Origin of the sequence: Saccharopolyspora rhizosphaerae (assembly GCF_003931915.1) — a bacterium.
Lineage (GTDB): Bacteria > Actinomycetota > Actinomycetes > Mycobacteriales > Pseudonocardiaceae > Saccharopolyspora > Saccharopolyspora rhizosphaerae.
Window position 1 is genome coordinate 1 of record NZ_RSAA01000008.1, and the last position, 115,343, is coordinate 115,343.

Genomic DNA, 115,343 nt, shown 5'->3' on the forward strand with positions numbered 1-115,343 from the left:
AACAGTCCGCTGTTGAGTTCTCAAAGAACACACCCACACCATCACCACACCCCACTTCAGGGATGCCGGATCCGGGGAGTCATTTCCTCGTTCGCGCTTTTCGCTGTCGTCCAGAGTAGCAGGCCCGCTTCCTCGCGTTCACCGGGGGGTCACCCCACCCGGTCGCCGTCGAGAAGTCGGCTCACTCTTCTGCCCGGCAGCCACCAAGCACTGTTTTCAATGAAGTTCAGGTGGAAAACCGCGTCCGCATCCCCGAGCCGTTCGGCTCGTCGCACTTCCTCGGTTTCCCGTTCGGAGCGCCCACTCTACCACCCGGAGGCAGGAGCTTGGTTCGCAACCCCGCGTCAGGCCCGGCCCGGTTTGCCCGGCCCGTGTCGCGCTGACCCGTAAAAAGTTACACGGTCCGCTCCGACGGGGTCAAACCGGGGGGTGCTTTGGCCGCTCCGGGGCGCGAAATCGCAGGTCAGCGCCCCGGAGCACGGCTCAGCTCAGGATCTTGGCACCCGCGGTGCTGCGCTTGCCGCGGCGGACGACGAGCCAGCGCCCGTGCAGCAGGTCTTCCCGGCTCGGAACCCACTCCTCGTCGGCGATCTTGACGTTGTTGACGTACGCGCCACCCTCCTTGATGGTGCGGCGGGCCGCGCCCTTGCCGGTGACGAGACCGGTGTCGACGAGCAGGTCGACGATCGTCGGGCCGTCCGCGGAACGCAGCTCAGCCCTCGGCACGGCGGCCATCGCCGACTCCAGCGTCTGCTCGTCGAGGTCGGCGAGCTCACCCCGGCCGAACAGGGCCTGGCTGGCGGCGATCACCTTGCGGGTCTGGTCCTCGCCGTGCACGAGGGTGGTCAGCTCCTCGGCGAGCCGCTTCTGACCGGCGCGCAACTGCGGGCGTTCGGCCGTCGTCTTCTCCAGTTCCTCGATCTCCTCCCGGTCGAGGAAGGTGAACAGCCGCAGGTAGCGGGGCACGTCGGCGTCCGCGGAGTTCACGAAGTACTGGTACCAGGCGTAGGGCGAGGTCAGGGACGGGTCGAGCCAGACGTTCCCGCCACCCGTGGACTTGCCGAACTTGCGACCCTCGGAGTCGGTGACCAGCGGCAGCGTCAGCGCGTGCGCGGAGGCCCCCTCCTGCTTCCTGATCAGGTCGACGCCGGCGATGATGTTGCCCCACTGGTCCGACCCGCCCAGCTGCAGCAGCGCGCCGTGCTGGCGGTGGAGCTGCACGAAGTCGTTGGCCTGCAGGAGCATGTAGCTGAACTCCGTGTAGGAGATGCCGTCGGTCTCCAGCCGGCGCTTGACCGTCTCCCGGGCCAGCATCGTGTTCACCGAGAAGTGCTTGCCGACCTCGCGCAGGAACGCGGTGACCGACAGGTTGGCGGTCCAGTCGGCGTTGTTCACCATGATCGCGCCGGTCGGCGAGTCGTCGAAGTCGACGAACGCGGACAGCTGGTCGCGGATCTGCCCGGTCCACTCGGCGATGGTGGCCTCGTCGTGCAGGTTGCGCTCGCCGACGTCGCGGGGATCGCCGATCAGACCGGTCGCGCCGCCGGCCAGGACCACCGGCCGGTGACCGGCCTGCTGGAAGCGGCGCAGCGTCAGCATCGGGATCAGGTGACCCGCGTGCAGGCTCGGCGCGGTCGGGTCGAAGCCGGCGTAAAGAGTGAGCGGACCCGTGTCGAGGTCTCGTCGCAGCGCGTCGAGGTCGGTGGATTGCGCGATCAGTCCGCGCCAGGCCAGCTCGTCAAGGATGTGCTCACTCACGCCGTCCAGTTTCGCGCATCCCCACGAACAGGTTCACGCCCGGGCTCGAGTGCGGCGACGCCCGCCACGCCGGTAGGCGCTGACGGCCTCGGAACCGTCGACCCACGACCGCCACGGGAGGTCCATCGCGGCGGCGACACCGACGCGGGGACCGCTCCGGATGTCGTCCTCGGCGACCTCGCTGCCGTTGTAGAGGCGCACCGGAGAACCCGGGGCGGTCAGGTCGAGACCGTTGTGCTCGCGCGTGATGCCCAGCACCCCGGCGAGCCGGGCCGGACCGCTGGCCAGCTGGGAGTCCTTGCGGGCCGCAGGCTTGCGGCTGCGGGCGAGCTCACCCCCGGTGGTGATCTCCCCGGCGCGCAGCAGCACCGCGCCGGGCACCCCGTCGGTGAGGCAGACCACGTTGATGCAGAAGTGCATCCCGTAGACGAAGTAGACGTAGAGGTGCCCGGCCGGGCCGAACATCACGGAGTTGCGCTCGGTCCGGCCGCGGTAGCAGTGCGAGGCCGGGTCGTCGGTGCCCCGGTAGGCCTCGACCTCGACCAGGCGCACCCCGACGTCGCCCTCCGGGCTGCTGGACCGCAGTTCGCAGCCCAGCAACCGGCGCGCGACCCACAACGGGTCGCGTGCCAGCTCCTCGCGCGTCACCAGGTCCACGCTCAGCACCCTACCGGGCGCGATGCGCTCGCGATCAAACCGACAGCCACCCCCGGTGCTCGGCCACGGCCGCGACCACCCGCTCGCGCTGCTCGGCGACGCGGGCCGGCGCGGTGCCGCCGTGGGAGTCGCGGGACTCGATGGAGCCGGAGACCGTCAGCACCTCGCGGACCTGCGGGGTCAGCGCGGGGTTCGCCGCGGCCAGCTCCTCGTCGGTGAGCTCGTCCAGGCCGACGCCGCGCTCCTCGGCGGTGCGCACGCACTCCCCCGACGCCTCGTGCGCGACGCGGAACGGAACCCCCTGGCGCACCAGCCATTCGGCGATGTCGGTGGCGAGGGTGAAACCGGCTGGGGCGAGTTCGGCCATCCGCTCGGTGTGGAAGGTGAGGGTGCCGAGCATGCCGCTCATCGCGGGCAGCAGCAGTTCCAGGTGCTCGACGGAGTCGAAGACCGGCTCCTTGTCCTCCTGCAGGTCGCGGTTGTAGGCCAGCGGCAGGGCCTTGAGCGTGCTCAGCAGTCCGGAGAGGTTGCCGATCAGGCGACCCGACTTGCCGCGGGCGAGTTCGGCGACGTCGGGGTTCTTCTTCTGCGGCATGATCGAGCTGCCGGTGGCCCAGGCGTCGTCGAGCGTGATGTAGCCGAACTCGGCGGTGTTCCAGATGATGACCTCTTCGGCGATCCGGGAGAGGTTGACACCCACCATGGCCAGGCAGAACGCCGCCTCGGCGGCGAAGTCGCGGGCCGCGGTGCCGTCGATGGAGTTGTCGGTGGCGCCGCGGAAGCCCAGGTCGGCGGCGATGGCCTGCGGGTCCAGGCTCAGCGAGGAACCGGCGAGCGCACCGGAACCGTAGGGCGAGTAGGCGGTGCGCTCGTCCCAGTCGCGGAGGCGCGAGACGTCGCGCAGCAGGGCCTGGCAGTGCGCGAGGAGGTGGTGCGCGAGCAGCACGGGCTGCGCGTGCTGCAGGTGGGTGCGGCCCGGCAGCACCGCGTTCGGGTGCGCGGCGGCCTGCGCCACGAGCGAGTCCACGACGTCCAGGACGCCCGCGGCGATGCGCCGGGCGGCGTCGCGCAGCCACATCCGGAACAGGGTCGCGACCTGGTCGTTGCGGGAACGACCGGCGCGCAGCTTGCCGCCGAGGTCGGCGCCGACCCGTTCCAGCAGGCCGCGCTCCAGGGCGGTGTGCACGTCCTCGTCGTCGATGACCGGGGTGAAGGCCCCGGATTCGACGTCGGCGGCGAGGGTGTCGAGCCCGGCGAGCATGGCGTCGAGCTCGTCCTCGGTCAGCAGGCCGGCGCGGTGCAGGACGCGGGCGTGGGCGCGCGACCCGGCGATGTCGTAGGGCGCCAGCCGCCAGTCGAAGTGCGTCGACAGGCTCAGCGCCGCCATCGCCTCGGCCGGGCCGGAGGCGAAGCGACCGCCCCAGAGCTTGGTGGGCTCACTGCCTTGCTGCGTCACGTTCGGTTCCTCGGTGCTCTCTCGGTTGGTGTCTGGGAGGTCCTCCGCGAGACCACCCGTGGGTCCTCGTGCCGGCGGTCCGGAACCGCCGTCAGTCCTCATCCTCGGGTTCGATGCCGCCGGCTGCCATCGCGGTGAAGCGCTCGGCGAGCTCCTTGCCGGTCAGCGGCTCGCGGGCGACGATCATGACGGTGTCGTCGCCCGCTATCGAGCCCACGACCTCGGGCAGGGCGGCGCGGTCGATGGCGCTGGCCAGGAACTGGGCCGCTCCCGGCGGTGTGCGCAGCACCGTGAGGTTGCCGGAGCCGTCGGCCCCGGCGAGCAGTTCGCCCAGCAGCCTGCTCAGCCGCGACGTGCCGCCCTGGACACCGCGTACCGGGCTGCCGTCCTCCGGGATGACGTAGACCGCCGCCCCGCCGTCCGGGCCGCGCAGCTTCACGGCGCCGAGCTCGTCGAGGTCCCGGGACAGCGTGGCCTGCGTGACCTCGATGCCGGAGTCGGCGAGCAACTTGGCCAGCTCGGTCTGACTCCGGATGTCCATCGAGGACACGAGTTCGACGATGCGCGCCTGACGCGCCACCCGGGTCGTGCTCATGACTGCCGCACCAGCCAGGCCAGCAGTGCCTTCTGCGCGTGCAGCCGGTTCTCGGCCTCGTCGAACACCGCGCTGGCGGGTCCGTCGATGACCTCGTCGGTGATCTCCAGGCCGCGGTGCGCGGGCAGGCAGTGCAGCACGCTGGTGCCGGGTTTGCCGGTGGCGGCCAGCAGCTCGCTGTTGACCTGGTACGGGCGGAACGGGCTGACCCGGTCCTTGCCGTCGTTCTCCTGCCCCATCGACGTCCACGCGTCGGTGACCAGCACGTCCGCGCCTTCGACGGAGCCCTGCGGAGTCGTGTGCAGCTCGACGGAACCACCGGTCTCGGCCGCGCGCTTGCGGGCCGCTTCCAGCACCCACTCCACCGGGCGGAAGCCTTCGGGCGCGCCGATGCGGACGTGCATGCCTGCGGTGGCCCCGCCGACCAGCAGCGAGTGGGCCATGTTGTTGGCCCCGTCGCCGAGGTAGGTCAGGGTCAGCCCGGCGAGCTCACCGTAGCGCTCGCGGATGGTCTGCAGGTCGGCCAGCACCTGGCAGGGGTGGAACTCGTCGGTGAGCGCGTTGATCACCGGCCCGCGCGCCACCGAGGCCATGGCGTCGATGCGCGCCTGGGCGAAGGTCCGCCACACCACGGCGTCGACGTAGCGGGACAGCACGCGCGAGGTGTCCTCGATGGTCTCCTCGCGGCCGAGCTGCATCATCCGCCCGTCCACCACGATCGGCTGGCCACCGAGCTGGTGGATGCCGACCTCGAAGGACAGCCGGGTGCGGGTCGAGTTCTTCTCGAAGAGCACCGCGATGGACTTGCCCTGGAGCGCGTCGGACCCGAGCGGGTCGGCCTTGAGCTCGTCGGCGAGGTCGAGGACCTCCGCCTGCTCGGCGGGCGTGAGGTCGTCATCGCGGAGGAAGTGCCGGGACATCTCAGTTCTCCTTGGCAGCGGACAGGAGTTCGGGGAGGTCGGTGAGCAGTCGCTGCACCTGCTCACCGCGCACGACCAGCGGCGGGCACAGCCGGATGGCGTCCGGCTGGATGGGGTTGACCAGGTAGCCGCGTTCCTGGGCCGCGGCGGCGACCTTGGCCGAGACGGGCTCGGTGAGGCCGATGGCGAGGAGCAGGCCCGCACCCCGCACTTCACGCACCAGCGGGTGCCCGAGCGCCTGCACGCCCTGGGCCAGTTCCGCACCGACCTTCTCGACGTGGTCGAGGAGCCCTTCGGAGACGATCGTGTCGAGCACCGCCAGCGCCGCCGCGCACACGACCGGGTTGCCGCCGAAGGTCGTGCCGTGCTGACCGGGGTGCAGCAGGTCGGCGGCGGCCCCGATGCCGATGCAGGCTCCGATCGGCAGACCACCGCCGAGGCCCTTGGCGAGCGTGATCACGTCGGGCGTGATGCCCTCGCGCTGGAAGGCGAACCACGATCCGGTCCGGCCGATCCCGGTCTGCACCTCGTCGACGACCAGCAGCGCGCCGTTGCGGGTGGCGATCTCGCGCGCGGCGCGCAGGTAGCCCTCCGGCGGCACGACGACGCCGTTCTCGCCCTGGACCGGCTCCAGGAACACCGCGGCGGTGGTGTCGTCCACTTCGGACTCCAACGCGGCGACGTCCCCGTAGGGCACGTGCACCACGCCGGCGGGCATCGGCGCGAACGGCTCCTGCTTGGCGGGCTGACCGGTCAGCGCGAGCGCGCCCATGGTGCGCCCGTGGAAGCCGCCGTGGGTCGACACGATCTTGGACCTGCCGGTGAGGCGGGCGATCTTGAAGGCGGCCTCGTTGGCCTCGGCGCCGGAGTTGCAGAACAGCACGCGCCCCTGGCCGGTGGCGCCGGCGAGGTCCAGCAATCGCTCGGCCAGCGTGAGACCGCGCTCGTGCACGTAGAGGTTCGAGACGTGCCCGAGCGTCGAGACCTGCTCGGTCACCGCGCGCACGACCGCCGGGTGGGCGTGGCCGAGTGCGTTGACCGCGATGCCGCTGACGAAGTCCAGGTAGGTCTTGCCGTCGGCGTCGGTGAGCTCGGCACCGGAGCCGCTGACGAAGGTCAGCTTCGGGGTGCCGTAGTTGTCCATCATCGACGCCTGCCAGCGCTGCGTCCCGGTGGCGTTGGTGGTCATGCGTCCTCCGTATCTTGCGGGACTCCTGCGCCCGATCGGCCGTGCTGAGCGCCGCACGCGCGGGTGCGGCTCATGCGTCCTCCGTGTCGACGGGGAACACCATCGTTCCCACTCCGGCACTGGTGAAGACCTCGAGCAGCACGGAGTGCGCGAGCCGCCCGTCGATGACGTGCGCTCGCGGCACCCCACCGCGGACGGCGCGCAGGCACGCCTCCATCTTCGGCACCATCCCCGAGGCCAGGCCCGGCAGCAGTTCTGCGAGCTGGTCCACGTCGAGCCTGCTGATCAGGGACGACTTGTCCGGCCAGTTGGTGTAGAGACCTTCGACGTCGGTGAGCACCACGAGCTTCTCGGCGCCCAGCGCGACGGCCAGGGCACCGGCGGCGGTGTCGGCGTTGACGTTGTGCACCACACCGTCGGAGTCGGGCGCCACTGTGGACACCACGGGGATGCGGCCCGCGTTGATCAGGTCCAGCACGGCCTCCGGGTTCACGTCCACGACGTCACCCACCAGGCCCACGTCCACCGGTTCGCCGTCCACCGTGGCGGTGCGGCGAGCCGCGGTGAACAACCCCGCGTCTTCGCCGGACATGCCGACCGCGAAGGGACCGTGCTGGTTGATCAGGCCGACGAGCTCGCGTCCGACCTGCCCGACCAGCACCATCCGCACGACGTCCATGGTCTCCGGCGAGGTGACCCGCAGGCCGCCCCGGAACTCGCCCTCCATGCCGAGCCGGTCGAGCATCGAGGTGATCTGCGGTCCGCCGCCGTGCACCACGACCGGGCGCAGGCCCGCGAGCCGCAGGAACACCATGTCCTGCGCGAACGCGACCTTGAGCTCGTCGTCGACCATGGCGTTGCCGCCGTACTTGATGACGACCGTGGCGCCGTTGAAGCGCTGCAGCCACGGGAGTGCTTCGACGAGGACGCTGGCCTTCTCGGCCGCGGTGGCCAGCCGATCGCTGGTGTCACTGGTCATGAGGAGTACGCGCTGTTCTCTTCGACGTAGTCGTGGGAGAGGTCGGTGGTCAGGATCGTCGCGGCGTGCGAACCGAGGTGCAGGTCGATGACGATCTCGATGTGCCGCCCGGACAGGTCGGCCTCGCTGCGGTCGCGGGCGGTCGCGCCGTCGGCGTAGAGCGTGACCCCGTTGGTGGCGATCGCGACGCGGTCCACGTCGATCTCGGCGTCCGCGCGGCCCAGCGCCATCGCGATGCGGCCCCAGTTCGGGTCCGAGCCGAACATGGCGGTCCCGACCAGGTTGTCCTCGGCGACGATCCGGCCGATGGTCACCGCGTCGGCCTCGCTGGCGGCTCCGCGCACGATGACGTCGATGGTCTTGGTGGCGCCCTCGGCGTCGTCCTGCAGCTGGCGCACCAGGTCCTGGCAGACCTCGGTGAGCAGCGCCGTGAACTCCTCCGGGGAGGCCTCGACGCCCGAGGCGCCGGAGGCCATCACCAGCACGGTGTCGTTGGTGGAGGTGCCGCCGTCGACGTCGAGCCGGTCGAAGGTGACCCGGGTGGCCGCGCGCAGCGCCTGGTCGAGGTCGGCACCGCTGATCGCCACGTCGGTGGTGATGACGCTGAGCATGGTGGCCATGTTGGGCGCGAGCATGCCCGCGCCCTTGGCGAAGCCGCCGATCGACCAGCCGCCGCTGTGCGCGCGGTGGGCCTGCTTGGCCTTGCTGTCGGTGGTGAGCACGGCGGTGGCGGCGTCCAGCCCGGGCTGCTCACCGGTGTCGAGCGCCTTGGCGGCGGCGTCGACGCCGGGCAGCAGCGCGTCCATCGGCAGCCGCTCCCCGATCAGGCCGGTCGAGCAGACCGCGACCTCGATCGCCCCGACGCCGAGCACGTCGGCGACCTTCTCCGCGGTGGCGTGGGTGTCCTGGAAACCGCCGGGGCCGGTGCAGGCGTTGGCGCAGCCGGAGTTGAGCACGATCGCGCGCAGCGTGCGCTCCTGCAGCACCTGCTGGGACCAGAGCACCGGCGCGGCTTTGACCTTGTTGGTGGTGAACACGCCCGCCGCCGACTGCTGCGGACCGTCGTTGACCACGAGTGCGAGATCGCGCGCGCCCGCTGCCTTGATGCCTGCGGCGACCCCCGCCGCCCGGAAACCGGCGGGACCGGTCACGCTCATGTCTTCTCCTCGGTTTCGGTGGCGGGCTTCACGGCGCGATGCCGGCGGTGGGCAGTCCGGTGGTCTCGGGCAGGCCGAGGGCGAGGTTCATGCACTGCACGGCGCCGCCCGCGGTGCCCTTGGTGAGGTTGTCCTCGGCTCCGACCACGACCAGCCGGCCGGCGTCCGGGTCGACGGTGACCTGCAGGTGGACGGTGTTGGCGCCGAGCGTCGCCGAGGTCTGCGGCCACACCCCTTCGGGCAGGACGTGCACGAACGGCTCGTCGCCATAGGCGTCGAGGTAGACCTCGCCGGCGGCGGAGGCGTCGACGTCGCCGCGCAGAGGTGCCGAGCAGGTGGCGAGGATGCCGCGGGCCATCGGGGCCAGCACGGGTGTGAAGGAGACCGCGACCTGCTCCCCCGCTGCAGCGCTGAGGTTCTGGATCATCTCCGGCGTGTGCCGGTGGGCGCCGCCGACGCCGTAGACGCTGGCCGAGCCCATGACCTCGGCGGAGAGCAGGTGCGGCTTGAGCGCGCGTCCTGCGCCGGAGGTGCCGGTGACCGCGGTGATCACGACCTCGGGTTCGACGATGCCCGCGGCCAGCGCGGGCACGACGGCCAGCGACGACACGGTCGGGAAGCAGCCCGCGACGGCGATGCGCTTGCTGCTGCGCAGGCGCTCGCGCGCCCCGGGCAGTTCGGGCACGCCGTAGGGCCAGGTGCCGGGGTGGTCGCCGCCGTACCAGCGGGTCCACGCCTCGGGGTCGTTGAGCCGGTGGTCGGCGCCGCAGTCGACGACCACGACGTCGTCGCCGAGCTCGGCGGCGATCGCCGCGGAGTGGCCGTGCGGCAGCGCGAGGAAGACGACGTCGTGACCGCGGAGCTGCTCGGCGGTCGTCTCCCCGAGCTCGCGGTCGGCCAGCGGCAGCAGCTGGGGGTGGTGCTGGCCGAGCCGGCTGCCCGCGTTGCCCCCTGCCGTGAGCGCACCGATCTCGACTTCCGGGTGCGCGAGCAGCAGGCGGAGCAGTTCTCCGCCCGCGTAGCCGCTGGCACCCGCTACAGCAACCCTCACCGTCATGCGGATGATTATGCACTGCTGTGCAAAATCAATCAAACGAGTTCTCCGGGGGCCCGCCCAGTTTCCCACGCCACACCCCCAGGAGACCCTGTGATGTCGTGCTGAGGCTCACCACCGGGTCCCCGCGAGCAGAGGTGTCGGGCGCCGGTGGCAGCATCGGCGAGGTGAGCGAGGTCTCGGAGTTCTGCGAGGCGGCGTTGACGTCGCTCCGGGAGCAAGCCGTTCCGGAGGACGCCCCCGCCATGCAGCGGTACATGAAGTCGGCGATGCCGTTCCTCGGCGTGCGCAAGCCCGCGCGGGTGCGGATCGTCGACGAGCTGTGCTCGCGGTTCCGGTTCGCCACGCAGGAGGAGCTGGTCGAGTCCGCGCGGGCGCTCTGGCGCGGTGCCACCCACCGGGAGGAGCGCTACGTCGCGCTGTCGGTGACCGGTCACCGCGCGCAGCGGAAGCTCCAGGACCCCGGGATGCTCGAGCTCTACGAGGAGTTCGTGGTCACCGGAGCGTGGTGGGACTTCGTCGACGAAACCGCGAGCCGACGCATCGGGCCCCTGCTCCTGAGCCACCCGGACGTCGTGCGCCCGCTGCTGCTGCGCTGGGCCGGCGACGAGGACCGCTGGCGCCGCCGCACGTCGATCATCGCCCAGCTGCGCGCGAAGGACCGCACCGACGTCGCACTGCTGCGCCGCGCCGTCGTAACCAACCTCACCGACCAGGACTTCTTCCTGCGCAAGGCGATCGGCTGGGCGCTGCGCGAGCACGCCAAGACCGATCCGGACTGGGTCCGCGACTTCGTCGCGCAGCACGAGTTGTCCCCGCTGTCGCGACGCGAAGCGTTGCGCGCCCTCGGTGAGTAGCCCGCCACCACCGGACGCGATCGACCGCCGTCCACCACTCCGTCGGAGCACCCTGGTCGGCGATCTTCCGGACCCCGGCGTTGACGCAGCGCAACCCGGCCGTCATGCAGGTTTCACAGCGCTTGCACGGGGTCACAGCACGTGGACCCCCCTGTGGATTCGATCTGTCCCGGGAGGCATCATCGAGATCGATGACGATGATCCCGCCGCACCCGGACTTGGGAGCCCGCCACGGCGCGGCGCCGATCACGACGTCGTCCTGGGTCGGTCGGCAGGTTCTGCTGCGCCGCGTCGCCGCCGCCGACCGGCGCACCCTGGCCGGTTTCGACCAGGACCCCACCCGTGCGCCGTACGTGCAGACCGACGGGTACCGGCACTGGGCCGCGCACCGCGCCAACCACGTGGATTCGCCGGACGACTTCCAGCTGGCCATCGAAACCCGCCGGGACCAGGTCCTCGTCGGTTCGATGTGCATCAGCAAGGCCGACGAGCCAGGCGTTTTCAGCTACGGCGTGGGCATCGGCCCGATGCACCGCCGCTGCGGCTACGCCGACGACGCGATCATCACGCTGCTCGCCGTGATGTTCGGCCGCCGCCGGTTCGGCAAGTGCCAGGTCGGCATCTACCAGGAGAACGTCGCGTCCCTCGCGCTGCACCACAAGCTCGGCTTCCGGGAAGAAGGCCGCGCCAGCGAGCCGGACTCCCTCTCCGACGGCATGCTCCACCTGGTCATCATGGGTCTCACCGCGGAGGAGTTCACCGCCAAGCACCTCCCCCGCAACCACTGAACCGACGAGAACGGCCCCGCTCCAAAACTCGGAGCGGGGCCGTTCTTCGCGGTGTCAGCCGCGGAGGGTGGCTCCGAGGCGCTCGGCGGCGGACCGCACCGCCGCGTCGCGGGCCTCGGTGGCCTCCTCCTGCTTGAGGGTGCGGTCGGGGGCGCGGAAGCGCAGGGCCAAGGCCAGCGACTTCTTGCCCTCCTCCAGCTGCTCGCCGGCGTAGACGTCGAAGAGGCGGACGTCCTCCAGCAGCTCACCACCGCCCGCGCGGACCGCCTCGACCACGTCGGCGGCCGCGACCGACTCGTCGACGACCAGCGCCACGTCCACCAGCACCGGCGGGTACGCCGAGATCTGCGGGGCGGCACGGCGCTCGACCAGCGGCAGCGCGTCGAGGTTCAGCTCCATCGCGCTGGTGCGCTTGGGCAGGCCCAGCGCTTCGACGACCTTCGGGTGCAGCTCACCGGCGTGGCCCACGACCGTCTCGCCGACCCGGAGCTCGGCGCAGCGGCCCGGGTGCCACGGGGCGTGCTCGACGTTGCGAACCGCCAGCTCCACACCGGCGGTCGAGGCCACGACCCGAGCCGCCTGGATCGCGTCGGCCCACCCGGCGGCACGGCCCTTGCCCCACCAACCGGCCTGCTCGCGCTGGCCGGCCAGCACGGCCGCGACCCGCGTGGGCTGCGCGGGCAGCGCCGCCTCGAGCCCGGCGATCTCCTCGTCGGTCGGCCGTCCGTCGACACCGACCTCCGGCACCGGGGGCTGGTCCGCCGAGGGCTGGAAGACCTGCCCGAGGTGGAACAGCGCGACGTCGCGGTGGCCGCGGGAGACGTTGCGCTGCAAGGTGTCCAGCAGCCCCGTCAGCAGGGTCGTGGTCAGCTGCGACTTGTCGCTCTCGAGAGCGTTCAGCACGGTCATCGTGCGGCGGCGCTCGTCGTCCTCGGCGAGGCCGAAGGCGTCCCAGGTCTCCTCGCCGGTGAACGGGAACGGCAGCACCTCGACGAAACCGGCACCGGCCAGGGCGCGCGAGACCGCGCGCTTGCGGCGCTGAGCGGCAGTGAGGCCGCCGCCGGGCGGCGCGGCGGGCAGCACCGACGGGATCGTGTGGTAGCCCTCCAGCCGCAGCACCTCCTCGACCAGGTCGAAGGGCTGCGACAGGTCCGGCCGCCAGCTCGGCGGGGTCGCGGTGATCAGGCCCACGCCGTCGTCGGAGGTGCTCAGGTCGATCTTGCAGCCGATCTGGGTCAGCCGACGGGCGGTCACACCGCGCTCGTAGGAGACACCGGCGACCTTGTCCGGCAGCGCCAGCGGCATCGTCACCGGCGCCGGGGCCTTCGGCTCGCCGACGTCGGTGCGCCCGGGCGCGATCTTGCCGTCGCCGTAGCGGACCAGCAGGCCCGCGGCCAGCTCGGCGGCCACCGGCGCGATGGCCGGGTCCACCGTGCGCTCGAAGCGCTTGCCGGCCTCGCTGGGCAGCTTGTGGCGGCGGATGGTGCGGGCGATGTTCGCCGGGTCCCAGTTCGCCGCCTCGATCAGCACGTCGTGCGTGCCGTCACCGATCTCGGTGCTCTCACCACCCATGACGCCCGCCAGCGACACCACGCCGGAGTCGTCGGCGATGACGATGTCGTCGGGGTCGAGCTCGCGGACCTGCCCGTCGAGCGTGGTGAGCTTCTCGCCGCTCTCGGCGTGGCGGACCACCAGGTCGCCGGACACCTTCGTCGCGTCGAAGGCGTGCAGCGGCTGTCCCAGCTCCAGCATCACGTAGTTGGTGACGTCCACCGACAGGGAGATCGAGCGGATGCCGGCCAGCGCCAGGCGCCGGCGCATCCACCACGGGCTCGGCGCCGTCGGGTCCACGCCGGTGACGCGGCGCAGCACGAACCGCGAGCAGGCCTGCGCGTCGCGCAGCTCGACACCGCGGGAGGGCTTGTCGTCCTCCGGCACCGGGCGCGTGCCCGGGTCGCCGAACGGCACCTCGAAGGCGTTGGACAGCTCGCGGGCCAGCCCGCGCACCGAGAAGCAGTAGCCGCGGTCGGGCGTGATGGCCAGCTCGATGATCGAGTCGTCGAGCCCGACCAGCTCCACCGCGTCGTCACCGGGGTCGGCCGACCCGGGCGGCAGCACCAGGATGCCCTCGTGGTCCTCGCCGAGCCCGAGCTCCTTGGCGGAGCAGATCATGCCCTCGCTGAGCCTGCCGTAGGTCTTGCGCGAGCTGATCTCGAACTCACCGGGCAGCACCGTGCCGGGCAGTGCGACGACGACGAGGTCGCCCTCGGAGAAGTTGCGGGCACCGCAGATGATGTTCTGCAGCTTCTGCTCGCCGTCCTCGGAGGCGCCGATCTCGACCTTGCAGTACCGGATCGGCTTCTTGAACTCGGTGAGCTCTTCGATCTCGGCGACGCGGCCGGCCACGAGCGGGCCGCGCACCTGTGTCAGGTGCTCGACCTCCTCGACCTCCAACCCGATCCGGATGAACGCCTCTGCCAGCGTCTCCGCGGTCGTCTCCTCGGGCAGCTCGAGGTGCTCGGCCAGCCAGGAAACCGGAATCCGCACTTGGTCAGGCCCTTCTCTCGTTCAGGTGGATGATGTCGGGGACGGTCGTGATGGGTGTCATCGAGGCGGAGCCGCTGAGCCGACGCTCGCGACCTGCACCGCTGCGCGGAACAACCATCGGGAGACCTGTCAGATGCCGTACGGCTGGGTGAAGCGGATGTCGCCTTCGACCATGTCGCGCATGTCCGGGATGCCGTTGCGGAACATCAGGGTGCGCTCCAGGCCCATGCCGAAGGCGAAGCCGGTGTAGACCTCGGGGTCGACGCCGCAGGCGCGCAGCACGTTGGGGTTGACCATGCCGCAGCCGCCCCACTCGACCCAGCCGGCGCCGCCCTTCTTCTCCGGGAACCAGATGTCCATCTCGGCGGACGGCTCGGTGAACGGGAAGTAGGAGGGCCGCAGCCGGGTCGTGGAGTCCGGGCCGAACATCGAGCGGGCGAAGGCGTCCAGGGTGCCCTTCAGGTGCGCCATGGTCAGGCCCTTGTCGACCGCCAGCCCCTCGACCTGGTGGAACACCGGGGTGTGGGTGGCGTCGAGCTCGTCGGTGCGGAAGGTGCGGCCCGGGCACACCACGTACACCGGCAGGTCGCGGCTGAGCAGCGCGCGGACCTGCGACGGTGAGGTGTGCGTGCGGAGCACCAGCCCGGAGTCCTCCGGCGCCACGTAGAAGGTGTCCTGCATGGTGCGCGCCGGGTGGTCCTTGCCGAAGTTCAACGCGTCGAAGTTGAACCACTCGGCCTCCAGCTCGGGGCCTTCGGCGACCTCCCAGCCCATGGCCACGAAGGTGTCCTCGATCTGCTCGGCGAGCTGGGTGATCGGGTGCCGGGCGCCGGTGGGGACGCGGTCCCAGGGCAGCGTGACGTCGACCGACTCCTCACGCAGCACGCGCTCGTCGCGCTCGGCCTGCAGCACGGCGCGGCGCTCGTCGAAGGCGCCCTGGATGGCCTCGCGGGCCTGGTTGACGCGCTTGCCCGCATCGGCTCGGGCCTGGGGCGGCAGCGCGCCGATCTCGCGGCGCGCGGTCAGCAGCGGCGAGCGGTCACCGAGGTGGGCGGGCTTGACCGCGGCCAGCTCGTCCAGGTCGGCGGCGGCGGCGAACGCCTTCTCGGCCTCCTCGACCGCGGCGTCCAGCGTCTCCGGCGACAGCGCGGCGACCTCTTTCGGGTCGTACGAGTCGTTGGCTCCAGACATCGTTAGTGCGTGACTCCCGTTGATCCCGCAGGCGACACCGCCCAGGTCCCTGTCTTGCCAGGTGGCTGGGCCTGCGAACCTGCTGAGGTTGCATACGACTCATCGGTGCGAAGCCGCAAGCTGACATGGGCAATTCTATGCGACGGCGTCCACGGCGTTTCGCGGTGATCCGCTCCGCCCGAGCTCAGCGGTGCTGGGCACGGGCGGAGGCGTAGAGGCAGACGGCGGCCGCCGTGGCCAGGTTCAGGCTCTCGGCCTGCCCGTAGAGCGGCACCCGCAGGGTGGTGTCCAACTGCGCCGTGACCTCCTCGGACAGGCCGTGCGCCTCGCTGCCGAACACCCACGCGGTGGGTTCGGCGAGCTCGCCCGCCCGGTCGGCGGTGTCGAGGTCGCCCGTGGCGTGGCCGTCCGCGCCGACCAGGCGCAACCCGGCCTCCCGGCACGCCGCCAGCGCCGCGCTGACGTCGCGGTCCCGGGCCACCGGCAGGTGGAACAGGCTGCCCGTGGAGGCGCGCACCGCCTTGCCGTTGTAGGCGTCGACGGTGTCCCCGGCGAAGAGCACCGCTCCGGCCCCGGCGGCGTCGGCGACGCGCACCACGGTCCCGGCGTTGCCCGGGTCGGCGATGCCGACCAGCACCGCGACCAGCGAGGGCCGCCCGGCGAGAGCGCTCGCCGTTTCGGTGCGGGGCAGGTCGCACACCGCGACCACGCCCTGCGGTGTGACCGTCTCCGACAGCGACGCCGCGGCCTTGTCGGTCACCTGGTGCACCGGCACGCCTGCGAGCGAGGCCCGCTCGGCGAGCTCGGCGTGCCGCGGCTGCTCGGTGACGAACAGCTCGCGCACCCGCAGCCGGTCGTCGGCGTGCGCGGTCAGCGCCTCGCCCACGGCCTGCGCGCCCTCGGCGAGGAACGCGCCGGCCTTCTCCCGGCCTGCGCGGCGGGTGAGCTTACGAGCGACCGCGACCCGGGACGATCGCTCGGTGAGCGGGGTCCCGGGTCGCGGATCGGAAGTGCGTTCGGCGATCAGGCCGCACTCTCCGGCAGGTTCTTGCGCGCCACGTCGACCAGCGCCTCGAAGGCCTGCGGGTCGTTGACGGCGAGCTCCGCCAGGATCTTGCGGTCGACCTCGACGTCAGCGGCCTTCAGGCCCTGCACGAACTTGTTGTAGCTGAGGCCGTGCTGCCGGGTCGCGGCGTTGATGCGGGTGATCCACAGCTTCCGGAACTCACCCTTGCGGGCGCGGCGGTCCCGGTAGGAGTAGGTCATCGAGTGGAGCATCTGCTCCTTGGCCTTGCGGTACAGCCGGGAGCGCTGACCGCGGTAACCACGGGCCGACTCGAGAACTGTGCGGCGCTTCTTCTGGGCGTTGACCGCCCGCTTGACGCGTGCCACGGGGTCCGTCCTGTTATCTCATCGGGGGCGGCGGGATGACCGCCCTGTGCGGGTGGCTGGATGGCTTGCGATGCCGAACTGCTGCTCCCTCACGGGCGCAGCGGGGCAGTCGGCGTCAGCGACCCAGCAGCTTGTTGATGCGCTTGACGTCGGCCTTGGCGACGGCTTCGGTGCCCTCGAGGCGACGGGTGACACGGCTGGACTTCTTCTCCAGGATGTGCCGGCGACCGGCCTGCTCGCGCCGCAGCTTGCCCTTACCGGTCACCTTGAAGCGCTTCGAGGTGCCCTTGTGGGTCTTGTTCTTCGGCATCTTCCGTCCTCTTCCGTACGGGAGCCGGGCGGGGCGACGAACGTCCCGACCCGGCCTCACATCACGAGCCCTGGCGGTTGCTTTACGCGTTGGCCTTGGGCTTGGTCTTGTTGGTCTTGTGCGGCGCTAGAACCATGATCATGTTCCGACCGTCCTGCTTCGGGTTCGCCTCGATGAACCCGAGCTCGGAAACGTCATCGGCCAGTCGCTGCAACAGGCGGAAGCCCAACTCGGGCCGCGACTGCTCGCGCCCGCGGAACATGATCGTCACCTTGACCTTGTGACCCTGACCGAGGAAGCGGGACACGTGGCCCTTCTTCGTCTCGTAGTCGTGCGGGTCGATCTTCGGCCGGAGCTTCTGCTCCTTGATGACGGTCTGCTGCTGGTTGCGACGCGATTCGCGAGCCTTCTGCGCGCTCTCGTACTTGAACTTGCCGTAGTCCATGAGCTTGCAGACCGGCGGGCGCGCCTGCGGGGCGACCTCGACAAGGTCCAGATCCGCTTCCTGGGCCAGGCGCAGGGCGTCCTCGATGCGGACGATCCCGACCTGCTCACCGTTGGGTCCGACGAGTCGGACTTCCGGAACCCGGATGCGGTCGTTGATGCGCGTGTCGGAGCTGATGGGGCCTCCTCGGTTCGATGGCTTCGTTGACTGCACACCACGGCGTGTAGAGCTCACCCCGGAATGCGAAGGTCCCGCCGATCTTCGCTCGCGCGAACACCGCGGGACCCTGACTCCAAACCGATCGAACCGGTATCAGCGATACCGTTCGCACCACCGACGCCACAGGGGACGCCGACAGGACCGGAACCCGGCGGCCTCGGCGGCTGCTCGGGTGGGAGCGGGGCTCCACTTTGCCGCCCCCGCCGCAGCGGGGGCTGGTCGTGCGTGTCAGGGTAGCAGTCGTGACCGAACCGCAGCCAACCACTCCCCCGCACACCACGACCGGTGCCAGTGAGCAGGCACACGACGCGGATGTCGACCTCAACGTACGCGACCTCTCGGATGTTCCCAGCGTCGAGGTCATCAGCCGCGCTGCGGTGATGCTGATGTCCGCGGCCGCCGAGAAGCTCGGGCTCGCCGAGGAGGAGCCGGACAACGCCCCGGTCCGCGACCTCGACGAGGCCCGCCGCCTGATCACCGCTCTGGCCGGTCTGATCACGTCGTCGGTGGAGTACCTGGGACCGCACGCCGGTCCGCTGCGCGAGGGTCTGCAGTCCCTCCAGCGCGCCTTCCGCGAGTCCTCCACCCACCCGGACCCCCCGGGCCAAGGCCCCGGCGAGAAGTACACGGGCCCGGTCCACTGACCCCACCGCCGCGCGAGCGGGAGCGACGTCCGTCGACTCCCGCCCCGGCGGGCCTGACGCCTTTCCCACGGGGAGGGACGTCCGCGGTACCCCGCAGAAGCCGTGCTCGGCGAGCAGGCCCAGGCGGCCTTCCCTCCAGCTCAGGCGGAGCGGAATCTTCCGCCCGCAGGAGGCACCAGCGACTCCCACTCCACTCCCGCAGGGGCTCGTCCCACAGCAGCACCCCGGGGCGCACCAGCAGCAGCGCGGCCAGCGGTTCCCCGAGGCGCGGGCGGCGCGCAGGGCGGCGAGGGGGAACACGAACCGGCCTCCCGCGCGGGGCGCCAGCTGCCCCCGCGGCGTCGAGGACCCACCCCTGCGGACCCCTGCAAACGGTCACGTGATCACTGCCGCCGGCGGCCTGAGACCACCCCGGAGCCGCGCGGGCACGCGTCGTCCTCTCACCCCTCGCACCCGACACACCGGGCATCCCGACCGTCCGGCGCGTCTTCCCTGGCCGGGGAGATGGCGTTCGAACTTCGCGCGAGGTTCGACCCCGACGTTCCGGCTTCCGAACTTCCCGCGAAGTTCATGGCCGACGTTCCGGCTTCGAACTCCTCGCGGAATTTGATCTAAGCGGGAGGGCTGCGGGGCGGTCAGGACTGGCGTTGGCCCAGTTCTCGGGAGATGTGCTCGGCCGTGCGGCGGAGGTCCGGGAGCCAGGACAGGAGGTCCTCGAGGGAGAGGAGGACCTTGGGCACGGAGAGGGACATCGCGGCGACCGCCTCGCCGCGGTGGTTCTGCACGGGGGCGGCGATGCAGTGGGTGAACTCCTCGTGCTCGCTGCGGTCCACCGCGTACCCCTGGGCGCGGACGCGGTCGAGCTCGGTGAGGTAGCGGCCGGGCGAGTCGATCGTGTTCGGCGTGAGCTTGGGGTACGAGATCCGGTGGGCCAGGCGCTCGCGCTTCTGCTGCAACAGGTCTGCCACCAGCACCTTCCCCACCGCTGTGCAGTGCAGCGGAGCGCGGCGCCCGATGCGCGAGTACATCCGCACCGGGTGGATGCTGTCGACCTTGTCGATGTAGACGACTTGGTCCTCGTCGAGGGTCGCCAGGTGGACCGTGTGCCCGCTGCGCTCCCCCAGCCCGTTCAGGAACGGGCGGGCGACCTCGCGCACGTCGAGGTCGTCGAGCGCCTGGTGGGCCAGCGCGAACACCGCGCTGCCGAGGCGGTAGCGGTGCGCGTCCTCGCGGCGGACGAAGCGGCCGGACTCCAGCGTGCGCAGCAGCCGCATCGCGGTCGTCTTGTGCACGCCCAGGCGGTGCGCGAGCCCGTCGAGCGTCTGCGGGCCTTCGGCCAGCGCGGTGAGCGCGGCCAGTCCGCGTTCCAGGCTCTGACTCACCAGCGTCTCCATTCCCTCGTTGACTCGACGGAGCGCGCAATGCTACACACCGGTGTCGTTCGTTGCGCAACATCCATTGCACCATGTGCAATGCAGTCCACAGGAGGCAGGGCGTGCCCGAGGGCATCAACACCGGAACGGTCCGCGCGCTGCGCGACGAGACCATCGACTGGCGGTTCAAGGGCATGCCCGCGAACGCGTTCGGCACGACGGCGGGCGAGTTCCTCGCGCAGCGGCCGCAGCTGTTCGAAGCCGGGTTCGTCGGCCCGCTGCTGACCCTCGACACCGCGGCGGTGGAGCACAACCTGCGCACGATGGCGGCTTGGTGCGACGAGCACGGGCTGAAGCTCGCACCGCACGGCAAGACGACGATGGCGCCGCAGCTGTTCCAGCGGCAGCTGGAGCACGGCGCGTGGGGCATCACCGCCGCGACCACCAGCCAGCTGCGGGTGTACCGGGCCTTCGGCGTGCAGCGGATCCTGTTCGCCAACGAGCTGGTGGACCCGCAGGGCCTGGCTTGGCTGTCCCGTGAGCTCGACGCGGACCCCGACTTCTCCTTCTGCTGCTACGCCGATTCGCTGCGCGGTGTGGAGCTGATGGCCGCCGCGCTGACCGAGCACGGCGGGACGCGGCAGGTGGACGTGCTGGTGGAGTTCGGCGTCGCCGGTGGGAGGACCGGGGCGCGCACGGTGTCGCAGGCGCGCGCGGTCGCCGCAGCGGTGGCCGCCGAGCCGCGGCTCCGGCTGGTCGGCGTGTCGGGTTACGAGGGCGAGGTCGCGCACGACGTCGAGACCTCGTCGCTGTCGGCGATCGACGGCTACCTCGACGAGTTCCGGGCTCTGGTGGTGGAGTTCGGCGAAGCCGGCTACTTCGACCAGCTCGACGAGGTCATCGTCAGCGCGGGCGGCAGCGCCTACTTCGACCAGGTCGCCGAGGCGCTGACCCGGCCGTGGCCGGAAGGCCTGCCCGTGGTGCCGGTGCTGCGCAGCGGCGGGTACCTGCTGCACGACGACGGTTTCTACCGCGTCCGCTCGCCGTTCGGCCGGGAGCACCGGCTGGCGGGCGCGGAATCGCCGTTCCGGCCGGCGATGCGGATCTGGGCGCAGGTGATGTCGCAGCCCGAAGCGGACCTGGCGCTGCTGACGATGGGGCGCCGCGACGTGTCGTTCGACCAGGGATTGCCGGAGCCCCAGGTGGTTCGGGGCTCCGACGGCGAGATCCGGACGCTGGTCGCGGATTCCTGCCACGTGTCGGGGCTGGCCGACCAGCACGCGTTCCTCACGCTCACCGGAGCGGACGTGCGCGTCGGCGACTGGGTCGGCTTCGGGCTGTCCCACCCGTGCACGGTGCTGGACAAGTGGACCCTCATCCCGGTGGTCGAGGGCGATGAGGTCGTCGACCTCGTCCGCACCTACTTCTGAGGTGCGGGTGGGAGTTCCCGCCGGAACTCCCACCCGCGCGCGCTCAGTCCAGGACGGCGAGGGCGTCGATCTCGCAGAGGAGACCGGCCGGCAGTCCGACGTAGACGGTCGTGCGGGCCGGGAACGGCTCGCCGACGACTCGTGCGTAGACCTCGTTCATCTCGGCGAACTGCGAGGTGTCGGTGAGGTAGACGCGCAGCATCAGCACGTCTTCCAGCGATCCGCCCTCGGATTCGATGATCGCGATGACGTTGCGCAGGCACTGCTCGGTCTGCTCGGCGACACCGCCCTCGACGACCTTCCCGGTCGCCGGGTCGACCGCCGTCTGGCCGGAGACCTGCAGGATGTTGCCCTTGCGCACGCCCTGCGACAGCGGGATGTGCGCAGGCGGCTTCGGAGCGGCGTCGGTGCTGACCACGGTCCTGCTCATGTCGGTGTCCTCTCGAAGGTTTTTTGCGTTCGTAGAGCGGAAAATCAGCGGAAGCCGACCTCCATTGCGTTCATCGGGAATGGTACATACCATTCGGCCACCCGGTGCAGACCAAATGCCCGGCATGTGACCGGAGGAACAGATCCACAGTGGACTTAATCTTTCGCGGCGCGCAGGTCGTCGATGGTGACGGCGGGCCGGGTTACCGCGCCGACGTCGGTGTCTCCGAGGGCCGCATCGCCGAGATCGCCGACGCGGGAACGCTGAGCGGCCGCCGACGCATCGACGCCGACGGGCTCGTGCTGGCGCCGGGGTTCGTGGACATGCACGCGCACTCGGACCTGCGGCTGCTGACCGAACCGGACCACACCGCCAAGGTCTCGCAAGGCGTGACGCTGGAGGTCATCGGTCAGGACGGGCTCTCCTACGCCCCCGTCGACGACTCCACCTTGGGCACGCTGCGCACCCAGCTGGCGGGGTGGAACGACGATCCGGCGGGTTTCGACTGGAACTGGCGCAGCGTCTCCGAGTACCTCGACCGGCTCGACACCGGCATCGCCACCAACGCCGCCTACCTCGTTCCGCAGGGCACGCTGCGGCTGCTGTGCGCGGGTTACGAGGACCGGCCGGTGACCGAGGCCGAGCTCGACCGGATGCGGGAGGTCCTGGCCGATTCCCTCGCGCAAGGCGCGTTCGGGATGTCGTCCGGGCTGACCTACACGCCCGGGATGTACGCCGACACGGCGGAGCTGACCGCGCTGTGCGAGGTGGTGGCCGCGCACGGCGGCTTCTACAGCCCGCACCACCGCAGCTACGGAGCCGGGGCCTTGGCCGCCTACGAGGAGATGATCGAGGTCTGCCGCGCCTCCGGCTGCTCGCTGCACCTGGCGCACGCGACGATGAACTTCGGCGTGAACGCCGGGCGCGCCGGCGACCTGCTGTCGATGCTCGACGCTGCGCTCGACGACGGGTGCGACATCACCCTCGACAGCTACCCGTACCTCCCCGGCAGCACCTCGCTGCACGCGCTGCTGCCGAGCTGGGCGATGGCCGGCGGGGTCGCCGCGACCCTGGAGCGGCTGCGAGACCCTGCCCAACGCAGGCGGATTCGCGAGGTGCTGGAGGTCGAGGGCTCCGACGGCTGCCACGGCGTTCCCGTCGACTGGAGCACCATCGAGGTCAACGGCGTGCGCGAGGCCGACCACGCCCACCTCGTGGGCCGCAGCATCGCCGAATCCGCGCGAGCTGCAGGAGCGGAGCCCACCGAGTTCTACTTCGACGTGCTGATCGGTGAGCAGCTCGGTGCCTCCTGCCTGATGCACGTCGGCCACGAGGACAACGTGCGGGCCATCATGCGCCACCGCACCCACACGGCGGGCAGCGACGGACTGCTGGTCGGCGCGCGCCCGCACCCCCGCGCGTGGGGCACCTTCCCGCGCTACCTGGGGCACTACGTCCGGGAACTCGGCGTGCTGGGGCTCGAGGAGTGCGTGCGGAACATGACCTCCCGCCCCGCCGACAGGCTCGGGCTCACCGACCGCGGACGCGTCCGGGAAGGCCACGTGGCCGACCTGGTCCTGTTCGAGCCCGAGACCGTCCGCGACACCGCCACCTTCGACGAGCCCCGGCAGCAAGCCGTGGGCATCCCCCACGTCTCGGTGAACGGGGTGTCTGTCATCGAGGACGGGCGCCGCACAGACGCGCTGCCCGGCCGCGCCCTGCGCAGGAGCCGAAACCAGTAGCGGAACCCCGGCGGAGCCGCTGTTCCAGGTGCGGGCCTCGCCCGGCACCGCGGCACGCCCCTGAGCGGCGTCGCACCGAGCACGCCGCGACGCCGCGCGGTCGCGCCTCAGGACCGGCGCGCAGAGCAACTGCGCTCCCCGGTTCCTGCTACCCGCACCGCCACGCAAACCCATCCTGCAAGAGTTCAAAGGAGATCTCGTGTTCCTGGACTGGTTGCAGCACGAGACGTCCGGGCTGCTCACGTTGTGCGCAGCCGGGATCGCGGTGCTGCTGCTGATGATCATCCGCTTCCGCATCGAACCGTTCATCGCGTTGCTGGTGAGCGGTCTGCTCATCGCCCTGGCGGCCGGGCTGCCCGTCGAGGACATCGTCGGTACTGCGCAGAAGAGCAGCAATTCGCTGCTGGAGGGCGGGTTCGCAAGCATCCTCGGGCACATCACCGCCATCATCGGCCTCGGCACGATCCTCGGCTCGATGCTGGAAGTCTCCGGCGGTGCGCAGATGCTGACCCGCAAGCTGCTCACGGCCTTCGGGGAGAACCGCGCTCCGCTGGCGATGGGCCTGTCCGGGCTGATCTTCGGCATCCCGGTGTTCTTCGACATCGGCATCTTCGTGCTCGCACCGCTGGTGTACGTCGTTGCCCGGGAGGGCAAGCGGTCGATCCTGCTCTACTGCTTGCCGCTGGTCGCAGCGCTGTCCATGACGCACGCGTTCCTGCCCCCGCACCCCGGGCCGGTGGTCGCCGCGGGCCTGCTCGGCGTCGACCTCGGCTGGATCATCCTGATGGGGCTGGTCTGCGGCATCCCGGCCTTCGCCGTGGCCGGACTGCTGTACCCGGTGTGGATCGGCAAGCGGATCAACCTGCCCGTGCCCGCCGACGTGCTGTCCGCCGCGGACGAGCTCGCCGCCCAGCGCGCGGATCAGCGAGACCCCTCGCTGGCCGTGGTGGCGCTGATCATCGGACTGCCGATGGTGCTGATCCTCGGGGGTACCTTCGGCAGCATCACCCTGGCGGAAGGCAGCGCTGCCCTGTCGGTGCTGACGTTCTTCGGCAACCCGACGGTCGCGCTGACGATCGCCGTGCTGCTCTCGTTCTGGCTGCTGGGAACCCGGCGCGGGATGACCACGCGGGACCTGTCCGAGCTGACCAGCGCGGCGCTGCGCCCGCTGGGCATGCTGCTGCTCGTGGTGGGCGCCGGTGGGTTCTTCGGCAAGGTGCTCGCCGAGACCGGGGTCGGCGACGCGCTCGCCGGTTCGCTGCAGGACGTGGGGTTGCCGCTGATCGTGTCGGCGTACGTGATCAGCAGCGGTCTGCGGATCGCTCAGGGGTCGGCGACGGTCGCGATCGTGACGACCGGAGGGATCGTGGCCCCGCTCGTGGCGGCGGCGGGCCTGTCCCAGCCGCAGCTCGCGCTGGTGGCCGTGGCGATCGCTGCCGGGTCGATCACCGCTTCGCACGTCAACGACGGCGGCTTCTGGATCATCTCGCGGTACTTCGGGATCCCCGTGAAGGACATGCTCAAGAGCTGGACCGTGCTGGAGACGGTGATGTCGCTGGTGGCCTTCGGGGTGGCCGTGGGCGTCTCGCTGGTGGTGCCGTAGGCGCTGGCCCGGCTCTCCACACCGCGCAGGCCCGTCTGAACTTCGCGCGGACCCCGACGTGGGGAGGCGGCCAACAGCCGCGGGCGCTCCAGAGGTGCCGTGGTGAGCACGCCGGGGCGCCGCGCAGCGGCCTGCCGCAGGAGCAGCCCTCCACGGAGCGGCTGCGCTCTCCTCCTCGCAGGTTCCTGCCCAGGACTGGCCGCTGCGCGGTCCCCCCTTTGGACGGGGCGGGATTGCGCCGTTGTGGTCTAGTCCACTCGCTGCTCGCTGCGGCAGACTTCTGCTCCTCTGCCGTCGAGCTGGGAGAACGTCGTGGCTGGTTCGTTCCCGCGTCGGGGTTTCTTGAGCGCTCTGGGAGCGCTGGGGGTCGCGGGGTCCTCGGCCGGCTGCGCCACCGCTACCGGGCGGCCGGCCGCGGCCGGAGACCACCAGGTGCACCAGGGGCTGATGACCTTCATCGGCAGCTACACCAGTTCCCAGCCCGCCGGGCGGGGTGTGGACGTCGCGGTGCGCGACGCGAGCGGCGCGCTCACGCCGACCGCAACGCTGCCCGTCCCTGACGCCTCCTTCTTCGCCTGGTCGCCCGACCACCAGTTCCTGCACGTGACGAACGAGCAGCCGCAGGGGTCGATCACCGCGATCGACGTGAGCGGGCACGAGCCGCGCGTGATCGGCACCGTGCCCAGCGGAGGTGATTCGCCCACCCACCTGTCAGTGCACCCGAGCGGGGAGTTCCTGCTCACCGCGCACTACGGGGACGGCACCGTGGCCGCGCACCAGCGCAACCCGGACGGGAGCATCGGCGAGCGGACCGCGCTCGTCCAGCACCCCGGAGCCGAGCCGCACGCGCACCAGGTGGTCGTCGACCCCAGCGGGAGGTGGGTCGTGGCGGTCGACCTCGGCGCCGACTCGGTGTTCGTGCACGCCTTCGACGGTGGCCCACTCACCCAGCACCAGCGGCTCACGCTCCCCACGGGCACCGGCCCGCGGCACCTGGTCTTCGAGGGCACCACCGCCTACCTGCTGGCGGAGCTGAACTCGACGATCACGGTGCTGGCCTGGGACCCCGATGCCGGGAACCTCACCGCCGGGCAGGTCATCAGCAGCCGCGCACCTGAGGCGACCGGGGAGAACTTCCCCGCCGAGATCGCGGTCTCGCGGGACGGGAAGTTCGTCCACGCCTCCAACCGGGGTGACGACACCATCACCACCTTCGCCGTGGAGGACGGCGCGCTGGGGTTCCAGGCCGCCACCTCGAGCGGTGGGACCTGGCCCCGGCACTTCGCGCTGGACCCCGAGGAGACGTCGCTGTTCGTGGCCAACCAGCACTCGGGCACCGTCACGCGCTTGGCGCGCGACCCGGGACACCGGCGCGCTCACACCCACCCCCGACCGCTTCGACTGCCCCTCCGCCGCGGCGATCACCTTCCACGGTTGAACCGTCCACACCAGAGCGTTCACCGTTCCGCCCGTGCCAACCGGCAATTTTCACAGGACGCACCCCAGGCCGGAGAGCTGGTCCAGACCTTGATCCGGCCAGGTGCAGGTCCCTAGCATCCGCTTTCCCGGTACACCGAGCTCGACCGAACAGCACAACGGAGACCAGTCATGCGCGCAGCCAGAGCCGTCCTCGTCGCCGCCGTCGCTGCGTTGCTCGCGGCCTGCGGGCCACCGCAGGTCCAGCAGACGGGACCGGCGGTGGACGAGCGGACCGGCACCCTGCGGGTGTGGCTGTTCGACGAGGCCAACCGGGCGCCCAAGCAGGCCACTGTGGACGAAGCCGTGGCGCGCTTCGAACGCGACCACCCCGGTGTCGAGGTCGACGTGCAGTACATCGCGGTGGAGACGCGGTCCGAGCGCTTCACCGGCGCGTTCAACGACCCGGCCAGCGCACCGGACGTCGCCGAGGTCGGCAACACCGACCTCGCGGGGTACGTCGCAGCGGGTGGCCTCCGCGACCTGACCGAGGAACTGCCGCGGTGGCCCGAATCCGCCGACCTCGCCCCGTCCGCGCTGGACACCGCGCGGGTGGCAGGCGAGGTCTTCGGCGTGCCCTGGTACACCGGGGTCCGCGCGCTGTACTACCGCACCGACGTCTTCGACGAACTCGGGCTGCAGCCGCCGCGCACCACCGGCGAGCTGCTGGCCACCGCGCGGCGCATCCGCGAGCAGCGTCCCGACCTCTACGGCATCGCCACCGGCGGCAAGTACCACTACGCGCTGATGCCCTTCATCTGGGCCGCGGGCGGGGACCTGGCACGCCAGGAGGGGCAGCGCTGGGTGTCCACACTCGACAGCCCCGAGGCCCAGCGTGGCATCGAGGCCTACGCCGACCTGATCGCCGGCGGCGCCTGCCCGCCCGAGCAGTGCGCCGACATGACCGGAAGCCAGAGCGTGCAGGCCTTCGCCTCCGGCAAGGCCGCGATGACCATCGGCGGGGACTTCAACCGCAAGGCCGTCGAGGCGGGCGTGGCGGGCAAGTACGCGGTGGTGCCGCTGCCCGGAGAGCAGCCCGGGTCGACCGCACCGGCCTTCGCGGGCGGGAACCTGCTGTCGGTGCTCAACTCCTCGCAGCGCTCGACGCTGGCGCGGGAGTTCGTCCAGCTGCTGGCGGGCAAGGAGTACCAGCGCAAGATGTACGACGCGATGGGAAACCTGCCCACGTTCCTCGACGTCCAGGGCGAGGTGGCCGAGAGCGACCCGGCCGCCGCGCCGTTCGTGAGGACCTTGCGCGGCGGAACGCACTTCGTGCCCGCCACCGCGGCGTGGTCGGAGATCGACGCGCAGGGCGTCCTGCCGACCATGGTGCAGCAGGTGATCGGCGGAACGCCGGTCGACGAGGCCGCCCGGCGAGCGGCTGAGCAGATGAACGCCGCCTTCGAAGGCCGATGATGGCGCTGCTCCACCTCGCGCCGGCGGCGCTGCTGCTCGTCGCCATGATGTGCTACCCGCTCTACCAGCTGGTGCAGATCTCGCTGTACGAGTACGGGCAAGCCCAGGCCTCCGGTGGGGCGCCGCTGGAGTTCCTGGGCGCGGGCAACTACCGGGCGCTGTTCGGCGACGCGGAGTTCTGGACGGTCCTGCTGCAGACCTGCGCCTTCGCTGCGGTCTGCGTGCTCGGCAGCCTCGCGGTGGGCATCGGACTTGCCGTGCTCGCGACGAAGATCGCGCCGCTGCCCCGGATCCTGCTGTTCCTGGCCGCCATCGGAGCTTGGGCCACGCCGGCCGTGGCCGGGTCGACGGTGTGGCTGTTCCTGTTCGACCAGGACTTCGGACTGGTCAACGAGGTGCTGACCGGGATCGGGATCAGCGGTGCCGAAGAGTTCTCCTGGACCTACGACAAGTACCTCGCCTTCGGCCTGGTGGCCGCCGAGGTGATCTGGTGCTCGTTCCCGTTCGTGCTGGTGACCACCTACGCGGGACTCACCGGGATCCCGGGCGAGGTGGTGGAGGCCGCCGCGCTGGACGGCGCTTCGGCCTGGCGGACCGCGCGCAGCGTCCTGCTGCCGATGTTGCGGCCGGTGCTCGTCATCGCCACCATCCAGTCGATCATCTGGGACTTCAAGGTGTTCACGCAGATCTACGTGATGACCAACGGCGGCGGGATCGCCGGGCAGAACATGGTGCTCAACGTCTACGCGTACCAGGAGGCCTTCGCCGCGTCGAACTACGGGACGGGCTCGGCGATCGGCGTGGTGATGACCGCCCTGCTGCTGGTGATCACGCTGCTCTACCTGCGCGCGCAGCGCGGGAACGAGGTCCTGGCATGAGGAGGTCCCGCGCGCTGGCCAACACCGCCGCGGTCGTGATCGCGGCGCTGGTGGCGTTCCCGCTGTACTGGATGGTGCTGTCAGCGTTCAAACCGGAAGCCGAGCTGCAGTCCACCGACCCGCGGCCCTGGACCACCGCACCCACCCTCGACGGGTTCCGCCGGGTGCTCACCGTCGACGGGCTCGGCGGCTACTTCCTCAACAGCCTCCTCGTGGCGGGCGCGGTGGTGCTGCTCTCACTGCTGTTGTCGTTCCTGGCGGCGGTGGCGCTCACCCGGTTCCGGATCAGGGGTCGCGCGGTGCTGCTGGTGATGTTGCTGGTCGCGCAGATGGTCCCGGTGGAGGCGCTGACGATCCCGCTGTTCTTCCTGATGCGCCACGTGGGTTCGGCCGTGCCGGTGTTCGGCCTCAACCACCTCGGCTCGCTCGTGCTGGTGCACCTGGCCTTCAGCCTGCCGCTGTCGATCTGGATGCTGCGCGGTTTCGTCGCCGCCGTGCCGGTGGAGCTGGAGGAGGCGGCCACACTGGACGGTGCCGGCCGCGCCCGGTTCGTCTGGCAGGTGCTGTTCCCCCTGGTGGCACCGGGGCTCGTCGCCACCAGCGTGCTGTCGTTCATCCACGCCTGGAACGACTTCCTGTTCGCGAAGACCTTCATCATCTCCGCCACCGAGAACCAAACGCTGCCGATGGCGATCCTGGTCTTCTTCAGCCCTGAGGGAGACGACTGGGGTGCGATCATGGCAGGCTCGACCTTGATGACCATCCCGGTGTTGATCTTCTTCGTGCTCGTCCAGCGGAACCTGGTGTCGGAACTGTCCGGCGCGGTGAAGGGATGAGCTTCCACTCGCTGCTGCCGCGCCCGCGGCGCGTCGAGCACGCTCCCGGCCAGCTGACGCTGGACATCCGCACCAGCGTCGGCGGGGAACCGAGCGTCGCCCGCTGGTTCCGCAGGCACGTCGGTGCCGCGACGGGACTCCCGCTGCCGCTGGCGGCCAAGCCGACCATCGAGTTCCGGATCGACCACGGCGTGAACGGGCACCGCGTGGAGATCGGTCCCGAGCACGTGCTGGTGACCGCGCAGCACACCGCCGCAGCGCACCACGCGGCGCAGACGCTGCGCCAGCTGCTGCCGCCGGACGCCTTCCGCCGCGCTCCCGTCCGCGACGAGCCGCTGTCGCTGCCGTGCGGGGTGGTCGAGGACCACCCGCGGTTCGGATGGCGCGGCTGCCACCTCGACGTGGCTCGGCACTTCTTGCCCAAGCGGGACGTGCTGCGGTTCGTCGAGCTGCTGGCGATGCACAAGCTCAACGTGCTGCACCTGCACCTCACCGACGACCAGGGCTGGCGCGTCGAGGTCCCGCAGTACCCGGAGCTGACCCGCATCGGCTCCTGGCGTGCGCGCTCCGAGGTCGGCCGGGCCGAGGTGCCGGAGCACGACCAGCAACCGCACGGCGGCTACTACACGACCGAGGACCTGCAGGAGATCGTGGCCTACGCCGCCGAGCACCACGTCACCGTCGTGCCGGAGATCGACGTGCCGGGCCACAGCCAAGCCGCCATCGCCGCTTACCCCGAGCTGGGCACGGGTGATCCCGTGCCGGTGTGGGACTCCTGGGGCGTCAGCGACCGGATCCTCGCTCCTCGGCGGGCGACGGTGGACTTCTTCCACGACGTGCTCGACCACGTGATGGCGATCTTCCCCTCCCCGGTGATCTGCCTCGGCGGCGACGAAGTTCCCGGCGCCACACCGGCGCATGGCGCGCTGCTGCGACGGCTGGTCGAGCACGTGCACGCCCGAGGCCGGCGCACCTCGGCGTGGGACGACGCGGTGCAGCTGACCACGCTGCCGCAGGGGACCATCGTGCTGGCGTGGCAGGACCCGCAGGCGATCGCCCGCGCGGCCGAAGCGGGCAACGACGTGCTGCTGTGCCCGGAGACGCACTTCTACCTCGACCACCGCCAGTCCGACCACCCCGACGAACCGGTCCCGGTCGGCCACCTCAACACGCTGGAGAACGTCTACGACTACGCACCGCCGACCGAACGGGTGCTGGGCCTGCAAGCACACTTGTGGACCGAGCACCTCGACTCCGCCGCCCGCGTCGACTACGCGGCGTTCCCCCGCCTGTGCGCGTTCGCCGAGGTGGCGTGGAGCGCCGAACGCGACCCCGCGGAGTTCCAGCACCGGTTGGTGCACCACCACCTGCCCCGCCTGGACGCCTACGGCGTCGAGTACCGCCCGCTGGACGGCCCCTACCCGTGGCAGCTGCGCCCAGGTGTCGCGGGCAGGCCCCGCTGATCCGTTCCGGCGACACCCGCTCCGCCACCCTGTGATCCCGGTACCGTCGTCCCGGTGGTGTGAAGGGTCGAGAAGCTGTGCCGGAACCCCGGCGAAGCAGGGGCGTCCTCGCCAGCGGTAGCTGTCGGACGTGCAACAGCGCTGGTCGCGGCATCGCAAGCTCGAACGGCTCAACCAGCCCGTCGCTCGCCACTGCTAGGCGACGCCACCACCGCGGTGGCACTGGTGCGCAGCGGCCTGGTGGCGCGCCAGGCCTGCGCTCTCGGGCACGACGACACCGCCAAGGCACTGATCAGAGCGCCGAGAGCCACCTCGGCCTCATCGGTGCGCTCGGGCCCTCACCTCTCGCGCGAATGTCGACCGAGACCTTGAAACGTCGAGATCTCGCGCGCATTTCGACCGGGAACCTTCACCGTCACATGTCGCGCGAGGTGGGAGGGGGACCCGCAGGGTCGAACTTCGCGGAACGCCATCGCCGCCGGGAGGACACCAGAACTCTCCGCCCGCTCGTGGCGCGCACCGGAGGACGGCGTCCCGGCGTGCTCGCCGTGGACGTCACCCGTGCGAGGGAGGGCGGCGGTGTCGGCTGAGCCCGGAGCTTCGAACCTCGCGCGAAGTTCGAGGGGGCTTCGGGCGTCGAACTTCGCGCGAGTTCGAGGGCTCCCGCGCGCGGCGGGGCTCGGAACAGCGGCTCAGCCGCGCGGAGCGACTCCTCGAGAAGGACTCAGGCGTCGGCCTTGGTGGTTTCGCGGGGCGGCCAGCACTGGATGCCGGTGAGCTCCGGGAGGCGGTCTCGGGTGAAGACCGGGTCGAGCCCCTGGCGGCGCTGGTCGTCGTAGTCGCGCAACAGCTTGAGCGCGACGGCGCCCAGCGGTGCGATCGCGGCGAGGTTGACCAGCGCCATCACACCCATCGTGGTGTCGGCGAGGTTCCAGACCAGGTCCGAGGAACCGACGGAACCCAGGAACACCACGACGAGCACGCCCCACTTGTAGCCGGTCAGCACCGCCGGGTTCCCGGTCAGGAAGCCGACGTTGGACTCGCCGTAGTAGTAGTTGCCCAGCACCGAGGTGAACGCCACCAGCAGGATGACCAGCGTCATCAGGTGCAGCGACCACTCGCCGAGGTTGGCCTGCATCGCCTCCTGGGTCATCGAGGCGCCGCGGTCGCTGTCACCGTAAGTGGGGTTCGACAGCAGCACGATGAACGCGGTCGTCGAGCACACCAGCAACGTGTCGACGTAGACGCCGAGCGTCTGCACCAAGCCCTGCTTGACCGGGTGGCTGACCGAGGCGGTCGCGCCCGCGTTCGGCGCCGAGCCCAGGCCCGCCTCGTTGGAGAACATGCCGCGGCGGACGCCCTGCACGATCGCCGCGCCGATGCCACCACCCGCGATCGCCTCGAAACCGAAGGCGTGCGCGAAGATCTGGCTGATCACGCCGGGCAGCGCGTCGACGTTGAGCACCACGACGACCAGGCCGAGCAGCATGTAGAGGCCGGCCATGAACGGGACGAGCAGTTCCGCGACCTGCGCGATGCGGCGCACACCGCCGAAGATGATCAGCGCGGTCAGCCCGACCAGCGCCAGCCCGAGGACCGGCTGCACCCAGCCGTTCGAGCTCATCCCGGTGGCCTCGGCCGAGGTGACGATCGCGTCGACGATCGTGTTGGCCTGGACCGCGCTGAACACCAAGCCGAACGTCACCGTGATCACCACGGCGAACAGCACGCCCATCCAGCGCGCCCGCAGGCCGTGCAGCATGTAGTAGGCCGGGCCGCCGCGGTACCCCGCCGTGTCCCGCACCTTGTACAGCTGCGCCAAGGTCGACTCCACGAAGCTGGCCGCTCCCACGACCAGGCCCATCGTCCACATCCAGAACACCGCCCCGGGTCCGCCGAGGGCGATGGCGGTGGCCACACCGGCGATGTTGCCGGTGCCGATGCGGGCGGCGGCGGAGATCGCGAACGCCTGGAAGGACGAGATGGCCTTGCCGCCGTCCTCGGCGGTCTCGGCCTTGCCGCCCATCGCGCGGACCATCTCCGGGATCATCCGGACCTGCACGGCCCTCGACCGGACCGTGAAGTAGAGGCTCAGCGCCGCGAGCACCGGAATGATGAGGTACAGCCAGAACGTGTCGTTCAACGCGACGATCGCGTCGTTGAGCGCTTCCACGGGTACTTCCCCTCCGCTTGTGGCGCGGGACATGTCGCGTCAGCAGGCGTCGGGATGCGGCGCCCGGCGACCTTCACCGCTGCGTTTCCCAGTGCGGGCCGTCAGGTGGTGACGACCCGCACATCGGCGGAAAGGCTACAAACGATCAGGTGCGGAACTCCAGGCGGGTGTCCGGAAACCGCCTCAGCCCAGGACTTCGGCGAGGAAGCGACCGGTGTGGCTGTCCTCGACCTCGGCGAGGTCCTCGGGCATGCCCTCGGCCACCAGCAGGCCACCGCCGTTGCCGCCCTCGGGTCCCATGTCGACGATCCAGTCGGCGGTCTTGATGACGTCGAGGTTGTGCTCGATGACGATCACCGTGTTGCCCTTGTCGACCAGGCCGTTGATCACGCCGAGCAGCTTGCGGATGTCCTCGAAGTGCAGGCCCGTGGTCGGCTCGTCGAGGATGTAGACGGTGCTGCCGGTGGAGCGCTTCTGCAGCTCGCTGGCCAGCTTGACGCGCTGCGCCTCGCCACCCGACAGCGTCGGGGCCGGCTGGCCCAGCCGCACGTACCCCAGGCCGACGTCCACCAGCGTCTTGAGGTGCCGGTGGATGGCGTTGATCGGGGCGAAGAACTCCGCGGCCTCCTCGATCGGCATGTCGAGGACCTCGGAGATCGTCTTGCCCTTGTAGTGCACCTCGAGGGTTTCCCGGTTGTACCGGGCGCCCTTGCACACCTCGCAGGGGACGTAGACGTCGGGCAGGAAGTTCATCTCGATCTTCAGAGTGCCGTCGCCCGCGCACGCCTCGCACCGGCCGCCCTTGATGTTGAACGAGAACCGGCCCGGCTGGTAGCCGCGCACCTTGGCCTCGGTGGTCGCGGCGAAGAGCTTGCGGATGTGGTCGAACACGCCGGTGTAGGTCGCCGGGTTGGACCGCGGCGTGCGGCCGATCGGCGACTGGTCGACCTGCACCAGCTTGTCGACGTGCTCCAGGCCCTTGACCCGCGTGTGGCGGCCGGGCACCTGCCGCGCGCCGTTGAGCTTGTTGGCCAGCACCGAGGCCAGGATGTCGTTGACCAGCGTCGACTTGCCCGACCCGGAGACGCCGGTGACGACGGTGAGCAGGCCCAGCGGGAACGACACGTCGATCTTGCGCAGGTTGTGCTCGCGCGCGCCGACGACGGTCAGCTGCCGCTTGCGGTCCGGCACCCGGCGCTCGGTCGGCACCGGGATCGACTTCCGCCGCGCCAGGTAAGCACCGGTCAGCGACTTGTCGTTGTCGAGCAGCTCCTTGTACGGACCGCTGTGCACGACCTCACCGCCGTGCTCGCCCGCGCCGGGGCCGATGTCGACGACCCAGTCGGCGGTGCGCACGGTGTCCTCGTCGTGCTCGACGACGATCAGCGTGTTGCCCAGGTCGCGCAGCCGGCTCAGCGTCTCCAGCAGCCGGTGGTTGTCGCGCTGGTGCAGCCCGATCGAGGGCTCGTCGAGGACGTAGAGCACACCGACCAGCCCCGACCCGATCTGCGTGGCCAGCCGGATGCGCTGCGCCTCACCACCGGAGAGGGTGCCCGCACCGCGGTCCAGCGACAGGTAGTCCAGGCCCACGTCGAGCAGGAAGCCCAGCCGCGCCTGGATCTCCTTGAGCACCGCACCGGCGATCATCTGCTCGCGCGGCCCCAGGACCAGGCCGTTGAGGAAGTCGGCGCACTCCTGCACGCTCAGCGCGCTGACCTCGGCGATCGAGAGCTCGTCCTGCTCGTCGGCCATGGTCACGGCCAGGATCTCGGGTTTGAGCCGGGTGCCGTCGCAGGCCGGGCACGGCACGTCGCGCATGTAGCCCTCGTACTTCTCGCGCGCGTAGTCCGACTCGGTCTGCTCCAGGCGCCGCTCCAGGAACGGGATGACGCCCTCGTAGCTGGCGTAGTAGGAGCGGGTGCGGCCGTAGCGGTTGCGGTAGCGCACGTGCACCTGGTCGTCGGTGCCGTGCAGCACGGCCTTCTTGACCTTGGTGGGCAGCTGCCGCCACGGGGTGTCCATCCGGAACCCGATGGCCTCCGACAGCGACTTGAGCAGCCGGGTGAAGTACTCGGCGGTGTGGCCACCCGCCCACGGCGCGATGGCGCCCTCGCCGAGCGAGAGGTCCTCGTCGGGCACGACCAGCTCCGGGTCGACCTCCTTGCGGATGCCCAGGCCGGCGCACTCCGGGCAGGCGCCGTAGGGCGAGTTGAAGGAGAAGGAGCGGGGTTCGAGCTCGTCGACGCCCAGGGCGTGCCCGTTCGGGCAGGCGAGGTTCTCGGAGAACTTCCGCTCGCGGCCCGGGTCGGACTCGTCGAGGTCGACGAACTCGATCAGCACCAGGCCGTCGGCCAGCCGCAGCGCCGTCTCCACGGAGTCGGTGAGCCGCTGCTTGGCGCTGGACTTGACGGTGAGCCGGTCGATGACGACCGCGATGTCGTGCTTCTCCTGCTTCTTGAGCTTCGGCGGCTGGTCGAGCGGGTGCACGGCACCGTCGACGCGGACACGCGCGTAGCCGGAGGAGCGCAGCTGCTCGAAGAGGTCGACGTACTCGCCCTTGCGACCGCGCACCACCGGTGCCAGGACCTGGAACTTCGCCCGCTCGGGCATCTCCAGCACCTGGTCGACGATCTGCTGCGGGGTCTGCTTGCTGATCGCCTCGCCGCAGGTCGGGCAGTGCGGTTTGCCCGCTCGGGCGTAGAGCAGCCGCAGGTAGTCGTACACCTCGGTAATGGTGCCCACCGTGGACCGCGGGTTGCGGCTGGTCGACTTCTGGTCGATCGACACCGCTGGCGACAGGCCCTCGATGAAGTCCACGTCGGGCTTGTCCATCTGGCCGAGGAACTGCCGGGCGTAAGCGGAGAGCGACTCCACGTAGCGGCGCTGCCCCTCCGCGAAGATGGTGTCGAAGGCCAGGCTCGACTTGCCCGAGCCGGAGAGCCCCGTGAACACGATGAGGCTGTCCCGGGGCAGGTCGATGTCGATCCCGCGCAGGTTGTGCTCACGGGCGCCGCGAACGACGAGGCGGTCAGCCACGGTGATCCCTTCGGAGGAAGTTCTGGTGTTGCGCGAACGCGCGCCGGCTCCGAGCGGCCGCTGGCTCGAGGCAGCAGGGCTCGATGCAGCAGGGCCGTCGACACGGCGCCGGGTCGCGACGTTGCGACATCCATGCTATTCGGGGCCACCGACAGTCTCGGATCGACGGCGTCACGAGCCGGGCACGCGGCTCAGCTTCACCCCAACGTGTGAGATGTGGCGCGATCGAGCGCTGGCTGCCCCCTCACGACGATACGCATGTCCCCCGGATTGGGCACTGTCCCCAGCGTGGCCAGCGCGTTTACGCTCGGAACTTCACATTCAGCGAACTTCTCCTCTCCCACGCGAGGTAGAACCATGGCTGACATCGTTCTCGGCACGGGCCGGTGGTCCGAAGCCGCCCTGACCGACGAGGTCGCCGACCACCTGGCTCGGATCGACCACGTGACCGAAGCCCTGGTGCACTCCGTGACCAGCCTCGACGAGCTCTCCGTGCGGCAACCCAGCCTGCTGCCCGGCTGGAGCCGCGCCCACGTGATCACCCACCTCGCGCGCAACGCCGACGCCTGCTCCAACCTGCTGCTGTGGGCGAGGACCGGCATCGAGCACCCGATGTACGCCAGCCGGGACGACCGCGACCAGGCCATCCACAAGGGCGCCTCCCGCAGCCACCGGCTGCTGCTGGAGGACCTGGTCGCCTCCAGCGACCGGTTCTCCGTGGCGGCGAGGGCGATGCCCACCGAGGACTGGACCGCCGAGGTCTCGCTCTCCGGCGGCGACGACATCCCCGCCCTGCACGTGCTGCGGCTGCGGCTGCTGGAGGCGTGGGTGCACCTGGTGGACCTCGACCACGACGTGGACTTCCCGGACATCCCGTCGGGCGATGCCGAGCTCCTGCTGGAGGACGTCACCCAGCAGCTCGGCGGCCGCCACGACGTCCCCGCGGTGTCGGTGGAGGTCGACTTCGGCACCCACCACCGCACCTGGGACCTCCGCGGGACGACCTCCGAGCCCGCCAAGGTCACCGGCGAACCGGGCCCGGTCCTGGGCTGGCTGCTCGGCCGCACCGGGCCGGAGGAGCTCAGCGGCGACGCACCGGAGCTCCCACCCTGGATGTAGATCGGGACTCCTCGTAGGCTCACCGCCGTGGAGCTTCAAGCTGAGTACACCGGACACGTGGAGCCCGGCGGCGCGGCGGCGCGCCGGGAACTGGACGCGCTGACCATCACCAAGATCTCGGTCGGCCCGATGGACAACAACGCCTACCTGCTGGTGTGCAAGAGCACCGGGGACGCGTTGCTGGTGGACGCGGCCAACGACCCCGAACGGCTGAGCGACCTGCTCGGCCACGACGAGCGGCGGCCCCGGCTGCGCACCATCGTCACCACCCACCAGCACGCCGACCACTGGCAGGCCCTGGGCGCCGTGGCCGGTGCGACCGGCTGCTTCACGGTGGCGCACCCGGCCGACGCCGAGCAGCTGCCGGTGCCGCCGGACCGCCTGGTCGAGCACGGCGACACCATCGCGGTCGGCGACTCCGAGCTGTCGGTGATCCACCTGCGCGGGCACACCCCGGGCTCGATCGCCCTGGTCTACCGGGACCCGGCGGGCCACCCGCACCTGTTCACCGGCGACTCGCTGTTCCCGGGCGGTGTGGGGCGCACGACCTCCCCGGAGGACTTCCGGTCGCTGATCGACGACGTGGAGAACCGGGTCTTCACCGAGCTGCCGGACGACACCTGGTTCTACCCGGGCCACGGTGACGACTCGACGCTCGGTGCCGAGCGCCCCCAGCTCCCGGAATGGCGCGAACGCGGCTGGTGACCTGAGCGGCTCAAGGCCTGGGCGGCTCCGTGGACTCCGTGCACCGCTCCTGACGTTGCACCGTGCCGGTGCACGGCCCCACCGCGTTCGCACGACGACGCCGCTCAAGCCCCACGACCCAGCCGGCGGAGCCCCTTTCGAATGTCGCGCGCGGACCTGGAGCAGTGGCTCGGCCCGCGCTCTGCGGGCCTCCAGGCTCAAGTGACTCCGGTGGGCGGGGCCCCGCGGGAGCGCGGGGCGGTGGTCGTCCGTTCGGGCGGGGGCTGACGGCCGCTGGACTTCCGCGGGCTGAGGCTCGTGGTGACGTGGCTGCGGTCGTCCGTGCTGCCGCCTACGCTGGCGGTCCTGGGAGACGAGCACCGGAGGTCGTCGTGGGCGAGACCGTGACGCTGGACGTCGGGGGCACTGAGGTGTCCGTGTCGCACCCGGACAAGGTGTTCTTCAAGACGCGCGGTGAGACCAAGCTCGACCTCGTCAACTACTACCGCGCGGTGGCCGAACCGCTGCTGAACACCTTGGGCGGCCGCCCGCTGCTGATGGAACGCTACCCCGACGGTGCGGGCGGCAAGTCGTGGTTCCAGAAGCGGGTCCCCGCGTCGGCACCGGAGTGGCTGCAGACGACCGTGGTCGAGACGCCCAACGGGACCACCAGCGACGCCCTCGTCGCGGCCGACCTCGCGCACATCGTCTGGGCGGTCAACATGGGTTGCCTGGGCTTCCACGTGTGGCCGTACCAGGCCGGGCACCCGGACCGGATCGAGGAGCTGCGCATCGACCTCGACCCCTCCCCCGGCGTCGGCTACGCCGAGATCTGCGAAGCCGCCGTGCTCACCCGCGACTTCCTCACCGAGGACGGCATCGACGTGCGGCTGAAGACCTCCGGCTCGCGCGGCCTGCACCTCTACGTCTCGCTGCTCCCGCAGTGGGACAGCTACCGGGTCCGGGCCGCCGCCGTGGCCCTGGCCCGCGAGCTCGAACGCCGGCACCCCGACCTGATCACCGCGAAGTGGTGGAAGGAAGAGCGCGGCCGCCGCGTGTTCGTCGACTTCAACCAGAACGCTCCGCACAAGACGGTTTTCGGTGCCTGGTGCGTGAGACCGAAGGTCGGCGGCCAAGTCTCGACGCCGATCGCCTGGGACGACCTGGACGAGGTCGAACCGGAGGAACTGACCATCGCCACGGTCCCCGGCAGGCTCGCCGAGAGCGGCGACCCGTGGGCCGACGCCCGTCCGCAGTCGATCGAGCCGCTGCTCGACCGCTACGACCGCGACATGGCCGCCGGCTTGCAGGACGCCCCGTGGCCACCCGTCTACCCGAAGCAGCCGAACGAGCCACCCCGAGTCGCCCCCAGCAGAGCCAAGCGCGGCTGAAGGTGTTGCGGGAGAGCGCCGCGCTCGGCGCTGACGGTAGCTCGCCGCTCCTCGAGCCCGCCACGGCATCACGGCGCACTCGCCACGAAGCCATTCGAGATGTGCAGTGACGCGAGCAGAGCCACCTGTCGATCAGGCCCTAGACCGAGAGGCGCGGGGCCCCCTGGACCGCTTCGGCGACGCGTCTGGCTTCGGCGTTGCAGTCGTCGCACGTCGTCCACAGCCAGGCTTCCCGGGTGGCGTCGGCCACGACCTCCTGGCTGCACAACGTGTTGACGACCATCCCGCTCGGGTAGGCGTTGCCCCACGGCCGCTTGTCCAAGCTCGCGTGGCGCCGCCCGTTCGCAGGCACCCAGTGAAACGGATACATCGTTCCCCCTCTGCCGTCTCCGCACCGTTGAGCACGCAGCGCGGAACGAGGACCGCACCGAAGCCCCTCCCGGCCCCGCTGCGGTCCCGATCACACCGGGACCAATGCTCGTGGTCTCGAGACCACTGCGGCAATTCCCTGATCGGATGACGCCGTTCAGCGGGCAGGCCGAACGCGCCTGCGTTGGTCCGCTCGCAGTCCGACCCACCGTGCGGTGCGGCGTCGCGCCTGAAATAAGCTGCGGTGCATGAGCGAGACCACGCCGGCGCCGCGGGCATACGTTCTCGGTGCGGAAATCCGGGACGCGCGGTCGCGTTCCGGTCTCGGGCTGCGGCAGTTGGCAGGGCGCCTCGACGTGTCGCACTCCGTCGTCGTCCGCTGGGAACGCGGCGAACGGGTGCCCTCGACGGAATCGGTGTCCGCCGTGTGCGCGGTGCTGGGCCTGTCCAGCCCGGCGCGCGATCGGCTGCTGCGGCTCACCCGTGAGGCGCAGGCGGAACCGCCCAACTCGGTGTCGGTCGGCTCAGTCGGTGAGGCCGATCAGCTCACCGCGCTGCTGGAGTTCGAGCGGATCGCCACGGCGATCACCGACGTCTCCCCCATCCTCGTCCCTGGTCTGCTGCAGACCACCGACTACGCCCGGGCGATCATGGGCACCGGGATCCCGGAGCACGAGGTCTCCACGCGCGTGGCGGTCCGGCTCGGCCGGCGCGAGGTGATCACCCGGCGCGACGAGCCGGTGCGGTACACGGCGTTCCTGCTGGAATCCGTTCTGCACCAGCCGATCGGCGGTCGCGCCGTGCTCATCGACCAGCTGCGGCACGTCCGGGACATGAGCGACCGCGAGAACATCGACATCCGGATCATCCCGCTGTCGGCGGGGTGGACTTCCGCGCACGCCGGGCCCTTCGTGCTCCTCGAGTTCGCCAAGGCGTCCCCCGTCGTGCACCTCGAACACCACCGGTCCAGCGCGTTCCTGCGCGATCCCGGCGACGTGACGGCCTTCGTCAAAGCCGGGAAGGACCTGGGGCAATTCGCGATGAGCAGCGACGACTCGGTCCGCCTCGTCGACGAGCTCATCCACCGAGAGGAGACAACACCGTGACGTTGCTGCAGTCGCCGGTCGGTTGGCGCAAGTCCAGCCGGAGCAGTCAGGAGACCAACTGCGTCGAGGTCGGGCGCGTCTTCGGTGGCGCCGCCGTGCGCGACACCAAGGACCGCGCCGGGGGCTTGTTGACGGCCAACGCGGCGCAGTGGCGCTACTTCGTCAGAGCGATCAAAACAGGTCGTTTCGACAGATGATCCTGGCGCTGCGAGCACGGACCGGGAGCGGGACGTTCCCGGTCCGTGCTCGGCGGATCACGCGATCCTGCTGACCACCAGGCGGGTCGCGTCGGCCAGCAACGCGTTGTTCGCGGTGTCGTCCTCCCGGGGACGGCTGGTGAGCAGCGAGAGCACGATCGGCGTACCGGTCTCGGTCCAGGTGACGGCGATGTCGTTGGCCACCCCGTAGGCGCTGCCGCCGCCGGTCTTGTCGGCCGTGCGCCAGCCGCGCGGCACTCCGGCGCGGATCCGGGCGTCGCCGGTGGTGTTGCCGAGCATCCACGCGGTCAGCCGATCGCGCTCGGCCGCGCCGAGCGCGTCGCCGAGCAGGAGCCGCTGCAGCCCGTCGGCCAGCGCCCTGGGGCTGGACGTGTCCCGCTCGTCGCCGGGGATGGCGGTGTTGAGCTCGACCTCCCAGCGGTCCAGGCGGGTCGCCGGATCGCCGATGCTGCGGGCGAACTCCGTGATGGCCTGCGGGCCACCGAGTTCGCGCAGCAGCAGGTTGGCCGCGGTGTTGTCGGAGTGCTGCAGGGCCGCCGCGCAGAGCTCGCCGACGGTCATGCCGGTGCCCACCCGCCCCTCGGTGATCGGCGAGTACTCGACGAGCTGGCCGGCGTCGTAGCGGATGACGCGCTCGAAGTAGCCGCCGGCCAGGCCGTGGGCGCGGAGCAGCGCGGCCGAGGCGTAGACCTTGAACGTCGAGCACAGCGCCACGCGCTCGTCGGCGCGGTGGCTGAGCGTGCGGCCGGTGGCGGTGTTGCGCGCGAACAGCCCCAGGCGCGCGTCGTAGCGCCGTTCGAGCTCGACCAGCTCCGGGTCCGGTCCCAGCGCCGGGGCGGGCGCGGCCGCCTGGGTCCGGGGTGCGCAGGCGGCCACCGGCGCGGCCAGCAGCGCCGCCAGGACGGCCCGCCGCCCCACGCGGGATGCGTTGTGCTGCAACTGAATTCCTCTCGTCGATGCGGTGCCCCCAATCAAGCACCCGCCAGCCGAGAGCGCCAATAAGAACCCGCGGACGTCGCGATAGCGCTTCGCTATCCCCGCACGTGGGGGCCACCTGGAGCGCCGGAGAAGTGCCGGAGAACAAGTTTGCGAACACGGTTCCAGCCCGCTGGAACCAGCGTGCGCGCTGTGGCTACAGGCGGCCGGAGCGGAGGTCGGTGACCGCGATCCGCGCGCACTCGGCGATGGCCGCGTCCACCCGGGGGAGAGACGGGTCGGCTCGAGCGGCGAGCGTGAACACCGCGACGGCGACCGGCGATTCGCCGTCGAACTCCACGACGGAGACCTCGTTGCGGACCGCGCCGATCGTGCCGGTCTTGCCGGAGACGCGCACCCCCTGGAACGGGAACCCGGCGCGGACCCGGTGCATCCACGCCTGCTGTCCGAGCAACCTGCGGACGAAGGCGCACTGCTGCGGCGAGGCGACCTCATCCGCCCAGATCAGCTCCAGCAGCCGGGTCATCTCCCTGGGTGTGGTGGCGCTGGCGTAGGACGGGTCGTAGGCGCGCACCGTGCGGGCCTCGTCGTTGTCGGCGAGCAGCGCGAAGGCCTCCGCGGCGCTGGTCGTGCCCATCTCGCGGGCGAGCGCGGCGTGCGCGTCGGCGGTGCCCCCGACCACCCGGGTCCGATCCAGCCCCAGGTCGGCGAGGGTGTCGGCCACGGCTTCCAGACCGATCGCGCCCAGGAGGACGTCGGCGGCGGCGTTGTCGGACACGGAGACCATCGATGCCCCGAGATCGCGCCAGGACATCCGCACCGGGTCCTGGAAGATCGAGACGCCGGTCGGGCCGGGTGTGCAGGAGGTCGGGTCGAGGCGGATCGTCTCGCGCGGGTCGAGCACGCCCGCGTCGAACGCGCGCGCCAGGGCGACCAGCAGCGGCAACTTGTAGACCGAGGCGGTCACCACCAGTTCGTCGGCGCCGATGCCGAGCTCGTGCTCCCCGGCGCCGAGCCGGACCGCGTGCACCCACCCCTGCGCGCCGGCGTCCGCGAGCACCGCCCGGATGCGCCGCTCGACGCTCACCGCTGCTCCCGCAGCGCGGTCTCGAGCGCTGCGCAGACCTCCGGTTGCGGGGAGGGATCGGGCCAGACGACCCGGACCCGCAGCGCCAGCGCGTCTTCGGCGTCGACGACCGCGACCCCCGGTGCGCGGACCTCGGGGTCGGTGCTGAGCGCGAAGGCGCGGCCGGCGGCGACGGCGCTGAGCGCGTCGCGGTCGCCGGGTGCGGGGAGGAACTCGGGGTCGAGACCGCGTTCCCGCAACGTGTCCACCAGCAGGTCGAAGGCGGCGGTGCCGTGGGCGCGAGGTGCGGCGGCGCAGGCCAGGCCGCGCAGCGCGCGGACCGAAGGCTTCCTCGCCGCGGGGTGGTCGGCGGGCACCAGGAGCTTGCGCGGGACCTTGATCACCGGCGAGGTGCCGAGGTCGCCGAGCAGCGCCGGGTGGTGCACCACCGCGCAGTCCAGCCGCCCGCCGGACACGGCGTCGACGAGGTCGACGGTCGCGGCCGTGCTGACGATGACCGTGCGAGCTCCGGGGTCCGGCTGTCGGAGTGCGGCGACCAGGCCCGCGACCTGTCGGTCTCCCAGCGCGGGGAGGACACCGATGCGCACGGCCCCGCGGTTCTCCCGCTGCCTGCGGGCGGCTTCGGCGAACTCGTCGGCTCCGGCCAGCAACGTCCGGGCCCGGGGCAGCAGGTCGGCACCGGCGGTGGTCAACCGGACGCCGCGGGAACCCCGGGTCAGCAAGGTGACGCCGAGCCGGTTCTCCAGCCGCTGCACGCCTTGCGACAGGGGTGGCTGGGTCATGCCCAGCCGGTCGGCAGCGTGCCCGAAGTGCCCTTCCTCGGCGACCGCGACGAAGAACCGGAGATGGCGCAACAGGTCCACACCACCGATCCAAGCACAGGGCCCGGAGCGCGGTGCGCGCTCCGGGCCTCGTGCAGGTGCTCGGTCAGGGTGCGTGGTAGAGGGCGCTGCCCTTCACGTACTCCTCCCACGGGACCGTCCAGTCCCAGATGTCGCCGTCGGCCGGTGTCAGCGGTTTCTCCGAGCCGACGATCTCCACCGGGTCGCCGATCTGCGTGAACTCCAGGAACCACCGGCCGTCCGCGGCCGAGAGGTTGATGCAGCCGTGGGTCACGTTGCTGTTGCCCTGAGCTCCGGTGCTCGCCGTGTTGGTGTGCACGTACTCGCCGTTGTTGGAGATGCGGACGGCGTTGGGCAGCACCTCGTCGTAGGCGCCGGCGCTGCCGCGGGCCGGGCCGCCCCAGCTCCAGGAGGTCATCCGCACCGAGTCGTGGCGTTCGGTGGCGACGTGGATGCCGTACTGCGTCGGGTACGCGGGCCGGCCGTAGGAGGCGTCCATCTTCCGGATCTCCTGGCCGTCCTGGTAGACGGTGAAGGTGTGCTCGTTGACGTCGCCGACCGAGCGCTGGTCGCGGCCGATGGTGAAGCTCGACTCGAAGTTCTTGTCGCCCATCACCCCGTCCCCGGTGTCGACGCCGTAGAGGTTGGCGCGCACCTTCACCTGGGTGCCGGCCTTCCAGTACTCCTTGGGACGCCAGTTGACCTGGTCGTCGGAGTACCAGTTGAACGAGCCCTCGGTGGGCACGGACGTCTCGATCTGGAGGCGGCGTTCGACGGCCGCCCGGTCCTTGACCGGCTTGTCGAAGTAGATCGAGACGGGCATCGCGATGCCGACCGTGTCGCCGTCGCTGGGGCGGGTGCGCTCGACGTTGATGATGTCGGTCGGGGCCGCGGTGGTGAACGTCGAGTTCAGCGGCATCGACGGGCGGCCTTCCTGGTCGTGCGCCACGGCTTGCACGTGGTAGGTGGTGCCGAAGGCCAACGGCTCGTCAACGGTCCAGGTGCGTCCGCTGCGGTCGATCTCGCCGGGCACCGGGGCGCCGTTGGCGGTGACGTGGACCGAGGTCAGCACGCCGCGGTGCGCGGTGAGCACCAGCGGATCACTGGGCGCCAGCTGCGCCGTCCTGTCCGGGATCGAGGTCGTCACCGACGCCTCGGACGGGTCCGGTCCGCCGCACGCGGTCAACACGCACGCGACCAGGCTCGCGATCACCACTTGGCACGCAACAACCCCCCGCATACCGGCCTCCCCTAAAGCCCTGCGCCGTCTCGTTGGTAGTCAGTAACTGTCGGTGCGGTGAGCGGGGTTCTCAACACGATCAAGCGGTGTGAAGTGGAGGATCCACGAACGCTGCGGGTGCCGTGCTGACCATCGCGGTTCTCCAGCGGGGCGGAGACCGTCACATCGGGTGGATTGGCATGAGCGGCAGCCGGATACCAATTACGACCCGTTGACCGCAAGCGCGACACACCTTGATCAGGTCATCAGATCGGTGGACATCATGTCCGGTCGCCGAAACCGGTGGCACTCGGTCGGGGCACGCTGAGCCGAACCACCAGCGCACAGAGGTGCACCGCCCGCGGACCGGTCCCTCGGGCGGTGCCGTGCCGTGCTGCCGTGATCAGCGCTTGTCGTCGTCCTCGTCGACGATCTCGGCGTCGACGACCTCCTCTTCCTGTGAGCCGGACGTGGAGCTCGACCCGTCCGAAGCGCTCGCGCCCGGGGTCGCCTGGCCCGCACCCTGCTGGCCGTAGATCGCCTGGCCGACGGTCTGCGACTGGGCCGCGAGGTTCTCGGTCGCCGTGCGGATTCGGTCGACGTCGTCGCCCTTGAGGGCCTCGTTGACCTCGCTGATGGCTTCGTTCACCTGGTTCCGGGCGTCCTCGGGGATCTTGTCCGCGTTGTCGGTGAGGACCTTCTCGGTCTGGTAGACCATCGTCTCCGCCTGGTTGCGGGTCTCGGCCTCCTCGCGCCGCCTGCGGTCCTCATCCGCGTGGGCCTCGGCGTCGGAGACCATCCGCTCGATGTCCTCCTTCGGCAGCGCCGAGCCGCCGCTGATCTTGATGGACTGCTCCTTGCCGGTGCCGAGGTCCTTGGCGGAGACGTGCACGATGCCGTTGGCGTCGATGTCGAAGGTGACCTCGATCTGCGGGACGCCGCGCGGCGCCGGCGGCAGGCCGGTCAGCTCGAACGAGCCGAGCTTCTTGTTGTGCGCGGCCATCTCGCGCTCACCCTGGAAGACCTGGATCTGCACCGACGGCTGGTTGTCGTCGGCGGTGGTGAAGGTCTCCGAGCGCTTGGTCGGGATCGTGGTGTTGCGCTCGATCAGCTTCGTCATGATGCCGCCCTTGGTCTCGATGCCCAGGGACAACGGCGTGACGTCGAGCAGCAGGACGTCCTTGACCTCACCGCGCAGCACACCGGCCTGCAGCGAGGCACCCACGGCGACGACCTCGTCGGGGTTCACACCCTTGTTCGGCTCCTTGCCGTCGGTGAGCTCGCGGACCAGGTCGGTCACCGCCGGCATCCGCGTCGCACCGCCCACCAGCACCACGTGGTCGATGTCGCCGACCTTGACACCGGCGTCCTTGATCGCGTTGCTGAACGGCTTGCGGCAGCGCTCCAGCAGGTCCGAGGTGATCCGCTCGAACTCGGCCCGCGACAGCGTCTCGTCGAGGAACAGCGGGTTCCGGTCCGAGTCCACCGTGATGTAGGGCAGGTTGATGGTGGTTTGCGACGAGGACGACAGCTCGATCTTGGCCTTCTCCGCGGCTTCCTTGATCCGCTGCATCGCCATCGGGTCGCGGGTGAGGTCCACGCCCGCGGAAGACCGGAACTTCTCCACCAGCCACTCGACGATGCGCTCGTCCCAGTCGTCACCGCCCAGGTGCGTGTCACCGGAGGTCGCCTTCACCTCCACCAGGCCTTCGCCCACCTCCAGCAGCGAGACGTCGAAGGTGCCGCCACCGAGGTCGAAGACCAGGATGGTCTGCTCCTTCTCGCCCTTCTCCAGGCCGTAGGCCAGGGCCGCCGCGGTCGGCTCGTTGATGATGCGCAGCACGTTGAGCCCGGCGATCTGCCCGGCTTCCTTGGTGGTCTGCCGCTGCGCGTCGTCGAAGTAGGCGGGCACGGTGATGACCGCGTCGGTGACCTCTTCACCGAGGTAGGACTCGGCGTCGCGCTTGAGCTTCATCAGCACACGCGCGGAGATCTCCTGCGGCGTGTAGTCCTTGCCGTCGATGCCGACCTTCCAGTCGGTGCCCATGTGCCGCTTGACCGACCGGATGGTGCGGTCCACGTTGGTGACCGCCTGGTTCTTCGCGGGCTGACCGGTCAACAGCTCGCCGTTCTTCGCGAAGGCCACCACCGACGGAGTCGTGCGCGCACCCTCCGAGTTGGCGATGACGGTGGGCTCGCCGCCTTCCAAGACGGCGACCACGGAGTTGGTCGTGCCCAGATCGATCCCGACAGCGCGCCCCATGTGTGCACACCTCCCGGCCGCTACCTGCGGATTCTTGAGGCGGAACACCTCAAGTATGCGAACCGGGCGGTGGCGCGTCCACCTCGCTCAGGGCGCGGGCGGGGAGACGGGTGCCGGGACCGGGTAGCGCACGGCGTTCTGCGAACCGCGGACCCCCGTCTGGCTGCCCTTGGGCTCGGTGCAGCCGATGTCGTAGTTCGTGGGGCCTTCGGAGGTGTCGGCGCCCGGCTTGCGGGGCGTGCCCTCGTACCCGGCCGTGCAGGCCGGCGGGTTGAACACGTTGAGCACCAGTCCGAGGTGGCCGGTGCCGTCCGGCGACAACGTGTGGGTGAACGCGCTGACCATCGGCAGCGCGACCAGCGTCTGCTCCAGCGCCGGTGCCCGCACGCTGGTCAGCTGCATCGTCGTGAGCAGGTTGGCGGCCACGAGGCCGAAGTCGGTGCGCATCGAACGCGTGAGCTCCTGCAGCTCGGTGGCCGCGCCCGGCGCCGCGGCGATGGCCTTGCGCAGGTCCGGGTCGGACTGCTTGAGCTGCCCGGAGATCTGCCGCAGGCCGGTGCTGAACTCGGTGAGGTTCTGCGCCTGCTCCTGCTGGGTCTTGAGGACGAGATCGCTGTTGTCCAGCAGCTGCGTGGTCTCCGGCAGGTTCTGCTGCGCTTCGGTGGTGAACGAGCTGGTGGCGTCGAGCATCTTCTGCAGGTGAGGTCCGGTCCCGTCGAACGCGGTGCCGACCTCGTCGACCACCGTCCGCAGCTGGTCGGTCGGCACGCCGGCAACCAGCCTGTCCACGTTGACCAGCAGGGACTCCGGTGCGGGCGGGATCACGGTCCGCTCGACCGGGATCACCGACCCCGTTTCGAGGTAGGGCCCGCCGCGGCGCTGCGGCTGCAAGTCGACGTACTGCTCACCCACCGCCGAGCGGTTGGCGACCACGGCGCGCGCGTCGGCCGGGATCTCGGGTGCGTCGTCGTTGATGTGCAGCTCGGCGGCGATGCCGTCGTGGGTCAGCCGGAGCTCGCTGACCCGGCCGACCGCGACGCCGCGGTAGCTGACCTCCGAGTTGACGAACAACCCGCCGGACTCGGGCAGCCGCACGGTCACCGGGTAGCCGTTGCCACCGAAGTAGCGGTCCAGACCGGCGTACTGACCACCGACGAACCCCACGCCGACCACGGCGATCACGAGGAACAGCGCCAGCTGCACCTTCACCTTGCGCGCGACCATCAGGAACCCCCTCCGGAAGATCCCGGCAGCAGACCGCCATCGGGCTGTGGTCCGGGGATCGGCAACGGCGGCAACGGCGGCGAGCCCGGCGGGAGCGGCAGGTTCATGCCCGACTGACCGGAGTCGGAGATCCCGGGCAGCGGGATCGGCGGGCCCGACGAACGCGCGAAGTTCTCGTACAGCTCCGAGAGGTCCAGCGAGACGTTGACGCTGGTGTTCACGAAGTCGCCCTTGAGCGGGATCATCGCCTGCTCCGGGAACGGGTAGGTCGACAGGAACGCCAGCGTCTGCGGGAGGATCTCGCCGGCCTTGGCGATCTCCTGCAGGGTGGGGGCGACCGCGTGCAGGTCGGCCACCAGGTCCTCACGGCTGGCGTTGACGGTCTTCGTCGCAGTGCCTGACAGCTCGTCCAGCGACTGCAACATGCCGACCAGCTGGCCCCGCTGCGCCTCCAGCTCGCGCAGCCCCGGGGCGAGCCCGTCCAGCGCGGTGTCGATGTGGCCGGTCTGGGCGCGCAGGTTGCCCGAGAGCCGGTTGAGCCCGTCGAGCGCCTTGGTGATCTCACCGCGCTGGCCGTCGAGGCGGGCGACCACCTCCTCGATGTTGCCCAGCAGCGAGCGGATCTCCTCCTCGTTGCCGGTGAAGGCCTTGTTCAGCTCCTGCACGATGGTCTGCAGCTGTTCGATGCCACCGCCGTTGAGCAGCAGCGACACCGCGCCGAGAACCTCCTCGATCTGCGGGTTGCGGTTGGTCCGCTCCACCGGGATGACCGCGCCGTCCTGCAGCCTGCCTCCGGCGTTCTCCGGCGGCGGGGCCAGTTCGACGAACTTCTCCCCCAGCAGGCTCGACTGCCGCAGGTTGGCCAGGGCGTTGGCCGGCAACCGCACGTCGCTGTTGACCCGCATCGTCACGACCGCGGTGGTGTTGTCCGCAGCCAGCTGGATGCGGTCGATGCGCCCGACCGCCACGTCGTTGACCTTCACGCTGGCCTGCGGGACCAGGTCGAGCACGTCGCGGAAGTGCACGGTCACCAGGTACGGATCCTCGCCGAGTTCGGCGCCGCCCGGTAGCGGGGTGTTGTACAGACCGGTGAAACCCGCGGTGCCGCAGCCGGAGAGCAGCAGCACCGACAGGGAACCCGCCAAGAAGGCGCAGCGCTTGGTGGTCATGGTGTCCCCGCCCCTCGTCTCATCGCGTCGACCAGCGGCAGCGGCACCGGGTTCGGCCCCTCCTCGAGGTTCTTGGTGACGTCCCCGCCACCGCCCTGCACCTTGCCGAGGATCTCGGCGACCGACGGCAGCGGGACGGTGCCCTGGATGATCGGGTTGAGCTTCTGGCAGGTGTCGCGCACGTGCTGCGGAACGGGTTCCGGGATCGGCGTGACGCTGGTGATCAGCCTGCACACCATCAAGATCGGTGGTTCGGCCAGTTCCTGCGGGTTCCAGCGGGAGGCCATCCCGCCCGACGCCGAGTCGTAGGCGTTGATGAAGTTCGAGGTCGCCAGCGGCAGCAGGTCGAGCACCTCGGCGAGGGCGTTGCGCTGGTCGACCAGCGCCTGCGTGACACCCGTGAGGTTCTGCACGTTCGACGACAGGTGGTCGCGGTTGTCGTGCACGAACCGCTGGACGTCCTCGAGGGCGAGGGCCAGCGAGTGCAGCGAGGCGCCCAGCTGCTCCCGTTCCGAGGCGAGGTAGCCCGTGGTGTCGGCCATCCGGCCGTACAGCTCGCGGATCTGCGCATCGCTCTGGGCGAGCGTGCCGGTGAACTGGTTGAGGTTCTGCACGGTCGCGAACATGTCGCCTTGGTTCTCCGACAGGGTCGCCGACAGCTCCCCGAGCCGCTTGATCGTGGTGTTGAGGTCCTGGCCGTTGCCCTCCAGGGCCGCGCCCGAGGACGTGAGGACCTCGTTGAGCGCACCGTCGCGGTTGGCGCCCTCCGGGCCCAGTGCCGTGGACAGCGCGTTGACGCTCTTGTAGAGCTCGTCGAGCTCGGCCGGGGTGGCGGTGCGCTTGCGGTCCAGCACCGCGCCCGAGGCCATCACCTCCCCGGAGGTGTAGGCGGGCGTGAGTTGCACGTACCGGTCGCTGACCAGGCTCGGCGCGACGACCACCGCGTTGGCGTTGGCGGGGACGCGCACGCCGTCGTCGACCTGCATCCGGACGCGCACCACCTCGCCCTCGGGACGCACCTCCTCGATCTGCCCGACCTTGACGCCCAGCACGCGCACGCTGGAGCCGGCGTAGAGCCCGACGGCCTTGTCGAAGTAGGCGGTGATCGTGGTGCCGGCGGACGCCAGCGTCCACCACACCACCCCGGCGGTGACCAGGACCAGCACGCACAGTGCGGCGATCGCCTTGCCCAGCTTGCTCATCGCGCACCTCCGCCGGGAACCGGGATCTCGCACTCGGGGCTGTTGGTCTCGACCGGGCCGGCGTGGATCGGCGGCGGCAGCAGGCCGCAGAAGTAGCCCTCGAACCACCGGCCGTTGCCGATGGTGTTGTTGAACCCGCGCACGTACGGCTGGAGCGCGCCCACGGCCTTGCCGAGGTTGTCCTGGTTGCGCTTGAGCATCGCCGTGAGCTGGTCGAGCTGCTGCAAGGCGGGACCGATCTGCTCCTGGTTGTCGGCGACCATGCCGCGCAGCTCCACCGAGAGGTTCTGGGTCCCCGCCAGCAGTCCGCTGATCGCCTGCTTGCGAGCCTGCACCTCCGACAGCAGCGTGTTGCCGTCGCGGACCAGCCGCGTCACCTGCTGGTCGCGGTCGGCGACGATGCCGGAGACGTCACTGGCGTTGTGCAGGAGGTCGGCGAGCTGCTGGTCGCGGGAGGCGATGGTCTGCGAGAGCTGGGAGAGCCCGTTGACCGCCTGGTCCATGTGCTGCGGCGTTCCGCGCAGCGTGTCCGCCATGACGCGGAAGCTCTCGGCGAGCTGGTCGCTGTCGAGCTGGGCGGTGGTGTTGGTCAGCTCGGTGATCGCGTCGGGGATGTCGAACGGAGAGCTCGTGTTGCGCAACGGGATCGCCTCGGACAGCTCCTCATCACCCGCCGGCTGCAGACCGACGAACTTCTCGCCGAGCAGCGTCTTGATCTGGATGTCGGCGCGAGTCCGGTCGCCGACCTCCTGACCCTCCACTGTGAACGAGACGAGCACGCGGTTCCCGTCCAGCTCCACGTCGTCGACCTGACCGACCTTGACCCCGGCGATCTGCACCTCGTTGCCCGGCTCCAGCCCCGCGGACTCGCTGAAGTAGGCGGAGTACGAGCGGCCGGAGCCGACCAGGGGCAGGTCCTTGGCGTAGAAGGCCAGCAGGATGCCCACCACCATCAGCGAGATCGTCGTGACACCGATGGCGACGGGATTGCGTTCCCGCAGTGGTTTCATCGGCAGCGCTCCGGCAGTTGGGTCGTGGGGATGGGGATGATCGGCACGTTGATCTTGAGCTGGTCGATGCGGATGTTCCCGGTGACCTGGCAGGAGTAGTAGTTGAACCAGCCGCCGTAGCTGACGGTGCGGGTCAGCCGGTCCAGCCGGCCGGGCATCGTGCGCAGGGTGTGGTCCAGCAGCGGGAGGTCCCTGTTCAGGTGCCCGGTGACGTCGCGCAGCGCGCGGATGTCCTGCTGCAGCGGCGGTCTCGCCTGCTCGACCAGGCTGCCGGTGGCACCGGTGAGCTCGTCCAGCGCGCTGATCGCCTCTCCCACCGGCTTGCGCTGCTCGGACAGCCCGGTGGTCAAGCGCTGCAGCGCGTCGATGAGCTGCTCGAGCTGCGGGCCGCGCTGGTTGACCGTGCCCAGCACGGCGTTGAGGTTGTCGATGACCTGTCCGATGACCTCGTCCTTCTTCGCCAGCGTGCCGGTGAGCGAAGCCGTGTGCTGCAGCAGGCTTTCGACGGTGCCGGCCTCGCCCTGCAGCACCTGCACGAGCTCGTGCGAGAGCTTGTTGACGTCCTCCGGGTTGAGCGCCTGGAACAGCGGCTTGAACCCGTTGAACAGCGCCGTGAGGTTCAGCGCCGGGTGTGTGCGCTCGAGCGGGATCTCCGATCCCGGCTGCAGCACGTCCTCCGGGTCGCGCAGCGGCGCGTCCAGCGAGAGGTAGCGCTGCCCGGCGATGTTGCGGAACTTCACGGTGGCGTCGGCGTCCCGCGGCAGCTTGCGGCCGGACTCGACGTCGAACCGCACCAGGGCGTGCTTGCCGTCGACGACCTCGAGCTCGGTGACCCGGCCGACTTTGACCCCGGCGATGCGCACGTCGTCGCCCTCGCCGAGCCCGGAGGCGTCGGCGAAGCGCGCGACGTACTCCTCGGCGTCACCGGAGGAGTTGGCGGCGATGGTGGACACCAGGACGCCGGTCAGGGTCAACGTCACCACGACGAAGGTGATCAGCTTGATCAGCGGCGAAGTGATCGATCTCAACGCAGGGTCACCTCCGCGCCCCGGAACAGCGGGCCGACCAGCAGGCTGGACCAGTCCGGCACGGCCTTCGGGTCGGTCTCCAGCTGCGGGGCCATCAGGGCCGCGAGAAGGTCGCGCTCGGGCCGGGAGTTGGCCACCGACGCGCTCGCGGACTGCGTCGTCGTCGACGCCGGTGCGGACGGTGTGTTCTTCCACGGGAACATGAACTGGTCCCGGGTCATCGGCGGCTCGGGCTTGACCGAACCGTCTTCCAGCGGGCCGTCAGGCGGGTACTGCGGGAAGGTGTCGGGAGGCTCGACGAACGGGTAGCAGCGGGGACCGCGCTGCTCCAGGTTCTGGTGGTCGTCCCGGCCGGGCAGGTACTTGCCGCGGCTGCCGGTGAACTCCAGCGTCATCCGCGCCATGGTCGGGGTGTCGGTGCCCTTGCCGAAGGTCTTGTCCCCGTTCTCGATCCCGGCGTGGAACTGCCGGAGCACGCAGGAGTACTCCGGCGAGTACTTCGCCAGCAGCTCCAGCGTCTCCCGCGACGTTCCCGCGAGGCGGATGAAGTTGTTGCTGTTGGCCGCCAGGAACTGGTCCACCTCGGTGCTGGCGCTGGTCGTGGTGCTGATCATCGTCCGGAGCTGGTCGCGCTGCTCGACGATGGTCCGGCTGGTGGTGGTCAGGTCGTTGACCGCCTGCAGGAGGTCGGGAGCCGCGTCGGCGTAGTTCTCGGCCACGTCGTCGATGCGCCCGATCACCGACTCCAGCTTCGGCAGCGACGGGTTGAAGTCCTGGAGGTACGTGTCCAGCTGGACCAGCGTCTGCCCGAGCTGGTCACCCCGGCCCTCCAGCGCCTGCGAGACGGCGTTGAGGGTGGTCGCGACCTGCTGCGGCTGCACCGCCTGCAGCACCGGCATGAGGTCGTCGAGGACCTTCTCGACCTCCATGGCCGAGGCGCTGCGGTCCTGCGGGATCACGTCCCCTGCCTGCAAGGTCGTCGCCGCGGCTCGCTCGGGGATGTCCAGCGACACGTAGCGCTCGCCGAAGAGGGTCTTCGGCAGCAGGCGGGCGGAGGCGTTGGCCGGGATCATCTCCGCCTTGTCCGGGTGCAGCGCGAGCCGCAGGTCCGCGCGCCCGGTGCCGGCGTCGATGGCGCGGACCTCCCCGACCACCACGCCGCGCACCTTGACGTCCGCGCCCGGCATCATCTGGTTGCCCGCGGTGTCGGCGCGCACGGTCACCGCGACGAAGCGGGTGAAGGCCTTGTTGTACATCCCGATCGTGCCCGCCAGGAACAGCCCGGCGACGACCAGGAACGCGATCCCCATCGCCTGGTAGCGGCGTCTGCTGCGCTCTTCGATCATCCGGCTATCCGAACCGTCGTGGTCGATCCCCAGATCGCCAGGCTGCAGAAGAAGTCGAGCACGGTGACCAGCACGATCGAGGTGCGCACCGCGCGGCCGACGGCGACGCCGACCCCTGCCGGACCGCCGCTGGCGGTGTAGCCGTAGTAGCAGTGGGTCAGGATCACCGCGATGCTGAAGACCATCACCTTGCCGAAGGACCACAGCACGTCCTCCGGGGGCAAGAACAGGTGGAAGTAGTGGTCGTAGGTCCCCGGCGACTGGCCGTAGACCCACACCGTGATCTGCCGGGAGGCCAGGTAGGAACCCAGCAGCCCCACCACGTACAGCGGGATGACGGCGGCGACCCCGGCCAGCACTCGGCTGGTCACCAGGTACGGAACGCTGCGCACCCCCATCACTTCCAGCGCGTCGATCTCGTCGGAGATGCGCATCGCGCCCAGCTGCGCGGTGAAACCGCAGCCGACGGTGGCCGACAGCGCGAGACCGGCTGCCAGCGGCGCGACTTCGCGGGTGTCGAAGTAGGCGGCGATGAAGCCGGTCAGCGCCGCGGTGCCGAGCTGGTTCAGCGAGGAGTAGCCCTGCAGGCCGACGACGGCGCCGGTGGCCATGGTCATGCCGATCATGACGCCGAGCGTGCCGCCGATGATGGCCAACGCTCCGCTGCCGAAGACGACCTCGGTGAGCAGCCGCAGCGTTTCCTTGGGGTACTTGGCCAGCGTGACCGGCACCAGCGCGAGCGCGCGGCCGTAGAACGACAGCTGCCAGCCGAGGTTGGCCAGCACGTCACCGGGCCTGGCGGCGACCTTGGCGATGCGGCGCTGCATCGGGGTGGGTGTCGGCGGGGACGCCGTGTCCAACACTGCCATCTCACAGCCCCTTCGGCGGCACGAGTTGCAGGTAGATGCCGGTCACCAGGAGGTTGATCATGAACAGCAGGAGGAAGGTGATGACCACCGCCTGGTTGACCGCGTCGCCGACGCCCTTCGGCCCGCCGGAGGGGTTCAGACCGCGGTAGGCGGCCACCACGCCGGCGACGAAGCCGTAGATGGCGGCCTTGATCTCGCTGACCCAGATGTCGGGCAGCGAGGCCAGCGCGTTGAAGCTCGCGAGGTAAGCACCGGGCGTGCCGCCCTGCAGGATCACGTTGAAGAAGTAGCCGCCGAGCACGCCGACCACGCTGACCAGGCCGTTGAGCAGCAGCGAGACCAGCACCGCGCCGAGCACCCTGGGCACGATCAGCCGGTGGATGGGCGAGATGCCCAGCACCTCCATCGCGTCGATCTCCTCGCGGATGGTGCGTGCCCCGATGTCGGCGCACACCGCCGAACCGCCGGCACCGGCCACCAGCAACGCGGTGATCAGCGGACTCGCCTGCTGCAGGATCGCGAGCGCGCTGGCCGCGCCGGTGAACGACTGCGCCCCGATCTGCTGGGTCAGCGACCCCAGCTGCATGGCGATCACCGCGCCGAACGGGATGGCCACCATCGCGGTCGGCAGGATCGTGACGCTGGCGAAGAACCAGGCCTGCTGGACCCACTCGCGCACCGCGAAGGGCTTGCGCGGCGCGTACCGCACGACTTCCCAGGCCAGCGTGGCGATCTTGCCCACGTGGCCGAGGGCCGTCGAGACTCCGGCGACCGGCGCGCTCATGACCGCCGCTCCTCGATACCCATGCTTCCTCCCGGCCTCGTTGACGGAAAAAGTGCCTGCCGCCTGTGAGCCCGGCGGGATGGCCGCTGCTCTACGGAATCGCGAGGACGTCGTTGGCGGCGAAGGACTTCTCCGGGTCGCGGTCGGCGAAGTAGGACCCCAGGCCCTGCTCCAGGTCCTCCTGCGTCCAGAGGTCGCCCGGTGCGGCGAACTTCTGCTCGACCGTCGGCGGCGCCAGCAACGCGACGACACCGCTGTGCACGACGAAGACCTGTCCGCTGATGTTCTCCGCGGACGGCCCGGCGAGGTAGGTCACCAGCGGAGCCACGTGCTCGACCGACATCGGGTCGACGCCCTCGCCGGGTGCCTCGCCGAAGGTCTGCGCGGTCATCGCGGTGCGCGCCCGCGGGCAGATCGCGTTGGCCCGCACGCCCATCCGCGACATCGCGCGGGCGGTGGAGACGGTCAGAGCCGCGATGCCGCCCTTGGCCGCGGCGTAGTTGGGCTGTCCCGCCGATCCCAGCAGGAAGGCCTCCGAGGCGGTGTTGATGATGCTGCCGCTGGTGGCGCCGGTGTCCTTGTACTCCTGGCGCCAGTGCGCGGTGGCGTTGCGGGAGAGCAGGAAGTGGCCGCGCAGGTGCACCCGCAGCACGTCGTCCCACTCCTGGTCGCTCATCTTGAACAGCATCCGGTCGCGCAGCAGACCGGCGTTGTTGACCACGACGTGCAGCCCGCCGAGGCGTTCGGTGGCAGCGGCCATCATCTGCGCGGAGACGTCGGAGTCCGAGACGTCGCCGACGACCGCGACCGCCTTGGTGCCGATCTCCTCGATCTCGGCCACCACGTCGTGCGCCGCCTCGGTGACGTCGTTGACCACCACGTTCGCCCCGGCGCGCGCCAGCGAGAGCGCCTCGGCGCGCCCCAGTCCGGCACCGGCTCCGGTGACGATCGCTACCTTTCCGTCCACACTCGACACGTGCGCCTCACCTCGGGTCGAAAGTGACGACCTGGCGGACCACGGCGTCATCGCCGCGGCGCAGTGCCGCCAGTCCGTCGTTGATGTCGGCCAGCGGCAACCGCCGGCTGATCATGCCTTCCAGGTCCAGCAGTCCCGCCCGCCACAGCTCGACCATCCGGCCGGTGTCCCGGCGTGGGTCGGCCGAACCGTAGAAGGAGGGGACGATGGTGCGTTCGTTGATGAACAGCTCTTGGGCGGAGAACTCGACCTTCTGGTCCTCGCCGCCCGCGCCGACGATCACCGCGGTGCCGCCGCGGCGGGCCGCGTCGTAGGCGGCTCGGATGGTCGTGGCCAGTCCGACGACCTCGAAGGCGTAGTCGAAACCGCGTCCGCCGGTGACGTCCTGGCGGACTTCGGCCAGGCCTTCGGGCGTGGTGGCGTGGGTGGCGCCGAACCGCAGCGCCGCTTCGTGCTTGGCGGTCACGGGGTCGACCGCGACGATGCGCGAGGCACCGGCGATGCGCGCGCCCTGGATGACCGAGATGCCCACCCCGCCGCAGCCGATGACGACCACGGTGGCGCCGGGTTCAACCTTCGCGGTGTTGAGCACCGCACCGACGCCCGTGAGCACCCCGCACCCGATCAGCGCGGCGAGCTCGTGCGGCACGTCCTCGTCCACCACCACCGCGGCGTCGGCGGGGACCACCAGCTCTTCGGCGAAGGTGCCGCACCCGGCGAAGCCGAAGGCGGACTCGCCGCCGACCTCGAAGCGGGGCGAGACGAAGGCGTTGGCGGTGTGCACCTCGCACAGGTGCGGCTGGCCGCCCAGGCACACGCGGCAGCGGTTGCACGGCGGCACGAAGGAGATCACGACCCGGTCACCGACCTGCAGGTGGTCGACCTTCTCCCCCACCGCGACGACGTCGCCGGCGCCCTCGTGGCCCAGGATCCCGGGAGCCAGCGCGGGCAGTCCGCCGTCCATGGCGGACAGGTCGCTGTGGCAGATGCCGGAGGCCCGAACCCGCACGCGCACCTCGTCGGGGCCCACCTCGGCGGTGGACACGTCCGAACGCACGTCGAGTTCAGGGTCACCGATCTGCTTCAGCACCGCTGCCTTCACCGGCTCGCTCCTCACCAGGGCACCCCCGCAGCACCGCGGGGAGCGTGTAAGCCACCACACACTAGAATGTGTTCTCGCTCGGGATCAAGAGGCTTGTCAAGAAGCCTTCCCACTGCTGCACACCCGCCCGCCTGCGCGCACACGAGTAGGTAAAACGCGTTCTAGCAAAGGGGACCTTCCGGTCATCGTCGGACCGGACCGCCGCCCATCCGGCAGCCCTGATCGCTCAACGAGCCGGAGCCGCTCCCGGTGACTGCTCCGTTCGGACGCGAAGTCGCGGTCACTCTAGAACACGTTGCACATCGTTGATGACGCGATGACCGCTCGGTCTCGACCTGATCGCGAACGCCGGTCTATGATTTTAGAAACGTGTTCCACCCAAGCGCGGCCCACCCCGGGAGGATGCATGCGCATCGCCTACACGTCCGAGCACGAGAAGCTCCGGGAGGAGCTGCGCGCCTACTTCGCCGACCTCATGACGCCCGAACTCCGCGAGGAGCTCTCGCACGGCGACTACGGCGACGGCGGCGCTTACCAACAGCTCGTGCGGCAGATGGGGGCCGACGGCTGGCTCGCGCTGGGCTGGCCCGAGGAGTACGGCGGCCAGAACCGCAGCATGCTCGAGCAGCTGATCTTCACCGACGAGGCCGCCATCGCGGGCGCTCCGGTGCCGTTCCTGACGCTCAACAGCATCGCACCCACGATCATGCGCTTCGGCACGGCCGAGCAGAAGTCCTCCTTCCTGCCCAAGATCGCCGCGGGCGAGATCCACTTCGCCATCGGCTACTCCGAACCGGAAGCGGGCACCGACCTGGCTTCGTTGCGCACCACCGCGGTCCGCGACGGCGACGAGTACGTGATCAACGGCCAGAAGATGTGGACCAGCCTGATCCAGTACGCCGACTACGTCTGGCTGGCCTGCCGCACCGACCCCGAGGCGAAGAAGCACCGCGGGCTGAGCGTGATCATCGTGCCCACCTCGGCGGAGGGCTTCTCCTGGACCCCGGTCCACACCGTGTCCGGCCCGACGACCAGCGCGACCTACTACTCCGACGTGCGGGTGCCGACCTCGTCGCTGGTGGGCACTGAGAACGAGGGGTGGCCGCTGGTGACCAACCAGCTCAACCACGAGCGGGTCGCGCTGACCTCCGCCGCGCCGCTGCAGCTGGCGCTGACGGAGGTGCGCGACTGGGCGGCGCGAACCCGGTTGTCCGACGGGCGGCGGGTCATCGACCAGGAGTGGGTGCAACAGCACCTCGCGCGGGTGCACGCGGGCGCGGAGTTCCTGAAGCTGATGAACTGGAAGATCGCCACCACCGCCGAGAAGCACCCCACGCCCGCCGCGGCGTCGGCCACGAAGGTCTTCGGCACCGAGTTCGCCACCGAGGCCTACCGGCTGCTCATGGAGGTGCTCGGCACCGCCGCCTACGTGCGCTCGGGTTCGAAGGGCGCCGCGCTGGCCGGGCGGATCGAACGGATGCACCGCTCCGCGCTGATCCTCACCTTCGGCGGCGGTACCAACGAGGTGCAGCGCGACATCATCGCCGCCGTCGGCCTCGGACTTCCCGCTGCGAAGCGCTGACCCGGGGCGGTCCCCGCGGAACTGATCCCGGCGGCGGCACTTCCACGGCAGCTGCCCCCCACCCACCTCCCAGGAGGCGACATGGACTTCACCCCCACCGAGGCCCAGGAGGACCTGGCCGGGCTGGTCGGGCGCATCCTCGGTGACAAGGTCACCAACGAGCGGCTGCGCGAGGTCGAGGCGCAGCAGGACCGCTTCGACCGGGCCCTGTGGGCCGAGCTGGCCAAGGCCGACGTGCTCGCCGCCGCGCTGCCCGACGGCGGCTTCGGGCTGCTGGAGCAGTGCAGCGTGCTGATCGAGATCGGCCGCGCCGTGGCTCCGGTGCCCTACCTGCCCTCGATCACGATGGGTGCGACGACGCTGGCCGAGTTCGGCACCGATGAGCACCGGCGGCGCTGGGTCGAACCCGCCGCGCGAGGGGAGGTCGTGCTCACCGCCGCGCTCAGCGAGGAAGGAGGCACCGACCCCGGCGCTCCCGTCACCCGCGCCGAGCGCGACGGCGAGGACTGGGTGCTCACCGGCACCAAGGTGAACGTGCCCGCGGGCCCGATCGCCGACCTCGTCCTCGTTCCCGCGACCACCGACGACGGGCCGCGGCTCTTCCTCGTCGCGCCCGGCGACCCGGGTGCCGAAGTGCTGCGCCAGGAGGTCGTCGACGGCGACGACGAGGGCTGGTTGTCGCTGTCCGGCGTGCGCATCAGCGGGGACGACGTGCTCGGTGCCGAGGCGCTGCACCAGTTGGTCGTGCGGGCGACGATCGGCGTGTGCGCGGTGCAGGTCGGCGTGCTCTCCGGCGCGCTGGAGCGCACCAGCGCCTACGCCGGGGAGCGCGTGCAGTTCGGCCGGCCGATCGGCACCTTCCAGGCGGTCGCGCAGCGGCTGGCCGACGGGTTCATCGACGTCGAGGCGGCGAAGCTGACGCTCTGGCAGGCCGCGTGGCGCGCCTCCGAAGGACTGCCGTGCGCGGAAGAGGCCGCCACCGCGAAGTTCTGGGCCTCCGAGGCCGGGCACCGCGTGGCGCACACCGCCGTCCACGTGCACGGTGGGGTGGGCATCGACCTCGACCACGAGCTGCACCGCTACTTCGTGGCGGCCAAGCGCGGCGAGTTCGCCCTGGGAGGCGCCACGACCCAGCTGCGCCGGATCGGCGCGGCCCTGGCGGCGCGATGAGCTCCCCGCTGGACCGGCCGGAGGTCATGCCCACGGTCACCGAACTGCTGCTGGCCAGGGCTGATGACGGAGGTCCCGGCCTGCGCACCGCGGACCGCGAGTGGACCTGGGCCGAGCACGTGCGGCGCAGCGCGGAGCACGCCGCACTGCTGCGCGAACTGCTTGCCGGCGATGCGCCCCCGCACATCGGCGTGCTGCTGGACAACGTCCCGGAGTTCTCGTTCCTGCTCGGTGGTGCAGCGCTGTCGGGTGCGGTGGTGGTGGGCCTCAACCCGACCCGGCGTGGCACCGCGCTGGAGCGCGACATCCGGTTGGCCGACTGCCGGGTCGTGCTCGCCGACGCCGCCTACGCACCCCTGCTCGACGGGCTGGACCTGAGCGGGGTGCACGTGTTCTCGCTGGAGTCCTGGCGCGCGGAGGTCGCCCGCCACGCGGGCGCGGAACTGGACCCGGTGCCCGCGACCGGCGAGGACCTGCTCGCGCTGGTGTTCACCTCCGGCACCGGCGGCGATCCGAAGGCGGTGCGCTGCACGCACGCCAAGATCGCCTTCCCGGGCCGGATGCTGGCCGAGCGCTTCGGACTCGGCGGCGAGGACGTCACCTACATCTCGATGCCGCTGTTCCACTCCAACGCCTTGATGGCGGGCTGGTCGGTCGGCCTGGCGGCGGGCGCGACGCTGGCGCTGCGACCGAAGTTCTCGGCCTCGGGTTTCCTCCCGGACGTGCGCCGGTTCGGCGCGACCTACGCCAACTACGTCGGCACCCCGCTGTCCTACGTCCTGGCCACCCCGCCGAAGGCCGACGACGCCGACAACCCGCTGCGCGTGGTCTACGGCAACGAGGGCAACCAGCGCGACATCACGCGCTTCGCCGAGCGCTTCGGCTGCCACGTCGTCGACGGCTTCGGTTCCTCGGAAGGCGGCATCGCGGTCACCCGCACCCCGGACACCCCACAGGGCGCGCTCGGACGGGTCACCGACGGTGTCGCCGTCCTCGACCCGGACACCGGGAAACCCTGCCCACCGGCCGATTTCGACTCCGCGGGTCGGCTGCTCAACGGTGACGAGGCGATCGGCGAGCTGGTGAACACGACCGGCCCCGGCTGGTTCGCCGGGTACTACGGAGCACCGGAGGCCGACGCGCAGCGGATGCGCGAGGGCATGTACTGGAGCGGCGACCTCGGCTACCTCGACGCGGACGGGTTCTGCTACTTCGCGGGCCGCTCGGGAGACTGGCTGCGGGTCGACGGCGAGAACCTCGGCACGGCACCGATCGAGCGCGTTCTGCTGCGCCACCCGCACATCCGCGAAGCCGCGGTCTACGCGGTGCCTGCCGAGGTGGGCGATGCGGTGATGGCGGCGATCACCACCACCGACGACTTCGACCCGGCGGGCTTGGCCGGGTTCCTCGGCGCACAGGGCGATCTGGGCCCGAAGCAGTGGCCCCGCCACGTCCGGCTGGTGGCCGAACTGCCCCGGACGTCGACCCACAAGGTGCTCAAGCGGGAGTTGGCGGCCGAAGGGGTCCGCGCCTCGGACCCGGTCTGGTCGCGCTGCGGCGACACCTACGAGCCGCGTACCCTATAACATGTTCTACTTTGTGCACCGAATGGATGAGGCTATCAGATAGCACATCCGAACCGATTTCCTATAACCTGTTTCAACACGACTCGTGACTGATGGAGGGACGCGATGAGCGGGACGGAGCGTGAGCACGGGGTGCGCACGATCGATGCCGGTGCCCCGCCACAACGGTTCGCCCGGGGGTGGCACTGCCTGGGCCCCGTCGAGGAGTTCCGAGACGGCAAGCCGCACGCCGTGCACGCCTTCGGAACCAAGCTGGTGGTCTTCGCCGACAGCCAGGGCGCGCTGCACGTGCTCGACGGCTACTGCAGGCACATGGGCGGCGACCTCACCCAGGGCGAGATCAAGGGCGACTCGGTCGCGTGCCCGTTCCACGACTGGCGCTGGGGCGGCACCGGCCGCTGCACCTCCATCCCCTACGCCAAGCGGGTTCCCAGCCGCGCGCGGACCCGCTCCTGGCTGACCCTGGAGGAGAACAAGCAGCTGTTCGTCTACCACGACCCGCAGGGCAACCCGCCTCCGCCGGAGGTCACGATCCCGCGGATCGACGAGGTCTTCACCAACGAGTGGTCGAACTGGACCTGGGACCGGGTGCAGATCGACAACTCGAACTGCCGCGAGATCATCGACAACGTCGTGGACATGGCGCACTTCTTCTACGTGCACTTCGCGTTCCCGACCTACTTCAAGAACATCTTCGAAGGCCACGTCGCCACCCAGTACCTGCACTCGCGCGGTCGCCCGGACGTGGGCGCCTCGCAGGGCAACTACGCCGGTGACGACACCACGCTGCGCTCCGAGGCCAGCTACTACGGGCCCTCGTACATGATCAACCGGCTGTGGACCGAGTTCAAGGGCACGCCGATCGACGCCTACCTCATCAACTGCCACTACCCGGTCTCCCCGACGAGCTTCGTGCTGCAGTGGGGCGTGTCGGTGAAGAAGCTGCCCGGTCTCGACGACGAGCAGGCGGACATGGTCGCCGGGAAGTTCGCCAAGTCCTTCGGGGTCGGCTTCCTGCAGGACGTGGAGATCTGGAAGAACAAGACGCGGATCGACAACCCGCTGCTGGTCGAGGAGGACGGCCCGGTCTACCAGCTCCGGCGCTGGTACGACCAGTTCTACGTGGACGTCGAGGACGTCACCGAGGACATGGCCGCCCGCTTCGAGTTCGAGGTGGACACCACCCGCGCCGTGCAGGCCTGGGAGGCCGAGGTCGCCGAGAACCTCGCCCGCCGCGAAGCCGAAGAGGTCGGCAAGCCATGACGGCCGCCCGCACCGACGTCCCGCCCAGCACCACCGCCGACCAGCGGCTGTACCTGGAGGGAGGCCTGCGCCCGCTGCCCTGCACCACGTGCGGGGTGCGGGTGCTGGTCAAGAAGCTCAGCCCGGAGCAGACCAGCATCCAGTGGACCACCTCCACCGAGCAGTGCCCGGAGATCTCCGCGCGCATCGCCGAGGGCGAGCACCCAGCGCTGGTCGACACCTGCCCGCGGTTGCGCGCCACCATCGAGCACGCCATCAGCGAAGGGCTCCTCGAAGTCCCGGATCCCGGTGAATGACGTGCCACCGACACCAGCGTCCCGGGGTGCGGCGGAGCCGCTGTTCCCGGTGTGGGACTCAGCTCGCACCGCAGGTCCGGTGCGGCTTCGCGGCGAGCGCGCCGTGGCGCGTGCACCAGGAGGGGCGCGCGGAACCACGGAGCGAGTCCCGAACGAGGAGCGAGTCCCGAACGAGGAGCGAGGAGCTCTACGTCGATGACTTCTGCGGCCAACCGGAACGGCCAGGGCGGCAACGCGCTCAACGCGATGGCCGAGGACGAGCTCACCGCCGGGGCTCAGCGCGACCGCCGCAAGCGGATCATCGACGCGACGATGGCCCTGGCCGACAAGGGCGGGTTCGACGCGGTGCAGATGCGCGCCGTGGCCGAGCGCGCCGACGTCGCCCTGGGCACGCTGTACCGCTACTTCCCCTCCAAGGTCCACCTGCTGGTGGCCAGCCTGGTGCGCGAGCTCGAACGCATCCAGGAGCGCCTGGACCGGGCCCCGGTCCGCGGTGAATCACCTTACGAGCGGCTGCTGTTCGTGCTCGGCCGGCTCACCCGCGCCTTCCAGCGCAACCCCAACCTCTCCGAGGCGGTGACCCGCGCGCTGATGTCGGCCGACGCCTCGGCGGCGACCGAGGTCGACGCGGCGAACCGGATGATGGAGGGCATGTTCATCGCGGTGATGAGCGAGGGTGAGCCCAGCGACGAGCAGGTGGCGGTCGCCCGCGTGATCGGCGACGTGTGGCTGTCGAACCTCGTGGCCTGGGTGACCCGCCGGGCCTCCGCCACCGACGTCTCCCGCCGCCTGGAACTCACGGTCAGACTCCTCCTCCGCTGAAACCCAGCGGGTGGACGCGTACGACGCGCGCGCGTCGGCGGCGGTGGAACCGAAGTGGTTCCTGCAGGCTCCGCGACCCCTCAGCGGCCGCGAGCAGCGTGGTCAGACGCTCCTCCACGCCACCACGGCGAGGAAGATCAGCCCTCCACGACAACGACATGTCGTGCCTCGCGGCGGAACTCCTCAGTGGAGCTCCGCTGCTCACGGCGAACCGAGGAGGTTCGGGTCTCGCGGTGGTCACTCCCGACCCGGGCAACCCGGCGATCAGGGCTGGAAAACGGGAGTGGACCCGGTGCTCCCACGACCCGGAAGCACACGGCACCGGTTCTTCTGCGGCGTGGGACGAGCGGTGAGCGGTTCGCCACGCCCCACCTCGGCGGTCGGTCCCGGCGCGGGTGTCGCGCGGCGTCGTGGCCGTGCACACCACGACGCCGTTCGTGACAGGCGGCAGGAGCGGTGCGCGGAGGTGGTGCGGCTCGGGTTCCCAGCCCCGCACCGTCCAGGGAGACGACCGACAAGCGTTAGGCTCGAACCATGACCGAACCCGTCCGCCAGTTCGTCGAGGGCAGGCGCGCCGACACCGTTCGCCGGTTGCTGGACGCCACCGTCGAGGAGCTGGTGGAGCGCGGCTTCGGCTCGATGACCGTGCGGTCGGTGGCCGAACGTGCCGCGGTCTCCCGGGCGACCGCCTACTCCTACTTCTCCTCCAAGGAACACCTGGTCACGGCCGTGTTCTGGAAGCGCGTCCAGGCGTTGCCGCCCAGCGGTGACGCCCGCACCGGCAAGCCGGGCGAGGACGTGGCCCGGGCGGTGGACACGATCGCGCAGATGCTGGCCGCCGAGTCCGCGCTGGTCCAGGCGTGCACGACGGCGCTGCTGGCCGACCAGCAGGAGGTCAAGCGGCTCCGCGACGAGATCGGTCGTGAGGTCTACCGCAGGCTCGCCGACGCCGTCGGTGACGCCGACCCGTCGGCGCTGGACGCCGTCATGACCGCGTTCGTCGGATCGCTGGTGCTGGCGGGCAGCGGCTACCTGCCGATGGAGCAGCTGGCCTCGCACCTGGCGGGCATCACCGACCGGGTGTTGCCGCCGGCTGGGAGTTGATGCTGCGCAGCACGCTGTCGCGTGCTGCGGGCGGGAGGTCGTCGAGCATCCCGAGCACCCGGTCCTGCCTGCGCCGCACCGCTCGGCGTTCCGGCAGTCCCTCGCTGACCGGCAGCTGCGGCGGCACGCCGGTGACCTGCTGCTCGGCGGCGATCCGGCCGCTGGCCAGCCACTGCTTCTCGCGGTCGATGCTGGCCTGGTCCTTCTCCTCGCTCATCCCGATCGGCCCGGTCCGGTGCCCACCGAGGAACTGCGACACCACGGGTTCTTCGCTGGTCAGCAGCACTTCGCGGGGCCCGAAGAGGACGAGTTCGCGGCGGAAGAGCATGCCGAGGTTGTCCGGAACGGTGCGCGCGACGTTGATGTTGTGGGTGACGATGAGGATCGTGGCGTCCAGCTGCGCGTTGATGTCGATGAGCAGCTGCGAGAGGTAGGCGGTGCGCACGGGGTCCAGCCCGGAGTCCGGCTCGTCGCAGAGGATGATCTCCGGGTCGAGGACGAGCGCGCGGGCCAGTCCGGCGCGCTTGCGCATGCCACCCGAGATCTCGCCGGGAAGCTTGTCCTCCGCGCCGCTCAGGCCGACCATCTCCATGCGTTCCAGCACGATCCGGCGGATCTCGGCCTCAGTCTTGCGGGTGTGCTCGCGCAGCGGGAAGGCGACGTTGTCGAACAGGTCCATCGATCCGAACAGCGCGCCGTCCTGGAACAGCACCCCGAAGAGCTTGCGGATCTCGTAGAGGTCGTGCTCGCTGCACGAGCAGATGTCCACCCCGTTGACCAGGCACCGCCCGGTCTCGGGCTTGAGCAGACCGATCATCGACTTGAGGAACACGGACTTGCCGGTCCCCGACGGGCCGAGCAAGGCCGAGACCTCTCCCGGTGGCAGCGTGAAGTCCACGTCCCGCCAGATCGTCTGCGGCCCGAAGGACTTGCTCAACCCCTCGATCACCACTTCAGCACCCATGCTGCCGCACTCCTCACGTCGACGTCGCTGTCGCCGGGCCGAGCACGTCCCGCGCGGGATGCCCTGCCCTCCTGGCTCCGATGCCGGGCTGCGCCTCGGCACGGTCGATCCTGGTCGGGGCTCTGCTCTGCAGACGGTGGAGTCGGACGGGGTGGTCAGCGGCGGTAGTAGGCGTGGGTGGCCGTGGCACCGCCGTCGGCGACGAACTCGGCGCCCGTGCAGTAACGGCTCTCGTCGCCGGCGAGGAAGACGACCAGCCCGACGATGTCCTCGGGTTGGCCGACGCGGCCCAGCGGGACCATCTCGCCGACCGGGGTGAGGTCGGTGTCCTCACCGGTGAACTGCCGCGTCATGCCGGTGTCGAACATGCCCGGGTGCACGGAGTTCACGCGGATGTTCCGCGGACCGAGCTCGGTGGCTGCGGCCTTGGTCATGCCCCGGATCGCGAACTTGCTCGCGGTGTAGGCGATGAGCTGCGGCATGCCGCCGAGGCCTTCGACCGAGGAGAAGTTGACGATCGACCCCCCGCCGGCCGCCGTCAGCGCCGGGGTCGCCGCGCGCATGCCCAGGAAGGTGCCGAACTGGTTGACCCGCACGATGCGCTCGTAGTCGGCCAGCGAGGTCTCCTCCAGCGCGGAGAACATCAGCACGCCGGCGTTGTTGACCAGGACGTCGAGCCGTCCGAAGCGTTCGGTGGCCCGGTCGACGGCGGCGCTCCAATCGTGCTCGTCGGAGACGTCGAGGTGGACGTAGCTGGCGGAGTCGCCGAGCTCGTCGGCGAGTTCCTTGCCCGGCGCGTCGAGGAGGTCCCCGATGACCACCGAGGCACCTTCGGCGACGAAGCCGCGCGCGATGGCCGCGCCCTGTCCTCGCGCCCCTCCGGTGACCAGCGCGACCTTTCCCGCGAGTCGTCCCATTCGCCACCCTCCCTGCCGAGCCGAACCCGTCCACGCACGAGACTAGAACACGTTCTCGACAAAAGGGAACCCACCGCGCAGCACAGGCCGAAAACCGGATGAACGTGTTCTCGATTCAGCCGCGAGCAGGGTTGCCGGCCCGCACTGCGCCGTACTAGTGTCTGGACACATGTCCAGTGGTGTCGTGTTCAGCCCGTACGACTACGCCGTGCACGCCGACCCGTACCCGGTCTACGCGCGGTTGCGCGACGAGGCACCGGTCTACCGCAACGACGAGCTCGACTTCTGGGCGCTGTCCCGGCACCAGGACGTCGCCGCGCTGTTCCGGGACAACACCCGGCTGTCCAACGCCAACGGCGTCTCGCTGGACCCCGCGGCCTGGGGCCCCTACGCGCACAAGACGATGTCGTTCCTCGCGATGGACGACCCCCGGCACAACCGGCTGCGTTCGCTGGTCTCCCGCGGCTTCACGCCGCGCCGGGTCCGCGACCTGCAACCCCGCATCCTCGAACTCGCCCGCCACCACCTGCGTCCCGCGCTGGAGAGCGGCGAGTTCGACTTCGTGGCCGACTTCGCGGGCAAGTTCCCGATGGACGTCATCTCCGAGCTGATGGGCGTGCCGGAAGCCGACCGCGCGCGGTTGCGCGAGCTCGCAGACACCGTGATGCACCGCGAGGAAGGCGTCACCGACGTGCCGCAGGCGGCGATGGAGGCCTCGCTGCACCTGGTCGGCTACTACGCCGACATGCTCGCCGAACGGCGCCGCGAGCGCACCGACGACCTCACCTCCGCGCTGCTGGAGGCCGAGGTCGACGGCGACCGGCTCAACGACGAGGAGATCATCGCGTTCCTGTTCCTGATGGTCGTCGCGGGCAACGAGACGACCACGAAACTGCTGGCCAACGCCGTGTACTGGGCGCACCGCAACCCGCACGAGCAGGCCAAGCCGTTCGCCGACCCGGCCCGGGTCACCGACTGGATCGAGGAGACGCTGCGCTACGACACCTCCAGCCAGATGGTCGCCCGCACCGCCACCGAGGACCTCTTGCTGCACGGCACCACGGTCCCGGCCGGTTCCCGCGTGCTGCTGCTGATCGGGGCGGCCAACCGCGATCCGCGCGCCTTCGACGACGCCGACCGCTACGACCTCGACCGCAGCACCGACACCCAGATCGTCAGCTTCGGCGGCGGCACGCACTTCTGCCTCGGCGCGCACTTGGCGCGGCTGGAAGCGCGCATCGCGCTGACCGAGTTCGTCGAGCTGGTCAAGGCCTACGACGTCGACACCGACCGCGCGCAGCGGGTGCACTCCAGCAACGTGCGCGGTTTCGCGACCCTGCCCGTTCGCGTGGAAAGCAGGTAGCCATGCCCAGGTTCGAGCCCCACCCGCAACGCAGGCCGACCGCGGTCGCCGGCGCGTCGGCCGGGATCGGCGCCGCCACCGCGCAGGCGCTCGCCGCCTCCGGGCACCCGGTGGCACTCGGTGCGCGCCGCGTCGACAAGTGCCGGGAGCTGGCCGAGAAGATCCGCGCCGACGGAGGTCACGCCCTCGCCGTGCCGCTGGACGTCACCGACGAGGGCTCCGTGGACGCCTTCGCCTCCACCGTCGCCGAGGAGTTCGGTGAGGTCGAGATCCTGGTCTACGGCGCGGGAGATCTCGACGCCGACCTGGTCCACGAGATGGACGGCGAGCGCTTCCACGCTCAGCTGGACGTGCACCTCGGCGGTGCGCACCGGCTGGTCTCGCGCATCGTGCCCGGCATGGTCGAACGACGGCGCGGCGACGTGGTGTTCATCGGCTCCGACGTGGTGCCCCAACCCCGACCGCGGATGGGCGCCTACGTGCCCGCCAAGGCCGGCTTGGAGGCGATGGCGCGCACGATGCGGATGGAGCTGGAGGGCACCGGGGTGCGCGCCAGCGTCGTGCGGCCCGGGCCGACCGCGACCTCGATGGGCGTGAAGTGGGACGAGAAGACCACGGAAGCGGTGCTCAACGACTGGGTGAGGTGGGGACTGGCACGGCACCCGTACTTCCTGCGCGCCTCCGACATCGCCGACGCCGTGCACCACGTGGTGTCGGCACCGCGCGGCGTGCACCTGACCTTGATCGAGGTCGAGCCCGAAGCCCCGTTGGAGGAACGATGACCTTGCTCGCTCCGAAGCGAGTTTCCGGTGGCCACGACGAGCACGGCCACCTCGACGAGTTGCGCACCGACCCGATCGGGCTGATGCGCCGGGTCCGCGAGGAGTGCGGCGACGTGGGCACCTTCGACCTGGCCGGGCGCCGGGTGGTGCTGCTGTCGGGCTCCGAGGCCAACGAGTTCTTCTTCCGCGCCTCCGACGAGGACCTGGACCAGGCGGCCGCTTATCCGTTCATGACCCCGATCTTCGGGCAGGGCGTGGTCTTCGACGCCCCGCCGGAGCGGCGCAAGGAGATGCTGCACAACCAGGCGCTGCGCGGCGAGCAGATGCGCGGCCACGCCCAGACCATCGACGCCGAGATCGCGCGCATGGTGGCCGACTGGGGTGACGAGGGCGAGATCGACCTGCTGGACTTCTTCGCCGAGCTGACCATCTACACCTCCTCGGCGTGCCTGATCGGCAAGCGGTTCCGCGATCAGCTCGACCACCGCTTCGCCGAGCTCTACCACGACCTCGAGCGCGGGACGGACGCGTTGGCCTACGTCGACCCGCACGCCCCGATCGAGAGCTTCCGGCGGCGGGACGAGGCGCGGGCCGGGCTGGTGCGGCTGGTGCAGGAGATCATGGATGGCCGGGCCGCCGTCCCGAAGCCACCGCGCGACGAACGGGACATGCTCGACGTGCTGATGTCGGTCCGCGACGAGGCCGGTGAGCTGCGGTTCAGCGCCGACGAGATCACCGGCATGTTCATCTCCATGATGTTCGCCGGGCACCACACCAGCTCCGGGACGGCCGCGTGGACGCTGATCGAGCTGCTGCGCAACCCGGACGTGCTGGGCGGGGTGGTCACCGAGCTCGACGAGCTCTACGCCGACGGCTCCGAGGTGAGTTTCCGCTCGCTGCGGGCCATCCCGCTGCTGGAGGGGGCGATCAAGGAAGCGCTGCGGTTGCACCCGCCGCTGATCCTGCTGCTGCGGGTCGCGCAAGACGACTTCGACGTGCGGGGGCACCGCATCGAGCGGGGTGATTTCGTCGCGGCGACGCCGGCGATCTCCAACCGGATCCCGGAGGACTTCCCCGCCCCCGACGCCTTCCAACCGGAGCGCTACGCCGAACCGCGGCAGGAGGACCTGGTCAACCGCTGGACGTGGATTCCCTTCGGCGCCGGCCGGCACCGCTGCGTCGGAGCGGCGTTCGCGATGATGCAGCTCAAGGCGATCTTCTCGGTGTTGCTGCGGGACTTCAGCTTCGAGCTCGCTCAGCCCCCGGAGTCCTACCGCAACGACCACTCGAAGATGGTCGTCCAGCTCGCACAGCCGTGCCGGGTGACCTACCGCCGCCGGAAGGAGTCCTGATGCGCGTCGTCTGCGACCTCGACCTGTGCCAGGGGCACGCGATGTGCGAAGTGGAGGCGCCGGACGTGTTCTCGGTGCCCAAGCGGGGCAAGGTCGAAGTGCTGGTCAGCGAACCGCCCGCGGACCTGCGGGGTGAAGTCGAACGCGCTGTGCGGGAGTGCCCCACGCAGGCGTTGAGCATCGAGGAGGCTTGACATGCCCGCATACCCTCGGGAAGAACTGGAGCGCATGGTCCAGCTCTGGCTGGACGAGAACGAGCGGTGCGAACGGCTCGGAGACTGGAAACCGTTGGCGCAGCTCTACACCGAGGACGCCACCTACGGGTGGAACACCGGGCCCAACGAGGACTTCATGACGGTGGGCCGCGACGAGATCCGCGACATCGCGCTGGGCGTGGAGATGGAGGGGCTGCAGGGGTGGAGCTACCCGTACCAGCGGGTGCTCATCGACGACGAGCTGGGTGAGGTCATCGGGTTGTGGAAGCAGATCGCCGACGCGAAGCGATCGGACGGCACGCCGTACCAGGTCGCAGGCATCGGCGGCAGCTGGTTCCGCTACGGCGGGAACATGCGGTGGTCGTGGCAGCGGGACTTCTTCGACTTCGGCAACGCCGCGCACCTGTTCCTGGAGATGATCAAGGCGGACGTGCTCTCACCCGGCATGAAGAAGCGCATGGAGGTCGCCACGTCCGGCGTGCCGCAGCCCGGTCACTACCGCCGGGGCACGGCACCGGTCGAACTGTGGTGACCCGCGACGAACGGGAGTACCGATGAGGATCGTGGTCGACTTCGACCTGTGCGAGGCCAACGGCATGTGCGAGGCCGTGGCACCCGACGTCTTCGAGATCGACGAGGACGACAACCTGCACATCATCGCCGAACCCACTCCGGAGCTGCGAGACTCCATCGAGCAGGCGGTGCAGTCCTGCCCGAAGGCCGCCCTGTCGCTGGAGGACTGAGCGGATGCCGAAACAACGCCCTCCGCAGTTGGATTCGCCGAAGGTCCGCACGGTCATCAAGGCGGCCTCGCGCGCCAACACCAGGCTCTACCGGCTCACCGGTGGACTGGTGGGCAGCACGTGGCGGATCGGCAGCGCGTTCCCCCGTGGCGTCCCGATGTGCCTGCTGACCACCACCGGCAAGCGCAGCGGTCAGCCCAGGACGGCTCCGCTGCTGCACATGCGCGACGGTGACCGGGTTGTCCTGGTCGCTTCCCAGGGCGGTCTGCCGCGCCACCCGGACTGGTACCACAACGTGCGGACGAACCCGGAGGTCACGGTCCAGGTCAAGCGCGAGGTCCGCCGGATGAAGGCCCGCACGGCCACGCCGGAGGAGCGCGCCGAGCTCTGGCCCCGCCTGGTCGCGATGTACGCGGACTTCGACGACTACCAGTCCTGGACCGACCGCGAGATCCCGGTCGTCATCTGCGAACCCACTCCGACCTGACCCACGAGCCGTGTTCCGCCACGGCACGACCAGGCGGAACACGGCTCCGGGCGGAGCGGGCCACCAGAAGCCGCTCACCGCAGCGGAGGCCCCGTCCCAGGCCCCCGCGCCAAGCAGCAGCGCTCGAATCTCGCGCGAAGTTCGCCGGCCGAAGTTCCCCGTCGAACTTCGCGAGAACTTCGGACGTAGATCTCGAGCGGCACCGCCCCAGGTTCCGAGCGGCCGCCTCAACGGCCGAGCGCCGACCTCCGCCAAGCCCTGGTCGGGATCTGCACCGCCCCCGACGACTGCCAGCCGTGGACCACCCGCACGGACCCGCAGTTCCTCGGCAGCCCACCCCCGACGACCCGAGGCGTGAGCCATTCCCGCCGACAGCGAAGCACGTGCCTCACCACGGGCGAACCATCACGCCGGACCCGGTGCACCAGGCCCGCACCCAGGCAGGTGCGTCCACCACTCTTGCGAACATCGAGGGCGGGAAGTTCCCCGTCGAACTTCGCGAGAACTTCGACGGTGGTACCGAGCCCGCACGCCTCAGGCTCTGAGCGGCCCGCAACAGCCACGCGCCGCGCTCTGCCCGCCCTGGTCGACATGTGCGCCGCCCCTACTACTACCGGCCCTGGACCGACCGCGAGGACCCCGTGGTCATCCGCGGAGCCCGCCCTCCTGCGGGCCCGAGCCGTGAGCCGCTGTGCGCCGTGAGCGGAACACAGCGCCGTGCCTCACCAGGGCAGGCCATCACGCCGGACCCGCTGCACCGGCCCCCGCGGCCGCGCAGCTGTGTTCGACGTTCTCGCGGAGTTCGAGGGCCGAGGTTGGCCGTCGAACTTCGCGGAATCTCGAACGTCGGGCCCAGCCCACCACCGCAGGATCTGCGCGGCTCGCGCCGGCAGCCGCTGTTCCCGGTGTGGGACTCCGCTCGCACCGTTGCACGACCCAGGCGGCTCGCGCCGGCAGCCGCTGTTCCTGGTGTGGGACTCCGCCGGGACCGCCGCAGGTCCGAGCAGCTTCGTGGCGAGTACGCCGCGAAGCCGTGTACCGGACATCCACCAGGAGTGGCGCACGGAGTTGCCGAGCCGCAGTGGTCTCCCTTTTCCAGGTGTTTCTGCTACCCCGCACGGCCGCGGAGCGGTGATATCAACCCACACCGAGTTTGCCTGCGAGGCGGTGGAAGTACTCCTGGACCCACTCCTCCCCCTTCTCGGGGAACCCGAAGAGCGCTTCGGTGACGCCGAGGTCCTCCCAGCGGGCGAGGGTGTCCGGGTCCGGCTTGCCCGCGAGGGCGACGACCTGCGGATCGCCCTCCCTGCCTGCCTCCTTCCAGATCCGCTTGAGCAGGGCGACCTTGTCGTCGATCTCGCCTTCGGTGGGAGTGGTGATCCAACCGTCGGCGGAGCGCGCGATCCAGGTGAAGGTCTTCTCCGTGCCGCCGGCCCCGACGAGGACCGGGGGCCGTGGCTGCTGGACCGGCTTCGGCCAGGCCCAGCTCGGGCCGAAGTCGACGTGGTCGCCGTGGTACTCGGCCTCTTCCTGCGACCACAACTGCTGCATGGCCTCCAGGTACTCCCGCAGCACCGTGCGCCGCTTGGCCTTGGGCACGCCGTGGTGGGTGAGCTCGTCGATGTTCCACCCGTACCCCGCCCCGAGGGTCACGCGGCCGCCCGAGAGGTGGTCGAGGGTGGCGATGGTCTTGGCCAGGGTGATCGGGTCGTGCTCGACCGGCAGCGCCACCGCCGTCGCGAGCCGGATCCGCGAGGTCACCGCGGCCACCATCGACAGCGCCACCCACGGGTCCAGGGTCCGCAGGTAGCGGTCGTCGGGGAGCTCCTCGGTCCCGGTGCCGGGGTGCGCAGCTTCGCGCTTGACCGGGATGTGGGTGTGCTCGGGCACCCAGAAGGAGTGAAAACCGGCCCCCTCGGCGGCCTTCGCGGCGACCGCGGGTGGGAGTCCGCGGTCGCTGGTGAACTGCACGATGCCGTACTTCATGATCGGTCCTCCTCGCCGAGGATCTTCTCGATGCGCATGGTGAACTTCGTGCCCAGCGGCCAGCCGACGTAGTGGGTCAGGAACAGCCCGATCTCGCGCAGCTGCTCGGCGTCGAGCTCCTCGTTGCCCAGAGCCGCCCGCACCTGGATGTCGGCCACGTCGTCGAGGCCTTGTGCCGCCAGAGCGCCCAGCAGCAACAACCGCCGGTCGCGCAGGCTCAAGCCGGGCCGGGACCAGATGTCGGCGAAGAGGTGGTCGACGGTGACGGCGAAGAAGTCCCCGGGCCCGTCGGAGACCTCCCAGCCGTAGACCTCGCCCATCTTGGCCAGTCCGCGTTCGCGCCGCTCGTCCGTCATCGTTCCTCCCGGGCCACGCCGAGACCGTCGGCCAGGTCGTGCAACGCCCGCTCCCCCAGCGGCAGCTCGACGCCGAGCCGCTCGCCGAGCCGCAGCGCGAGCGAGAGGTCCTTCTCGCCCAGGTCCCGGACGTTGCTGAAGATCGGGTACAAACCGTCCGAAGTGGACAACTGGGCGGTGTCCCCGCGCAGCATGATCGCGCCGGGTCCGCCGGTGATCGCGTCGGTGTGCCGCACGACCTGACCGAGCTCCCTCAGGTCGAGCCCGGCTGCTTCGGCGAGCCGCTGGGCCTCGGCCGCAGCGGTGAACGCGACGAAGTGCAGCAGGTTGCGCGCCAGCTTGCAGCGGGTGCCGGCACCGACGCCCCCGGCGTGCAGGACGAGCCCGGCCCAGGGCTCGAACACCTCCCGGCAGCGGTCGAAGGCCTCCTCGGTGCCACCGACCATGACGGCCAGGTCGCCCTGCTCGGCCCCGACCGCTCCCCCGCTGACCGGGGCGTCGACCACCGCGACCCCGCGCAGTGCGGCCAGTTCGGCCAGCCGGGGAGCGGTGCTCTCGTCGATCGTGGAGTGGATCGCCAGGACCGTCCCCTCCGCGGCTCCGGCGAGCAGCCCGTCCGGGCCGCAGACCACCTCCTCGACCTGGGCGTCGTCGCGGACCATCACCGACACGACCTGGGCCTGCCGCGCCACCTCGGCGGGGGTCGTCGCCGAGGTGGCACCACGCTCGACGAACTCGTCGACCGCCCCGGGCCGCACGTCGTGCACGACGAGGCCGCCCGGCCGGCCCAGGAGCTTGCGCGCCATGGGGGCACCGATCTGCCCGAGGCCGAGGAAGCCGACCGCGCTCACGAGCGGATCACCTGCCCGCCATCGACGTTGAAGATCTGCCCGGTGACCCACGCGGCCTCGTCCGACAGCAGGAACAGGCACATGCCCACCAAGTCTTCGGGCTGGCCCATGCGCTTCAACGCCATGCCCTTGACGATCGCCTCGACCATGGAGGGCGGCGTCGTCTCGCGGGTGGCCTCGGTGTCGATCGGACCAGGCGCGATGGCGTTGATGCGCACACCCATGCCGCCGATCTCGTGCGCGAGCTGCTGGGTGAGGCCGTTGACCGCGACCTTGGCCAGCCCGTAGAAGCCGGAGTACACCCAGGCTGCGGTGGAGGACTGGTTCACGACGGAACCGCCACCGCGCGCCTGCATGTGCGGCAAGCAAGCGCGGGTGCACAGCAGCGCCCCGTCCATGTTCACGCTCAGGAACTTCTTGTAGTAGTCCCAGTCCACAGTGCACAACAGGTCGAGCTTCATGCCGCCGTAGATGGCGGCGTTGTTGACCAAGTGGTCGATCCCGCCGAAGCGCTCGACCGCGAACTCCGCCATGGCCGAGGTCGACTCCGGTGAGGAGACGTCGACCTCGACGAACGCGGCGCTGCCGCCCTCGGCGTTGATCCCCTCGGCGACCTCCTCGCCCGCGGTGGTGTTGAGGTCGGCGACCACGACGTGCGCGCCTTCGTCGGCCAGGGCACGCGCGTAGGACTCGCCGATTCCTTGCGCGGCGCCGGTGACGATGGCGACTCGACCTTCGAAACGCCCCACTAGGCCTCCTCACGTTGTTGACCGATCGCTTTGCTGGGCGGAGCGGGCGGCAGAGACCCCGAACGGGGGAGCGCAGCGGCTCCGTGACTCCGTGCGCCACTCCTGATGTGTGTCCGGTACACGGCGTCGCGGCGTACTCGCCACGACGCCGCTCAGAACCTGCGGCGGTGTCGGATGAGTCCCACACCTGAAGGAGCGGCTGCGCCGCTGGCCGCCCTCGAACGCTTCGGCCGTGCAGGTTGGAACACACCCGTGCCAGCGGTTTTGCCGCACTCGTCCTTGAGATTGCTGTCCGCGCCGTCGTTGCGGGCTGCTTGGTGGGTGGTTCCTCCTAACCTGGCTCGGCGATCAGTTTGGTTTCGAGGTACTCCTCGAAACCGGCGATGCCCATCTCGCGGCCGTTGCCGGACTGCTTGTAGCCGCCGAAGGGGGCGTCGGCTCCGTACCAGACGCCGCCGTTGACGCTGATCGTGCCGGTGCGGATGCGCGAAGCCACGGCTCGCGCGCGGTCGAGGTCCTGCCCGTGCACCGCGCCCGAGAGCCCGTAGGGCGAGTCGTTGGCGATGCGCACCGCGTCGTCGTCGCCGTCGTGCGGGATGATCACCAGCACCGGGCCGAAGACCTCCTCCCGCGCCACCCGCGCGTCGTTGTCCAGTCCGGCGATGAGCGTGGGTTCGACGAAGAACCCGCGGTCCCGCTCGGCCCGGCCGCCGCCGGTGACGAACTCGCCGCCCTCCTCGCGGGCCAACGACAGGTAGCCCTCCACCCGGCCCCGCTGACGTGCGGAGATCAGCGGTCCGCACACGGTTCCGGGATCGTTCGGGTCGCCGACGCCGATGCCGCGCATCGCCTCGGCCGTGGCCTCCACGGCGTCGTCGTAGCGCGAGCGGGGCACCAGCAGGCGGGTCGTCAGCGCGCAACCCTGCCCGGCGTGGGTGCAGACGGTGAAGGCCGCCAGACCGCAGGCCGCGCCCAGGTCGGCGTCGTCGAGCACGACGAACGCCGACTTCCCGCCCAGTTCCAGGAACGTCCGCTTGATGCCAGGTGCTGCGGCCGCCATCACGGCCCGTCCGGTGTCGGTCGACCCGGTGAACGACACCAGGTCGACGCGGTCGTCGGCCGACAGCTGAGCGCCGACGGAGTGGTCGTCGGAGGTGACGATGTTGACCACGCCCGGCGGGATGTCGGTCTCCTCGAGCAGCACCTCCCCCACCGCCGCGGCGCACCACGGGGTGTCCGGCGCGGGTTTGAGCACCACGGTGTTGCCCGCGGCCAGGGCCGGGCCGAGCTTGGCGAGGTTGATCTGGTGCGGGAAGTTCCACGGCGTGATCGCCCCGACCACGCCGACGGGTTCGCGCCTCGTCCAGCGCCTGCTGCGCACCCCCATCGGCTCGGCGACGCCGAGGTCGCGGGTCCACTCGTAGTCGGCGGCCAGGTCGGCGAAGTAGGCGAGGTCGGCGATCGGTGCGTCCAGCTGCGCGCCGTGGGTGAGGAACCGCGGTGCTCCGACCTCGGCGATGGTCAGCTCCCGCAACTCCTCGGCGCGGGCCTGCAGCGCCTCGCTCAGCTGCTTCAGGCAGTGCACGCGCAGCTCCACGTCGCGGGACCAGTCGGTCTCGTCGAAGGCCCGCCGTGCCGCGCCGATCGCACGGTCCACGTCCGCGGCGGTGGCGTTGGCCGCGGTGCCCAGGACCTCTTCGGTGGCGGGATCGGCGATGTCGAACCGTCCCCCCGAACCGGGGACGGGTGCGCCGTCGACCAGCAGGTTCGACGACTTGTCGGTCCAGACGCTCATCGGCAACACATCCGGTTTCTAGACACGTGTCAAGACTACGGTCCACATCTGGGCGCCCACAAGGTCCGCTCGCAATAGAACCGGTTGCCCCTGCCGCGGCGACGTCCCGTTGACACAGCATAATCAAGCCGTAGAACATGTTCTAGATATTCGGCGCACGAGGGGACCACCGGATGACCGACACGACATCAGGCTCGACACCGCTGCCGGCGGCCGGACCGGTCCCGGTCATCCCGGAGATCCCAGGCGGGACGACGTTGCTGGCCGGACGGGTCCGCGAACTCGTCGAAGCCGGCGTGCTCACCGACGTCGGGGACGAAGACCTGCGACAGGCCGCCGAGCACGTCGCCGCCGCCACGGAGCTGCTGCGCGGTCGCACCCGGGAAGACCCGATGCTGCTGTCCTACCTGGACGGCAACCAGGTGAGCGTGCACAACCCGGTGGAAGGCCCCGGCAACCCGCTCGCGCCGCCGATGGTGGGGCTGGAGGTCGACGGCTCCGGGACGACGACCTCGACCGCGCTGCTCAGCGCCGCCTACGAGGGTCCGCCCGGGCGCGTGCACGGCGGTTGGGTGGCCTCGCTGCTCGACCACGCGGTGGGCCGGGCGGTGGCCGTGGCCGGGCACCCGGCGATGACGGTGTCGCTGACCGTGGACTACCGGCGCGGCACCCCGCACGGGGTGCCGCTGACCATCAACGCGCGCTTCACCGGCGAGGAGGGCCGCAAGGTCTTCGCCACCGGTGAGGTCGTCGCCGACGGCGAGGTCACGGCCGAGGCCCGCGCGATCCTGGTGACCTACTGACCAGCGAGGAGAGTTGCGATGCCTGAGTTCCACCGGCTGCGGGTGGCCGAAGTCGTCGAGGAGACGGCCGACGCCCGCTCAGTGGTCTTCGACGTCGACACCACCCGGCTGCCCTACCGGCCGGGCCAGTTCCTGACGCTGCGGATCCCCAGCGACCGCTGCGGATCGGTCGCCCGGGCCTACTCGCTGTCGAGCTCGCCGGTCACCGACGGACGGCTCGCGGTCACGGTCAAGCGCACCGCCGACGGGTACGCCTCGAACTGGATCTGCGACAACGTCACCGCCGGGACCGAGATCGACGTGCTGGAACCGGCCGGGGTGTTCACCCCGAAGTCACTGGAGGAGGACCTGCTGCTGTTCGCGGCGGGCAGCGGCATCACGCCGATCATGTCGATCCTGAAGACGGCGCTGGCCACCGGCTCCGGGAAGGTCGTGCTGGTGTACGCCAACCGGGACGAGAAGTCGGTCATCTTCGCGCGCGAGCTCACCGAGCTGACCGCCGCGCACCCCGGGCGACTGGTGGTGCTGCACTGGCTGGAATCGGTGCAAGGCCTCCCCACTCCGGAGGCACTCCAGTCCCTGGCCGGTGCGTTCCCGGACCGGGAGGCGTTCCTCTGCGGACCGAAGCCGTTCATGGACGCGACGCGACGAGCGCTGCGCGAAGCCGGGTTCGCGAAGTCCGCGATCCACCTGGAGCGCTTCGCGTCGCTGGCGGGCAACCCGTTCGACACCGCCACCCCCGCCGACGCCTCGACCGAGCAGAACGGGCCCGAGGACACCGAGTCCGACGCACCGGAGGATGCGGTGGTCGAGGTGACGATCGACGGGGAATCGCACACCTTCACCTGGCCCGCCGACAAGCGGTTGCTGGACCTGTTGAAGGAGAACGGGATCCAGGCTCCGTCCTCGTGCTCGGAGGGCATCTGCGCGGCGTGCGAGTGCCGGGTGACCGAGGGCGAGGTGACGATGGTCAACAACCAGGTCCTGGAGCAGGAGGACCTCGACGACGGGTACCGCCTGGCCTGCCAGTCCCTGCCGAAGACCCCGAAGGTCAAGGTCGACTACGACTGACCGGATTTGTGCAACATGTTCCTGCACGCCGCCAACCGCTGTGACGTTGCATTCACGGTAGAACCGTAGCGCTGAGCGGACTAGAACTATAACCTGTTCCAGTACCGCGAGGCCCACCTGGAGGTGCCCATGGCAGAAGCGACCTTCGATGTCGTCGTGGTCGGCTCCGGCGCCGCCGGCATGACCGCCGCGATCGCCGCGGCGGACCGGGGGCTGTCGGCGGTGGTCGTGGAGAAGGACCGCTACTTCGGCGGTTCCACCGCACGCTCCGGCGGTGCCGTCTGGGCCCCGTACAACGAGGTGTTGCGGCGCGCGAAGTCCGGCGACAGCCCGGACAAGGCCGCGGCGTACCTGCAGAACCTGATCGGCGACGAGATCGCCGAAGACCGCCGAGCAACGCTGCTGTCCTACGGACCCGAGATGGTCTCGCTGGTGCTGCGCCGCACCCCGATGAAGCTGAAGTGGATCCCCGGCTACTCCGACTACTACCCGGAAACACCCGGTGGACTTCCGAGGGGTCGTTCGCTGGAACCGAAGCCGTTCAACGGCAAGCTGCTCGGGGACGAACTGGCCAACCTGCAACCGCCGTACCTGCCCGCGCCGGCCGGGATCACGGTGACCGCGGCCGAGTACAAGTGGATGAACCTCATCGCCCGCCACCCGCGCGGCGTGTTCACCTCCGCCAAGGTCGGGTTGCGCCGGGTGATCTCGCTGGCGACCAAGCGCCCGCTGCTGGCACTGGGCCAAGCGCTGGCCGCGGGTCTGCGGGCGGGGCTGCTGCGCGCCGACGTGCCGGTGTGGCTCAACACCCCGCTGACCGAGCTGCACGTCGAGGACGGCGCGGTCACCGGTGTCCTCGTGCAGCGCGGCGACGAGGAGGTGCTCGTCCGCGCGCGGCACGGCGTCATCATGGCGGCCGGCGGTTTCGAGAAGAACGAGCGGATGCGCAAGCAGTTCCAGCGCGAACCGATCGGCACCGACTGGACCGTGGGCGCCGAGTCCAACACCGGCGACGGCATCGAAGCCGGTCAGCGCGCGGGCGCCGACGTGGACCTGATGGACGACGCGTGGTGGGGGCCCTCGATCCCGCTGCCCCGCGGCCCGTACTTCTGCCTGTCGGAGCGCAACCTCCCCGGTTCGATCATCGTCAACGCCGCCGGTGAGCGGTACGTCAACGAGGCGACCCCGTACGTCGACGCGGTGCACGCGATGTACCGCGGGCACGAGACCGGCGTCTCGCACATCCCGTCGTGGCTGGTCGCCGATCAGCGGTACCGCAACAACTACACCTTCGCGGGCCTGCCGCCGCGGCAGCGCTTCCCCGGCCGCTGGTACAAGGCCGGGATCGTGCACAGCGCGAGCACGCTCGAAGAACTCGCCGCCAAGATCGAGGTCCCGGCCGACCAGCTGCGCGCGACCGTGCAGCGCTTCAACGGTTTCGCGGAGAACGGTGTCGACGAGGACTTCCACCGCGGCGACAGCGCCTACGACCGCTACTACGGCGATCCCCGGTTGCCGAACCCGAGCCTGGCACCGCTCGAGGTCGCGCCCTTCCACGCGGTGCAGATCGTGCCCGGGGACCTGGGCACGAAGGGCGGGCTGCGCACCGACGCCCGGGCCCGGGTGCTGCGCGAGGACGGCACGACCATCCCCGGCCTGTACGCGGCGGGGAACGCGAGCGCGGCGGTGATGGGGTCGACCTACGCCGGCGCGGGCGCGACGATCGGACCGGCGATGACCTTCGGGTACGTGGCCGTCCTGGACATCGCGGACCGGGCGGAGGACCGGGCTGCCTCGAACTGACCTACGGATGTCGATCACGGGCGGTCCCGCGGCCGCCCCGAGTGTGGAGGCGGGATGACCTCGACGGAGACCGAGCAGCCGCATTGCCTCGTGGAACAGCGGGGTGGCGTGCTGGTGGTGACGATGAACCGCCCGGAGGCCAAGAACGCGCTGTCCGGCGAGATGATCAAGATCATGGTCGAGGCCTGGGACCGGGTCGACAACGACCCGGACATCCGGGCCTGCGTGCTCACCGGGGCGGGCGGGGCGTTCTGCGCCGGCGCGGACCTGAAGAGCATGAGCAACAACCACCCCGGCGACCAGCACTCGCAGGGGTCGTTCAACCCCGCCAAGATCGAGGGCCTGCTCAAGGGCCGTCGGCTGACCAAACCGCTGATCGCCGCCGTGGAGGGACCCGCCATCGCGGGCGGCACCGAGATCCTGCAGGCCACCGACATCCGCGTCGCCGGGGAGAGCGCCCGCTTCGGCGTCTCCGAACCGCGCTGGGGCCTGTTCCCGCTGGGCGGCTCGGCGGTGCGGCTGACGCGCCAGATCCCCTACACCGTGGCCGCCGACCTGCTGCTGACCGGACGTCACATCAAGGCACCCGAAGCCAAGGAGCTCGGGCTCGTCGGCCACGTCGTGCCGGACGGGACCGCGCTGGACAAGGCGCTGGAGCTCGGCGAGATGATCGCCGCCAACGGGCCGCTGGCCGTGCAGGCGATCCTGCGCACCATCCGGGAGACCGAGGCGATCCCGGAGGAAGAGGCGTTCGCCATCGAAGCCCAGCACGGCATCGGGGTCTTCATGAGCGACGACGCCAAGGAAGGCCCGCGGGCCTTCGCGGAGAAGCGCAAGCCGAACTTCCAGGGCAAGTGATCGCCTGATCGGTCCAGCAGCACCGGGACCGGCCACCCGTCGTTGCAGAGTCGGACGTCCCCGCACTGTCGCGAGGTGCACGCATGTCGAATCGGTACGCAACACTGCCCCGGTCCCGGTTGGCCGCGCTGTTGCCGGAACTGCTGCTGGCGGGCCAGCTCATCGACCGGTCCGCGATGGCGTGGTGCATCTCGTCGTTCGGGCGCGAGGAGATGACCCGGATCGCCATCGAGGAGTGGATGGCGGCCAGCCCGATCTACACCCGCCGGATGCAGCGCGCGCTGGGCTACACCGGCGACGACGTGGTGACGATCTTCAAGGGCCTGCAGCTCGACATCGGCGCTCCGCCGCAGTTCATGGACTTCCGCTACACCGTGCACGACCGGTGGCGCGGCGAGTTCCACCTGGACCACTGCGGTGCGCTGATGGACGTCGAGCCGATGGGCGAGCGCTACGTGCGGGCGATGTGCCACGACATCGAGGACCCGACCTTCGACGCCACCGCGGTGGCCACCAACCCGAAGGCGCAGGTGCGGCCGGTGCACCGCCCGCCGCGGACGCCGGCCGACCGGCACCCGCACTGCGCGTGGACGGTGGTCATCGACGACGCCCACCCCCCGGTCTCACCAAGCGAGGACTGCGTGGCGCTGCAGGAGTCGCGCGCGGCCAGCCTGCCTCTCGCCGAGATCGACCCGTCCGAGGGCGGGCGTGGCGACTACTCCGGGCCGCTGCTCAGCGACCTGGACTTCGCGGACTTCAGCCGGTCGGCCCTGGTGCGGATGGCCGACGAGGTCTGCCTGCAGATGCACCTGCTCAACCTCGGTTTCGTGCGAGCGGTCTCGCGGCGGACCGCTGATCCGCGGGAGATCTGCACCAAGCAGCTGGTCGGCATCGCCGGCGTGGCGGCCGAACGCATCCACCGCGCGCTCGAGCTGCCCGGCGGGGTGGAAGGCGCGCTGCGGGTGCTGGAGCTGCACCCGCTGCTGAACCCGGCGAACTACGTCCTCGCGTCCCGGGAGCGTGATGCGCTCACCGTGCGGCCCGGCCCGGCGCACGAGGACGGGGCCTGGATCTCGTTGTGCGGTCCCGGTTCGACCGCTCCGCTGCAAGCCGCGGTCCGTGCGGTCGACCCGCGGCTCGACGTCGTCGTCGACGGCACCTCGGACGCCTGGACCGCGCGTGTGGTGGCCGGTGCCGAGCCCGCCGAGGAGTTCGACGAGGTCGCCGTGACGCGGATCAGCACCGGGTCGACCTTCACCTTCCAGCCGAGGAAGTCCCTCCCCATCACGCCCGTCCGCTGAGGAGCTCACACATGCCGCGAACGAGCTTCACCCTCTCCACCGTCTTCCGGACCGTCGCCCGGGCGGTTCCCGACCAGGAGGTCCTGGTCTGGGGCGATCGGCGGTTCAGCTACGCCGAGCTCGACCAGCGCATCGACGGCGTCGCGCACCACCTCACCGCGCAGGGCCTGGGCTGCCACACCCCGCGCGACCGCCTCGCCGGGCACGAGTCCGGTCAGCACCACGTGGGCCTGTACCTGCACAACTGCAACGAGTACTTGGAAGCGCTGGTCGGCGCGCTGCGCGCTCGCGCGGTGCCGTTCAACGTCAACTACCGGTACGTGGCCGAGGAGCTGCTGCACCTGTTCCTGGACGCCGGCACCGAAGCGCTGGTGTTCCACTCCGCCTTCGCCCCGCAGGTCGCCCAGATCCGCGACCGGTTGCCGAGGCTGCGGGTGCTCATCCAGGTGGCCGACGACAGCGGCAACGCGCTGCTGCCCGGCGCGGTGCCCTACGGGTCCATCGTGGACACATCGGTTCCCGCCGTGGTCCCCGAACCCAGCGGTGACGACGTGTACATGCTCTACACCGGCGGCACGACCGGCATGCCGAAGGGCGTGCTGTGGCGGCAGCACGACGCCTACGTCAGCGCCATGGGCGGCACGCCGTTCGGCAGCTCTGAGCCTTACCGCTCCTACGACCAGATCGCCGAGGCCGCGGCGGCCGGTGGCGGCGGCATGCGGCTGATCATGACCGCGCCGTTCATGCACGGCGCCGCGCAGTGGTCGACCTTCCACATGATCACCCAGGGCGGGGCGATCGTGCTGCCCCGGGACGCCACCCGCCTGGACTGGCCGGACGTCCTGCGGACCGTCGAGCGGGAGCGGGTGGTGAGCATCCCGGTCGTCGGTGATGCGATGGCCAGGCCGTTGGCGGCGGAGCTGGAGCGCGGTGACTACGACCTCTCCGGTGTCTTCGCGGTGCAGAACGGTGGCGCTCCGCTGAGCCCGGCGGTGCGCGCCCGGCTGCAGGAACAGCTGCCGCACGTGCTGTTCGTCGACACCGTGGGGTCCTCGGAGACGGGCATCCAGATGAGCCAGGTCGCCGACGGCGACGCCGCTGAGCCCGGCGTGTTCACCCCGGACGCCGACACCACGGTCCTCGACGACGACCTCACCCGTGAGCTCTCACCCGGCGACGGGCAGGGCTGGCTGGCCCGGCACGGCCTGGTGCCGCTGGGCTACCTCGGTGACGCCGACAAGACCGCCCGCACCTTCCCGGTCGTCGACGGGAAGCGGTACAGCGTCCCCGGCGACCGCGCGATCCGCCTGGAGGACGGGCGCATCCAGCTGCTCGGCCGGCAGAGCATCACCATCAACTCCGGCGGCGAGAAGATCTTCGCCGAGGAGGTCGAGCGCGCCGTCGCCGCACACCCCGCGATCGCCGACGTCATCGTCACCGGCCGACCTTCCGAACGCTGGGGCAGCGAAGTGGTCGCCATCGTGGAACTCCTGGAACAGCACGAGGTCTCGGACGAGGAGCTGCTCGTCGAGGCCGCGCGCCACGTGGCCCGCTACAAGCTCCCCAAGGCCATCATCCGGGTCCCCCAGGTCCAGCGCTCCCCCAGCGGCAAAGCCGACTACCGCTGGGCCCGCGACCAAGCCACCACCCCCACCCCCACAACCTGACCCACGGAAACCCCACTCAGCCCCTTCCACCGAGCTTCCCCACCACTGACCACTGGCCTCTCGTCACTGGCCGCCAACCTCTTCCCACTGGACCTCCCCACCTCCTAGCCCGGCATCCGGACCAGCACCGAAACCCCCGGCACCCCTGCTGGCCCTCACCCAACTCGGCAGCCACCTCCGAACTCCCGCGAAGTTCGATCCCCAAGAAAACCTTCGAACTTCCCGCGAAGTTCGACGTTCTCCGCCGCGGGTCGCAGGAATCGGAGTGCGGGCTCGAGGTCTTGGGGACTCGAGGTCTTGAGTTCTCGAGAGGCGTGGCTCGGGGGAGGGGCTCAGGGCCTCGGGTGGTCCGGCTCGGGTGAGGTGCGCGGGGCCGCGGGTTGGTGCGAATCGGGTGAGGTGCGCGGGGCCGCGGGTTGGTGCGAATCGGGTGAGGTGCGCGGGGCCGCGGGTTGGTCGCCCACTCGGGAGTCCCGGGTGGTGCGGCTCGGGGGTGGGGCTTCGTGAGGTGTTGCTCGGGTGGGGCCTTCGATGGGTGTGGTCAGGGCTGTCGGCCTTGTTCCAGTGGCTTGCGGTCCGTGGTGTGGGCGCGCGTGTCGGAGCCCTCTCCCGGGTGTGGGAGAGGGCTCCTGGGGGGGACTCAGCGGAGCTTGTCGAGGCGGGTGAAGGTGTCGTCGACCTCTCGGAGGAGGTCGTTGAAGACCTCGGCGACCGGACGGACCTCGTTCATGCGGCCGACGATCTGGCCGACCGGCATCGACACCGCCTGCGGGTCGTGGGCGCGCATCATCCGCTGGTGGGCCTCGCTGACGAGGATGTTCTGCAGCGGCATCGGAAGCGGTTGCGGCGCGTCGGGCTCGGCCCAGGCCTCGGTCCACTTGGTCTTGAGCAACCGGGCCGGCTTGCCGGTGTAGATGCGGGAGCGGACGGTGTCACTGGAATCGGCTGCCAGCAGCGCTTCTTGGGTCACCGAGTCGCCCATCGTCATGGCGTACTCCGCCGTGGTCAGCCAGTACGAGCCCATCCACGCGCCCGAGGCGCCCAGCGCGAGCGCAGCGGCGATCTGCCGGCCGCTGCCGATGCCGCCGGCCGCGAGGACCGGGGCGCGGGAACCGATCGCGTCCACGATCTCCGGAACCAGCACCATCGTCGCGATCTCACCGGTGTGCCCACCGGCTTCGTGGCCCTGGGCCACGACGATGTCCACGCCGTTGTCGACGTGCCGCACAGCGTGCTCGGCCTTGCCCGCCAGCGCCGCGACCAGCACGTCGTGCGAGTGGGCCTGCTCGATGATGTCCACCGGCGGCGAACCCAGCGCGTTGGCGATCAGCGAGATGCGGTGCCGCAGCGCCACGTCGACGTGCGAGCGGGCGACCGAGTGCAGCCACCCCAGCACGCCGCCCCGCTCCTGCTCGTCCTCGGGCAGCTCCGGGACGCCGAGGTCGTCGAGCGTGCGATTGACGAACTCCCGGTGCTCGGCGGGGATCAGCGAGTCCAGGTCGACCTGGGAGCCCTCGGTCGGGATCTTGGCCGGCATCACGACGTCGACGCCGTAGGGCTTGCCGTCGGTGTTGGCGTCCATCCAGTCCAGCACGCGGTCGAGCTCGTCGGGGTCGTTGAAGCGCACGCACCCCAGCACGCCGAGCCCACCGGCCTTGCTCACCGCAGCCGCGACGTGCTCGGACGGGGTGAAGGCGACGACCGGGTGCTCGATCCCGAGCGTGTCGCACAGCGGAGTTCGCATCTCTTTCCTCTCGGAGGTTCGGGTGACTCGTCTTGCGTGGCGGGGTAGCGGACCCGCAGCGGTGCCGGTTGTTCAGGCGCGAAGACGAAGGCCCCGCCACTCGCGCACGGCGATGGCGCTCAGCGGGCGGCGGACTTGCGCGTGGGGTCGTTGACTTCCGCGGGCGCGTGGGTCTCGGTGTGCTTGCGGGCCCACGGGTAGTCGGGCTTGCCGCTGGGCGACCGGGTGATCTGCTCGACGATCCACAGGCTGCGCGGCACCTTGTAGCCGGCGATGGAGTTGCGGGCGTGGGTGTCCAGGTCGGCGAGACTCGGCGTGGCTCCTTCGCGGGGCTGCACGAGCGCGGCGACCCGCTGGCCCATGCGCTCGTCGGGCACTCCGACGACGAGCACGTCGAAGACGTCCGGGTGCGATTTGAGCGCGCTCTCCACCTCTTCGGGGAAGACCTTCTCGCCTCCGGTGTTGATGGACATGTTGCCGCGTCCGAGCAGGGTGACCGTGCCGTCGGCCTCCAGCCGCGCGTAGTCACCGGGCACGACGTAGCGCGTGCCGTTGACCTCGACGAACACCGAGGCGGACTTCTCCGGGTCCTTGTAGTAGCCCAGCGGCACGTGCCCGGACTTGGCCAGCCAGCCGACCTGCTCGGAACCCGGCTCGAGCGGGTTGTTGTCGTCGTCGATGACGATGAGCTTGCGGTCGGCGGTGACCCGCGGGCCTTCGCTCTGCACGCCGTCCTTGGTGACGATGCCGATACCGCCGAAACCGGTCTCCGAGGAGCCGATCGCGTCGGTGATCACCACGTTGGGCAGCGCGTCGAGGTACTGGTGCTTGACCGAGGTCGAGAACAGCGCGGCCGTCGAGGAGATCGCGATCACCGCCGAGGCGTCGTACCCGCCCTCGTGCAGGGCTTCGATGAGCGGCCGGGCCATCGCGTCGCCGACGATCGCCAGCACGTTGACCTTGTTTCGCTCGACGGCCCGCCACACCTCGTGCGGGTCGAACTCGGGCACGAACACCGTGGTGGCGCAGGCGAAGAGGTTGCCGAAGGTGGCCCACTGCGCCGCACCGTGGATGAACGGAGCCGCGGGGAGCCGGATCAGCCCGCCCTGCTCGGCACCCGTGCGCGCCAGTTCCCACTCGTCCTTGACGTACTCGCCGGTCATGAAGTCGATGCCACCGCCGAGGACGCGCCACACGTCCTCCTGCCGCCACATGACGCCCTTGGGCATGCCGGTGGTGCCGCCGGTGTAGAGCAGGTAGAGGTCGTCGGCGCTGCGCTCGGGGAAGTCGCGGTCGGCCCGCTGCGCGGCGAGCGCGGACTCGTACTCCACCCCGCCGTAGCGGGTGTGGTCGGCGTCCGAGCCGTCCTCGATCACTAGAACATGATTCAAATCGGGGACGTGCGGCAGCACTTCGGCGACGTGGTCGCTGTAGCGCCTCTCGTGCACCAGCGCGACCATGTCCGCGTTGGAGAAGATGTACTGCAACTCGGCGGGCACGTACCGGTAGTTCACGTTGATCGCGACCGCCCGCAGCTTGTACGCCGCGAGCATCGCCTCCAGCGCCTCGATGGAGTTCCTGGAGTACACGCCGATGTGCGCACCCGGCCCCACGCCGTGGGCGGCGAGGTGGTGCGCCAGCCGGTTGGACCGCTCCTCCAGTTCCGAGAACGTCACCTGGCGTTCGCCGCAGACCACTGCGACGCGCTCAGGGACCAGGTCGACTGCGTGCTCGAAGAGATCTGCGATGTTGAGTGCCACTCGAAAAAAGTAGAACGTGTTATCGCTTAAGACAAGGGTTGCGGAACGCGACCGCGAAATGGGCGGTCCGCCATCCGGATCCCCCCGTGGGCAGCACGGAACCGCGTGCGGCGGAGGGTGATCCGCCGCCGCACGCGGTCGTGCGCGTCTGCGCAGCTCAGATGGCCTTCTCCCGACCCTCCCAGTACGGGTCGCGCAGCTTGCGCTTGTAGAGCTTGCCGTTGGGGTCGCGCGGCAGTTCGTCGACGTAGTCGATGCTGCGCGGCACCTTGAACTTCGCCAGCCGTTCCCGCGCGTAGGCCAGCAGTTCCTCGGTGAGCGCGTCGCCCGCCGAGGTACCGGCCGCCGGCTGGACGACCGCCTTGACCTCTTCGCCCCAGTCGTCGTGCGGCACGCCGAACACGGCCACGTCGGCGACCTTGTCGTGCACCGAGAGCGCGTTCTCGATCTCGGCCGGGTAGATGTTCACCCCGCCGGAGATGATCATGTCGTTGCGCCGGTCGCACAGGTAGAGGTAGCCGTCCTCGTCGAGGTAGCCGACGTCGCCGAGGGTGAACAGCTCGCCCACCCGCGCTTCACGGGTCTTCTTCTCGTCGTTGTGGTACTCGAAGGTCGAGCCACCCATCTGCATGTAGACAGTGCCGATCTCGCCCGCGGGCAGCTCCTCGCCGTCCTCGCCGAGCACCCGCACCACCGAACCCGGCCAGGGCTTGCCGACCGAACCGGGCTTGCGCAGCCACTCGTCGGCCATGATGACCGTGCCTCCGCCCTCCGTGGCCGCGTAGTACTCCACGACGACCGGGCCCCACCAGTCGAGCATCGCGCGCTTGACCTCCTGCGGGCACGGAGCCGCGCCGTGGATCATGGTGCGCAGCGAGGAGACGTCGTACCGGGCGCGGGTTTCGTCCGGCAGCCCCAGCAGCCGGTGGAACTGGGTGGGGACCATGTGGCTGTGGGTGACGCGGTGCCGCTCGATCAGCCGCAACATCTCCTCGGCTCCCCAACGGTCCATGAGCACCGCGGTGTGCCCGAACTGGATGGAGATGCTGACGAAGTTGAGGACCGCCGTGTGGTAGAGCGGCGACCCGCACAGGTGCACGTGGTCGTCGAAGGGTTTCAACCCGAAGATCCCGAAGAACCACGCGTTGGCGGCCGGCACGTCGTCCGGGTCCGCGCCGGTCAACGGCCGGCGCACGCCCTTGGGACGACCGGTGGTCCCGGAGGTGTAGAGCATCGGCGAGCCGGTGGTGCGCACGTCCGGTCGCGCGGCGGGTTCGTCGGCGCCCAGGTTGGCCAGCGGCTGGAACCCCGGCACGTCACCGACGGCGAAGCGCGCCTGGCTCGGCAACCCGCTGCGCGCAGCGGCGTCGGAGGCGGCTTCGGCGAAGCGCTCGTGCGCGATGAAGGCCTTGGCGCCGCTGTCCTCGACGATGTAGGCGACCTCGGCTCCGACCAGGTGCCAGTTCACGGTCACCACGTACAGGCCGCTCTGCACGGCTGCGAAGTAGGCGGCGAGCAGGTCGGCTCCGTTGGGCAGCATCAGCACGATGCTGTCGCCCGGTTCCAGTCCCATGCTCTGCAGACCGCGGCCGTACCGGTTGGCAGCGGCGGCGAGTTCGGCGTAGGTCACCGAACCGCCGTCCGGCGTGATGACGGCCGTGCGGTCCGGCTGCTGGTCGGCGATGTTCCACAGTCCTATGTCGGCCACGGCGACTCCTGTCGACGGCGAGAGCTTTCCCCAGCCGAACAAACCTAGAACGTGTTGCAGTTGTAGGGCAAGGTCGCGGACCGAACCGGCGGCGAGCAGTCCGGCCCGCGACCGAGCGGAAGGGAGAACAGATTTCAGTCGCGCACCGCGTCGGCGACCGATCGGACGTGCTCGGCGTCCCGGCAGCCGACCAGCAGCACGTCGACGCCGGACTTCTCCCACACCGCGATCCGCTCCCGCACGTGGTCGCGGTCGCCGATGATGGCCACGTCGTCGACAGCCTCGTCCGGGACCGCCGCCACGGCCTCCTCGCGCCGACCTGCGGCGAAGAGCCGCTCGATGTCCGACACCGCCTCGTCGTAGCCCATCCGGCGGAAGAGCTCGGCGTGGAAGTTCATCCCCGGCGCGCCCATACCACCGATGTAGAGCGCCACGGACGGTTTGAGCTTCGCCCGCTCCGCCTCGGGGTCGTCGGTGATGACGACCTGACAGGTCGCCGCCACCTCGAACTCCTCGCGGGTGCGGCGCGCCCCCTCGCGGGCGAAACCCTCGGACAGCCACTCCTCGTACATCCCGCCGACCCGCGGCGAGTAGTACACCGCGATCCAGCCGTCGGCGATCTCAGCGGTCTGCGCCACGTTCTTCGGGCCCTCGGCACCCAGCCAGATCGGCAGGTCCGCGCGCAGCGGGTGGGTGATCGGCTTGAGCGGCTTGCCCAGGCCCAGCGAGCCCGGACCGTCGTAGGGCAGCCGGTGGTGCACGCCGTCGTTGCGGATCGGTGCTTCGCGCGCGAGCACCTGCCGCACGATCGAGACGTAATCCCTGGTCCTGGCCAGCGGTTTGGCGAAGGGTTGGCCGTACCAGCCCTCCACCACCTGCGGTCCGGACACGCCGAGGCCGAGGATCGCCCGCCCGCCGGAGAGGTGGTCGAGGGTCAGCGCGTGCATCGCGCACGAGGCCGGCGAGCGGGCCGACATCTGCGCGACGGAGGTCCCCAACCGCACGTTCTCGGTGTCCGAGCCCCACCACGCCAGCGGCGTGAAGGCGTCGGAACCCCACGACTCGGCGGCGAAGACCGCGTCGAGCCCGGCCCGATCGGCTTCGAGAACGAGTTCCTGCGCGTTCGGCGGCGGGGCCGCGCCCCAGTACCCCAGCTGCAGTCCTACTTTCACTTGTGAGCCTCCCTTTCCCGACCGCACGCGGACTTCGCCCATACTGCACCGGATGTTGCCGCGATGGCGAGAACATGTTTCACTTCGCTGTGTGACTGGGATCTCCGAACCGCTCAGCGCCCCGCTCAACATCGGCTTCGACTACACCCGTTCGCTCGGGACCGTGCACAGCCGATTCGCCACCGCGCTGCGCGACGGCGGCATCGTCGGCGTGCGCGGCAGCGACGGCAGGGTGCACGTTCCTCCCCTCGAGTACGACCCGGACACCGCTGCGCCGTTGGACGACTTCGTCGAGGTCGGCACCCAGGGCACGGTGGTGAGCTGGACGTGGATGCCCGATCCGCTGCCCGGCCAGCCGCTCGACCGGCCCTTCGCCTGGGCGTTGGTACGCCTCGACGGCGCAGACACCCCGATGCTGCACGCCGTGGACGTGTCCGGACCGGAAGCTCTCTCCACCGGGATGCGGGTGCAGGTCCGCTGGGCCGCCGAGCGCGGCAACGGGATCCGCGACATCGCCTGCTTCGAGCCCGTCGGCCACGCGGACGTCCCGCAGCCCGTCGGCGGCGACCCGGTGACGATGGTGACCACGCCGGTGCGCCTGGAGTACACGCACTCCGCCTCACCCGAGGAGAGCCGCTACCTCGAAGGGCTCGCCGAAGGTCGGCTGCTGGGCCAGCGCTGCCCCGCCTGCTCGAAGGTCTACATCCCGCCGCGCGGCGCCTGCCCCACCGACGGCGTGCCCACGGTCGAGGAGGTGGAGCTGCCCGACACCGGGATCGTGACCACCTTCTGCATCGTCAACGTCCCGTTCCTGGGCCAGCGCATCAAGCCCCCGTACGTCGGCGCCTACGTCCTGCTCGACGGCGCCGACATCGCGTTCCTGCACCTGGTGCTCGGCTGCGAGGCCTCCGAGGTGCGGATGGGCATGCGGGTCAAGGCGTCGTGGAAGCCGCGCGACCAGTGGGGCCACACGCTGGAGAACATCGACCACTTCGAACCGACCGGGGAGCCGGACGCGCCGTTCGAAACCTACGCCCACCACCTGTGAAGGAGCTGCCATGACTGACGTCGCCGTCGTCGGCTTCGCACAGGCACCGAACGTGCGCGCCACCAACGGCACCACGAACGGTGTCGAGATGCTCGTCCCGATCTTCCAGGAGGTCTTCGCCCAGACCGGGTTGACCAAGACCGACATCGGCTTCTGGTGCTCGGGCTCCTCGGACTACCTCGCCGGACGCGCCTTCTCGTTCATCGCCGCGGTCGACGCGATCGGCGCGTTCCCGCCGATCAACGAGTCGCACGTGGAGATGGACGCCGCGTGGGCGCTGTTCGAGGCCTGGGTGAAGATCCAGACCGGTGAGGTGGACACCGCGCTGGTCTACGGCTTCGGCAAGTCCTCGGCCGGCGACCTCCGCCGCACGCTGGCCCTGCAGCTGGACCCGTACTCGGTCGCGCCGCTGTGGCCGGACTCGGTGAGCATCGCCGGCCTGCAGGCACGGACGGGGCTCGACGCCGGGGACTACACCGAGAGCGACATGGCCGAGGTCGCGGTGCGGAACCGCGCTGCCGCCAAGGGAAACCCCAGCGCACAGGTCTCCGGGGCGTTCGACGCGCAGGAGCTGCTGGCCGAGCCCTACCTCGCCGATCCGCTGCGCGCTCACGACTGCGCACCGATCACCGACGGGGCTTCGGTGGTCGTGCTGGCCTCCGCCGAACGAGCGCGGGAGATCCGCGACAGGCCCGCCTACATCGGCGGCATCCAGCACCGCGTCGAGTCCGGCAGCCTCGGCGCCCGCGACCTGCGGCGATCCCGGTCCACCGAGGCCGCGGCCGGCGCGCTGGACCTCGACGGCGTCGAGGTCGCCGAGCTGCACGCGCCGTTCACCCACCAGGAGCTCCTGCTGCGCCGGGCGCTCGGCCTCGGCGACGCGGTGTCGGTGAACCCCTCGGGCGGGGCGCTGTGCGGGAACCCGATGTTCGCGGCCGGGCTCTCGCGCATCGGCGAGGCGGCCACGCAGGTCTTCGACGGGCGCGCCGGCAAGGTGCTGGCGCACGCGACCAGCGGCCCCGCGCTGCAGCAGAACCTGGTGTGCGTGATGGAGGGACGAGCCTGATGGGCAAGCAGTTGGCGGCCGTGCTGGGAACCGGTCAGACCCACCACACCAGCAAGCGGCTGGACGTCTCGATGGCCGGGCTGTGCCGCGAGGCGATCGACCGCGCGATGGCCGACGCCGGGGTCGACTGGCCGGACATCGACGCCGTGGTCGTCGGCAAGGCACCCGACCTGTTCGAGGGCGTGATGATGCCCGAGCTGCACCTGGCCGACGCGCTGGGCGCCACCGGGAAACCGCTCCTGCGGGTGCACACCGCGGGTTCGGTGGGTGGCTCCACCGGCAACGTGGCCGCGAGCATGGTGCAGAGCGGCGTGCACCGGCGCGTGCTGGCGGTGGCCTTCGAGAAGCAGTCCGAGTCCAACGCGATGTGGGCGCTGTCGATCGTCCCGCCCTTCACCATGCCGGTGGGTGCCGGCGCGGGCGGCTACTTCGCGCCGCACGTGCGCTCCTACATCCGGCGCTCCGGCGCACCGACGCACACCGGCGCGGTGGTGGCGGCCAAGGACCGCCGCAACGGCGCTCGGAACCCCTACGCGCACGTGAAGCAGCCCGACATCACGGTGGATTCGGTGATGTCCTCGCAGATGCTCTGGGACCCGATCCGCTACGACGAGACCTGCCCGTCCTCCGACGGCGCGTGCGCGGTGGTGATCGGCGACGAGGCCAGCGCGAGCAGCCGCAAGGCGGCCTGGATCCACGCGACAGCGATGCGCACCGAGCCGACCACCTTCGCCGGTCGTGACCAGGTCAACCCGCAGGCCGGCAAGGACGCGGCCGCGGCGCTGTGGAAGCAGGCCGGGATCACCGACCCTCTGTCCGAAGTGGACTGCGCCGAGATCTACGTGCCGTTCTCCTGGTTCGAGCCGATGTGGCTGGAGAACCTCGGTTTCGCGCCCGAAGGCGAGGGCTGGAAGCTCACCGAAGCCGGCGAGACCGCGATCGGCGGTCGGCTGCCGGTCAACCCCTCCGGCGGCGTGCTCTCGTCGAACCCGATCGGCGCGAGCGGTTTGCTGCGCTTCGCCGAAGCCGCGCGGCAGGTCACCGGCGACTCCGGGGACAACCAGGTCGACGGGGCCCGCGTCGCGCTCGGCCACGCCTACGGCGGTGGCTCGCAGTACTTCTCCACGTGGGTCGTCGGATCGGACAAACCGGGAGCCTAGATGAAGTTCACGATGTCGGTGGCGATGACGCCGCTGGACCAGCTCACCGAGCTCGCCCGCACCGCCGAGGAGTGCGGCTTCACCTCGATCGCGCTGCCGGACTCGCTGTTCTACTCCGAGCACGTCTCGGCGGAGTACCCCTACACGCCCGACGGGACGCGGATGTGGGACGCCGAGACCCCGTGGGTGGACCCGCTGATCGCCGCCGCCGCGATGGGCGCGGTGACCACGCGGCTGCGGTTCTACACCTCGGTGCTCAAGCTGGGCCCGCGCAACCCGGTCCTGCTGGCCCGGCAACTGGCCTCGGTCGCCTCGATGACCGGTGACCGCTTCGGGCTCGGGCTCGGCTTGGGCTGGGCACCGGAGGAGTTCGAGTGGTGCGGTGCGCCGTACGCCAAGCGCGGGGCCCGCGTCGACGAGATGATCGAGATCCTCCGCCTCGTCTTGGGCGGTGGCATGGTCGAGTACCACGGGAAGTTCTTCGACTTCGACAAGCTCCAGATCTCCCCCGCCCCCGCCAAGCCGGTGCCGTTCTACGTGGGCGGGCACACCGAGCCGGCGCTCAAGCGCGCCGCGCGGGTCGGTGACGGATGGGCCTCGGCGATGATGGGGATCGCGGAGCTGCGCGAGACCATCGACCGGCTGGGCGAGCTGCGCGCCTCCTACGACCGGGCCGACGAGCCGTTCGAGATCCAGGCGGTGTGCGTCGACCGGTTCGGCGTCGACGGCTACCGCGAGCAGGCCGAAGTGGGCGTCACCGATGCGATCGTGGTGCCGTGGGTCTTCGACGGCCACGGCTTCGACGCGCCCCTGGAGGCCAAGCTGGACTCGATCCGCAAGTTCGCCGCCGACGTCATCGAGAAGGTCTGAGGAGGCCGCAGATGAGCGGAGTGCACTGGAAGGCCACCCGCGACTCGCACCCCGCCCGCGACGCCGCCCTGGCGTCGATGGACGCGGTGTCCCGCGCGGCCAAGGACGAGTGGCTGTCGCTGTTCGCCGCGGACGCGGTCGTCGAGGACCCGGTGGGCCCCTCGGCCTTCGACCCCGACGGCAAGGGGCACCACGGCCGCGAGGCGATCTCGGCCTTCTGGGAGACCGCCATCGCGCAGGCCGAGCGCATCGAGTTCTCCATCGACGACTCCTTCGCCTGCGGCAACGAGGTCGCCAACGTCGGCACGATCACCACCCACCTGCCCGACGGCTCGACGATGGACGCCGAAGGCGTGTTCTCCTACCGCGTCGACGACGAAGGCCGCATCAAGGCCCTCCGGGCCTTCTGGGAGTTCGACCGAGCAGTGGCCACGCTGCGCTGAGCCCCCGCGATCGCACGACGGCGCCGCCCCGGACAGGGCGGCGCCGTCGTGCGTTCGGGAGGCGGGTGTTCCGAGTGTGGGACTCAGCTCGCACCGCCGCGGGTTCTGAGGCGGTTCTCCTGCGAGGACGCGCCGACGTCGTGCACGAGTCGGCGCGTCCGGAGCGGGAGGACCGCCTCAGGTTCCGCCACCCGCACCGCCTAAGACGATGCGTGCCATCCCCCTCAGCGGTACTGGACCTTGTACTCCTTGATCCCGTTGAGCCAGCCGGAGCGCAGCCGGCGGGGCTCTTCGAGCTGGCGGATGTCGGGCATGTGGTCGGCGATCGCGTTGAAGATCAGGTCGATCTCCAGCCGCGCCAGGCTCGCGCCCAGGCAGTAGTGCGCGCCCGTGCCACCGAAGCCGACGTGCGGGTTCGGGTCACGGGTGATGTCGAAGCGCTCGGGCCGGTCGAAGACCTCCGGGTCGAAGTTCGCCGAGCTGTAGAACATCCCGACCCGCTCGCCCTTCTTGATCTGCACGCCCGACAACTCGGTGTCGGCCAGCGCCGTGCGCTGGAAGGACACCACCGGGGTCGCCCAGCGGACGATCTCGTCGGCGGTCGTCTCCGGCCGCTCCCGCTTGTAGAGCTCCCACTGGTCGGGGTGCTGCATGAACGCGTGCATGCCGTGGCTGATCGCGTTGCGCGTGGTCTCGTTGCCCGCCACCGCCAACAGGATCGTGAAGAAGCCGAACTCGTCGTCGCTGAGCGCGCTGCCGTCGACATCGGCCTCGACGAGCTTGGTGACGATGTCGTCCATCGGGCACTTGCGCTTCTGGTCGGCCACGCCCATGAAGTAGCCGAGCATCTCCGCCGCGGCGGTCTGCGGGTCGATGTCGTACTCGGGGTCGTCGTAGGCGACCATCTGGTTGGACCAGTCGAAGATCTCCTTGCGGTGCTCCTGCGGCACGCCCAGCAGCTCCGCGATGGCCTGCAGCGGCAGCTCGCAGGCGATGTCGGTGACGAAGTCACCGGTGCCCGACTCCACCGCGCCGGTCGCGATCGCCTCCGCCCGCTGGTGCAGCACGTCCTTGAGGCTGTTGACCGCGCGCGGGGTGAACCCGCGGGCGACCAGGCGACGCACCTTGGTGTGCTCCGGCGGGTCGATGTTGAGCATGACGAACCGCTGCATCTCGATCTGCTCCCGCGTCATCTCCTCGTTGAAGCGGATGATCGCAGTGTTCTCGTAGGTGGAGAACACGTCGGTGCGGCGGGAGATCTCCTTGACGTCCTCGTGCCGGGTGACGACCCAGTACCCCTCGTCGTCGAACCCCGACTTCCGGAACGGCTGCTTGTTCCACCAGATCGGCGCGGTGCGCCGGAGCTCCGCGAATTCCTCCAGCGGCACCCGCTCGGAGTAGAGGTCGGGGTCGGTGAAGTCGAAGCCCTCCGGAAGGCTCGGTGCTACCACGGCTACCTCCTGCGCTGCACGAACTGAAACGAGTTCTATGTGAAGCGAACCACAAGATTCGGGCTCGGTAAACCCTTTAACCGCACTTGAATCGTGCAAGCCAAGGGACAGATCGTTCCGCTGCGGAACCGACCGTGGCATAGAGGGATAACATGTTCTAGATTCGACTGGGTAGTGATCGCGGTGAGAGGAGAATCAGGTGGGCACTCCGGTGATCGTGGAGGCGGTGCGCACGCCGATCGGCAAGCGCAAGGGCTGGCTGTCCGGGCTGCACGCCGCGGAGGTCCTCGGTTCCGCCCAGCGCGGCCTGGTGGAGCGGGCAGGCATCGATCCGGCGGCGGTGGAACAGGTCATCGGCGGCTGCGTCACCCAGGCCGGCGAGCAGGCGGGCAACGTCACCCGCACCGCGTGGCTGCACTCCGGCCTCCCCCAGGAGACCGGCTGCACCTCGATCGACGCCCAGTGCGGGTCGGCGCAGCAGTCCACCCACCTCATCGCCGGGCTCATCGCCACCGACGCCATCGAGGTCGGCATCGCCTGCGGCGTGGAGGCCATGACGCGGGTGCCGCTGGGCAGCAACATCGGCACCGACGTGGGGCTCCCGAAGCCCGACTCGTGGGACATCGACCTGCCCAACCAGTTCCTGGCCGCCGACCGCATCGCCCGCCGCCGCGGCATCACCCGGGAGGACCTGGACCGCTTCGGCGTGCGCTCGCAGGAGCGCGCGCAGCTGGCGTGGAAGAACGGCCGCTTCGACCGCGAGATCGTGCCGGTCCGGGTGGGCGACGAGGAGGTCACCCGCGACCAGGGGCTGCGCGAGACCGACCTGGAGGCGCTGGGTGGCCTCAAGCCGGTCCTCGAGGACGGCCTGCACACCGCCGGGAGCTCCTCGCAGATCTCCGACGGCGCCGCGGCGCTGCTGCTCGTGGACTCCGACCGCGCCGCGGCGCTGGGCTTGCGGCCCCGCGCCCGGATCGTCGCGCAGTGCCTGGTGGGCGCCGAGCCCTACTACCACCTGGACGGGCCGGTGCAGGCCACCGAGCGCGTGCTCGAGCGCAGCGGGATGAAGGTCGACGACATCGACGTCTTCGAGGTCAACGAGGCCTTCGCGTCGGTGGTGCTGTCCTGGGCGCAGGTGCACGGCCCGGACATGGACCGCGTCAACGTCAACGGCGGCGCCATCGCCCTCGGCCACCCGGTCGGCAGCACCGGCGCCCGCCTGCTCACCTCGGCCCTGCACGAGCTCGAGCGCCGCGACGGCACCACAGCCCTGGTCACCATGTGCGCGGGCGGCGCCCTCTCCACAGGCACCGTCCTCGAACGCCTCTGACCCTGCTCGGAGGGTGCGCGCCAACGCGGCTTCCTCACCCCCCGCCGGCGCGCACCCCTCACTCCCCACTCGCGCACTCCCTCACTCCCGACACGCGAGCACCAGGCCCTCCCCGTCCCCCACCGAAGGCCTACGACCTGCCACAACACACCCGACCGCAGCGGCCGACGCACCCTCGCGCGAGGTTCGAGTCCAGAAGTCCGGACTCGAACCTCGGCGAACTTCGGATGCCTCACCCGGACGGGTGCTCGTGAGGCGTTCAGAGCGAGTGGGGTCGCCCGGGCAGTCATCAGAGCCCGAGGCGTGTCAGGGGCGTGAGCGCTTGTGGGGGGTGTCAGAGCCCGTCAGGGTGTCAGAGCCTGTCGACGTCAGAGCGTGTCAGGGCCTGAGAACTTCTGGGCGCTGTCGGGCGTCAGAGCTCCGGGCCCTTGCCGTCGATCATGGCCTTGCCATCACCGGGTGAGGGTGTGCGCGTGGGAGGTGGTCTGAAGACCTCGCGGAGCCGCCGGTGGTCTTAGAGCCAGTCGTCGGGGGTTCCGGTGAGGAAGTCCTCCGGCCAGTACTGGGCGGGCGTGGTGGGCCGGGTGATGCCGGTGTAGGCGCCCTTGTAGAACAGCAACGGGTCTTCGCCGGTCGCTTCACCGAGGGTGCGGACCCGGCCGACGACGATGTGGTGGTCACCGCCGTCGAGCACCGACTCCACCGCGCAGTCCAGCCAGGTGAGGGCGCCGTCGAGGACCGGGGCTCCCGACGGCGCAGGAGTCCAGTCGAGGCCGGCGAACTTGTCCTCACCCCTGCGGCCGAAGACGGCGGAGACCTCGCGCTGCCCGGCCGCCAGGACGTTGACGCAGAAGTGCCCGGCCCTCTCGATCAACGGCCACGTCCGGGACGTCCTGCCCGGGCAGAACAGCACCAGCGGCGGGTCGAGGGACAGCGCTGAGAAGGACTGGCAGGCGAACCCCACCGGCTCGCCGTCGCACTCGGCGGTCACGACCGCGACGCCGGTGCAGAAGTGCCCGAGCGTGCGCCGGAACGCGGCGCCGTCGACCTCGGTGACCACGGCTTCCACCTCGTTCCCCCTCACTGCCCCGGCGGGCGGTTGCCGACGGAGAAGTCGTGGCCCCACAGGCTCACCGCCGTGCTCTCGCGGGCGATCCAGTCCTCGTCGTCGACCTGCCGTCCCTCGCACCCGAACTCGACGTCGAAGCCGCCGGGGGTCTTCATGTAGAAGGACAGCATGAGGTCGTTGACGTGGCGGCCCAGCGTGGCCGACATCGGCACCTTCCGGCGGTAAGCCCGGTCGAGGGTCAGCCCGACGTCGTCGACGTCCTCGACCTCCACCATGAGGTGCACGATGCCGCTGGGCGTGGGCATCGGCAGGAACGCCAAGCTGTGGTGCCGCGGGTTGCAGCCGAAGAACCGCAACCACGCCGGATCGCCGTCCGACGGGCGACCGACGAGCTCGGGCGGCATCCGCATCGAGTCACGCAGCTTGAACCCGAGCACGTCGCGGTAGAACCGCAACGCCGCCTCGTCGTCGTGGGTGGACAGCACCACGTGCCCCAGGCCCTGCTCGCCGGTGACGAAGGTGTGCCCGTAGGGGCTGACGACGCGGCGGTGCTGCAACGCCGCGCCGTGGAAGACCTCCAGCTCGTTGCCCGACGGGTCGCTGAAGCGGATCAGCTCCGCCACCCGCCGGTCGGCCAGCTCCTCCTTCGTCGCCTCCTTGAACGGGATGCCGTTGGCGCTCAACGAGTCCCGCACTTCCTGCAGTCCTGCTGCGTGCTCGGCCTCCCAGCCCGCCTGCAGCAGCCGGTCCTGCGATCCGGGCACGATGACCAGCCGCGCCGGGAAGTCGTCCATGCGGAAGTACAACGCGTTCGGGTCGCTCCCGCTGCCCTCGACCATGCCGAGGACCTTCAGGCCGTAGGTCCGCCACGCCTCGATGTCGGTGGCCTCGATGCGCAGATACCCGAGCGAGCGAATCCCCATCGGACTACCTCCCTTTTGCCGGCTAGTTGAGCAGGAAATCCCGGGTCAGCTTGTTGAATTCCTCGAACTTCTCCAGCTGGGCCCAGTGGCCACAGCCGCCGAACACGTGCAGCTGGGCGCGCGGGATCAGCTTGAGCGCCACCAGAGCCCCGTCGAGCGGGTTGACCCGGTCCTCCCGGCCCCAGATCAGCAGCACGCGCTGGCGCAGCTTGTAGGCCTCGCGCCACAGCAAGCCCTCTTCGAAGGTCTCAGGCTGGGCGAAGGACTTGCCCATCGCCTTCATCGCGGCGAGCGATTCGGGGGCACTCGCCGCGGCGAAGCGCTCCTCGACCAGCTCCTCGGTGATCAGCGACTGGTCGTGGACCATCGTGCGCAAGAAGGCTTCGAGCTTCTCCTTGGTCGGGCCGGGTGGCGCCCCGAACTGCCCGAGCCGCTGCACGCCCTCGGTCGGGTCCGGCGCGAACACGTTGAGGCTCAACCCACCCGGGCCCATCAGCACCAACCGGCCCGCGCGGCCCGGGTGGTCCAGCGCGAACCGCACCGCGGTGCCGCCGCCGAGCGAGTTGCCCAGCAGGTGCGCCTTCTGAATGCCCAGCGCGTCGAAGAGCTCCTTCAACGCGCTCGCGCTGTGGGTGAAGTACTGGCCGTGCTCGGTCGGCTTCGAGGACGTGCCGAATCCGGGTTGGTCCACGGCGATGACGTGGAACTCCTCGGCGAACGCCGCGATGTTGCGGCTGAAGTTGCTCCACGCCGACGCCCCGGGGCCGCCGCCGTGCAACATGACCACAGTGGACCCGTTGCCGACCCCGGCTTCGTGGTAGTGCAGGGTCAGCCCCGAGGGCAGCGTCGCGTCTTGGCTCTTGATCTCCACCATCAGACCATCGAATCCTTCACCGGGATGCCGAACTCTCCGCTGCCGAACATCGTGTACGCGCGCTCGGCGTCGTTGGCCGCGTGCACCCGGCCGGCGTGCGCGTCGCGCCAGAACCGCTGGATCGGCGTGCCCGCCTGCAGCGCCCGGCCACCGGAGTTCTCGAAGAGCCGGTCGACCGCGGAGATCGCCCGCGCGGTGCCGCGCACCTGGTCACGCCTGGCCTTGAGCCGCAACGACATCGGCACCTCCTCCCCTGCCTGCAGCAACGCCAGCTCCTCGGCGATGTTGGTGGAGAGCTGCAGCCACGCGGCGTCGATCTCGCTGGCCGCCTCGGCGATGCGGACCTTGGCGAACGGGTCGTCCTTGGCCTGCTCACCGGCGTAGGCGGCGCGGACCCGCTTGGCCTGGTGCTCGACGTGCGCGTCGTAGGCGCCCTGCGCCATGCCGATGATCGGCGCGGTGATCGTGGACGGGTGGACGGTCCCCCACGGCAGCCGGTACAGCGGCGCGGTGTTGATCTCGTGGCCCGGGCACTGCGTCTTCGACATCGCCATGAAGCTCAACGCCCGGTGCGACGGGACGAACACGTCGTCCACCACGATGTCGTTGCTGCCCGTGCCGCGCAGACCGACGGTGTCCCAGACGTCGTTGACGGTGTAGTCGCCCAGCGGCAGCAGGTAGGTGCAGAAGTCGACCATCTTGCCGTCGTCGTCGAGGGCGGGCCCGCCGACGAACACCCAGCTGGCGTGGTCGCACCCGGAGGAGAAGCTCCACTTGCCCGACAACCGGTAACCGCCGTCGACGACGGTGGCCTTGCCCATCGGTGCGTAGGACGAGGAGATCCTGGTGTTCGGGTCCTCACCCCAGACGTCCTCCTGGGCCTGCTGCGGGAACAGCGCCAGGTGCCAGGGGTGCACGCCCAGGATGGAGGCGACCCAGCCGGTCGAACCGCAGGCGCTGGCGATGAGCTTGACCGCGGTGTAGAACTCCACCGGGTCGGCCTCGTGGCCCCCGTAGCGCTTGGGTTGCAGCAGCGCGAAGAAGCCCGCCTCCTGCAGTTCGGCGATCGTCTCCGCCGGGATCTTGCGGTCGTCCTCAGCCTGCTGCGCTCGATCCCGCAGCGCGGGAAGCAGTTTGCGCACTGCTTCGAGAACTTCGGTGCTGTCGCTCATGCAGCGCTCCTACTCACTCGGCCTTCTCGCGCTGCAGTTCCAGCGCGATGTCGATCAGCTGGTCCTCCTGGCCGCCGACGAGCTTGCGCTCCCCGGCCCGGACCAGCAGTTGCGCCTGGCTCACGCCGTAGCGTTCGGCCTGGTTCGCGGCGTGCTTGAGGAAGCTGGAGTACACCCCGGCGTAGCCCATCATCAGCGCGGAGCGGTCGAGCAGGCACTCCTCCGGCATCGCCGGGCGCACCACGTCCTCCGCGGCGTCGGCGATGGCGAAGAAGTCCACGCCGGTGCGGAACCCGAGCTTGTCGCACACCCCGACGAACGCCTCCACCGGCGTGTTGCCGGCCCCGGCCCCGAACCGCCGTGCGCTGCCGTCGATCTGGACGGCACCGGCGCGGGCGGCGGCGACGGAGTTGGCCACGCTCACCCCGAGGTTCTCGTGCCCGTGGAAGCCGATCTGCGCCTCGCCACCGATCTCGGCGTCGATGGCCGCGACCCGCTCGGTGACCTGCTCGAGCACCAGCGCTCCGGCGGAGTCGACGACGTGAACGCACTGGCAGCCGGCGTCGACCATGATCCGCGCCTGCTTGGCCAGCACCTCCGGCGGCTGGGAGTGGGCCATCATGAGGAACCCGACGGTCTCCATGCCCTGCTCGCGCGCCAGCCCGAAGTGCTGCACCGACACGTCGGCCTCGGTGCAGTGGGTGGCGATCCGGCACACCGACGCGCCGTTGTCGCGCGAGATGACGATGTCGTCGGTGACGCCCACGCCGGGCAGCATGAGCACCGCGATCTTGGCGTGGCGCGCGGTCTCCGCCGCGAGGGTGATCAGCTCTTGCTCGGGCGTGCGCGAGAAGCCGTAGTTGAACGAGGACCCGCCGAGCCCGTCGCCGTGGGTCACCTCGATCACCGGGACCCCGGCGCCGTCGAGCGCCGTGACGATGTCGCGCACCTCGTCGGCGGTGAACTGGTGGCGCTTGTGGTGCGAGCCGTCGCGCAACGAGGTGTCGGTGATGCGCAGGTCCAGCTCGTCGCTGTAGGTCTTGGGCAGTCCGGTCACCGCGCGGCCTCCTTCTGCAGCGCCCCGGTGCGGGCGAGTCCTTCGCCGACCCGCACGGCGGCGGCGGTCATGATGTCGAGGTTCCCGGAGTACTTGGGCAGGAAGTCGCCCGCGCCTTCAACTTCGACGAACACCGCCACGCGGGCCTGACCACCGGTGACGGCCGAGGGCGGGTCGAACTGCGGCTCGGAGAGCAGCCGGTACCCGGGGACGTACTCGGCGATGTCGCGGGCCATCCTCGTGATCGACTCACCGATGGCGTCGGTGTCGGCGTCGGGCGGGATGGCGCAGAAGATGGTGTCCCGCATGATCATCGGCGGGTCGGCGGGGTTGAGCACGATGATGGCCTTCCCGCGCTCAGCTCCGCCGATGACCTCGATGCCCTTGGAGGTGGTGCGGGTGAACTCGTCGATGTTCGACCGCGTTCCGGGCCCGGCCGACACCGAGGCCACGGAGGCGACGATCTCGGCGTAGGCGACCGGGACCACCCGCGACACGGCGTGCACGATCGGGATGGTGGCCTGCCCGCCGCAGGTGATGAGGTTGATGTTGGGCGCGTCGAGGTGCTCGTCGATGTTGACCGGTGGCACCACGTAGGGCCCGACCGCGGCCGGGGTGAGGTCGATGGCGCGGATGCCGCGCTCGGCGTAGCGCGGGGCGTTGGCCTTGTGCACGTAGGCCGAGGTCGCCTCGAAGACCAGGTCCGGAGTTCCGTTGTCCAACAACCAGCCCACGCCTTGGGAGCTGGTCGCCACGCCCAGGTCGGCGGCTCGGCGCAGACCGTCGCTGTCCGGGTCGATGCCGATCATCCAGGCCGGTTCGACGTCCTTCGAGCGGCTGAGCTTGTAGAGCAGGTCGGTGCCGATGTTGCCCGACCCGACGATGGCCGCCTTCGCGGTCATGACGCCCCTCCTGTGATGAGTAGAAGTCGTTGTGCACACCGGTCTTTCGCGCGACCGGAAGCGGCGGTGACTGCGCTGTCCACAACACCCCCTAGGGTTTCGCGGTGAGGCCGACGGTGCCGAGACCGGAGAACTCGGCCTGGAAGGTGTCCCCCGGCCGCAGGTCGATGGCGCGGGTGCAGGAGCCGGGCAGCACGACGTTGCCCGCCTGCAGCCGCACCCCGAAGCCGGCGACCTTGTTGGCCAGCCAGGCCACGGCGGTCGCGGGGTTGCCCAGCACCGCGTCCGAGCGGCCCTCCGCGACGACCTCGCCGTTGCGGTGCAGCACGGCTTCGATGCCGCGCGGGTCGAGCTCGCCGGGAGCCACGCGTGCCGCACCGAGCACGAAGCCGGCGGAGGAGGCGTTGTCGGCGATGGTGTCGGCGATCCCGATGCGCCAGTCCTGGATGCGGCTGTCGATCAGCTCGATCGAGGGGATCAGCGCCTCGGTGCGCTCCAGCACGCCTTGCTCGTCACAACCCGGTGGGACGTCCTCGGCCAGCAGGAACCCGACCTCGACCTCCACCCGCGGGTAGCAGTAGGCGCGCGCGTCGATCGGCACGTCCTCGGCCAGCCGCATGTCGGTCAGCAGGTGCCCGTAGTCCGGTTCGTCGACGCCCATCATCTGCTGCATCGCCGGCGAGGACAGCCCCACCTTGTGCCCGGCGACCGGACTGCCGCGGCGGCGGATGTTGATCAGCTGGATCTGGTAGGCGTCGACCACGTCGATGTCCGGGTGCGACTCGACCAGCGGCGGGACCGGTTCCCGCTCGCGCTCCGCCCGCCACAACCGCTCGGCGAGCCCTTCCCGGGTCTCGGCGCTGAGCATGCGACCTCCACGAACACCGACTGGAACAGGTTCCCATTCGCAGAGGAACCGGTTCACGTGCAACTTCACGCCACATCATACCGCCCGAAGCGGGAAAATCTATAACATGTTTCAGTTGGTTGTCAGCACGAGGCCGCTGGTGGGGACGCCGGTGCCCGCGGTCACCAGGACGTTGTCGACCTCGTCGACCTGGTTGACCGCCGTGCCGCGGACCTGGCGGACCGCTTCGGCGATGCCGTTCATCCCGTGGACGTAGGCCTCCCCCAGCTGCCCGCCGTGGGTGTTGAGCGGCAACCGCCCGCCGTGCTCGATCGCGCCGTCGGCGATGAAGTCCTTGGCCTCACCCCGCCCGCAGAAACCCAGCTCCTCGAGCTGGACCAGCACGAACGGCGTGAAGTGGTCGTAGAGGACCCCCACCTGCACGTCCTGCGGCCCGAGGCCGGACTGCTCCCACAGCTGCCGCGCCACCACGCCCATCTCGGGCAGGCCGGTGAGCTCGTCGCGGTAGTAGCTGGTCATGGTGAACTGGTCCGGTCCGCTGCCCTGCGCCGCCGCGGCCACGACCGCGGGTGGCTGCGCGAGGTCCCGGGCCCGCTCCAGGCTGGTGACCACCAGCGCCACACCGCCGTCGCTCTCCTGGCAGCAGTCCAGCAACCGCAGCGGTTCGGTGATCCACCGCGAGTTCTGGTGGTCCTCCAGCGTGATCGGCCGCTCGTAGAACCAGGCGTTCGGGTTGGTGGCGGCGTGCTTGCGGTCGGCGACCGCGATGCGGCCGAAGTCCTCGCTGGTCGCGCCGTACTCGTGCATGTACCGGCGGGCGAACATGGCCACCTGCGCGCCCGGCGTGCCCAGGCCCATCGGGTAGGACCAGCTGTTGTCCAGGCCCGTCGAGGTGGCTTGCCCGGACAAGCCGGCGTTGAACTGGCCGAACCGCTGCCCCGAGCGCTCGTTGAACGCCCGGTAGCAGACCACGACCTCGGCCATCCCGGTCGCCACGGCCATGGCCGCCTGCTGCACGGTGGCGCAGGCGGCGCCGCCGCCGTAGTGGATGCGGCTGAAGTAGCTCAAGTGCGGGATGCCGACCTCTCGGGCCACCGCCACCTCGGTGTTGGTGTCCATCGTGAAGGTGACCAGCCCGTCCACGTCGGACGGTTCCAGCCCGGCGTCGGCGAGCGCGCCGCGCACGCACTCGGCGGCCAGCTGCAGCTCGCTGCGCCCGGAGTCCTTGGAGAACTCGGTCGCGCCGATGCCGGCGATCGCGGTCGTACCTGAGATCATCGGGTCACCTCCGGCAGCTCCAGCCGCACGCGGCCGGTGACGTGCGTGCCGAGCTGGTTTCGGCCCAGCACCTCGACGACGAACACGTCGTCGCTCCGTTCGAGCACCTGGCCGTGCAGGGTCAGCGTGTCGTAGGCGTAGCAGGGCACGCCGAGCTTGATCGACACCCCGCGCACCAGCGCCTCCGGGCCCGCCCAGTCGGTGACGTAGCGCTGCACCAGTCCCGTCGTGGTGAGGATGTTGAGGAAGATGTCCTGAGACCCCTTGGCCTGCGCCAGGTCCCGGTCGTGGTGCACGTCCTGGAAGTCCCGGGTTGCGATCGCCGTGCTGACGATGAAGGTCGGGGTCGCCTCGATGCGCTCCTCGGGCAGCGCGTCGCCGATGGCGACCTCGTCCGCCCGACGTGTCCGTGTCAGGGTCATGCCTTCTCCAGTGCTCTGCGGGGGCACCCGCACCGGTCGGACGGAAGAGCGGTCGCTGCGCGGTGGCCGCTCACAGGTCCTCCGCAGGGGTCCAGTACGGCAGGGTCAGTTCGTCGTCGACGCGCTGGTAGGCCACCCGGACGCGCTGCCCGACCTCCACCGCCTCGGGGTCGACGTCGTGCAGTTCGCCGAGGACCCGCACGCCCTCGTCGAGTTCGACCAGGGCGATCACCAGCGGGAGCTGCTTGCCGGGGATCGCCGGCCGGTGGTGCACGACGTAGCTGTAGACCTCGCCGAGGCCGCCGGAGACCAGGTGGGTCCGCTTGGTGGCCCCGCACTCCGGGCACATCGGACCCGGCGGGTGCCGCAGCAACCCGCACCCGCCGCAGCGCTGGATGCGCAGTTCGCCGACCGCAGTGCCCTCCCAGAAGTAGGCCGTGTCGCGGTTGATCGCGGGGCGGATGACCTCGGCCGGCGGTTCCGGTTCAGGCGAGGGCCCCGGGTTCTCGGCTTCAGCGGGCCGGAACTTCAGGACCCGGAACATCATCTCGGCGACCGGCTCGTCGCCGACGTACCAGGTGTTGCGGGTGGTGACGAACCAGCCCTCGCCGAGCCCGGTCTTCTTCGGGCCCACCACCGAGTCGAGCTTGGTGGTGACCGTGACGTGCTCGTCGTGCCGCAGGTAGCGGTGGTAGGTCTGGTCGCAGTTGGTGGCCACGACCGAGACGTAGCCGGCCTCGTCGAGCGCGCCCATCATGGCGTAGAGCGGGTCATCGGGATCGCGCTGCGGGTTCAGCCCGCCCATCGTCCACACCTGGGCCATCGCCGGCGGCGCCACGAGTCCACCGTGGACGGACTGCGCCGCGGCCTCGGGGTCGGTGTAGACCGGGTTGGCGTCGCGCATCGCCTCGACCCAGTTGTTGATCATCGGCAGGTTCACCGGATCGCGGGCAGGGCGCGGCGCGCTGGAACCGCCCTCGGCGATCCGCTTCGCCTCCGCCCGGATCTCGTCGGCTTCGGTGGCGGTACTGGTCATGTCACTCCCATTCCTCAGCGCGGGACCCGCGGCAGTCCCAGACCTGCCGTGGCGATCAGCTCCCGCTGGACCTCGCTGACGCCGCCGCCGAACGTCAGCACGAGGTTCCGCTTGGCCTGAACGTCCAGCCAGTGCAGTAGTTCTGCGGTTTCCTCATCGGACGGGTCGCCGTGGCGACCGACGATCTCCTCCAGCTCACGACCCAGCGCCTGCACGGTCTCGGACGAGAACACCTTGGTCGCCGAGGCGTCGGCGACCTCCACCGGGCCGAGCGAGGCCGACGCGGCGACCTGCCAGTTGAGCAGCTCGTTGACCCGTTCGAAGGCCCGCACCCGCGCGAGGGCCCGGCGCACGTCGTCGTGTTCGAGCAGTCCGCGTTCGCGCGCCCACGCGTGCACGCGCTCGCGCAACCCGCCGGTGCGGCCCGAGGGGCCGAGCATGACGCGCTCGTGGTTGAGCTGGGTCGTGATCAGCTTCCAGCCCTGGTCCTGCTCCCCGACCAGCATCGAGGCCGGAACGCGCACGTCGTTGTAGTAGGTGGCGTTGACGTGGTGCGACCCGTCGGCGGTGATGATCGGCGTCCACGAGTACCCGGGATCGCTGGTGTCGACGATGAGGATCGAGATGCCCTTGTGCTTGGGCGCGTCGGGGTTGGTGCGGCAGGCCAGCCAGAGGTAGTCGGCGTCGTGGCCGCCGGTGGTGAAGATCTTCTGGCCGTTCACCACGTAGTCGTCGCCGTCGCGGACGGCGGTGGTGCGCAACGAGGCGAGGTCGGTGCCCGCTTCGGGTTCGCTGTAGCCGATGGCGAAGTGCACGTCCCCGGCGAGGATCTTGGGCAGGAAGAAGGACTTCTGCTCCTCGGTGCCGTAGGTCTGCAGCGTCGGCCCGACGGTCTGCAAGGTCACCGACGGCAGCTGCACGTCCGCCCGGGCGGCCTCGTTGGCGAAGATGTACTGCTCGACGTCGCCGAAGCCCCGACCGCCGTACTCCTCGGGCCATCCCACACCGAGCCAGCCGTCCCGCCCCATCCTGCGCACCACCGCGCGGTGCGCCTCGTCGTGGCGGTCGACCGCGAGCGCGGCGCGCTCTTCGGCGGTGACGAGGTTGGTGAAGTACTCGCGCAGCTCGGCCTGCAACGCCCGCTGCTCCTCGGTGAGTTCGATGAACACGACCCCTCCTCAGGCGTGTCGGGCGAGGACGTCGACGCGGTGGGCGGCCCCACCTGCGAGCCGCGCGAGGTCCTTGACCTGCGAGTAGTAGCGGTGCATCGGGTAGGTGATGTCCACGCCGAGCCCGCCGTGCAGGTGGTGGCAGGTGTGCATCGCCGCGGGCGCCTGGTCGGCGAGCCAGAACGCCGCGACGTCGAGGTCCTCGCCGGCGTCGCGTCCGGTCCCCAACCGCCAGCACGCCGACAGCGCGGCCAGGTGCAGGGTGCGGTTGACGACGTAGACGTCGGCGATCTGCTGCGCGACGGCCTGGAACGCGGCGAGCGGTTTGCCGAACTGGTGACGGGTGCGCAGGTGCTCGGCGGTGAGCTCGAGCGCCCCGGCCACGACACCGTCGCCCAACGCGCACATGCCCGCGAGCGCGCAGGCGTGCACGTCTGCCAGCAGCGCTTCCCCTGGGGCACCGAGGAGTTCGCAGTCGACGTCGTCGAGCCCGACCACCCACTCGGTGCCCGCCGAGGACGTGACCGAGTGCAGCGTGACACCGTCGGCGTGCGGGTCCACGAGCACGATCGCCGGCCCGTCCCCGGTGCTCGCCGAGACGAGCAGGCGGTGCGCGGTGTCGGCGTGCAGCACCCCGGTCTTGCGCCCGGTCACGCGCGAGTTCCGCAGCACCGCCCCGGGTTGCGCGGGCAGCGGCTTCGAGGGCTCGTTGAGCGCGGCGCTGAAGACGCGGTCCGGTTCGGCGAGCAGCCGGTCCTGCTGGGCCTCGTCGGCGTGCCGCGCGAGGGGCAGCACCCCGAAGGCCAGGGTGGCCAACGCCGGGACGGCGACGCCGGCCTTGCCGATCTCGGTGAGCACCAGGCCGACCTCCAGGGGGCCGAGCCCCGCGCCGCCCAGCCGCTCGGGGACCGGCAGCGACAGCAGGCCCGCTTCTCCCAGCGCCTTCCACACCGAATCGTCGAAACCGATTCCAGTTGAGGCGGATGCCCGCTCGGTCTCCCGCGTCAGCACTTCAGCCGCGAGATCCCGCACTGCCTGCTGCGTCTCTCCGAGCGTGAACTCCATCCCGCCCCCTCGACCGACCCCGGTCTCGTTGTGAAACTTGTTCTAGTTCTACCGCCTCGGCGTCCTCCCGCGCAAGACGCCGGAACCGGCTCTCCCGGGCGCCTCGGCGACACGCCGCGCCTGCGTCAGCGAGGGAGTCCCAGGATCCGTTCGGCGATGACGTTGAGCAGGATCTGAGTCGTGCCCCCGGCGATCGACAGGGCGCGGGTGAGCAGCACCTCGTGCACCGGTTCGGCTTCCACCACCAGCGCCTCGATGCCGAGCACCTCGGTGCCGAGCTCGGCGACGCTCTGGCGGTGCCAGACGCCCAGCAGCTTCTCGACGCTGGACTCCGCGCCCGGTCCCCGCCCCTGCAGGCTGCGCAGCGTGGCGCGCAACCGCAGCAGCGATCCGGTCAGGCCCTCGACGACGGCGGCGCCGAGGCGTTCGCGCATCGACGGGTCGGCGTCGCCGGAGGCGGCCAGCAGCCGCTCGACCTCCTGCCCGATGCTGGACCCGCCGCCGAGCGCGACGCGCTCGTTGGCCAGTGTGGTGCGCGCGAGCTTCCAGCCCTGACCGGGTTCAGCGACCAGGCACTCGTCGGGGACGAAGACCTCGTCGAGGAACACCTCGTTGAACCGCTCCACGCCGGTGATCTCGCGCAACGGGCGGACCGTGACGCCCTCGGAGCGCATGTCGACCAGGAAGTAGCTGATGCCGCGGTGCTTCGGCGCGTCCGGGTCGGTGCGGGCCAGGCAGATCCCCCAGTCGGCCTCCTGCGCCAGCGAAGTCCACACCTTCTGGCCGGTGAGCCTCCACCCGCCGTCGACGCGCTCGGCCTTGGTGCGCAAGCCGGCGAGGTCGGAACCGGCGCCGGGCTCGGAGAACAGCTGGCACCACGTGATCTCGCCGCGCAAGGTCGGCCAGACGAACCGCTCGCGCTGGGCGTCCGTGCCGTGCTCGACGATGGTCGGCACGGCCCAGTTGCCCACCACCATGTCGGGTCGGCTCACACCCGCGCGGTCGAGCTCGTCGTCGATGAGCAGTTGCTCGTGGGGACTCGCGCCGCAGCCGTAAGGGCGGGGCCAGTGCGGGGCGAGGTAACCGGTCTCGGCGAGCCGGATCCGCTGCTGTTGAGGGGGAAGCGCGGCGATCTCCTCGACCGCGCTGCGGATCTCACCACGCCGCGCCTCGGGAAGTTCGGCCGACAGGCTCAGCCGCCGGCGCGCTCCGGAGGCCGACAGCTCCGCGACGCGGCGGCGCCAGCCGGCGGGCCCGCCGACGGTCTGCCGCAGCGCCAGCGCACGGCGGAGGTAGAGGTGGGCGTCGTGCTCCCAGGTGAAACCGATGCCGCCGAGCACCTGGATGCAGTCCTTGGCGACCTCGACCGCGGAGTCGAAGACGGCGGCCGCGGCCACGGCGGCGGCCAGCGGGTGCTCGTCGGGGGCGTCCTCGGCCGCGCGGGCGGCGTCCCACGCCAACGCGGTTGCCTTCTCCACCTCGCAGAGCATCCGGGCGCAGAGGTGCTTGACGGCTTGGAACGAGCCGATGACCTGGCCGAACTGCTCGCGAGTGCCCGCGTAGTCGACCGCCGTGCGCAGGCACCAGCCCGCGATCCCGGCGGCTTCGGCGGCGGCGAGCGTGACGGCGAGGTTCCGCACGTCGCGCTCCACCACGGCCGCCGCGGGCACGGTGACCTCGTGCAGCACGACCTCGGCGACCGGCCGGGACAGGTCCAGCGACGGGCGCGGGGTGCGCTCGGCCTGGTCAGCGGGCAGCAGGAACCAGACCTCGCGGTCACCGGCGCGCGCCGGCAGCAGCAGGTGGGTCACCCCCACCGCCCCCGGGACGGCCGCGATGCGGCCGGACACCACCAGCCCGTCGGCAGTGTCGGTGGCCACCAGCTCACCGGGGTCCAAGGAAACAGCGGCGGTGGCCCGACCTTCGGCGAAGTCGGCATCGCCGAGCAGCGCCACGGCCACGGCGGTGGACCACACCGGTCCGGGCACCAACGCGTCGGCGGCCTGCTCCACGCCCGCGGCGAGGTCGGCCAGCGTGCCGATCCGCTCGGTGATCAGGGAGAACAGTCCGATCTCGGTCAGGCTGACCCAGGACTCCTGCTCGTGCCAGATCGGGGCCTCGGCGCCCTCCAGCTTGCGCACCGCACCGGTGCCCAGCCCTTCGGCCCAAGACCGGATGGACTCCTGCAGGGCCCGCTGCTCCTCGGTGATCGCGATCGGCACAACGCCTCCTCGTCCGCGCCCGCACTGCGAGAATTAGAACATGTTCTAACAAGCTAGCGGGTGGACCGGGTACCCTGCAACGCGCACCAGCAGCGACGTGAGAAGAGGCACCACCCGTGACGCAGGGATCGACCACCGACCGCGAGCACCACCCGTCGATGACTGCGGAGCTGCTCTACCTCGCCGAGCAGGCGACCGGGTTCATGCCGACCGACGAAGGCCTGGCGCTGCACGAGACCGCCGTGGCGCACCTGGGCGAGGGCGTGGGCGTCGAGATCGGCACCTACTGCGGGAAGTCCACGATCTTCCTGGGCGCGGCCGCGCGCCGCACCGGCGGCCGGATCGTCACCATCGACCACCACCGGGGCTCGGAGGAGCACCAGCCGGGCTGGGAGTACCACGACCCGACGCTGGTCGACCCCGCGGTCGGCAAGCTCGACACGCTCGGCGAGTTCCGCCGCACCCTCGCCCGCGCCGGGCTGGAGGACGAGGTCACCGCGGTCGTCGGCCGCTCCACGGACGTCGCGGCCTTCTGGCGGACTCCGCTGACGTTGCTGTTCATCGACGGCGGCCACACCGAGCAGGCGGCGATCACCGACTACGAGGGCTGGGCGCACTGGCTCGCCCCGGGCGGTGCCCTGGTCATCCACGACGTCTTCCCCAACCCCGAGGACGGCGGCCAGGCCCCCTACAACATCTACCGCCGCGCCCTGGACACCGGCGCCTTCACCGAAAGCCGCCACACCGGCTCCATGCGAGTCCTCGAACGCACCTCAGGCACCCCGGGCTCCCTCCCCTGACAACGCCGCGGACCTCCAGCCGTGCCGTGCCCCCACTGACCCCGAACGGTCGAACTTCGCGAGAAGCTCGACCGTGCAGCGCACCCCTCGAACTTCGCGAGAACTTCGAGACCCCACCCTCACGACCAGGCACTACACGCCCGAGCACGGGCGAAGGATCCAACTTCGCGAGAAGTTCGACGGTGCGGCGCGCCCCTCGAAAATCGCGCGAAGTTCGAGGTTCCGCCCCTCTGACCACGTGATGCGCGGCCGGATGCGGGGAAGGGTGCGGGGTCCACGCGGGGGGTGGGGTGTTGTGGACGTTCGAAATCCGCGCGAAGTTCGAGGGGTGGCGCCCTGCGCAGGGGAGGCACGACCGAGCGCGGGGTGTCCGGTGCGGTCCTCGGACGGCGCAACCCCACTCGACCAGGTGGGGTCCGCTGGTCGAGTGGGGTTGTCGGCGTGTCAGCGGGTGCGCTCGTACTCGCAGCAGGAGGCGTTCTCCACCGGGAGGCCGGTGGGGAGGTCGTCACCCCGGAAGACGCCGTTGCCCCGACTGGTCCGGGTCACGGCGTCGGCGGCGAGGATGACCGCCGCGGCGGTCCAGGACGACTGCTCCTCCGGCCAGCGCTTCCCGTCCGCGAAGACGTAGCCCGTCCAGTAGGAGCCGTCGGGATCGCGCAGGTGCTGCATCGCGGCGAGCTGCTGCACCGCGCGGTCGTGCTCGCCCAGGGCGTCGAGGGACAGCACCAGCTCGCAGGTCTCGGCCCCGGTGACCCACGGGTGGTCGTCGACGCAGCGGATGCCGAGGCCCTCGACGACGAAGTCGTCCCAGCGCTCGTCGATGCGCCGCCGACCGTCCTCGCCTCGGACCGCACCGCCCAGGATCGGGTAGTACCAGTCCATCGAGT

At 70.5% G+C, this 115,343-nt stretch carries 104 protein-coding genes (1 of these 104 running past the window's edge); 43 read left to right on the forward strand and 61 right to left on the reverse strand.

The genetic code is table 11. The features are described 5' to 3' along the window. Positions 1-483: 483 nt before the first annotated feature. The 9 genes from tyrS to argC form a co-directional block, all read right to left on the reverse strand. Entirely contained in the window at positions 484-1,758 is a 1,275-nt protein-coding gene (gene tyrS / locus EIL87_RS09220) for a tyrosine--tRNA ligase (protein ID WP_125089795.1), read from the reverse strand. A 33-nt stretch (positions 1,759-1,791) separates the two neighbouring features. Next, the gene (locus EIL87_RS09225; protein ID WP_407690530.1) at positions 1,792-2,406 is read right to left on the reverse strand and encodes a DNA-3-methyladenine glycosylase; all 615 of its coding nucleotides are present in this window, start codon (positions 2,404-2,406) and stop codon (positions 1,792-1,794) included. 43 nt (positions 2,407-2,449) lie between these two features. Then, positions 2,450-3,802 (reverse strand): argininosuccinate lyase, encoded by a 1,353-nt coding sequence (gene argH, locus EIL87_RS09230; protein ID WP_233576148.1) that lies wholly within the window; start codon positions 3,800-3,802, stop codon positions 2,450-2,452. A 160-nt stretch (positions 3,803-3,962) separates the two neighbouring features. Continuing rightward, complete coding sequence (locus EIL87_RS09235; protein ID WP_125089798.1) at positions 3,963-4,466, reverse strand: arginine repressor; 504 nt, start codon at positions 4,464-4,466, stop codon at positions 3,963-3,965. Beyond that, on the reverse strand, positions 4,463-5,386 hold the full coding sequence (gene argF / locus EIL87_RS09240) for an ornithine carbamoyltransferase (RefSeq protein WP_125089799.1): 924 nt from the start codon (positions 5,384-5,386) through the stop codon (positions 4,463-4,465). The genes EIL87_RS09235 and argF overlap by 4 nt, the downstream gene beginning before the upstream one ends. A 1-nt stretch (position 5,387) precedes the next feature. After that, the gene (locus EIL87_RS09245) at positions 5,388-6,575 is read right to left on the reverse strand and encodes an acetylornithine transaminase (RefSeq protein ID WP_125089800.1); all 1,188 of its coding nucleotides are present in this window, start codon (positions 6,573-6,575) and stop codon (positions 5,388-5,390) included. A 70-nt stretch (positions 6,576-6,645) separates the two neighbouring features. Then, complete coding sequence (gene argB / locus EIL87_RS09250) at positions 6,646-7,554, reverse strand: acetylglutamate kinase (protein WP_125089801.1); 909 nt, start codon at positions 7,552-7,554, stop codon at positions 6,646-6,648. Further along, positions 7,551-8,711, reverse strand: a complete 1,161-nt coding sequence (argJ, locus tag EIL87_RS09255; protein WP_125089802.1) for a bifunctional glutamate N-acetyltransferase/amino-acid acetyltransferase ArgJ — start codon at positions 8,709-8,711, stop codon at positions 7,551-7,553. The genes argB and argJ overlap by 4 nt, the downstream gene beginning before the upstream one ends. 28 nt (positions 8,712-8,739) lie before the next feature. Beyond that, positions 8,740-9,768, reverse strand: a complete 1,029-nt coding sequence (gene argC, locus EIL87_RS09260) for an N-acetyl-gamma-glutamyl-phosphate reductase (protein WP_125089803.1) — start codon at positions 9,766-9,768, stop codon at positions 8,740-8,742. Positions 9,769-9,932: 164 nt separating this feature from the next. Here argC and EIL87_RS09265 point away from each other — a divergent pair, with 164 nt between their 5' ends. Together EIL87_RS09265 and EIL87_RS09270 are read left to right on the forward strand one after the other, a co-directional pair. Then, the gene (locus EIL87_RS09265) at positions 9,933-10,622 is read left to right on the forward strand and encodes a DNA alkylation repair protein (RefSeq protein ID WP_125089804.1); all 690 of its coding nucleotides are present in this window, start codon (positions 9,933-9,935) and stop codon (positions 10,620-10,622) included. A 191-nt stretch (positions 10,623-10,813) separates the two neighbouring features. After that, positions 10,814-11,410: a GNAT family N-acetyltransferase gene (locus tag EIL87_RS09270; RefSeq protein WP_233576128.1), complete on the forward strand. Its 597-nt coding sequence runs from the start codon at positions 10,814-10,816 to the stop codon at positions 11,408-11,410. Between the two features lie 54 nt (positions 11,411-11,464). Here the strand turns inward: EIL87_RS09270 and pheT are convergent, their stop codons facing one another. The 6 genes from pheT to infC all read right to left on the reverse strand — a co-directional run bounded on the left by pheT (position 11,465) and on the right by infC (position 17,508). Next, positions 11,465-13,957, reverse strand: coding sequence for a phenylalanine--tRNA ligase subunit beta (pheT, locus tag EIL87_RS09275; protein WP_125089805.1), 2,493 nt, complete (start codon positions 13,955-13,957; stop codon positions 11,465-11,467). A gap of 129 nt (positions 13,958-14,086) precedes the next feature. Beyond that, positions 14,087-15,148, reverse strand: a complete 1,062-nt coding sequence (pheS, locus tag EIL87_RS09280) for a phenylalanine--tRNA ligase subunit alpha (protein ID WP_125089806.1) — start codon at positions 15,146-15,148, stop codon at positions 14,087-14,089. Positions 15,149-15,332: 184 nt separating this feature from the next. Beyond that, complete coding sequence (locus EIL87_RS09285) at positions 15,333-16,172, reverse strand: TrmH family RNA methyltransferase (RefSeq protein WP_125089807.1); 840 nt, start codon at positions 16,170-16,172, stop codon at positions 15,333-15,335. Continuing rightward, positions 16,172-16,540 carry a 50S ribosomal protein L20 gene (gene rplT, locus EIL87_RS09290; protein WP_125089808.1) on the reverse strand — a complete coding sequence of 123 codons (369 nt, stop codon included), beginning with the start codon at positions 16,538-16,540 and terminating at the stop codon, positions 16,172-16,174. Before rplT ends, EIL87_RS09285 begins: the two co-directional genes overlap by 1 nt. A gap of 115 nt (positions 16,541-16,655) precedes the next feature. Beyond that, on the reverse strand, positions 16,656-16,850 hold the full coding sequence (gene rpmI / locus EIL87_RS09295; RefSeq protein ID WP_125089809.1) for a 50S ribosomal protein L35: 195 nt from the start codon (positions 16,848-16,850) through the stop codon (positions 16,656-16,658). Positions 16,851-16,932: 82 nt separating this feature from the next. Further along, positions 16,933-17,508 carry a translation initiation factor IF-3 gene (infC, locus tag EIL87_RS09300; protein WP_199740333.1) on the reverse strand — a complete coding sequence of 192 codons (576 nt, stop codon included), beginning with the start codon at positions 17,506-17,508 and terminating at the stop codon, positions 16,933-16,935. 248 nt (positions 17,509-17,756) lie between these two features. On the opposite strand from infC, the gene EIL87_RS09305 reads away from it, so the two are divergent. Then, the gene (locus tag EIL87_RS09305) at positions 17,757-18,158 is read left to right on the forward strand and encodes a DUF1844 domain-containing protein (RefSeq protein WP_125089811.1); all 402 of its coding nucleotides are present in this window, start codon (positions 17,757-17,759) and stop codon (positions 18,156-18,158) included. 635 nt (positions 18,159-18,793) lie between these two features. Here the strand turns inward: EIL87_RS09305 and EIL87_RS09310 are convergent. Further along, positions 18,794-19,540 carry an IclR family transcriptional regulator gene (locus tag EIL87_RS09310; RefSeq protein WP_125089812.1) on the reverse strand — a complete coding sequence of 249 codons (747 nt, stop codon included), beginning with the start codon at positions 19,538-19,540 and terminating at the stop codon, positions 18,794-18,796. 185 nt (positions 19,541-19,725) lie between these two features. On the opposite strand from EIL87_RS09310, the gene EIL87_RS09315 reads away from it, so the two are divergent. Beyond that, positions 19,726-20,961, forward strand: coding sequence for an amino acid deaminase (locus EIL87_RS09315; protein WP_233576149.1), 1,236 nt, complete (start codon positions 19,726-19,728; stop codon positions 20,959-20,961). A 43-nt stretch (positions 20,962-21,004) separates the two neighbouring features. On the opposite strand, the gene EIL87_RS09320 is transcribed toward EIL87_RS09315, so the two are convergent. After that, complete coding sequence (locus tag EIL87_RS09320; protein WP_125089814.1) at positions 21,005-21,391, reverse strand: RidA family protein; 387 nt, start codon at positions 21,389-21,391, stop codon at positions 21,005-21,007. Between the two features lie 149 nt (positions 21,392-21,540). On the opposite strand from EIL87_RS09320, the gene EIL87_RS09325 reads away from it, so the two are divergent. The 7 genes from EIL87_RS09325 (at position 21,541) to EIL87_RS09355 (ending at position 30,805) form a co-directional block, all read left to right on the forward strand. Next, positions 21,541-23,133, forward strand: coding sequence for an N-acyl-D-amino-acid deacylase family protein (locus EIL87_RS09325; protein WP_125089815.1), 1,593 nt, complete (start codon positions 21,541-21,543; stop codon positions 23,131-23,133). Positions 23,134-23,332: 199 nt separating this feature from the next. Then, positions 23,333-24,736: a GntP family permease gene (locus EIL87_RS09330; RefSeq protein ID WP_233576130.1), complete on the forward strand. Its 1,404-nt coding sequence runs from the start codon at positions 23,333-23,335 to the stop codon at positions 24,734-24,736. Positions 24,737-25,048: 312 nt separating this feature from the next. Continuing rightward, the gene (locus EIL87_RS09335; protein ID WP_125089816.1) at positions 25,049-26,290 is read left to right on the forward strand and encodes a lactonase family protein; all 1,242 of its coding nucleotides are present in this window, start codon (positions 25,049-25,051) and stop codon (positions 26,288-26,290) included. Between the two features lie 54 nt (positions 26,291-26,344). Then, entirely contained in the window at positions 26,345-27,628 is a 1,284-nt protein-coding gene (locus tag EIL87_RS09340) for an extracellular solute-binding protein (protein ID WP_125089817.1), read from the forward strand. Beyond that, positions 27,628-28,506, forward strand: coding sequence for a carbohydrate ABC transporter permease (locus EIL87_RS09345; RefSeq protein WP_233576131.1), 879 nt, complete (start codon positions 27,628-27,630; stop codon positions 28,504-28,506). Before EIL87_RS09340 ends, EIL87_RS09345 begins: the two co-directional genes overlap by 1 nt. Further along, complete coding sequence (locus tag EIL87_RS09350) at positions 28,503-29,342, forward strand: carbohydrate ABC transporter permease (RefSeq protein WP_125089819.1); 840 nt, start codon at positions 28,503-28,505, stop codon at positions 29,340-29,342. Before EIL87_RS09345 ends, EIL87_RS09350 begins: the two co-directional genes overlap by 4 nt. After that, complete coding sequence (locus tag EIL87_RS09355) at positions 29,339-30,805, forward strand: beta-N-acetylhexosaminidase (RefSeq protein ID WP_125089820.1); 1,467 nt, start codon at positions 29,339-29,341, stop codon at positions 30,803-30,805. The genes EIL87_RS09350 and EIL87_RS09355 overlap by 4 nt, the downstream gene beginning before the upstream one ends. A gap of 724 nt (positions 30,806-31,529) precedes the next feature. Here the strand turns inward: EIL87_RS09355 and EIL87_RS09360 are convergent. Both EIL87_RS09360 and uvrA read right to left on the reverse strand, forming a co-directional pair. Continuing rightward, a complete protein-coding gene (locus EIL87_RS09360) occupies positions 31,530-32,978 on the reverse strand; it encodes an alanine/glycine:cation symporter family protein (protein ID WP_125089821.1) in 1,449 nt (482 codons plus the stop codon). A 183-nt stretch (positions 32,979-33,161) separates the two neighbouring features. Beyond that, a complete protein-coding gene (uvrA, locus tag EIL87_RS09365) occupies positions 33,162-36,014 on the reverse strand; it encodes an excinuclease ABC subunit UvrA (protein ID WP_125089822.1) in 2,853 nt (950 codons plus the stop codon). A gap of 357 nt (positions 36,015-36,371) precedes the next feature. On the opposite strand from uvrA, the gene EIL87_RS09370 reads away from it, so the two are divergent. The 3 genes from EIL87_RS09370 (at position 36,372) to ligD (ending at position 39,208) form a co-directional block, all read left to right on the forward strand. Continuing rightward, the gene (locus EIL87_RS09370; protein WP_125089823.1) at positions 36,372-37,133 is read left to right on the forward strand and encodes a maleylpyruvate isomerase N-terminal domain-containing protein; all 762 of its coding nucleotides are present in this window, start codon (positions 36,372-36,374) and stop codon (positions 37,131-37,133) included. Between the two features lie 27 nt (positions 37,134-37,160). Then, a complete protein-coding gene (locus EIL87_RS09375; protein ID WP_125089824.1) occupies positions 37,161-37,838 on the forward strand; it encodes an MBL fold metallo-hydrolase in 678 nt (225 codons plus the stop codon). 371 nt (positions 37,839-38,209) lie between these two features. Beyond that, a complete protein-coding gene (ligD, locus tag EIL87_RS09380) occupies positions 38,210-39,208 on the forward strand; it encodes a non-homologous end-joining DNA ligase (protein WP_125089825.1) in 999 nt (332 codons plus the stop codon). Between the two features lie 139 nt (positions 39,209-39,347). On the opposite strand, the gene EIL87_RS09385 is transcribed toward ligD, so the two are convergent. Further along, entirely contained in the window at positions 39,348-39,560 is a 213-nt protein-coding gene (locus EIL87_RS09385; protein WP_233576132.1) for a zinc finger protein, read from the reverse strand. 265 nt (positions 39,561-39,825) lie between these two features. Between EIL87_RS09385 and EIL87_RS09390 the strand changes: the two genes are divergently transcribed. Together EIL87_RS09390 and EIL87_RS09395 are read left to right on the forward strand one after the other, a co-directional pair. Further along, a complete protein-coding gene (locus EIL87_RS09390) occupies positions 39,826-40,683 on the forward strand; it encodes a helix-turn-helix domain-containing protein (RefSeq protein ID WP_125089827.1) in 858 nt (285 codons plus the stop codon). Positions 40,684-40,685: 2 nt separating this feature from the next. Further along, a complete protein-coding gene (locus EIL87_RS09395) occupies positions 40,686-40,880 on the forward strand; it encodes a DUF397 domain-containing protein (RefSeq protein ID WP_125090006.1) in 195 nt (64 codons plus the stop codon). Positions 40,881-40,937: 57 nt separating this feature from the next. Here the strand turns inward: EIL87_RS09395 and bla are convergent, their stop codons facing one another. The 15 genes from bla to EIL87_RS09470 form a co-directional block, all read right to left on the reverse strand. Next, complete coding sequence (bla, locus tag EIL87_RS09400; RefSeq protein WP_407690531.1) at positions 40,938-41,819, reverse strand: class A beta-lactamase; 882 nt, start codon at positions 41,817-41,819, stop codon at positions 40,938-40,940. A 214-nt stretch (positions 41,820-42,033) separates the two neighbouring features. Then, positions 42,034-42,924 carry a serine hydrolase gene (locus EIL87_RS09405; RefSeq protein ID WP_125089829.1) on the reverse strand — a complete coding sequence of 297 codons (891 nt, stop codon included), beginning with the start codon at positions 42,922-42,924 and terminating at the stop codon, positions 42,034-42,036. Continuing rightward, the gene (locus tag EIL87_RS09410) at positions 42,921-43,787 is read right to left on the reverse strand and encodes a LysR family transcriptional regulator (RefSeq protein ID WP_125089830.1); all 867 of its coding nucleotides are present in this window, start codon (positions 43,785-43,787) and stop codon (positions 42,921-42,923) included. Before EIL87_RS09410 ends, EIL87_RS09405 begins: the two co-directional genes overlap by 4 nt. Before the next feature lie 64 nt (positions 43,788-43,851). Next, positions 43,852-45,006, reverse strand: coding sequence for a L,D-transpeptidase (locus EIL87_RS09415; RefSeq protein ID WP_125089831.1), 1,155 nt, complete (start codon positions 45,004-45,006; stop codon positions 43,852-43,854). Positions 45,007-45,388: 382 nt separating this feature from the next. Continuing rightward, positions 45,389-47,248 (reverse strand): molecular chaperone DnaK, encoded by a 1,860-nt coding sequence (dnaK, locus tag EIL87_RS09420; RefSeq protein WP_125089832.1) that lies wholly within the window; start codon positions 47,246-47,248, stop codon positions 45,389-45,391. A gap of 87 nt (positions 47,249-47,335) precedes the next feature. Further along, on the reverse strand, positions 47,336-48,472 hold the full coding sequence (locus EIL87_RS09425) for an MCE family protein (RefSeq protein ID WP_125089833.1): 1,137 nt from the start codon (positions 48,470-48,472) through the stop codon (positions 47,336-47,338). Next, on the reverse strand, positions 48,472-49,641 hold the full coding sequence (locus tag EIL87_RS09430; RefSeq protein ID WP_125089834.1) for an MCE family protein: 1,170 nt from the start codon (positions 49,639-49,641) through the stop codon (positions 48,472-48,474). The genes EIL87_RS09425 and EIL87_RS09430 overlap by 1 nt, the downstream gene beginning before the upstream one ends. After that, positions 49,638-50,843, reverse strand: coding sequence for an MCE family protein (locus EIL87_RS09435; RefSeq protein ID WP_125089835.1), 1,206 nt, complete (start codon positions 50,841-50,843; stop codon positions 49,638-49,640). Before EIL87_RS09435 ends, EIL87_RS09430 begins: the two co-directional genes overlap by 4 nt. Further along, entirely contained in the window at positions 50,840-51,853 is a 1,014-nt protein-coding gene (locus EIL87_RS09440) for an MCE family protein (RefSeq protein ID WP_125089836.1), read from the reverse strand. The genes EIL87_RS09435 and EIL87_RS09440 overlap by 4 nt, the downstream gene beginning before the upstream one ends. Next, entirely contained in the window at positions 51,850-52,881 is a 1,032-nt protein-coding gene (locus tag EIL87_RS09445) for an MCE family protein (RefSeq protein ID WP_233576133.1), read from the reverse strand. Before EIL87_RS09445 ends, EIL87_RS09440 begins: the two co-directional genes overlap by 4 nt. Further along, positions 52,878-54,227: an MCE family protein gene (locus EIL87_RS09450; protein ID WP_125089837.1), complete on the reverse strand. Its 1,350-nt coding sequence runs from the start codon at positions 54,225-54,227 to the stop codon at positions 52,878-52,880. The genes EIL87_RS09445 and EIL87_RS09450 overlap by 4 nt, the downstream gene beginning before the upstream one ends. Next, a complete protein-coding gene (locus EIL87_RS09455) occupies positions 54,224-55,054 on the reverse strand; it encodes an MlaE family ABC transporter permease (protein ID WP_125090008.1) in 831 nt (276 codons plus the stop codon). The genes EIL87_RS09450 and EIL87_RS09455 overlap by 4 nt, the downstream gene beginning before the upstream one ends. 43 nt (positions 55,055-55,097) lie before the next feature. Beyond that, entirely contained in the window at positions 55,098-55,880 is a 783-nt protein-coding gene (locus EIL87_RS09460; protein WP_125089838.1) for an MlaE family ABC transporter permease, read from the reverse strand. Between the two features lie 91 nt (positions 55,881-55,971). Then, on the reverse strand, positions 55,972-56,907 hold the full coding sequence (locus tag EIL87_RS09465) for a 3-oxoacyl-ACP reductase (protein WP_125089839.1): 936 nt from the start codon (positions 56,905-56,907) through the stop codon (positions 55,972-55,974). Next, on the reverse strand, positions 56,864-57,958 hold the full coding sequence (locus tag EIL87_RS09470; protein ID WP_125089840.1) for a zinc-binding dehydrogenase: 1,095 nt from the start codon (positions 57,956-57,958) through the stop codon (positions 56,864-56,866). Before EIL87_RS09470 ends, EIL87_RS09465 begins: the two co-directional genes overlap by 44 nt. Positions 57,959-58,364: 406 nt before the next feature. On the opposite strand from EIL87_RS09470, the gene EIL87_RS09475 reads away from it, so the two are divergent. From EIL87_RS09475 to EIL87_RS09505, 7 genes are all read left to right on the forward strand, one after another. After that, on the forward strand, positions 58,365-59,540 hold the full coding sequence (locus EIL87_RS09475; RefSeq protein ID WP_125089841.1) for an acyl-CoA dehydrogenase family protein: 1,176 nt from the start codon (positions 58,365-58,367) through the stop codon (positions 59,538-59,540). 81 nt (positions 59,541-59,621) lie between these two features. Next, complete coding sequence (locus EIL87_RS09480; RefSeq protein WP_125089842.1) at positions 59,622-60,710, forward strand: acyl-CoA dehydrogenase family protein; 1,089 nt, start codon at positions 59,622-59,624, stop codon at positions 60,708-60,710. Continuing rightward, positions 60,707-62,296 carry a long-chain-fatty-acid--CoA ligase gene (locus EIL87_RS09485; RefSeq protein WP_125089843.1) on the forward strand — a complete coding sequence of 530 codons (1,590 nt, stop codon included), beginning with the start codon at positions 60,707-60,709 and terminating at the stop codon, positions 62,294-62,296. The genes EIL87_RS09480 and EIL87_RS09485 overlap by 4 nt, the downstream gene beginning before the upstream one ends. 105 nt (positions 62,297-62,401) lie before the next feature. Beyond that, complete coding sequence (locus EIL87_RS09490; protein ID WP_125089844.1) at positions 62,402-63,559, forward strand: Rieske 2Fe-2S domain-containing protein; 1,158 nt, start codon at positions 62,402-62,404, stop codon at positions 63,557-63,559. Next, positions 63,556-63,855: a hypothetical protein gene (locus EIL87_RS09495; protein ID WP_125089845.1), complete on the forward strand. Its 300-nt coding sequence runs from the start codon at positions 63,556-63,558 to the stop codon at positions 63,853-63,855. The genes EIL87_RS09490 and EIL87_RS09495 overlap by 4 nt, the downstream gene beginning before the upstream one ends. A gap of 195 nt (positions 63,856-64,050) precedes the next feature. Then, entirely contained in the window at positions 64,051-64,677 is a 627-nt protein-coding gene (kstR, locus tag EIL87_RS09500) for a cholesterol catabolism transcriptional regulator KstR (RefSeq protein WP_125089846.1), read from the forward strand. Between the two features lie 534 nt (positions 64,678-65,211). Continuing rightward, positions 65,212-65,781 (forward strand): TetR/AcrR family transcriptional regulator, encoded by a 570-nt coding sequence (locus tag EIL87_RS09505; protein ID WP_125089847.1) that lies wholly within the window; start codon positions 65,212-65,214, stop codon positions 65,779-65,781. Here EIL87_RS09505 and EIL87_RS09510 read toward each other — a convergent pair. Both EIL87_RS09510 and EIL87_RS09515 read right to left on the reverse strand, forming a co-directional pair. After that, positions 65,747-66,745, reverse strand: a complete 999-nt coding sequence (locus EIL87_RS09510; RefSeq protein ID WP_125089848.1) for an ABC transporter ATP-binding protein — start codon at positions 66,743-66,745, stop codon at positions 65,747-65,749. The genes EIL87_RS09505 and EIL87_RS09510 overlap by 35 nt on opposite strands. Positions 66,746-66,900: 155 nt before the next feature. Continuing rightward, on the reverse strand, positions 66,901-67,662 hold the full coding sequence (locus tag EIL87_RS09515; protein ID WP_125089849.1) for a glucose 1-dehydrogenase: 762 nt from the start codon (positions 67,660-67,662) through the stop codon (positions 66,901-66,903). 169 nt (positions 67,663-67,831) lie between these two features. On the opposite strand from EIL87_RS09515, the gene EIL87_RS09520 reads away from it, so the two are divergent. Genes EIL87_RS09520 through EIL87_RS09550 form a run of 7 tightly spaced genes read left to right on the forward strand, consistent with a single transcriptional unit; the run spans position 67,832 to position 72,604 of the window. Further along, positions 67,832-69,025 (forward strand): cytochrome P450, encoded by a 1,194-nt coding sequence (locus EIL87_RS09520; protein WP_125089850.1) that lies wholly within the window; start codon positions 67,832-67,834, stop codon positions 69,023-69,025. 2 nt (positions 69,026-69,027) lie between these two features. Continuing rightward, entirely contained in the window at positions 69,028-69,807 is a 780-nt protein-coding gene (locus EIL87_RS09525; protein ID WP_125089851.1) for an SDR family oxidoreductase, read from the forward strand. Beyond that, positions 69,804-71,159 carry a cytochrome P450 gene (locus EIL87_RS09530; protein ID WP_125089852.1) on the forward strand — a complete coding sequence of 452 codons (1,356 nt, stop codon included), beginning with the start codon at positions 69,804-69,806 and terminating at the stop codon, positions 71,157-71,159. Before EIL87_RS09525 ends, EIL87_RS09530 begins: the two co-directional genes overlap by 4 nt. After that, positions 71,159-71,353, forward strand: a complete 195-nt coding sequence (locus EIL87_RS09535; RefSeq protein ID WP_125089853.1) for a ferredoxin — start codon at positions 71,159-71,161, stop codon at positions 71,351-71,353. Before EIL87_RS09530 ends, EIL87_RS09535 begins: the two co-directional genes overlap by 1 nt. A 1-nt stretch (position 71,354) precedes the next feature. Next, a complete protein-coding gene (locus tag EIL87_RS09540) occupies positions 71,355-71,906 on the forward strand; it encodes a Cif family virulence factor (RefSeq protein ID WP_125089854.1) in 552 nt (183 codons plus the stop codon). A 22-nt stretch (positions 71,907-71,928) separates the two neighbouring features. Then, positions 71,929-72,117: a ferredoxin gene (locus tag EIL87_RS09545; RefSeq protein WP_125089855.1), complete on the forward strand. Its 189-nt coding sequence runs from the start codon at positions 71,929-71,931 to the stop codon at positions 72,115-72,117. Between the two features lie 4 nt (positions 72,118-72,121). Beyond that, the gene (locus EIL87_RS09550; RefSeq protein WP_125089856.1) at positions 72,122-72,604 is read left to right on the forward strand and encodes a nitroreductase family deazaflavin-dependent oxidoreductase; all 483 of its coding nucleotides are present in this window, start codon (positions 72,122-72,124) and stop codon (positions 72,602-72,604) included. Positions 72,605-73,741: 1,137 nt separating this feature from the next. Here the strand turns inward: EIL87_RS09550 and EIL87_RS09555 are convergent. The 5 genes from EIL87_RS09555 to EIL87_RS09575 all read right to left on the reverse strand — a co-directional run bounded on the left by EIL87_RS09555 (position 73,742) and on the right by EIL87_RS09575 (position 78,341). Continuing rightward, positions 73,742-74,590: an LLM class F420-dependent oxidoreductase gene (locus EIL87_RS09555; RefSeq protein ID WP_125089857.1), complete on the reverse strand. Its 849-nt coding sequence runs from the start codon at positions 74,588-74,590 to the stop codon at positions 73,742-73,744. Beyond that, positions 74,587-74,946: a carboxymuconolactone decarboxylase family protein gene (locus EIL87_RS09560; RefSeq protein WP_125089858.1), complete on the reverse strand. Its 360-nt coding sequence runs from the start codon at positions 74,944-74,946 to the stop codon at positions 74,587-74,589. The genes EIL87_RS09555 and EIL87_RS09560 overlap by 4 nt, the downstream gene beginning before the upstream one ends. Continuing rightward, the gene (locus EIL87_RS09565) at positions 74,943-75,797 is read right to left on the reverse strand and encodes an NAD(P)-dependent oxidoreductase (protein WP_125089859.1); all 855 of its coding nucleotides are present in this window, start codon (positions 75,795-75,797) and stop codon (positions 74,943-74,945) included. The genes EIL87_RS09560 and EIL87_RS09565 overlap by 4 nt, the downstream gene beginning before the upstream one ends. Next, complete coding sequence (locus EIL87_RS09570; protein ID WP_125089860.1) at positions 75,794-76,546, reverse strand: SDR family oxidoreductase; 753 nt, start codon at positions 76,544-76,546, stop codon at positions 75,794-75,796. The genes EIL87_RS09565 and EIL87_RS09570 overlap by 4 nt, the downstream gene beginning before the upstream one ends. Before the next feature lie 331 nt (positions 76,547-76,877). Continuing rightward, positions 76,878-78,341, reverse strand: coding sequence for an aldehyde dehydrogenase (locus EIL87_RS09575; RefSeq protein WP_125089861.1), 1,464 nt, complete (start codon positions 78,339-78,341; stop codon positions 76,878-76,880). 173 nt (positions 78,342-78,514) lie between these two features. Here EIL87_RS09575 and EIL87_RS09580 point away from each other — a divergent pair, with 173 nt between their 5' ends. The 6 genes from EIL87_RS09580 to EIL87_RS09605 all read left to right on the forward strand — a co-directional run bounded on the left by EIL87_RS09580 (position 78,515) and on the right by EIL87_RS09605 (position 85,844). Next, positions 78,515-79,144 (forward strand): PaaI family thioesterase, encoded by a 630-nt coding sequence (locus tag EIL87_RS09580; protein WP_125089862.1) that lies wholly within the window; start codon positions 78,515-78,517, stop codon positions 79,142-79,144. 18 nt (positions 79,145-79,162) lie between these two features. Beyond that, positions 79,163-80,215, forward strand: coding sequence for a ferredoxin--NADP reductase (locus EIL87_RS09585; protein WP_125089863.1), 1,053 nt, complete (start codon positions 79,163-79,165; stop codon positions 80,213-80,215). A 129-nt stretch (positions 80,216-80,344) separates the two neighbouring features. After that, positions 80,345-82,018, forward strand: a complete 1,674-nt coding sequence (gene kstD, locus EIL87_RS09590) for a 3-oxosteroid 1-dehydrogenase (protein WP_125089864.1) — start codon at positions 80,345-80,347, stop codon at positions 82,016-82,018. A gap of 54 nt (positions 82,019-82,072) precedes the next feature. Further along, positions 82,073-82,876 carry a crotonase/enoyl-CoA hydratase family protein gene (locus EIL87_RS09595; protein WP_125089865.1) on the forward strand — a complete coding sequence of 268 codons (804 nt, stop codon included), beginning with the start codon at positions 82,073-82,075 and terminating at the stop codon, positions 82,874-82,876. 83 nt (positions 82,877-82,959) lie between these two features. After that, positions 82,960-84,177, forward strand: a complete 1,218-nt coding sequence (locus EIL87_RS09600) for a hypothetical protein (protein WP_125089866.1) — start codon at positions 82,960-82,962, stop codon at positions 84,175-84,177. Between the two features lie 11 nt (positions 84,178-84,188). After that, entirely contained in the window at positions 84,189-85,844 is a 1,656-nt protein-coding gene (locus EIL87_RS09605; RefSeq protein ID WP_125089867.1) for an acyl-CoA synthetase, read from the forward strand. Positions 85,845-86,484: 640 nt separating this feature from the next. Here EIL87_RS09605 and EIL87_RS09610 read toward each other — a convergent pair. From EIL87_RS09610 to EIL87_RS09625, 4 genes are all read right to left on the reverse strand, one after another. Further along, a complete protein-coding gene (locus tag EIL87_RS09610; RefSeq protein ID WP_125089868.1) occupies positions 86,485-87,588 on the reverse strand; it encodes an NAD(P)H-dependent flavin oxidoreductase in 1,104 nt (367 codons plus the stop codon). A gap of 119 nt (positions 87,589-87,707) precedes the next feature. Next, positions 87,708-89,348: an acyl-CoA synthetase gene (locus tag EIL87_RS09615; RefSeq protein WP_125089869.1), complete on the reverse strand. Its 1,641-nt coding sequence runs from the start codon at positions 89,346-89,348 to the stop codon at positions 87,708-87,710. Positions 89,349-89,505: 157 nt separating this feature from the next. After that, positions 89,506-91,056: an acyl-CoA synthetase gene (locus EIL87_RS09620; protein ID WP_125089870.1), complete on the reverse strand. Its 1,551-nt coding sequence runs from the start codon at positions 91,054-91,056 to the stop codon at positions 89,506-89,508. Between the two features lie 134 nt (positions 91,057-91,190). Next, positions 91,191-92,228 carry an LLM class F420-dependent oxidoreductase gene (locus EIL87_RS09625; RefSeq protein WP_125089871.1) on the reverse strand — a complete coding sequence of 346 codons (1,038 nt, stop codon included), beginning with the start codon at positions 92,226-92,228 and terminating at the stop codon, positions 91,191-91,193. Between the two features lie 52 nt (positions 92,229-92,280). Here EIL87_RS09625 and EIL87_RS09630 point away from each other — a divergent pair, with 52 nt between their 5' ends. From EIL87_RS09630 to EIL87_RS09650, 5 genes are read left to right on the forward strand one after another with little or no spacing between them, the layout of a single operon-like run. Further along, a complete protein-coding gene (locus EIL87_RS09630; RefSeq protein WP_125089872.1) occupies positions 92,281-93,276 on the forward strand; it encodes a Zn-ribbon domain-containing OB-fold protein in 996 nt (331 codons plus the stop codon). Between the two features lie 10 nt (positions 93,277-93,286). Further along, positions 93,287-94,342 carry a thiolase domain-containing protein gene (locus EIL87_RS09635; protein ID WP_125089873.1) on the forward strand — a complete coding sequence of 352 codons (1,056 nt, stop codon included), beginning with the start codon at positions 93,287-93,289 and terminating at the stop codon, positions 94,340-94,342. Continuing rightward, positions 94,342-95,502 carry a thiolase domain-containing protein gene (locus EIL87_RS09640; RefSeq protein ID WP_125089874.1) on the forward strand — a complete coding sequence of 387 codons (1,161 nt, stop codon included), beginning with the start codon at positions 94,342-94,344 and terminating at the stop codon, positions 95,500-95,502. Before EIL87_RS09635 ends, EIL87_RS09640 begins: the two co-directional genes overlap by 1 nt. Continuing rightward, the gene (locus EIL87_RS09645; protein ID WP_125089875.1) at positions 95,503-96,372 is read left to right on the forward strand and encodes a TIGR03619 family F420-dependent LLM class oxidoreductase; all 870 of its coding nucleotides are present in this window, start codon (positions 95,503-95,505) and stop codon (positions 96,370-96,372) included. An 11-nt stretch (positions 96,373-96,383) separates the two neighbouring features. Beyond that, positions 96,384-96,815 carry a nuclear transport factor 2 family protein gene (locus tag EIL87_RS09650; protein WP_125089876.1) on the forward strand — a complete coding sequence of 144 codons (432 nt, stop codon included), beginning with the start codon at positions 96,384-96,386 and terminating at the stop codon, positions 96,813-96,815. A 224-nt stretch (positions 96,816-97,039) separates the two neighbouring features. Here the strand turns inward: EIL87_RS09650 and EIL87_RS09655 are convergent, their stop codons facing one another. After that, positions 97,040-98,266: a cytochrome P450 gene (locus tag EIL87_RS09655; RefSeq protein ID WP_125089877.1), complete on the reverse strand. Its 1,227-nt coding sequence runs from the start codon at positions 98,264-98,266 to the stop codon at positions 97,040-97,042. Positions 98,267-98,465: 199 nt separating this feature from the next. Here EIL87_RS09655 and EIL87_RS09660 point away from each other — a divergent pair, with 199 nt between their 5' ends. Beyond that, positions 98,466-99,596 (forward strand): steroid 3-ketoacyl-CoA thiolase, encoded by a 1,131-nt coding sequence (locus EIL87_RS09660; protein ID WP_125089878.1) that lies wholly within the window; start codon positions 98,466-98,468, stop codon positions 99,594-99,596. Positions 99,597-100,110: 514 nt separating this feature from the next. On the opposite strand, the gene hsaB is transcribed toward EIL87_RS09660, so the two are convergent. The 13 genes from hsaB to EIL87_RS09725 form a co-directional block, all read right to left on the reverse strand. Continuing rightward, positions 100,111-100,656, reverse strand: coding sequence for a 3-hydroxy-9,10-secoandrosta-1,3,5(10)-triene-9,17-dione monooxygenase reductase subunit (gene hsaB, locus EIL87_RS09665; RefSeq protein WP_125089879.1), 546 nt, complete (start codon positions 100,654-100,656; stop codon positions 100,111-100,113). A 20-nt stretch (positions 100,657-100,676) separates the two neighbouring features. After that, complete coding sequence (hsaC, locus tag EIL87_RS09670) at positions 100,677-101,588, reverse strand: iron-dependent extradiol dioxygenase HsaC (protein WP_125089880.1); 912 nt, start codon at positions 101,586-101,588, stop codon at positions 100,677-100,679. 22 nt (positions 101,589-101,610) lie between these two features. Further along, the gene (gene hsaD, locus EIL87_RS09675; RefSeq protein WP_125089881.1) at positions 101,611-102,462 is read right to left on the reverse strand and encodes a 4,5:9,10-diseco-3-hydroxy-5,9,17-trioxoandrosta-1(10),2-diene-4-oate hydrolase; all 852 of its coding nucleotides are present in this window, start codon (positions 102,460-102,462) and stop codon (positions 101,611-101,613) included. Further along, positions 102,462-103,634: a 3-hydroxy-9,10-secoandrosta-1,3,5(10)-triene-9,17-dione monooxygenase oxygenase subunit gene (gene hsaA, locus EIL87_RS09680; RefSeq protein ID WP_125089882.1), complete on the reverse strand. Its 1,173-nt coding sequence runs from the start codon at positions 103,632-103,634 to the stop codon at positions 102,462-102,464. Before hsaA ends, hsaD begins: the two co-directional genes overlap by 1 nt. 13 nt (positions 103,635-103,647) lie before the next feature. After that, on the reverse strand, positions 103,648-104,691 hold the full coding sequence (dmpG, locus tag EIL87_RS09685) for a 4-hydroxy-2-oxovalerate aldolase (protein ID WP_125089883.1): 1,044 nt from the start codon (positions 104,689-104,691) through the stop codon (positions 103,648-103,650). Then, on the reverse strand, positions 104,688-105,593 hold the full coding sequence (locus EIL87_RS09690; RefSeq protein WP_125089884.1) for an acetaldehyde dehydrogenase (acetylating): 906 nt from the start codon (positions 105,591-105,593) through the stop codon (positions 104,688-104,690). The genes dmpG and EIL87_RS09690 overlap by 4 nt, the downstream gene beginning before the upstream one ends. A gap of 91 nt (positions 105,594-105,684) precedes the next feature. Continuing rightward, entirely contained in the window at positions 105,685-106,461 is a 777-nt protein-coding gene (locus tag EIL87_RS09695; RefSeq protein ID WP_125089885.1) for a 2-keto-4-pentenoate hydratase, read from the reverse strand. 111 nt (positions 106,462-106,572) lie between these two features. Then, entirely contained in the window at positions 106,573-107,739 is a 1,167-nt protein-coding gene (locus EIL87_RS09700) for a lipid-transfer protein (RefSeq protein ID WP_125089886.1), read from the reverse strand. Next, a complete protein-coding gene (locus EIL87_RS09705) occupies positions 107,736-108,161 on the reverse strand; it encodes a MaoC family dehydratase (protein ID WP_125089887.1) in 426 nt (141 codons plus the stop codon). The genes EIL87_RS09700 and EIL87_RS09705 overlap by 4 nt, the downstream gene beginning before the upstream one ends. Positions 108,162-108,231: 70 nt before the next feature. Then, positions 108,232-109,197, reverse strand: coding sequence for a bifunctional MaoC family dehydratase N-terminal/OB-fold nucleic acid binding domain-containing protein (locus EIL87_RS09710; RefSeq protein ID WP_125089888.1), 966 nt, complete (start codon positions 109,195-109,197; stop codon positions 108,232-108,234). Positions 109,198-109,211: 14 nt separating this feature from the next. Next, positions 109,212-110,366, reverse strand: coding sequence for an acyl-CoA dehydrogenase family protein (locus EIL87_RS09715; RefSeq protein ID WP_125089889.1), 1,155 nt, complete (start codon positions 110,364-110,366; stop codon positions 109,212-109,214). Between the two features lie 9 nt (positions 110,367-110,375). Next, positions 110,376-111,431 (reverse strand): acyl-CoA dehydrogenase family protein, encoded by a 1,056-nt coding sequence (locus tag EIL87_RS09720; RefSeq protein ID WP_125089890.1) that lies wholly within the window; start codon positions 111,429-111,431, stop codon positions 110,376-110,378. A gap of 125 nt (positions 111,432-111,556) precedes the next feature. Further along, a complete protein-coding gene (locus EIL87_RS09725; RefSeq protein WP_125089891.1) occupies positions 111,557-113,653 on the reverse strand; it encodes an acyl-CoA dehydrogenase family protein in 2,097 nt (698 codons plus the stop codon). Positions 113,654-113,769: 116 nt separating this feature from the next. Here EIL87_RS09725 and EIL87_RS09730 point away from each other — a divergent pair, with 116 nt between their 5' ends. Beyond that, positions 113,770-114,453: a class I SAM-dependent methyltransferase gene (locus EIL87_RS09730; RefSeq protein WP_233576135.1), complete on the forward strand. Its 684-nt coding sequence runs from the start codon at positions 113,770-113,772 to the stop codon at positions 114,451-114,453. A gap of 444 nt (positions 114,454-114,897) precedes the next feature. Here EIL87_RS09730 and EIL87_RS09735 read toward each other — a convergent pair whose 3' ends face one another. Further along, positions 114,898-115,343, reverse strand: partial view of a prenyltransferase/squalene oxidase repeat-containing protein gene (locus tag EIL87_RS09735; protein WP_125089892.1) — the final stretch only. 619 nt of this gene lie beyond the right edge of the window; the window shows 446 of its 1,065 coding nt (coding positions 620-1,065); its start codon lies off the right edge, out of view — the gene reads right to left on this strand; its stop codon occupies positions 114,898-114,900.

Coding starts and splice junctions, on each gene's coding strand:
- EIL87_RS09555 (WP_125089857.1), bottom strand. CDS start 74,590: ATGAAGTACGGCATCGTGCAGTTCACCAGCGACCGCGGACTCCCACCC.
- EIL87_RS09640 (WP_125089874.1), top strand. CDS start 94,342: ATGGGCAAGCAGTTGGCGGCCGTGCTGGGAACCGGTCAGACCCACCAC.
- kstR (WP_125089846.1), top strand. CDS start 64,051: ATGACTTCTGCGGCCAACCGGAACGGCCAGGGCGGCAACGCGCTCAAC.
- EIL87_RS09650 (WP_125089876.1), top strand. CDS start 96,384: ATGAGCGGAGTGCACTGGAAGGCCACCCGCGACTCGCACCCCGCCCGC.
- EIL87_RS09595 (WP_125089865.1), top strand. CDS start 82,073: ATGACCTCGACGGAGACCGAGCAGCCGCATTGCCTCGTGGAACAGCGG.
- EIL87_RS09560 (WP_125089858.1), bottom strand. CDS start 74,946: ATGACGGACGAGCGGCGCGAACGCGGACTGGCCAAGATGGGCGAGGTC.
- EIL87_RS09515 (WP_125089849.1), bottom strand. CDS start 67,662: ATGGGACGACTCGCGGGAAAGGTCGCGCTGGTCACCGGAGGGGCGCGA.
- EIL87_RS09495 (WP_125089845.1), top strand. CDS start 63,556: ATGACGGCCGCCCGCACCGACGTCCCGCCCAGCACCACCGCCGACCAG.
- pheS (WP_125089806.1), bottom strand. CDS start 15,148: ATGTCTGGAGCCAACGACTCGTACGACCCGAAAGAGGTCGCCGCGCTG.
- hsaD (WP_125089881.1), bottom strand. CDS start 102,462: ATGGTGGAGATCAAGAGCCAAGACGCGACGCTGCCCTCGGGGCTGACC.
- EIL87_RS09345 (WP_233576131.1), top strand. CDS start 27,628: ATGGCGCTGCTCCACCTCGCGCCGGCGGCGCTGCTGCTCGTCGCCATG.
- EIL87_RS09535 (WP_125089853.1), top strand. CDS start 71,159: ATGCGCGTCGTCTGCGACCTCGACCTGTGCCAGGGGCACGCGATGTGC.
- EIL87_RS09450 (WP_125089837.1), bottom strand. CDS start 54,227: ATGATCGAAGAGCGCAGCAGACGCCGCTACCAGGCGATGGGGATCGCG.
- EIL87_RS09605 (WP_125089867.1), top strand. CDS start 84,189: ATGCCGCGAACGAGCTTCACCCTCTCCACCGTCTTCCGGACCGTCGCC.
- EIL87_RS09485 (WP_125089843.1), top strand. CDS start 60,707: ATGAGCTCCCCGCTGGACCGGCCGGAGGTCATGCCCACGGTCACCGAA.
- EIL87_RS09460 (WP_125089838.1), bottom strand. CDS start 55,880: ATGAGCGCGCCGGTCGCCGGAGTCTCGACGGCCCTCGGCCACGTGGGC.
- EIL87_RS09585 (WP_125089863.1), top strand. CDS start 79,163: ATGCCTGAGTTCCACCGGCTGCGGGTGGCCGAAGTCGTCGAGGAGACG.
- EIL87_RS09700 (WP_125089886.1), bottom strand. CDS start 107,739: ATGATCTCAGGTACGACCGCGATCGCCGGCATCGGCGCGACCGAGTTC.
- EIL87_RS09270 (WP_233576128.1), top strand. CDS start 10,814: ATGACGATGATCCCGCCGCACCCGGACTTGGGAGCCCGCCACGGCGCG.
- EIL87_RS09465 (WP_125089839.1), bottom strand. CDS start 56,907: ATGACGCCGTGGTCCGCCAGGTCGTCACTTTCGACCCGAGGTGAGGCG.
- argH (WP_233576148.1), bottom strand. CDS start 3,802: ATGGCGGCGCTGAGCCTGTCGACGCACTTCGACTGGCGGCTGGCGCCC.
- dnaK (WP_125089832.1), bottom strand. CDS start 47,248: ATGGGGCGCGCTGTCGGGATCGATCTGGGCACGACCAACTCCGTGGTC.
- EIL87_RS09525 (WP_125089851.1), top strand. CDS start 69,028: ATGCCCAGGTTCGAGCCCCACCCGCAACGCAGGCCGACCGCGGTCGCC.
- EIL87_RS09475 (WP_125089841.1), top strand. CDS start 58,365: ATGCGCATCGCCTACACGTCCGAGCACGAGAAGCTCCGGGAGGAGCTG.
- EIL87_RS09415 (WP_125089831.1), bottom strand. CDS start 45,006: ATGCGGGGGGTTGTTGCGTGCCAAGTGGTGATCGCGAGCCTGGTCGCG.
- EIL87_RS09600 (WP_125089866.1), top strand. CDS start 82,960: ATGTCGAATCGGTACGCAACACTGCCCCGGTCCCGGTTGGCCGCGCTG.
- argC (WP_125089803.1), bottom strand. CDS start 9,768: ATGACGGTGAGGGTTGCTGTAGCGGGTGCCAGCGGCTACGCGGGCGGA.
- rpmI (WP_125089809.1), bottom strand. CDS start 16,850: ATGCCGAAGAACAAGACCCACAAGGGCACCTCGAAGCGCTTCAAGGTG.
- EIL87_RS09540 (WP_125089854.1), top strand. CDS start 71,355: ATGCCCGCATACCCTCGGGAAGAACTGGAGCGCATGGTCCAGCTCTGG.
- argF (WP_125089799.1), bottom strand. CDS start 5,386: ATGTCCCGGCACTTCCTCCGCGATGACGACCTCACGCCCGCCGAGCAG.
- EIL87_RS09355 (WP_125089820.1), top strand. CDS start 29,339: ATGAGCTTCCACTCGCTGCTGCCGCGCCCGCGGCGCGTCGAGCACGCT.
- EIL87_RS09720 (WP_125089890.1), bottom strand. CDS start 111,431: ATGGAGTTCACGCTCGGAGAGACGCAGCAGGCAGTGCGGGATCTCGCG.
- EIL87_RS09610 (WP_125089868.1), bottom strand. CDS start 87,588: ATGCGAACTCCGCTGTGCGACACGCTCGGGATCGAGCACCCGGTCGTC.
- EIL87_RS09510 (WP_125089848.1), bottom strand. CDS start 66,745: ATGGGTGCTGAAGTGGTGATCGAGGGGTTGAGCAAGTCCTTCGGGCCG.
- EIL87_RS09530 (WP_125089852.1), top strand. CDS start 69,804: ATGACCTTGCTCGCTCCGAAGCGAGTTTCCGGTGGCCACGACGAGCAC.
- EIL87_RS09340 (WP_125089817.1), top strand. CDS start 26,345: ATGCGCGCAGCCAGAGCCGTCCTCGTCGCCGCCGTCGCTGCGTTGCTC.
- EIL87_RS09505 (WP_125089847.1), top strand. CDS start 65,212: ATGACCGAACCCGTCCGCCAGTTCGTCGAGGGCAGGCGCGCCGACACC.
- EIL87_RS09690 (WP_125089884.1), bottom strand. CDS start 105,593: ATGACCGCGAAGGCGGCCATCGTCGGGTCGGGCAACATCGGCACCGAC.
- EIL87_RS09630 (WP_125089872.1), top strand. CDS start 92,281: ATGTTGCCGCGATGGCGAGAACATGTTTCACTTCGCTGTGTGACTGGG.
- EIL87_RS09435 (WP_125089835.1), bottom strand. CDS start 50,843: ATGAGCAAGCTGGGCAAGGCGATCGCCGCACTGTGCGTGCTGGTCCTG.
- argB (WP_125089801.1), bottom strand. CDS start 7,554: ATGACCAGTGACACCAGCGATCGGCTGGCCACCGCGGCCGAGAAGGCC.
- EIL87_RS09440 (WP_125089836.1), bottom strand. CDS start 51,853: ATGAAACCACTGCGGGAACGCAATCCCGTCGCCATCGGTGTCACGACG.
- EIL87_RS09315 (WP_233576149.1), top strand. CDS start 19,726: ATGCCCGCGAACGCGTTCGGCACGACGGCGGGCGAGTTCCTCGCGCAG.
- EIL87_RS09430 (WP_125089834.1), bottom strand. CDS start 49,641: ATGACCACCAAGCGCTGCGCCTTCTTGGCGGGTTCCCTGTCGGTGCTG.
- EIL87_RS09520 (WP_125089850.1), top strand. CDS start 67,832: ATGTCCAGTGGTGTCGTGTTCAGCCCGTACGACTACGCCGTGCACGCC.
- hsaA (WP_125089882.1), bottom strand. CDS start 103,634: ATGAGCGACAGCACCGAAGTTCTCGAAGCAGTGCGCAAACTGCTTCCC.
- EIL87_RS09245 (WP_125089800.1), bottom strand. CDS start 6,575: ATGACCACCAACGCCACCGGGACGCAGCGCTGGCAGGCGTCGATGATG.
- EIL87_RS09490 (WP_125089844.1), top strand. CDS start 62,402: ATGAGCGGGACGGAGCGTGAGCACGGGGTGCGCACGATCGATGCCGGT.
- EIL87_RS09710 (WP_125089888.1), bottom strand. CDS start 109,197: ATGACCAGTACCGCCACCGAAGCCGACGAGATCCGGGCGGAGGCGAAG.
- EIL87_RS09550 (WP_125089856.1), top strand. CDS start 72,122: ATGCCGAAACAACGCCCTCCGCAGTTGGATTCGCCGAAGGTCCGCACG.
- EIL87_RS09645 (WP_125089875.1), top strand. CDS start 95,503: ATGAAGTTCACGATGTCGGTGGCGATGACGCCGCTGGACCAGCTCACC.
- EIL87_RS09545 (WP_125089855.1), top strand. CDS start 71,929: ATGAGGATCGTGGTCGACTTCGACCTGTGCGAGGCCAACGGCATGTGC.
- EIL87_RS09350 (WP_125089819.1), top strand. CDS start 28,503: ATGAGGAGGTCCCGCGCGCTGGCCAACACCGCCGCGGTCGTGATCGCG.
- EIL87_RS09705 (WP_125089887.1), bottom strand. CDS start 108,161: ATGACCCTGACACGGACACGTCGGGCGGACGAGGTCGCCATCGGCGAC.
- EIL87_RS09425 (WP_125089833.1), bottom strand. CDS start 48,472: ATGGTCGCGCGCAAGGTGAAGGTGCAGCTGGCGCTGTTCCTCGTGATC.
- EIL87_RS09695 (WP_125089885.1), bottom strand. CDS start 106,461: ATGCTCAGCGCCGAGACCCGGGAAGGGCTCGCCGAGCGGTTGTGGCGG.
- kstD (WP_125089864.1), top strand. CDS start 80,345: ATGGCAGAAGCGACCTTCGATGTCGTCGTGGTCGGCTCCGGCGCCGCC.
- EIL87_RS09370 (WP_125089823.1), top strand. CDS start 36,372: ATGGCTGACATCGTTCTCGGCACGGGCCGGTGGTCCGAAGCCGCCCTG.
- argJ (WP_125089802.1), bottom strand. CDS start 8,711: ATGAGCGTGACCGGTCCCGCCGGTTTCCGGGCGGCGGGGGTCGCCGCA.
- EIL87_RS09480 (WP_125089842.1), top strand. CDS start 59,622: ATGGACTTCACCCCCACCGAGGCCCAGGAGGACCTGGCCGGGCTGGTC.
- hsaC (WP_125089880.1), bottom strand. CDS start 101,588: ATGGGGATTCGCTCGCTCGGGTATCTGCGCATCGAGGCCACCGACATC.
- EIL87_RS09320 (WP_125089814.1), bottom strand. CDS start 21,391: ATGAGCAGGACCGTGGTCAGCACCGACGCCGCTCCGAAGCCGCCTGCG.
- EIL87_RS09390 (WP_125089827.1), top strand. CDS start 39,826: ATGAGCGAGACCACGCCGGCGCCGCGGGCATACGTTCTCGGTGCGGAA.
- EIL87_RS09635 (WP_125089873.1), top strand. CDS start 93,287: ATGACTGACGTCGCCGTCGTCGGCTTCGCACAGGCACCGAACGTGCGC.
- EIL87_RS09575 (WP_125089861.1), bottom strand. CDS start 78,341: ATGAGCGTCTGGACCGACAAGTCGTCGAACCTGCTGGTCGACGGCGCA.
- EIL87_RS09235 (WP_125089798.1), bottom strand. CDS start 4,466: ATGAGCACGACCCGGGTGGCGCGTCAGGCGCGCATCGTCGAACTCGTG.
- EIL87_RS09580 (WP_125089862.1), top strand. CDS start 78,515: ATGACCGACACGACATCAGGCTCGACACCGCTGCCGGCGGCCGGACCG.
- EIL87_RS09455 (WP_125090008.1), bottom strand. CDS start 55,054: ATGCAGCGCCGCATCGCCAAGGTCGCCGCCAGGCCCGGTGACGTGCTG.